The following is a 112771-nucleotide window of genomic DNA, read 5'->3' on the forward strand; positions in this document are numbered from 1 at the left end:
AGATCACCGGAGGCGGCCGCCTCGACGATCGCTTCCCGCAGCTTGCGCACCGGCTCAGGCGCCTTGCTGATATCGAAGAGAATCTCCGCCTGCTTGCCGCCATTCGGTGCACTGCTCGATGCGGCACCACTGCTCTGTCCGGCCTGGTTGTTAACCAGCGGATCGGGTGCGGGAATTGTTTTTGAGGGTGCCTCCAGCGCCTCTTCGACCGGCTTGTCATTGCGCTGCTGCGCTGATTTCCCGGCAACGCCCGGCTGGGCGGCGGGCGGATTGAGCTGGGAGAAGGCAAAGGCCGGCAAAGGTAGGGCGAGGCTGCCGAAAAACATGGTCGCTACGGCAAGCGAGGCAATGGAACGTCGAAACTCATTGCCCGGTACGGTGTGCATAGGGATCTCTGGCTGTTATTGCAGGGTGCGGTTCGGAGAGAATTCACCAGCAAGCATGCGGTCCCTAAGTGATTCGAGCAAGGCTTCTGCGCCCTGTTCTCCCTGAATGCGAATAGTCTCGCGGATGGCATGGGCAATTGCAGCGTCGGCGATGATTTCCGGCTCGATGCCGTCAGCCATCCCGTCAGCCCAGGCCTCGTTCTGGTATTCCAGCGCTGCCTGCCTTTTTTCGTGGACAATCATGTCGTCGATGTCGTTCAGGCTTGGTTCCATTGTTTCGTTCCTCGAGACGTCCATGTCCTTACCGCTTGATTAACGACTTTATCAGCCTTTTCCTAAAACGACACGGCTCGGCATGAAAAGGGGTTAATAAATCGTCAATTTCCAAAGCGAGCGGTTATTTCTGTGGCAAGTGTTGCACCTTCGTTACGGTAGCGCTCCTCAGCCACGATAGCCTGCGGCGTGCAATCCGTGTAAACCGATGCAAAGGATCTATATCCTCGGTTGAACGAGGCAGTCAGTTTTTCCTTGCGTTTCGGCTCGTCTTTCGTCTCTGCGTCCAGCAATCGCTGCATATCGGCCCGCCAGGAATCTTCTTTTCCGGTGTTGCAGAGATTGCGCAGATAGTGGATCGAGCCGAGAATTTCGGCGAGCCGTGACAACTGATCGTCATAGGGCGTCGGCCGCTCAGCATTATCGGTGTTGCCCGGCACCTGCGCCTCCGGAACGCTCGCCGGAGGCTGCGCAAAGGCCGGAAATGCGGCCACAAACGCGGCGCAGACCGGGAACAGGTTGATGAGGCGACGGTGATTCATACACACAGTTGATATGCCAAGCATGACCGGAGCAAGGCGAAAGCCTCACTTTCCACGCCGTTATTGTTACGCATCGTTAACGCTGGGGCTTCGAATATCTTGTTAGACCCGAGCAGCCGTCAGCCGTTCGGCGCATTCGAGCACGCTCGCCGGAACGGGCAGGGCGCGGATCTCTTCCAGTGAATACCAGCCAATCGCCGCGGCATCGTCGGCAGCTTCGGCAATCGCATCCTCGTCGGCATCGACCAGAAAGACCGACAGAACGAAATGGCTGACGAGCCTCCCGTCTGCTGCATGGCTCCTGAGATCGTAGGTCTCGTAGAGGCGGGGGTTTCGGGCTGATATTCCGGTCTCTTCCCTGAACTCCCGCAATGCCGTTTCCGCGGGCGTTTCGCCATCCTCGGCCCGCCCGCCGGGAAAGGCATACATATCGGCGGATGGCGGATTGCGCCGCAGCACCAGCAGGAACCGGCCGTCACGTTCAAGGATGGCGGAGGAAGCGGGGCGAGGGATGGAGGTCATGGATCGATTCGGGTTCTGATGAAGATATCGGAGGCAAAGGATACGGCGCTTGTCGTCCGAGATAAAAGCTCTTTTAATTACGAATGAGAATGGCGGCGATTCGGATTCGCCAGCCAGACTGCCGAAAATCATGATGACCTATGGACTTTACGCGCTCGCGGCGCTGGCCGAAATTGCCGGCTGTTTCGCCTTCTGGGCGTGGTTGCGGCTGGCAAAGCCGATCTGGTGGCTTGCGCCCGGCCTGGTGTCGCTGGCGCTGTTTGCCTGGTTGCTGACGTTGGTGCCGAGCGATGTGGCGGGGCGCACCTTTGCCGCCTATGGCGGCGTCTATATCGTTGCTTCCCTACTCTGGCTCTGGCTTGTCGAGGGGCGTTCGCCGGATCGCTGGGATCTCTCCGGCGCTGCCGTTTGCCTTGCGGGCGCGACCATCATTCTCTTTGGTCCTCGCAACTGACCTTGTTCTTGACCGGGCGCCTTGCGGGTGCAAAACAAGCTGCATGTGCGGACGATTTGCGTTGACCGAAACGGAGAAGAAGGTACGGGAATTGCTCGGTTATCTCGAGCATGAAGACTTTCCCGCGCGCTTCAACATTGCCCCTACACAACCGATTCTGGTCGTCGTTTCAGGCGATCGGCCGGAGCGGGGCAGCAATTTGCCGGATCGCCGCGCGCTGCTGGTGCGCTGGGGTTTCACGCCGGCCTGGGTGAAGGATCCCAAGGAATTTCCGTTGCTGATCAATGCCCGCGCAGAAACCGCGATCGGCAAGGCATCGTTCCGCGCCGCCATGCGCCATCGGCGCATCCTGATCCCGGCATCGGGCTTTTACGAATGGCATCGTCCGTCGAAGGAGAGCGGCGAGAAATCGCAGGCCTATTGGATCCGTCCACGCCACGGTGGCGTCATCGCCTTTGCCGGACTGATGGAGACCTGGTCGTCAGCCGATGGTTCCGAGGTCGATACCGGTGCGATCCTGACGACATCAGCGAACCGAACGATGCGTCCGATTCACGACCGGATGCCTGTTGTCGTCAAGCCGGAAGATTTCACGCGCTGGCTCGATTGCAAGACGCAGGAGCCGCGTGAGGTCCTCGATCTGATGGGGCCGGTTCAGGAGGATTTTTTCGAGGCGATTCCGGTTTCGGATCGCGTCAACAAGGTCGCCAATATGGGACCGGAGCTGCAGGTACCCGTTGCGATCGAACCTCCTGCCAAGCCGTCGAAGAAGCTTGATCCCGGCGATGGCCAGTTGAGCCTTCTCTGAACGGCTTGCATTCGATCGGATGCGGCAGGCTTTAAGCGATCTTCTTCTTCAGCGGCTGGGTCTTCAGCATCAGATGTGCTGCCAGGACAGCCTTGAGGCCAAGCGGGCGATAGAGCAGAGTAGGATCGATCTTAACTTGCGGTTGTGCTGATTCGTCTTTTTTCGTGGTCATGTGTTACCTCCTCAACGTGTTCCCAGGGTGTTTTTTGATTCTGCCGTGCGATGTTGTTTTGTCATAAATCATGACAAATCAAAGGCATTCGCCAATCAGCTTTTGTAAACACCGACCATATTTCGCGAGGGTGGCGCGAAATTTAACGCAAAACATATCTAATTTAGTTGTTTATTTTTCGTTAATGAGTTGCGTTAACCACAACGGAATTTGGCCGGAGAGAGTGATTGGCGACCGCGATTTTATCACGATTGGCCCTCCCAATTCCTGCTGCACCACAACTACAACCCGATTGCCGACGTCAAATCGGGCCTGGTTTTAGGCGCTAGATATGCCGGCCGATATCGTCGTTTGAATCATCCACATCAGGATCGGCGGGGCCGTTGATGGTGAAGGTGCCGTATTTGCGTGTCCAGGAACGGGCGCCCAAGGGCAACGACAGGAGATAGGCAACGACGGTGACCACCATGACATGCCAGGTATAGCTCATCAGCAGCGCCACATAGACGACGAGGGCAAGCATGATCGGCAGCACGAGATCGCGGCGAATGCGGCTGCCTTCCGTTTTTCCGGACCAGACGGGCAGGCGGCTGACCAGCAGGAAGCCAATCAACACGGTGTAGGCGGCGCCCCAATAGGCAAAGGTCCTGGTGGGTGCCAGCCCTAGAAAACCGAGATAGACCGGCAGCAATACCAGCATCGCCCCGGCCGGCGCCGGTACGCCGACAAAATATTCAGACTGCCAGGATGCCTTGTTCTCCCGTTCCGCCATGACGTTGAAGCGTGCAAGGCGCAGGCCGGCCGCGATGGTGTAGATCAGCGCCGCGATCCAGCCGAGCGAGCGGGCCTGATCGAGCAGGAATACGTAGACCACGAGCGCCGGCGCGACACCGAAGTTGACAATGTCGGCAAGCGAATCCATCTGCGCGCCGAACTTGGAGGTGGCTTTCATCAGCCGTGCCACGCGTCCGTCGATGCCATCGAGGAAAGCGGCGACAAGCACGGCCACGACCGCGAGCTCGTAACGATTTTCGAAGGCGAGACGGATGCCGGTCAGGCCCGCGCAGATCGCCAGCACGGTGATCATGTTCGGCACCATCAGCCGTAGCGGGATTTCCCGCAGGCGCGGCCCGCGCGCCTCGTCGTTGGGACCATGCGGCTCGAAGGGCGGAAAAGGCGTCTTCATCTCGCTCGTTTTCTCCGGGCTCAGCTACGGCGGCTAAGGATGGGGCCCTTCAACGAGCCGAATTCGGCAATCACGGTTTCACCGGCGATTGCCCTTTGGCCGACTGCGACGCGCGCCGCCGCTTCTGCCGGCAGGAAGACATCGAGGCGCGAGCCGAAGCGAATGAGGCCGATGCGCTCGCCAGCGTCGACCGGCTCGTTCTCATTGACGAAGCAGAGAATGCGGCGGGCGACGAGGCCGGCAATCTGCACGACGCCGATCTCGCCATGCTTCGTCTCGATGACGAGGCCGTTGCGCTCGTTCTGCTCGCTGGCCTTGTCCAGCTCCGCATTGAGGAAGCTGCCCTGACGATAGGCGATAGTAGTGATGCGGCCGCGCATCGGCGAACGGTTCACATGGCAATCGAAGACGTTCATGAAAATCGAAACGCGCAGCATCGGCTCGTGGCCGAGGTTGAGCTCGGCCGGCGGCGTCACCATCTGCACGCCGGAAACCCTACCATCGGCGGGCGATACGACGAGATCGTCGTCCTGCGGCGTCATGCGCTCGGGATCGCGGAAGAAATAGGCGCACCAGAGCGTAAAGATCAAGCCGATCCAAAAGAGCGGCTTGAAGATCCAGCCGAGAACCAGCGACGCAACAAAGAAACCCGCGACAAAGGGATAGCCTTCCTTATGCACCGGGACGATGACGTTGCGTACACTGTTCAACAAGCTCATCTACGGCCTACTCCGTTAGGGCACCCTCACCGAAAACCGGGGTCCGGTTGTCGGACGAGATCATGCCAGTCAAAAGAATGAAAGCAAGATACGCGGTCTTGCTCTGATTACTAGTTGAGCGTGACTACAGGCAAACTCTGTCATGGGCAATGCTTTCGCACGCTCGCCCCCAGCGCAATCCGCGCGGGGCCAAGATGCCAACGATCCGTAGCGTTGAAAAGCGTTGCCTGTGGAAACTCGACACCGGGCGTCATGAAAGGCCGCCGACGGGAAGCGACGGCCTTTCATGACCTGTGATGACAGGACGGAATTTAGAGGCCGAGAGCGGCGCGCAACTCGGCCTTGGCGCCTTCATATTCGCTCTTGTAGTCGTCATGCGTCATGATGGTTTCGGCGATGACGGTGCCTGCGATGTGGGCGGCTTCGATGTCGGAGGCGTAATGAATGCCGCCGACGACGCGGTTATGGCCGTATTCCCAGGCCCGGGCCATGATGGCGGCGCGCTTCTCCGGCACCATATTCGCGAGCACAATGCCCATCAGCGTGCCGACCGTGGCGTGGCCGGATGGATAGGAGCCGGACTTGGAGAGCGGTACGATCGGCTTTACGAGATCGCTGTAGAGATGCGGACGCGGGCGCTTCCAGACATCCTTCGCCGGATCGACGACGGCGCCTTCGGTCTCGACCACACGATCGAAGAATGCCGAGAACTTCGGCAGATTTTCCTTGGTGAATTTCGGGTTGTCGATGACATCGGAGAAGCGCCAGACGTTCTCTTCCGCATCGGCAACGGCACGAGCCGCCATTTCTGGCGTGCGGGTAACCTGGATTGTCAGGATTTCGCCGAGTTCGGCCTTCATCTGCGCCGAATCATTAGCCGGCGGCGGCGGCAGCAGGTTGAGGAGGTTGATCTCCCTGGCATCCGCAAACGGCTTGGCATCTTCGGCAAAAACCGGCGAAGCGACGCCGACGACGAGCAACAGCGTCAAGGCCTTGGCAAAATTACGCATTTGGGGGCTCCCTTGATGTGAGACCCGTACCTATCAAGCTGTTATCTCAACTACGTGACAAGCGAAGTCCGCAACATCGCTGCGCCGCACTTGCCCACAACGATCGCGCAACGTCGCGGCGACGCCATTCTTCAGCTTGCAGGCGCCAGCCGGTTGACCACGCCGAGATCGTCGCTCTCGCGCACCTGCTTCAGATGTTCTTCCGCCTGAGTAGCCTCGCGCTGGCGGTTCCACATCGACGCATAGAGGCCGTTCTGCTCCAAGAGGGCGGCATGCGTGCCGCGTTCGGCGATTTCGCCGCTTTTCAACACGATGATCTCATCGGCACCAATGACGGTTGAGAGCCGGTGAGCGATGACCAGCGTCGTGCGGTTCTTGGAGACGACGTCCAGTGCTGCCTGAATTTCCCGTTCGGTCGTCGTATCCAGCGCCGAGGTGGCCTCGTCGAGGATCAGCACGGGCGGCGCCTTGAGGATGGTACGGGCAATGGCGACGCGCTGCTTTTCGCCGCCGGACAGTTTCAGGCCGCGCTCGCCGACCTTGGTGTCGAAGCCCTCTGGCAAATGACGGATGAAGTCACTGATCTGAGCGATCTCCGCAGCGGCCGTCACCTCGTTCTCGCTCGCACCCGGTCGACCATAGCGGATATTGTAGGCGATAGTATCGTTGAAGAGCACCGTGTCCTGGGGGACCATGCCGATCACCTTGCGCAGGCTCTTCTGCGTCACCTTGCGCAGATCCTGGCCATCGATGGTGATCGTGCCGCTCTGTACGTCGTAAAAGCGGTAGAGAAGCCGTGACAGGGTCGATTTGCCGGCGCCCGAGGGGCCGACAACCGCGACCGTTTTGCCGGCTGGCACTTCGAAGGAAATACCCTTCAGGATCGGCCGCGCAGACTCATAGGCGAAATGCACATCCTTGAAGGAGATGGCGCCGTGGCCGATGACCAGCTCCTTGGCGTCGGGAGAGTCCGTCACCTCCGGCTTGACTTCGAGCAGATCAAACATCTCCTCGATGTCGGTCAGGCCCTGGCGGATTTCGCGATAGACGAAGCCGATGAAGTTCAACGGCACCGAAAGCTGCAGCAGCATGGAGTTGATGAAGACGAAATCGCCGACCGTTTGATGCCCGTTAAGAACGGCCCAGCCGGAGAATATCAGCATGACCGTGGTACCGAGGCCAAAGATCAAGCCTTGGCCGAAGTTCAGCCAGCCGAGCGATGTCCAAACATCGGTGGCGGCCTTCTCATAGCGCGACATCGACTGGTCGAAGCGTCGGGCCTCCATTTCCTCATTGCCGAAATATTTGACCGTTTCGAAGTTCAGAAGCGAATCGATCGCCTTGGTATTGGCGTCGGTATCGCTCTCGTTCATCGAGCGGCGGATGGAGATGCGCCAGTCGCTCGCGCGGACGGTGAACCAGATGTAGAGCCAGACCGTGATCGCCGTGATGGCAAGATAGGAAAAACCGTAGCCACGCCAGAAGATAACCGCAGTCAGCAGGAATTCGACAAAGGTCGGAACGGTGTTGAGAATGGTGAAGCGGACGATCGTCTCGATGCCCTTGGTGCCGCGTTCGATGATGCGCGACAGGCCGCCGGTCTTGCGCTCGAGATGGAAGCGCAACGACAGCTCGTGCATGTGGACGAAAGTCCGGTAGGCGAGCTGGCGCACGGCATATTGGCCGACGCTGGCAAAGAGCGAGTCGCGCAACTGGTTGAGGCCGAGCTGAATGAGGCGCGTAACATTGGTGGCGACGATCAGTGCGATGGCGCCCACCATGAAGGCCGGCAGGATGCCCTGCATGTCCAGCTTGCCGTTCAGGGCATCGACGGACCATTTGAAGAAATAGGGAACCAGCAGCAGGAAGAATTTCGAGATCAACAGATAGACGGTCGCCCAGACGACCCGCATCTTCAGGTCCATCCGTCCTGCCGGCCACATGTAGGGCCAGAGATTGACGATCGTATTCAATGGATTGCTGGAATCCGCCGATATGGTCTTCTTGCGGTCTGCCATGTCCGTCTCCGGCGAATATCTGAGCCAGCCGGGGCAATGGCGTAGTTGCGCAGCCTGGCTGGAGGGCCCCGTCAGGTAATGAGCGGGGCAATGGGGGTCGGCGGCACGATTATACTATTTTTATGTCGGGTAAAAGCAGCGGCCAGGCGTTGATTGCGCCTGGCCATATTGCATCGGTCTTATTGTGAGGGGCTATGCCCTATAGATGCCCACCTGAAAGCCGCTTGCGGTGCAGCTCTTCAGAATTGGGCAGCGCATCCTTCGGCAGGCCGAAGACCTGGCCGGGCAGGATACGGTCCGGATTGTTGATCTTGTCCTCATTGGCGAGATAGATCGTTGTATAGCGCACGCCAGCGCCGTAGGTGCGACGGGAAATCTGCCAGAGCGTATCGCCGCGGCGGATGATGACGGCATTGGTATCCTGCGAGAGCGGTGCTTGCTGGAGGGTCTTGGGGCCGCCGCCGTTGGAGGAGGTTTCGACGCTCGTCGGCGCAGGGGCTGCATTCTCGGGCTTGGTAACGGCGGCCATCATCTCTCCGAGCTTGGGCAGGGCATCGCCGACCGACTTCGGATCCTTCGGTAGAGCCTGCAGCACGGTCAGCGCCCGGCCAGCCGCGTTTGCGGCATCGGTGGCGGCCTGTTTCAGCGTCGCACTGGCATCGATCGCCGGACGGAATTCCGAAAGCGACTTCAGCGCAATTTCCGTGCCCGAGCGGGCAGCGGCGAGCTGTTCCGCATTCGGCTGCTTACCATCCGCAAAAAGGTCCTTCAGCAGGATGAAAGCCTTGCCGGCGTCCCCCCTCAGCTTGCCAAGCTCACCTTCGTCGAGTGGCACCATGGTGGTGGCGGCAGCGTTGCCGTTGCTGCCGGAAGCCGCCGGTGTTTGCGCCGCGACCGTCACCTGGTTGCCCTCGGGGCGAGTGAAATTGACGCTGGTGCGCACCGTGACCTTGCCGGAGCCGTCGAGGACGTCGACACGGATCTTGTGGTCGCCGACCGTCAGCGGCATCGTGCCGTCGACGACGAAATGCCCGTCGGCTCCTGCCACGATCTCGCCGATCAGCTTGTCGTCGGCATAGGCGCGAACCTTGGCGTTCGGCTTCGTCGTGCCAGCAACGAAGATATGGTTGTTTTCGATCTCGACTGCATTGACCATAACTTCAGGTGCGCTAGCGGTCGTCGCTGCAGGCGCGGTTGCCGAGTCGCCGTTGCCGGTGGCGGAGGCAGCGGCGGTGTTGTCCTGTGGCTTGGTGCCGGTACTGTCATTGGCGGTCGCCCCGCCTGCACCATTCGCGGCTGTATCGGCTGCCGACGCTTGCTGGTCGGTTGCGACGCGCCCTTGCTTGGCTGACGGCGCGGTGATGATGCGGCTTGCCGTGCCGGGTTTGGAAACCATGGCGAGAAGCTGGCTCTTATCGTCCTTCGGAACCGATACGGTAGCAACTTCCTCTGAAGTGACGGCCTTGCCGTCCTTGCCCGTTGCGCGCAGCACCAGTTCATGATCGCCGGGCGGCAGCGGGTTGTCGAGCACGGCGGCGAAATCGCCGCTCGGCCCGACCTCGGTCGTCGTCACCACCTTGTCGCCGTCGACGATTTCCAGCTTGGAATTGGGCTCGGCCGAGCCCGCGATGACGGTGGAACCATCCGGCTCGACGCGCAGCACGTCGAAGGACGGGGTTACCGGTCCCGCCGCTTGCGTTTGCGGCGCGGCCTCGCCAGTGAGTGCTGCCCGCGCCTTGTCGATCGCGGCGGCGGCATCGGCGATGTTCTCTGGAAGAGACTGGATGATGGCAAGTGCCTTGCCGGCGCCGTCATGTGCCTTGTTGACCAGGGCGGTCGTCGTGGCATCCGTCCCTTGGGGAGCGGTAAAATCGACGATCGCCTGCAGCCCAGTGACCGTCTTCGTCTTGGCTGTGGTGAAGACGTCCTCGGTCGGCCCCTTGCCGTCCTTGAAGAGCACTTTGAGATCGGCAAGAGAGGTGACGGCCGTGCCGCTGAGATCGGTGAGCTTCTTGGTGACATCGGCGGCGTTAATTGCGGTCGTGGCGGCACCCTGCGTTGCTTCACCGGCCTTTTTCACGGCGTCGCCTGTTTTTTGGCCATTTTCCGTGATGGTGTTCTTCACCGCGTCGCTCGCCTGATTGATGGCGTCACCGATTGACTTCTTATCGCCGTTGATGCGCGGCATCACAAAGAAGACCATCAGGACGGTCGCAACTACCAGTACCAACAGAGCCAGCAAGCCGGCACGGTTCTTCATCATCATTTCTCTCCAAGCGGCGGAGTCATCTCCACTCTTGAAATTGCTAACGATTTCGCCTGCTTTTACAAGCTTTCTCAGTCATTTCAGCGTGCTCTGGCACAAGTTTTCTTTTGAAAATTCTTGACTGAGCACTTGCAGCATAGTTGTTTGCATTCATGACTGACGATTCTGTGCCAATTCGATCCATCTGCGTCTATTGCGGCTCCAGGCCGGGTCGCGATCCTTCCCACATGGCTGCGGGCCGCGAGCTGGGCAAGAGCATCGCCGAGAGCGGGTTGCGCCTAGTCTATGGCGGCGGCACGAAAGGCATCATGGGCGCTGTCGCGAGCGGCGTCCTGTCGCATGGGGGTCAGGTCACCGGCATCATTCCGGAGTTCCTCGTCGATATGGAAGCGACGCGCCATTCGCTCGGTCAATTGGACGAACTGATCATAACCCCGGACATGCATACGCGCAAACACACCATGTTCGAGCGCGCCGACGCTTTCGTAGCGCTGCCGGGCGGCATCGGTACGCTGGAGGAGATCGTCGAGATCATGACCTGGGGCCAGCTCGGCCGCCATGAAAAGCCGATGGTCTTCGCCAATATCAACGGTTTCTGGGACCCGATGATGGAGCTGATCCGCCATATGACGGAGGAGGGCTTCGTCCACACCGCTCATCGTGTGCAGCCGCTGGTCATCGACAAGGTCGCCGACATCATTCCCGCAATTCGCAAGCATGCGGCCGAGGCGCATGGCGACCGCGGTGGCGAAGAGGCCGTTATCTCGAAGCTGTAATTTTGGATCCACCTGACAGCTTGTCGGATTGTGGCAATAGGATATTGTGCGGCTCAGTCTTGATTGGACATGGGCGAGTAAATATGTGGTCGGTTTTCAAGGCATTATTGTCGGGTATTAAACCATTCAACGTGATGGCTGGCGATGTCATCTTTGCGACGGCATGGGAAAGCGGAACATCCCGATTTTCGTTTTTCGAATGGCGCGTCAAAGAATTACTCGACAAGTCCGATGTCCTAATAGGCGTCAAGATGCGCCCTGATAGCTACGCAGGTCCTGAAGGTGACGTCAAAAACTATATCAACTTCGATATTGAGACGGCCATCAGGATCCGCGACAGCTTGAACGAATGCATCGAATTCGCGCGGCAGTATCGCGAAATAGGCGGGAAAGCCTCTTACGCTCCGACTCCGAATGTTGGCGAAACTGCTTAATGCATGGTTGACGTGTGGCTCAGCAGCCACGCTGAGTCTCAGCGCCCCCGGCTCTGACGCAGCATAGACCAGCTATAAAGCGCCAGCCCCGCCCAAATCAGCGAGAAGGCGATCAATTGGGTCGTGCCGAAAGGCTCCTTGAACAGGAAGACGGCGATCAGGAAGACCATGGTCGGCACGATATACTGCATGATGCCTATGGTGGAGAGCTTCAGCAGTTTCGCTCCATTGGCAAAGATCATCAGCGGCAGGGCGGTCACAAACCCGCAACCGAGCAGAAGCGCCATATCCGTGACGCCCGTGCGATAAAGATGGCCTTCGCCGCGCGCCTCCAGATAGATGATGTAAAGCAGCGCGGGGATGCAGAGCAGCAACACCTCGATAAAGAAACCTTGATTCGGCCCGACCGGCAGCGTCTTGCGGAAAAAGGCGTAGAAGCCCCAGGAGAAGGTCAGCGACAACGCCACCCAGGGCAGGGTGCCGGCTTGGACAGTCAGGATGACGACCGCTGCGGCCGCCAGGCCGATCGCAACGATCTGTGCCGGCGCAAGCCTCTCCTTCAGCAGCAAGGCGCCAAGCGCGATGCTGAACAGCGGATTGACGAAATAGCCGAGGGCTGCATCGAGCGAATGTCCTGCGCCGATGGCCCAGACATAGGTGCCCCAGTTGATGGTAATCAACACCGCCGTCAGCGACGCCATGGCGAGCGTGCGCGGGTTCGTCAGCGCCGCCTTCACATCGCCCGTGCGGCCGAGCGCCAGAAGCACGGCGCCGGCGACCGGAACGGACCATAGGATGCGGTGGGCAATGACCTCTGTCGCCGGAATATGTGCCAAGGCCTTCATGTAGAGCGGCAGGACGCCCCAGATCAGATAGGCCGTCAGCACGAAACCGAACCCGCGTGGGCTTTCCTCGTTCTTGATATCAGGTGCGACCGTATCGGTAGCCATTGGTATTTCCCGCCGTAATATTTTCTTTTACGACGGGCTTACTCCAATGCGCCTTGTGGGGCCAATTCATTTCCTTGACGGCATCGTCAAGGTTTTTGATAGGCGGCGGATCACTCCGCCGCGATCTTGCCCGCCATGTGCCGGTTTTTCATCAGCTTGTAGATGACGGAATCCATCAGCGCCTGGAAAGAGGCGTCGATGATGTTTTCCGAAACCCCGACCGTCCACCAGCGCACGCCGCTGCTGTCGGTGGATTCGATCAGGACCCGGGTTATGGCCTCCGTGCCGCCGTTGAGGATGCGCACTTTGAAGTCAGCGAGCACCAGATCGTCGATCTCATGCTGGTATTTGCCGAAGTCCTTGCGCAGTGCCAGGTCGAGCGCGTTGACCGGGCCATCGCCTTCGGCAACCGACATGATAGTCTGGCCGTCGATGATCATCTTGACCACCGCTTCCGAGACGATCTTTACCCGGCCGTGAGAATCGAACCGGCGCTCGACCATCACGCGGAAACCGTCGATCGCAAAGAATTCCGGAATGGTGCCAAGGGTGCGGCGCGCCAGAAGCTCGAAGCTGGCATCGGCGCCCTCGTAAGCGTAACCGGACGCTTCGCGCTCCTTGACGATCTGGATCAGCCGATCGAGCTTCGGGTCGTCCTTGCCGACCTCGATGCCGCGCCGCTTCAGCGCGTTGATGAAGTTCGACTTGCCGCCCTGGTCTGATACCATGACCTTACGGAAATTGCCGACGCTTTCCGGCGGCACATGCTCGTAGGTGCGCGGGTCCTTCAGCAATGCAGACGCATGGATACCGGCCTTGGTCGCGAAGGCCGAGGCGCCGACATAGGGCGCCTGATGATCGGGCGAGCGATTCAGCAGCTCGTCGAAAGCATGCGACAGGCCGGTCAGGCCCAAGAGCCGTTCGCCGTCGATCGCCGTTTCGAAGCGCTCGCTATAGGCCCTTTTCAGCGCCAGCGTCGGGATCAGCGTGATTAGGTTGGCATTGCCGCAGCGTTCGCCGACGCCGTTCAACGTGCCCTGGATCTGCCGCACCCCGGCTTCGACGGCAGCGAGCGAATTGGCGACCGCCTGGCCCGTGTCGTTATGGGCATGGATGCCAAGACAGTCGCCGGGGACGCCCTCGGCGATCACGGCTTCAACGATGGCGCGGACTTCCGGCGGCTGCGTGCCGCCATTGGTGTCGCATAGCACGACCCAACGCGCGCCGGCTTCATAGGCCGTCTTGGCGCAGGCGAGCGCATAGGTCGGATTGGCCTTGTAGCCGTCGAAGAAATGCTCGCAGTCAACAAGCGCTTCTTTGCCGGCTCCGATGGCCGCTTTGACGCTTTCGGCGATGCATTCGAGATTTTCCTCATTGGTGCAGCCGAGAGCGACCTTGACGTGATAGTCCCAGCTCTTGGCGACGAAACAGATAGCATCGGACTTTGCCTGCAGGAGGCTGGCAAGACCGGGATCGTTGGAGGCGGAAACGCCGGCGCGCTTGGTCATGCCGAAGGCGACGAAGGAGGCAGTCTGCGTCCGCTTTTCATTGAAGAAGGCGGTGTCGGTCGGATTGGCGCCGGGATAGCCACCCTCGACATAATCGAGGCCGAATTCGTCCAGCATGTTGGCGATGGAAATCTTGTCCTCGACCGAAAAGTCGATGCCGGGCGTCTGCTGCCCGTCGCGCAAGGTCGTGTCGAAGAGATAGATTTTTTCGCGTGTCATTCGGTTTCCTCCGGCGAACCGGTTTCCTCTTATCTAGTCGCTTCCTCTCCCGCCTCGGCCTAGCGAAGCGGGGAAGGGTTCAAATTTTCCCTGCGAACTTATCCGTCGCGCGGATGAGCTGATCGAGAATGCCCGGTTCGGAAAAAGCGTGGCCGGCCCCTTCGATCAGATGGAATTCCGCCTTTGGCCATGCCTTGTGCAAAGCCCAGGCGTATTTCGCCGGGCAGGGCATGTCGTAGCGGCCGTGGACGATGACCCCGGGAATGTCCTTCAGTCTGTGGGCATCGCGCAGGAGCTGGCCTTCCTCCATCCAGCCGGCATTGACGAAGAAGTGGTTTTCGATGCGCGCGAAGGCATGCGCATATTCGGCTTCCTCGAACTTTCCGCTGGTCGAAGGATCCGGCAACAGGGTAATCGTCTCACCCTCCCAGATCGCCCAGGCCTTGGCGGCCTTCAGGCGCATGGCCTTGTCCTCGTGGGTCAGCCGGCGGTGATAGGCAAGCATCATCTCGTGACGCTCTTCCAGTGGGATCGGCGCGATGAAGCGCTCCCACTTGTCCGGGAACATTTCCGAGACGCCGAATTGATAATACCAGTCAAGCTCGGCCCTGGTCAGCGTGTAGATGCCGCGCACGACCAGTTCGGAAACCCGTTCGGGATGCTTTTCCGCATAGGCAAGCGCCAGCGTCGAGCCCCAGGAGCCGCCGAATACCAGCCACTTGTCCACACCGGCCATTTCGCGCAAGCGCTCGATATCGGCGACCAGATGCCAGGTCGTATTGGCGTTCAGCCCCGCGTGCGGCGTCGACTTGCCGCAGCCGCGCTGATCGAACAGCGTGACGTCATAAAGCGCCGGATCGAATTGGCGGCGATGCGTCGGCGAGATGCCGCCGCCCGGGCCGCCATGCAGGAAAACGGCAGGCTTGGCCCCAGGCGTGCCGACGCGCTCCCAATAGACGACATGGCCGTCACCGACATCGAGATGGCCGGAGGCGTAGGGCTCGATTTCCGGATAAAGCGTACGCGGTATTTCCGTCATATTTTCAATCCCTCGGCGGGCCAGACGTCGGTATCGTGATCAGGGTGCTGGAAGGAGATGATCTGCTCCTGCCGTGCGTAAAAATCCGGATCCTGATGGACCGGCTGCTCAAATATGGTGTCGACCCAGGGCAGGCGCGAGGCGTAGTTCACCTGGATCTGCGGCGCCAAATCGTCGCGCTCGTCGAAGGCGCCGATGGCAATCTCCAGCCCGCCGGGATGGCGGTAGGTCAGCGGCGTGCCGCAATTCTTGCAGAAGCCGCGGTCGATGTTGACGGAAGACTGGAAATAGGTGGGCTCGCCCCGCGTCCATTCGAGGCCATCATCCGGCGCCGTGACCAGGGCGGAGAAGAAGTTGCCGAACTGCTTCTGACACATGCGGCAATGGCAGATCGAGGGGCGGCCGAGCTCACCGTGGATGCGAAACCGCACGGCACCGCATTGGCATCCTCCGCTTCTGATGGTTTCAGTCATGGCTCTTCTCCTGTGGCCAGGTTTGGGTATCGTGATCGGGGTGCTGGTGGTTGGATGACCGGATCGCCAGATCACGATCCGAACCATCGCCATCCGGTTCCACTGGCAGCGCATCGAGCGCATGGAACCATGGCATTTTTCCCGCAAGATTCGATTGGGCGACCGGCTGCACCGCCATCGGCTCGTCGAGGGAACCGAGCGTTAGATTGATGAAATCCGTACCCGGAATGTCGTAGAACAACGGCGTACCGCAGGCGCTGCAAAAGCCGCGGCGTACGAGATCGGACGAATGAAACCACGAGGGCTCGCCGCGCGTCAGCTCGAAATCGGAGCGTTGGGCGCTGCCGAGCGGCAGAGCGTAATTGCCCGAAGCCTTTTGGCACATGCGGCAATGGCAGAGATGGGGATAGCCGATCGCGCCGGCCGCGCGATACCGGACCGCGCCGCACTGGCAACCGCCGCTATATCTCATCGCCATCGTCATTTGCCTGTTTCCGGTGGCCATGTTGCCGTGTCGTGGTCCGGATGCTGGTAAGACACGATCTCCAACACGAAGGGTGCCTGCTCCGCATCCTCTTCCGTCCGATGCCCCGGCAGCAGATGCAGCCTGTCGACGAAGTCTATCTTGCCTTCCACGCCGAACTGCACCACCGGCGGCAATAGCGACGGATCATCGAATGCGCCAGCCGCGACCGCCACGCCATCGGGCGCCTCATAGGTCAACGGCGTACCGCAATCACCGCAAAAGCCACGCTCGACGAAATTCGACGACCGGAACTTTTTGCGCTCCCCCCGCGTCCAGACGAGCTCGGCGCCGCGGGCAGAGACGAGCGGCGCATAATAGGCACCAAAGGCTTTCTGGCACATACGGCAATGACAGATCGACGCATCCTTGAGCTCGCCTCGTATACGGAAGCGAACCGCGCCGCATTGACAGCCGCCGGTGAAGGTTTCAGTCATCTCTTCACCTCCCAGGTCGTCTTACGCTCACCAGTCGCTGGGTCCTTGCCGTCCTTCAACTGAATGCCTTCAGCCAAAAGCACCTCGCGGATCTTGTCAGCTTCGGCAAAGTTCTTCGCCTTTAGCAATTCCAGCCGCTCCCGCACGCGCCTGTTGATTTCCGCAACAACGGCGTCGTCCATCTCCACCTTCTCGGGCAACAGGCCGAGAAGTGCCGCGCTTGCGGCGAAGGTGGGCAGGACGCTCGCATCGGCATTGGCGGCTTGCGCCAGAGCATGCAGCGCCTGGATGGCGGCAACGGTGTTGAGGTCGTCGGCCAGGGCCGCCACGATGGCAGCATCCGGCGCGGCATCGCCGACATCCGCCGCCGGCCATTTCGCCAGAAGCCGTTCAGCCTCTTCCAGCCGCTTCACGGAAAAGTCGATCGGCTCGCGGTAGTGTGTCATCAGCATGGCAAGCCGAAGCACCGCGCCTGGCCATACCCGCCCGCCGAGTTTTTCGGTGTGCAGCAGTTCGTAGATGGTGACGAAATTGCCCTCGGATTTCGACATCTTGCGGCCTTCGACCTGCAGGAAGCCGTTATGCATCCAGACATTTGCCATCACCTCGGTACCATGGGCGCAACGCGATTGGGCGATCTCGTTTTCATGGTGCGGGAAGATCAGGTCCAGTCCGCCGCCATGAATGTCAAAGACGTCGCCGAGATAGCGCCCGCTCATGGCGGAGCATTCGATATGCCAGCCAGGACGGCCGCGGCCCCAGGGGCTTTCCCAGCCGGGCTCGCTCTCGTCCGAGAGCTTCCAGAGCACGAAGTCACCCGGGCTTTTCTTATGCGCGTCGACAGCAACGCGAGCGCCGGCCTGCTGCTCCTCGAGATTGCGTTTTGAGAGCTGGCCGTAATCCGCCATGGATTTGGTGTCGAACAGCACTTCTCCAGCCGCCTGATAGGCATGGCCTTTGGCGATCAGCTTCTCGATGATCTCGATCATCTGCGCGATGTTTTCCGTCGCCCGCGGTTGCATCGTCGGCTCAAGGCAGCCGAGCGCAATTGCGTCCTGGCGGTACTGCGTCTCGGTCTTTTCGGTGACCAGGCGGATCGCGTCGTTCAGCGGCAGTCCAGGATGGTCACGCAGTGCCCGCGCGTTGATCTTGTCGTCGACGTCGGTGATGTTGCGCGCATAGGTGACATGATTTTCGCCATAGACCTCCCGCAACAGTCGGAAGAGCACGTCGAAGACGATCGCAGGCCGGGCATTGCCGATATGGGCGAAGTCATAAACCGTCGGGCCGCAGACATACAGGCGGACGTTCTCGCGGTCGATCGGCTGGAAGTCGACCTTTTCGCGCGTCAGCGTGTTGTAAAATTTAAGGTGCGGCTCGGTGCCCATTTCACTCTCCCAAAGGCATAAATCCGAAAAATATCGTCACCGGCAGGCCGGACGTTTATCATCTTGAATTTTGGGAGACGAAAACGGCCAGGCCAGCGAAACGCTAGCGAATAATCTTCCGGCAGATAATGCAGATAACCGTTTTCATGGGCGGCTTTATCGCGCGAGTAGGGGATTTGGTCAAGGGGGGATGTCGCCTTCTCCGCGTGGGCAGAAGGTGGCTCGAAGGGGCGGATGAGGAGGGCGCGAGGAGCAAAGAAAAGCGGCAAGCGAAAGGTTCCCGGCGGTGTATCACGCCTTCAACCCGCGCTGCGCGCGACCTTCTCCCCCGGCGGGCCGAAGATCGTATTATTCCGGCATCCGGTAGTCGACGAGCTTGTTTTCGCGCACGACAAAGAGTTTGCCGGTTTCGGTGACATCCGGACCCGCGAGCGGCAGGATGGCTTGCGCGACGTCGCGCGGATGCGGCAGCGTGTCCGGATCTTCGCCGGGCATTGCCTGGGCGCGCATCGCGGTGCGGGTGGCGCCGGGATCGACGCTGGTGATCCGTAGCGCCGTGCTTTGGGTTTCTCCGGCCCAGGTACGGGCAAGTGCCTCGACAGCCGCCTTGGATGCCGAGTAGGGACCCCAGAAGGGCCGGCAGCGATGGGCTGCGGCCGATGAGAGGATGATGGCGCGGCCCGCGTCGGCGCGCATCAGCAGCGGTTCGACCGAGCGGATCAGCCGCCAGGTCGCGGTGACGTTGATGGTCATCACCTTTTCGAACACCTTCGCCTCGACGTGGCCGATCGGCGAGATGACGCCGAGTACGCCGGCATTGGCGACGAGGATATCGAGCTTGCCCCAGCGCTCGAAGATGGAGCCGCCGAGCGCATCGATCGCGTTCATGTCGGCAAGATCGAAGGGCACCAGCGTTGCCGAACCGCCGGCAGCCTTGATGGCGTCGTCCAGCTCCTCAAGTCCGCCGACCGTGCGGGCGCAGGCGATCACATGCGCGCCGGCCTTGGCCAGCTCCAGCGCGGTGAAATAACCAATACCGCGTGACGCGCCGGTCACCAGGGCGATTTTGTCCTTGAGGTCTATGCTCATGCTGTCTTGGTCCGAATGCGCTGGAGAAGGAGAGCGGTGAAAAGCCCCGTGTCAGCCGTTGCTGGCGAGCACGGAAAGCTTGCGCACATTGCTGGTGCTTTCCTTGTCGAGCAGGCGTGTCGGATAATCGCCGGTGAAATAGTGGTCGGTGAACTGCGGCTGCGCATTGTCGCGCGGCGCGCCGCCGACGGCGCGGTAGAGACCGTCGATCGACAGGAATTCCAGCGAATCGGCACCGATGAAATCGCACATCGCCTTCAGGCTGCCGTACTGGTTAGCGAGCAGCTTGTCGGCGTCCGGCGTGTCGATGCCGTAGAAATCCGGATGGTAGATCATCGGGCTGGCGACGCGGATATGCACTTCGCGAGCGCCGGCATCGCGGATCATCTGCACGATCTTGACCGATGTTGTGCCGCGCACGATGGAGTCATCCACCAGCACGACGCGCTTGCCTTCGATGATGGCCCGATTGGCGGAGTGCTTCAGCTTGACGCCGAAGGCACGAATCTGCTGCGTCGGCTCGATGAAGGTGCGGCCAACATAGTGGTTGCGGATGATGCCGAGTTCGAAGGGAATGCCACTTGCCTGTGCATAGCCGATCGCCGCCGGCGTGCCGCCATCCGGCACCGGCACGACGACATCGGCCTCGATGGGCGCTTCCTTGGCAAGATTGATGCCCATATTCTTGCGGGCGACGTAAACGTTGCGGCCGCCAACCACGGAATCGGGACGGGCGAAATAGACATATTCGAACAGGCAGAGGCGTTCAGGCTGGGAAACGTCGGGCTTGCGGGCATCGATGGTGATCGATCCGTCCGACTGGATCTCGCAGATGATGACTTCGCCATTTTCCACGTCGCGAACGTATTTGGCGCCGATAATATCGAGCGCGCAGGTTTCGGAGCAGAAGATCGGCTTGCCGTCGAGTTCGCCCATCACCAGCGGCCGGATGCCGATCGGGTCGCGCGCCGCAATCAGCTTGGTGCGCGTCATGGCGAGCATCGAATAGCCGCCTTCCATCTGGCGGATCGCGTCGATGAAGCGATCGGAGGAGGAGGGATGCTTGGAGCGGGCGATGAGATGGAGAACGACTTCCGTGTCGGACGTCGACTGACAGATGGCGCCGTCGGCGATCAACTGACGGCGCATCGTCAGGCCGTTGGTGAAATTGCCGTTGTGAGCGATGGCGATGCCGCCGACTTCCAGTTCGGCAAACAGCGGCTGCACGTTGCGCAGGATCGTCTCGCCCGTCGTCGAATAACGCACATGTCCGATCGAACGGTCGCCGGGCAGGCGGGCGAGGGTGGCGGGATCGGTATAATGGTCGCCGACAAGGCCCATGCGCCGCTCGGAATGAAAGCGCTGGCCATCGAAGGAGACGATACCGGCCGCTTCCTGGCCGCGATGCTGCAAGGCATGCAGGCCGAGCGCCGTCAGCGTCGCGGCGTCGGGATGGCCGAGAATGCCGAATACACCGCACTCCTCATGCAGGGTGTCGCCGTCGATATCATCCTCGATGGAAAGGGAATGGTTCATGGCTGCAGGCCTTTGCTCTCAACATGGGACGGGTCAGGGCGGCGTCGCGACTGAATGCAAAAATAACTGAAAATCCGGCCGGAAAGAATATCCGGCCGGATTTTCGGATTTCGTGCCGCTCACATGGCGATTATCGCTCTGCGGGTCAAGCCTGTAAACGCACTGTTAATTGTTCGTCTGCGGCGCAGGCGCGTCATCGGAGGGCGCGGTATCGTTCGTTGAGCCATCCTGCGGCTGCGATTGTTGCTGCTGCTGGTTCGGCGCGATCTTGTTGATGATCTCGGCGGGAAGCATCGCCTGAATGTTTTCCGGAAGCGCCGATTTGAGCTTTTCGACCATCGAATCGAGGAAAGGCTTCGACTTGGCGTTGTTGACCCAATCCGGACGTGCGGCCGGCGCAACCAACCAGTTCCAGAAGGCCACGACGACGACCATCAGCAGCAGGCCGCGGGCGGCGCCGAAGAGAAAGCCGAGCGTACGATCCAGCGCGCCGATGCGGCTGTCGATGATGAAGTCGGCGATCCTGATGGTGATGAAGGAAATGATGATCAGTGCGATCAGGAAGATGACGGCAGCAGACGCAACGGTCGCGATGCGGGTGTCCGCCGTATAGTGCAGCGCATAGGGCACCAGCAGCGAATAGAGATAATAGGCGGCGACGGCCGAGCCGCCCCAACTGACGATCGAGAGAATTTCGCGGGAAAAGCCGCGGACCATGGCCAGAACGGCGGAGAACAAAATAACGCCGATAACAATACCGTCAAAAATCGTAATGGGCATGTATAATCCACTCCAAGACTTGCCATGCCAAGCATGGCTGCCATCGGCCTCAAATATGTGCCTCTCTCCCCGTCAAGAACGGTTTAAGGAAGGCTCAGTCTTCGTCTTCTGCACGCTTGAGCGCGCCCCTCGATCCGGCTATGCGCACCACCAGATCCGGCAGGCTTTCGATCTCGTTCCAGCGCCCGCCATTGCCTTTCGGCAGGTCGGAGGAGGCGGTGGGGAGAAGCGCTGCAGAAAATCCCAGCTTCTCGGCTTCCTTGAGGCGCTGAGCGGTGTGCGCAACCGGCCGGACGGCGCCCGACAGGCTGACTTCGCCGAAATAGACGCAATCTGCCGGAAGGGCAAGACCAGCCAGGGATGAAACCAGTGCAGAGGCGACCGCAAGGTCCGCAGCCGGCTCGGAAATGCGATAACCGCCGGCAATATTGAGATAAACGTCGTGCTGACCGAGCCGAACACCGCAATGCGCTTCCAGAACCGCGAGAATCATCGACAGCCTCGCCGAATCCCAGCCGACCACAGCGCGACGCGGCGTGCCGAGCGATGTCGGGGCAACGAGCGCCTGCACTTCGACCAGCACAGGCCGGGTGCCTTCCATGCCGGCAAAGACGGCCGCGCCCGGCGATTTGGAATTGCGCTCGCCGAGGAAGAGTTCGGACGGATTGGCCACTTCCCGCAGGCCCTTGTCGGACATTTCGAAGACGCCGATCTCGTCGGTCGGGCCAAAGCGATTCTTCACCGTGCGCAGGATGCGGTAGTGATGGCCGCGATCTCCCTCGAAATAGAGAACGGCGTCGACCATATGTTCGACGACGCGCGGGCCGGCGATCTGGCCGTCCTTGGTGACGTGGCCGACCAGCACCATTGCCGCGCCCGTCTGCTTGGCGAAGCGGATCATCGCCTGCACGCCGGTGCGCACCTGCGTCACCGTCCCGGGCGCCGATTCGGCAAGCTCGCTCCATAGCGTCTGGATGGAATCGATGATGACGAGGTCCGGCCGCTTGCCTTCGGCGAGCGTTGCGAGGATGTCCTCGACATTGGTTTCGGCGGCGAGCATCACATCCGTATTGGCAGCGCTCAGCCGCTGGGCGCGAAGCCGAACCTGCGCCACCGCCTCTTCGCCGGAGACGTAGACGATCTTGTGGCCTCTTCGGGAAAGGGCAGCGGCCGCCTGCATCAAGAGCGTCGACTTGCCGATGCCGGGATCGCCGCCGACGAGCACTGCCGAGCCGCGCACGAAACCGCCGCCGGTCGCCCGATCGAGTTCGGAGATGCCGGTGTGAATGCGCGGTGCTTCCTCGATCTCGCCCGACAGCGCCGTCAGCGTTACTGGACGCCCCTTCTTCGGCACCTTGGCGGGACCACCGCCGATGCCGCCCATCGGGTCTTCCTCGACGATGGTGTTCCATTCGCCACAACCATCGCATTTGCCTGCCCAGCGGTTATGGACCGTGCCGCAGTTCTGGCAGATGAATTGTGTACGGGCTTTTGCCATCAGATGCTGTTCTCAATGTCCTGTGCTTCGCAGTGCGAAGCGAATCGCGGCTGGCTGTCAGATAATGTCTTTCGCGTCAGATCAAAACTAATGATTTCCGCATCAACGGCGATTGTGTCAGCCTTTATGCTGGGTTTTCGATCGATGGTGACGGATGTTCGATTATACGCTTGCACATTGGGTCGCGTTTCTTTCGGCCGCCGTTCTGCTCAATCTGTCGCCGGGACCGGATATTGCCTTCATTCTCGGTCACACGATCAGAAGCGGCATACGCTCCGGCTTTGCCGCGCTGTTCGGCATATGGAGCGGCGCCTGCGTCCATGTTCTGATGGCCGCAGCCGGGCTATCGGCGATATTGGCGGCCTCGGCCATCGCGTTTTCGGCGGTAAAATGGGCCGGCGCGGCCTATCTCATCTGGCTTGGGATACAGGCGCTGCGCTCGAAGGGCGAAGGCGCCTGGATCAAGGAGGCCGGAAGGGCAGTGCCCTGGAGCCGCATCTATCGGCAAGGCATCCTAGTGTCGCTGCTCAATCCGAAGGTGGCCATCTTCTTTCTCGCTTTCCTGCCGCAGTTCGTCGTTGAAGGGGCAGGCCCGGTCTGGGCGCAGCTCTTGCTCCACGGCAGCCTCATCATAGTAGTCGCCGCCTTCATCGAACCGCCCCTCATTCTTCTTGGAGGTCGTCTTGCCGAGGCACTACGGCGCAATCGAAACGCGGGCCTGTGGCTGGACCGGGGGCTTGGAACATTGTTTGTAGCGCTGGGGGTCCGCTTGGCGGTCAGCGCGCGTTAGGCGGTGGTGATGCGCTCCTACTCGTCGGCCTCGTCAAAGATGTAGCGCCGCTCATGTCGCAATCCCAGGCCGGTCAGCATCTCGTAGCTGATCGTCCCGGCCGCGCGGGCAGCGTCGTCAACGGGGATATTCTTGCCGAAGAGCTCGATATAGTCACCGGCGCGGACCAGTTTTTCGGGGACGTCGGTCACGTCGAAGATTGTCAGATCCATGGTGATGCGACCGGCAACAGGCACCTTGTAGCTGGCGATGAAGCCCTGGCCGCCGGCAATTCCGGTCTGGCGCAGCGGCACGCCGTTGTTCGACTGGCTGCGCATGTAACCATCTGCATAGCCGGCCGAAACAATGGCGAGGCGGCTGTCGCGCGTCAGCTTCAACGCCCCGCCGTAGCTGACGGTCTCGCCGGCTTTGGCGGAGCGGGTCTGGATGATTCTCGCCTCTGCTGTGGCGACCGGTCGCATCGGATTGGCCATATTGCCGACCGCCTGGCCGCCATAGATGGCAATGCCGGGACGGGTAAGGTCGAAATGATATTCGGAGCCGAGGAAGATACCGGCGGAATTGGCGAGGCTCGCCTCGATGCCTTCGAAGGCGGCGCTGACCTTGCGGAACGCTTCGAGCTGCTGCCTGTTCATCGCGTGTGCCGGGTCGTCGCCGCAGGCGAGGTGGCTCATCACCAGAACAGGCGCAAAACTCGCCGGGCGAGAGACGTCGTTGGCGAGCGCGATCGCATCCTCTACCTGCAGTCCCAGCCGGTTGAAGCCGGTATCGACCTGCAGCGCGCAAGGGTGATCGCCATGGTCGGCCAGCACCGACATCCAGAAGGTCAATTGCTCTTCGGAAGCAATGACGGGCACTAGATCGTTTTCGAAAAACTGCCGCTCTGTCCCCGGCCAGATACCGCTGAGCACGAAAATCCGGGCATCCGGGGCGTAGAGCCGGAGTGTGGCGCCTTCCTCGGCGGTGGCGACGAAGAAATCACGGGCGCCGGCGAGATAAAGTGCCTCGCCGACATCTTCGATCCCCAGACCATAAGCGTCGGCCTTCACCGCGGCACCGGTGCGGGCCCTGCCGGAACGGCGGGCCATGTCACGCCAGTTCTCGACGAGGGCGCCCAAATCGACCGTCAGCCGAAGGCCGGCGGAGGCGAAAGCGTCAATGTCTTCGAAATTATCTGTCATGGAGCCGCCTAAAAAAGGGACGGAGGGATGCTGCTCCGGCCAGAATAGTGATCATCGATGGAAAGAGAAAGTGCTGCAGTGCACATATGCGCCGCAGGCAGCCTTCATCAGTGCTCTTCATATTGCAGGAAGGACGAGTCCGCGAGGTCGGCGAAGCGCGTGAACTCCGACTGGAAGGCGAGTTTCACAGTGCCGGTCGGCCCGTGACGCTGCTTGGCGATGATGACGTCGGCCGTACCTTTCACCTTGTCGAACAGGGCTTCCCATTCCGCATATTTCGGGTCGGCCGGATCGCGCGGTTCGGAGTTCTTGACGTAATATTCCTCACGGAACACGAAGAGCACCACGTCGGCGTCCTGCTCGATCGAACCGGATTCGCGCAGGTCCGAGAGCTGCGGACGCTTATCGTCACGGCTTTCGACGGCACGCGAGAGCTGGGAGAGCGCGATGATCGGAACGTTCAGCTCCTTGCCGAGCGCCTTCAGGCCGGTGGTGATCTGGGTGATTTCCTGGACGCGGTTCTCATTCGATTTGCCGGAGCCGGTCATGAGCTGAACGTAGTCCACCACCAGAACGTCGAGGCCGCGCTGGCGCTTCAGGCGCCGTGCACGCGCGGAAAGCTGAGCAATGGAGATGCCGCCGGTCTGGTCGATATAGAGCGGCACCTTCTGCATCATCATCGAGCAGGCAACCAGCTTTTCGAAATCGGCATCGTTGATGTCGCCGCGACGGATCTTCGATGAGGAGACTTCCGTCTGCTCGGAAATGATACGGGTGGCGAGCTGTTCGGACGACATTTCCAGCGAATAGAAGCCAACGACGCCGCCGTTCTTCGCCTTGGTGGAGCCATCGGGCTGTACCTCGCCTTCATAGGCGGCGGCAATGTTATAGGCGATATTGGTGGCGAGCGAGGTCTTGCCCATGCCGGGACGGCCGGCGAGGATGATCAAGTCCGAACGCTGCAGGCCGCCCATCTTGCTGTCGAGCGAGTGAATGCCGGTGGAAATGCCGGATAGACCCCCGTCGCGCTCCTTGGCGACGGCCGCCATGTCGATCGCCAGCGCAACGGCATCGTTGAAGGCCTGGAAGCCGCCGTCGTAGCGGCCGTTTTCCGCAAGTTCGAACAGCCGGCGCTCCGTATCCTCGATCTGCGTCTGCGGTGGCATATCGAGCGGGGCGTCAAAGGCGATGTTGACCATATCCTCGCCGATAGTGATCAGCGCGCGGCGCAGCGCCAGATCGTAGATGGCGCGGCCATAGTCCTCGGCATTGATGATCGAGACGGCTTCGGTCGCGAGACGGGCGAGATATTGCGCCACCGTCATGTCGCCGACCTTCTCTTCGGCCGGAAGGAAGGTCTTGATCGTCACCGGATTGGCGGTCTTGCCCATGCGAATGATGTCGCCCGCCACCTCGAAGATCTTCCGGTGCAGCGGCTCGTAGAGATGAATGGGTTTCAGGAAGTCGGAGACACGGTAATAGGCGTCATTGTTGACGAGGATAGCGCCGAGCAGGGCCTGTTCCGCCTCGATATTGTTGGGCGCTTCGCGGTAATGCGGTTCGGCAGGAGCAATGGCAGCGATCTTGCGCGCGGCTTCGTTCATTTTCCGTCTCTTCGTATTCTTGAGTGCTGACTGGTTTGCGACGATCCGGCGTCATGGTCAATTGCGGAAGGGCAAGGGTGTGTCGCAGGAAACTGGTTCGACTGAGCTATTCACGTTGTTCCACTCATCCACAGGGACAAACGCTCCGCATTAAAAAAACCCGTTGTCGCCGCTTTGCAACGCAATGTCCGACACGCGAATCACATACAAAAACGTCCATGGGTGATTTTAGCCCGATCTGTCCCGGCTGACATCCGGCAGGCGGCAATCGTGCTTGAAAAGCTGTGAGAACCCCGCTATTTCGTTGAAATAGGGTAGGATACTAATAGTATAAAGTAGCAATAATGTCTGGTGCGCCATCACGCCGAGAACTATTCGACGAGCTTTCTGCTTTCAATCGAAAGCTGAGGGCGGCGTTCGACAGCCTGGTGCGCGAGCACGGGATGACATTGGCCCGCGCCCGGGTTTTCCATAAGCTTTCCAAGCGCGATGGCATCAATCAGCGCGAACTCGCCGATGAGCTGGAGCTTGAGACTCCAACCTTGGTGCGTATCCTCGACGCCATGGAGGCGCAGAGCTTCATCGAGCGCCGTGCGGTGCAGTCGGACCGCCGCGCCAAGCAGATATTCATGACCGAATCCGGAAAAGTGGTGGCGGCCGAAGTTGAGGCTCTTGCCACCAGCGTACGTGCGGATATCCTTCAGGGGATTTCGGACGATGATGTCGGCATGGCCCTCAAGGTCATCCGCGCCATGACCGCCAATCTGCAGAATGTGGGTAAGTCATGAGGTAGTGTATGAGCGGTGACCCAGGCCCGATCAATGCGGAAGCCAACACCGCCGCGCCTGCTGCCCCACCGCCCGTGCCGCGCTGGAAGGTGCCGCTTTATATCGGCGCTTCCGTCATGTTCTTCCTGACGCAGGGCCTCGGTCTCAATCTCGCCTTCGCCAATCTCACGCAGATCCAGGGCACCATCGCCGCCACGACCACCGAATCCGCGTGGCTGTCGGCGGCCTATATGGCGCCGAATGTCAGCCTTGCCATCGCGTTGGTGAAGATCCGTCTGCAATACGGCGTGCGCAATTTCGCCGAGGTCAGCATTCTCGGCTTCGTCGTCGCCTCGCTGCTCAATCTCTTCGTCTCCGACCTGCATTCGGCCATTGTCGTCCGCTTCCTGAGCGGCATTGCCGGCGCGCCGCTCTCGACGCTCGGCTTTCTCTATATGCTGGAGGCTTTCGAACCGGCCAAGAAGCTGACGATCGGCGTCAGCCTGGCGATGACGAATACGCTTCTGGCAGCACCCATCACTCGTCTCGTCTCGCCGTCGCTCCTCGATTACGGCGAATGGCGCGGGCTCTACACGCTGGAAATGGCACTGGCGCTGCTGGTGATGCCGATCATCTATCTGCTGCCGCTGACGCCGCCGCCGCGGATGAAAGTGATCGTCTTTGGGGACATCATCAGTTATCTGCTGGTTGCGGTCGCCTTTGGCTCACTGGCCATCGTTCTTTCCGTCGGGCGGCTTTATTGGTGGCTGGAAGTGCCTTGGCTCGGCGTGTTGCTGGCCGTCAGCATCGCCACATTGACGCTCGCCATCGTCATCGAATTGCGTCGGCCAACGCCTCTGATCGATGTCCGCTGGCTACTCTGTCCGGAGATATTGCACCTGACCGGCATTCTCCTGGTCTTCCGCATGATCGCCGCCGAACAGACCTCGGTCATCATGACCTTCTATCAGAATGCCGTCGGCCTGCTCTACGATCAGCTTGCGATGCTCTATTGGATCATCTTGGCTTTTTCGGTCATCGGCGGCCTCATCTGCACGGTACTGATGAGCTATGGCCTGAGTTGGCAGATCCAGTTTGTCGCCCTCGTCATGATGGGGGCGGGTTCCTTCATGGATTCGCAGGTCACCACGCTGACCCGGCCGGAACAGATGTATCTCAGCCAGGCGCTGGTGGCGGCCGGCGCCGCTCTTTTCCTGCCGCCGTCCATGTCCCAGGGGTTCAAGGCCGCCTTTTCCAAGGGCGCCCCCTATCTGGTGACCTTCTTCGTCGTCTTCACCTTCACCCAAAGCATCGGCGGCCTGATCGGCTCTGCCTTCTACGGCACGCTGATCACCATCCGTGAAAAATTCCATTCCGCCGTCCTGACGGAACATGTGCTGCTGACCAACCCCGATGTTGCTCACCGTGTCGGCCAGCTCTCTTCATCTTACGGCAGGGTGATTGGCGACAGCGCGCTTTTGAAGGGCGAGGGGTTGGCGCTACTTGGCGCACAGGTCACCCGCGAGGCCAATACGCTCGCCTATAGCGATGCCTTCTTCGTTGCCGGTGTCATCGCGGTCGTGTCGCTTGCTGGACTTTCGCTGCATGTATTCTACCGTTTCATCAAGGCGCGGCTCGTCGACGATCGGCCGCAGACCATGGCTTCCAACCCGTGAGGATATGAAATAGCTCCATGTCGAAGCTCGTTCGCTCCCCCATCGAAGTTATCGCCGTCCTCTCAGGTGTCGGCGGTGTCATGCTCGTGCTTTATGCCTGGCACCTGCCGCCTTTCCAAAGTTCCGTCGAGACGACGGACGATGCCTATGTCAGAGGCTATGTCACGACCATCAGCCCGCAGGTCAGCGGCTACATTACCGACGTGCCGGTCAGGGACTATAAGCTCGTTAAGCAAGGCGACGTGCTGACCAAGATCGACGATCGCATCTATCAGCAGAAGGTGGCGCAGGCGCGGGCGACGCTGGACGGTCAAAAGGCAGCACTTGCCAATTCGCGACAGCAGGAACAGGCGGCCCGTGCCGGCATCGCCTCTAGCGAAGCGCAGATCGACAGCGCCAACGCTGCGCTGAAGCGCGCCCAGCTTGCCTGGGATCGTGTGGCGACCCTGGTCGCCAAGGGCGTGTCGACCACCAGCGATTCCGAGCAGGCGCAGGCGACGTTGGAACAGGCAAAGGCTGCGGTCAATCAGGCGAAGGCCGGCCTCGACGTATCGCAGCAAAACCTGACGACGATCATCGTCAACCGGGCCTCGCTGGAGGCCGGCGTCAGCGGCGCGGAAGCGGCCGTGCAGCTTGCCGATATCGATCTGGAAAATGCAACGATCACCGCGCCGCGCGATGGCCGTATCGGCGAAGTCGGGGTCCGCCTTGGCCAATATGTGACGCCCGGAACCCAGCTCATGGGTCTGGTGCCCAAGGACGTCTGGGTCATCGCCAATTTCAAGGAAACGCAGCTCGACGGCATGAAGGTCGGCCAGCCCGTGACGATCTCCGTCGACGCGCTCGGTCACCGCGAGCTCAAGGGTCATATCCAGCGCTTCTCGCCGGCGGCGGGCTCGGAATTCGCCGTTATCAGACCCGACAATGCCACGGGCAATTTCACCAAAGTGGCGCAGCGCGTCGGCGTACGGGTCAAGATCGACGAAAATCAGCAGGAAGCGCAAGATCTTGCGCCCGGCATGTCGGTGGTCGTCTCCGTCGACAAGGATTCGGCACCGTTGCAGGATACTGCGGCGAATTGAGACGGCAGATGCGTCGCTAAGCCTTGTGGTCAAATAAAAAGCCTGGGTCGCGAGACCCAGGCTTTCTCATGTTCGCAGTCGATGCGACGGCTTGAATCAAGCTTCGTCTTCGGCGTTGCCGTCAGCTTCCGGATCGAAGAAGTCTTCCGGACGCAGGGCATCTTCGTCGACGCCGTAGATGGCATCAGCGGAGGTGAGGGTTTCGCCCTTGGCCTGACGCTCGGCTTCTTCAGCGGAACGGGCAACGTTGAACTCGACGGTGATTTCGACTTCGGCGTGAAGCGCGATGGCAACATTGTGCAGACCGATAGCCTTGATCGGCGTGTTCAGGTGAACCTGGTTGCGACCGATGTTGAAGCCTTCGGCGGCCAGGATTTCAACGACGTCACGAGCGGCGACCGAACCGTACAGCTGGCCGGTTTCGCCAGCCGAGCGAACTACGATGAAGGACTTGCCGCCGAGAACGTCGGCAACCTTCTGGGCTTCGCTGCGGCGCTCCAAGTTGCGGGCTTCCAGGGTTGCGCGTTCGGCTTCGAAGCGAGCCTTATTGGCGGGGTTGGCGCGCAGCGCCTTGCCGAGCGGCAGCAGGTAGTTACGGGCAAAGCCGTCGCGAACCTTGACCACTTCGCCCATCTGGCCGAGCTTGGAGATGCGCTCGAGGAGAATGACTTCCATTTTGTTGTTCCTTTCTGATGTCAGATTTTCGTGTTTGTTGGTTTGGATGTATCGGCATTCTTGTTCGGGGTCAGCGATATCGCCTTGCGAGTATCGTAGAGGCCGAGAACAAGGATGATGAAGAGCGGTAGCGTCAGCAGGAATGACGCCAGATAGCAGAGGAAGAGCACGGGTATGCGCCAGTCCTTGCCGCGCGTGCGAAAATGCAACGATGAGAAGCCGGAAATGAGGAAGCCAGCACCGAAAGCACCGAGGATGGCGGCGGCGATCAGGCCAATCACGCCGCCGAAGAATATCGCGACGATCGCTACGAGAAAGACAAAGATCGCGTTGCGATTCATGCGCAATGATGAGGGGATATCCTCCCGCGGGCGCAGATTATGCTTTGAAGCTGCAACGATGCGGATCGCCACATAATAGGCGGCAAGTAGCATCATGACCCAGATCATGCCCCACGCGATCGGGATCGTGTAAAGCATCAGCGACTTCATCTTTGCGATCGCAATCGGATCGAGCTGAAGATCGGGGGACTGTTGGTTCACCGCGCCGACATAGGCGTCGACAACCTGGCCGACCAGATCGGCATTGTAGCCCATGATCGCGCCGACGATGACGACGGTCGCCGCCGTGAGGCCGCAGAGATGCAGCATGATGTCGGAGAGCGGATACCAAGCCATCAGGTGGTCTGGGCCGCCGAGTTCGGAAGCCGGACGCGCCAAATTGGCGAGATGGCTGAGCCAGGCCGGTATCAGCGTCATGACGAGCGTAAATATGCCGAAATATACCGACTGCCAGATGGCGCCGATGACACTCGCCACCACAACGGCGGTGATGACGGCCGCGTTACCCCAGCCAAGACCGACAATCAGGATCGGGAGCGCGGAAAGAGCGCCGAAGAGAATGAACAGCAATGGCTGAGCCGTCGCGCCATACACAAGTAGGGCGGCGGTAAGACCGGCGAGGGCGCCGATGGCCAGCACTTTCGGGTTCATCTGTTGCACGTCGCTGTCCTGCTTCGCATCGAGCAGTTAGAGGATGCTTCCGACACTCCGGTCTGAAAGCCGTCCCCAACATGGGGTTTTAAGGTTCCGATCCGCGCCCATCGCGAAAGGGAGAAGGGAAGGCATCGCTGCCTTCCCTCAATTCATTCGTGCAGCGCCGGCGCGATTAAGCGACGACGTAGGGCAGCAGGCCGAGGAAACGGGCGCGCTTGATCGCCTGGGCGAGTTCGCGCTGCTTCTTCTGGGAAACGGCCGTGATGCGGGACGGAACGATCTTGCCACGCTCGGAAATGTAGCGCTGCAGGAGACGGACGTCCTTGTAGTCGATGCGCGGCGCATTGGCGCCCGAGAACGGGCAGGTCTTGCGGCGGCGATGGAACGGACGACGGACCGGTGCGGAGGAAACTTCAGACATTCTCAAATCTCCTTAAACGCGGTCTTCGCGCGGACGGCGCGGACGGTCTTCGCGGTCACCACGATCCGGGCGCGGACCACGATCGCCGAAGCTGCGCTCCGGACGGTCACCATCGCGGCGCGGACGGTCGTCACGGTCGCGCTTCTGCATCATGGCCGACGGGCCTTCTTCGTGCTTCTCGACAGCGATCGTCATGTAGCGCAGGACGTCTTCGCTGATGCGCATCTGGCGTTCCATTTCCTGGATCGCAGCGGCCGGTGCATCGATGTCCATCAGGGCGTAGTGAGCCTTGCGGTTCTTCTTGATGCGGTAGGTGAGGGACTTGAGGCCCCAGTTTTCGATACGCCCGACTTTACCGCCGTTAGCTTCGATAACACCCTTGTACTGTTCTACGAGGGCGTCGACCTGCTGAGCGGAAATATCCTGCCGGGCAAGGAATACATGTTCGTAAAGAGCCATGGATAGCTTTGCCTTTCTTGCGTTGGTCTGAACCCGATATTCGGCGGCTAAGCCTCAACGACTGCTCCTGAGAGGGAAGACCCCAAGCAAGAAAAGCGTTTCCGAGACGGTCGAGAGCGGAGACACGGGAGGCTGGAACACTTCCGTTCCGAACGATTTTCAGCGAAGAAAACCGGCCCTCCGTTCAGCCACCAGCCAGAAGACCGGGTTGCGAACAGGGCGGCTTATACGGATTTTTGCGGGAAAGGCAAGGGGCGAAATTGCGCCGTCCGACAGCGGACGCCCTTGCCCAGGCCGAGGTAGGCGGCTTCAATCGTCCGGCAAGGTGAAGACGGCGCAGGGGTCGGCGATGCCCCGCAAGGAATATTCGCCCAAGGGGATCAAGTCGGTTTTCGTCTCTGCCGCAACCGCGCCCGAGACGAGTACACTGCGGCCAAGAGGCTTGCACAGGCCTTCGAGCCGGCTCACCAGGTTTACCGCCGGGCCTATGGCGGTGAAATCCAGCCGGTCGGCCGCGCCGATATTGCCCCAGAGCATCTCGCCGAAATGCAATGCGGCACCAAAGGGCAGCGGCGGCAGCCCTTGCGCTTGCCGCACGGCATCGAGATGAGCCATGCCGGCGCGAGCGGCGACGACTGCGCGCAGCGCCGCCTCGCAGGCATCGCCTGGCGTGCCGGTGACCGGGAAAATTGCCAGCGCGCCGTCGCCGATGAATTTCAGCACCTCGCCTCCGAAGGCGTGCACCGCTCCTGCAACGCGGTCGAACCAGGCGTCGAGAGAAGCAATCATCGCCGCTGGTTCCGTCGCCTCGGACAAAGCGGTGAAATCGCGCAGATCGGCGCAGAGCAAAGCGGCCCGGATGGTTTCGCCGGTGCCGCGCTGCAGCGCGCCGGCCTGTACCCGCGCAGCGCTGCGCCGGCCGAGATAGGCCTCGAGCAGCGCTGCCAGCGCCGCCCGCGCGGCGAGGGCGCTCAAGGGTGCTGCGGCGAAGCGCGCGGCTTGCCGCAGACGGTCAGCCTCGGCAGGATCGAATGGCCGGAGCCCGGCCCAGCCGAGCACCGGACTATCCGCAGCCGTACCGACCGTATCTTCATGCACGGGGCCAAGCCCGGCCAGCCACTCGTGTCCGGCTTGGCTGGATGGACCTCCTGCGAAGCCCAACGCCTCGATCACGGCCCCGGTTTCCGCCCGCCATAGCCAGATGCGCCGGGCGATGATCGGATGCGGCACGGCGAGCGTCAGGGCTCCTCCGGCAAGCGGCAGCCCGTCAGCCAACAGCCGGCCGCCGAGCTCGGCCAGAAACCGTTCAGGGCCGGGAGAGGCATCGGCCTCATCAACCAGCCAGGCAAGAGGGGTGGGCAGATCCATCTGTCGATCATGCCACGGCAGCCGCAGGCTGTCATCCGCCGTTGCGGTGGTGCTCCTGCGTGTGATGCTGGTCCACGAAACTGCCGCTCGGGACTAGTGAGTTCGGGAACGGAAAGCGGTCATTTCCTGCCAGCCATGGGGTCCGGACCCGGGTCACGCCCGGCTGCAGCTTCGGCCAGCCGTCCGAGATAGTGAGCCCAGCCTTCAGCGTGACCGGCGCATTGTTCGGCATTGGGCAGGCCGGTGTGGGTCAGGCGCAGCAGCGTTCCGTCCGGCTGCTCGATCAGGTCGATTTCGACCAGGCTCGATCCCGGTGGAACCACCTCGCTGCCATCCCAGCCGAAGCTATAGGCCAGGCGGTGTACTGGTACCACCTCGCGAAAGGAACCGCGAGCGAAGCGAGCGCCGGTGACGTTGATGAGATAGAGCCCCTCGGGCTGAGGCTCGACCTGTGCCTCCGTTCCCATCCAGCGCAATATCTTCTCCGGATCGGTCAGGAGGGCGAACACCGCGGCTGGTGGCGCCGGGATGCGCTTTTCTTGGCGGACGACAAGGGGCTCTGGCATCGGTCTCTCCTTGGGTTGCATGGCCTGCCTCACCGGAGGCGGAGAATGGACAGGCGCATCCTATCGCGGAACGTCCTTACGCGACAGCATTTTGGGGCAGGCTCGCCCTCAACAAGAGCGTTGTCTTCGATGGTGTTGCCGCGCTGTGCGCTCGATCTTCAATGTTCGCAACGGGCGGAAAGCGACACTATCCTGGGCAATTCTAATAATGATCCGCGGGAAATATCGGCATCGGCGCATCCTCCATCATTTCGGCGTAAAGCCGTTCGGTCTGCTGATCCGTCGGGAACATGCATTCGAGCCTCAGTTCCTGCGATGCAATGGTCATCGGAGTGCCGACTGTCGTTATCAGTGAGAAGAAGCCAAGGTTCTTGCCGTCCTTCACAAAGACCAGAGGAATGACGGGTGTGCTGCTGGGCGCGGTGAGTGCTTTCCAGTCGACATCGACATCCGGATAGGCAAGCAGCGCTTTCAGCAGCTCCCGGGTCTTATCGTCGACCACCCGACCGATGGACTCCCGATGGACGCGCGCCAGCAAGCTTCTCGATGTCTCCGGCCAGTCGCGAATGAAGGGGCGCATCCCGACAGGATCGAACATCAGATGCAGCAGGTTGCGTGGCGATTTGCGCGCCGCCATATCGACGAAGCAATTGAAGAAGCGGGGCACGGCGGTATTGGACAGCAGAACGTTCCAATAGCGGTCCATGACAACCGCGGGGAAAGGTTCATGCTGACGCAACATCCGCCGCAGAGCATCCGCGACGGGTTGCATTTCCGGTGCGTCCCAGGAATCGTCCGAATAGATCGGCGCGTAGCCTGCGGCGAGCAGCAGCGTGTTGCGTTCACGGAATGGCACATCGAGTGCCTCGGCAACGGTCAGCAGCCTCTGGCGGCTGGGAACGCTGCGGCCGCTTTCAACGAAGCTGATGTGACGCTGCGAAACGCCCGTCTCCATCGAAAGGTCGAGCTGGCTCTTGCCGCGCACCTCCCGCCAGTGGCGCAGCAACGGTCCAAGCTGTTTCGAGACCGATATCGCTGTGTTGCTGTTCGTCATGGAGGGCCTCTTTGTGGGCTATGCCTGCGGCATCTTATGCCTGGTTCGGCAAGATCAGAATTGCACCGGCCCGACGGAACCGAACCAGTGGCGCACCTTAGTGTGATCAGCCTCGTCCATGTAGAAGAAGTGCGTCATGACGGGCCTGACGACAGGATGGTTCGGATCGTCCGGGGTCATCGTGACGAAGCCGCGGAAGACCTTGAGGAACCCGCCGTCCCAATATTCGGTCACATCATGAAGGGCGGTAAATCCGGTGTCGATGAAAGCGCGCAGACTTTCGCGGATAATCTCGCGGCCCTTCCATTCGGCAATACCCAAATTGGCGGTGGCGTCTTCTGCGAAGCAGTCGAAGCCGGAGCCGAAGGTCTTGTCGTCAATTTCCCTCCAGAAGGCCAACAGCCAGTCCGGTGTTTCGCGCTTCGTGAAAATCATCTTATTCATAGTATGTCTCCTGACGTATTTGCTTGGGGCACGAAGAGACCGGAGCTGCCGGAGCGAAGCCGCCGGCGCTTGAGGTATGGTCTCTTAGCGGCACCGGTTCGGTGCCTATCTCTTGTGGAGATGTCCCAAAATTACGCGTGGGTATGACGCGCCTCAATTACGTCAGGGGTCATATTTTCGCGGCTTGTTTGGCCGTCATTGTGCCGATTGCCAGGTTGCGCCTTGCCACCGCGGCAAGGCGCTTCCACTGATCACATCGGCATCGGATACTGCCGGTGTACTTTTTCGATCTCGGCAATCGCCTCTTCGGGCAGCGTCACATAGGCTGAGGCAATGTCGGTTTCGAGCTGGGCCATCGAGGTCGCGCCGATGATGACGGAGGTCATGAAGGGCTTGGTCAGGCAGTAGGCGAGCGCCAGCTTGGCCGGATCGAGATGATATTTGGCGGCGATCTCCAGATAGGCCTTGACCGGCGGCTCCTGCAACGGCTGCAGACGGCCGCCGATGTCGGTATTGATCGAGCCGCGCGAACCGGCCGGGCGTGCGCCGCCGACATATTTGCCGCTGAGAATGCCGCCGGCGAGCGGCGAATAGGCGAGCAGGCCGACATCTTCATGGTGCGACAACTCGGCGAGGTCGAGGTCGAAGTGGCGGTAAAGCAGATTGTATTCGTTCTGCGTGGTGGCAATGCGCGGCAGGCTCTTCTGCTCTGCGATCGTCAGATATTTCTGGATGCCCCAGGTCGTCTCGTTGGAGAGGCCGATGGCGCGGATCTTGCCGGCCTTCACCAATTCGCCCATCGTTTCCAGGATATCTGTAATGTTACCGACAACCTTTTCGCGATCCTGGGTGAAGGGGTTGTAGCGCCAGTTCTGGCGGAAGTGGAAATGGCCGCGGTTCGGCCAATGCACCTGATAGAGATCGATATAATCGGTTTTCAGCCGCTTCAGGCTGCTGTCGATGGCCGCGCGGATATTGGCGGCATCGGCGCCCTGGCCGCCGCGCAGATAGTCGCGGCCAGGGCCGGCGACCTTGGTGGCAAGAACGATATCCCTGCGCTTGCCGGTCTTTTCGAACCACGTGCCGATATATTCCTCGGTGCGGCCTTGGGTCTCCGCGCCGACCGGCGTCGTCGGATACATCTCAGCCGTGTCGAAGAAATTGACGCCCTTGTGAAGGGCATAGTCCATCTGCTCGTGCGCCTCTGCCTCGCTGTTCTGTGTGCCCCAGGTCATCGTGCCCAGGCAAATCTGCGAAACCGAAATATCGGTGCGGCCTAAATTCTTATAGTTCATGGGAAAACCTTGATGCTTGCGGAAAAAGTCTGGGGAAAGATCGCGTAAATCTAGGTGGGAAATGAGCAAGCGCAAGAAGAAAATAGAAACTCCTCGCAAACGCAAAAGGCAGTGACTGCAGGGGCTGCGCTATTGACTCCACCGCAAACAATGTCATTGGGAAGCGAAACGACCCCTAAGGAAGCCCGATATAATGACTGTTGCTTTCACATTTCCCGGCCAGGGTAGCCAGACCGTCGGCATGGGCAAGGATCTTGCTGATAATTTCGCCGAAGCGCGCGCCGTCTTCGAGGAAGTCGATGAAGCGCTCGGTGAAAAGCTTTCCGACATCATCTTCAACGGCCCGGATGATAGGCTGACGCTGACGGCGAATGCGCAGCCGGCGCTGATGGCTGTGTCGATCGCTGTCATGCGCGTTCTGCAGGCGCGCGGCCTCGATCTGAAGAGCAAGGTTGCTTATGTTGCCGGTCATTCGCTTGGCGAATATTCGGCGCTTTGTGCCGCCGGCACTTTCTCGCTTGCCGATACGGCGCGGCTGCTGCGCATCCGCGGCAATGCCATGCAGGCTGCGGTTCCGGTCGGCGTCGGCGCCATGGCGGCGATCATCGGCCTGGAACATGCCGATGTCGTCGCGGTTTGCACGGAAGCTTCGGCCATCGGCGCCTGTCAGATCGCCAATGACAATGGCGGCGGTCAGATCGTTATCTCCGGTGAGAAGGCTCCCGTCGAAAAGGCTGCCGAGCTTGCGGCTGAAAAGGGCGCCAAGCGCGCCATTCTGCTGCCGGTATCCGCACCCTTCCATTCGTCGTTGATGGCGCCCGCCGCCGAGGCGATGCGCGCCGCTTTGGCGGAAGTGGCAAAATCCGATCCCGTCGTGCCCGTCGTTGCCAATGTCCGCGCCGCCCCGGTGCAGGACGCCGGCGAGATCGCCGATCTGCTGGTTGCGCAGGTTACGGGGCAAGTGCGCTGGCGCGAGACGGTGGAATGGTTCGCCGCCAACAATGTGACAACATTGTATGAAATCGGCGCTGGCAAGGTGCTGACGGGTCTTGCCCGGCGCATCGACAAATCGGTGAACGGCATCGCCGTCAACACGGCGGCCGACATCGACGCAGCTCTCGCAGGCCTGCTTGGCTGATACATAAATTAACGAACGAGGGACACCACATGCTCGATTTGACCGGCCGCAAGGCCCTTGTAACCGGTTCTTCCGGTGGTATCGGCGAAGAAATCGCAAGGCTGCTGCATAAGCAGGGCGCTATCGTCGGCCTGCACGGCACGCGCGTCGAGAAGCTCGAGGCACTGGCTGCCGAACTTGGCGACCGCGTCAAGATCTTTCCGGCCAACCTTTCCGATCGCGACGAGGTAAAGGCGCTCGGCGCCAAGGCTGAAGAAGAACTCGGTGGCGTCGACATCCTCGTCAACAATGCCGGCATCACCAAGGACGGCCTGTTCGTGCGCATGAGCGACGAGGACTGGGACGCCGTACTGGAAGTGAACCTGACGGCCGTCTTCCGCCTGACGCGCGAGCTGACGCATCCGATGATGCGCCGCCGCTATGGCCGCATCATCAACATCACCTCCGTAGTCGGCGTCACCGGCAATCCCGGCCAAGCCAACTACTGCGCCTCCAAAGCCGGCATGATCGGCTTCACCAAGTCGCTGGCACAGGAGATCGCAACGCGCAACGTCACGGTCAACTGCGTCGCTCCCGGTTTCATCGAGAGCGCCATGACCGGCAAGCTGAACGACAAGCAGAAAGAGGCGATCATGGGCGCCATTCCCATGAAGCGCATGGGCAGCGGTGCAGAAGTCGCATCCGCCGTCGCCTATCTCGCTTCCTCCGAAGCCAGCTACGTCACCGGTCAGACGATCCACGTCAACGGTGGCATGGCAATGATCTGAAAAAGGAAAAGTCTGTTGGGGGGAGCTTTCCCCTCCAATAGCATGTTGAGCAACCTGGAAGCGGCGATTTTCTGGCTTTGCGACAGACTTAAACCGTGTTAAGCGGGCCATGACTGTGATCAGTCGTCCCGAAAATGCAGATGGACCGGGCCGCGTGTACGGCGGCCGGGACCGGATGTGAAGGCCGGGTTGAACGGGTTTGCCAGCGGCGCCATGCAGGTGCTGCAGGCTTGAACAGGGTAGGGATGTCACACGGCATTCTGATCAGGACATAAATAAGGTCGAGGAAACCGACATGAGCGATATCGCAGAACGCGTAAAGAAAATTGTTATTGATCATCTTGGCGTCGACGCCGACAAGGTTGTTGAAAGCGCAAGCTTCATCGACGACCTGGGCGCGGACTCGCTCGACACGGTCGAACTGGTCATGGCCTTCGAAGAAGAATTCGGCGTTGAAATTCCTGATGACGCTGCCGACTCGATCCTGACGGTCGGCGATGCGGTAAAGTTCATTGAAAAGGCCCAGGCCTAATCTTTTGCGCTTTGTCACGGGCGGGCTCTCTGAGTCCGCCCTATTTCGTCCGGCGAGGTCGGACGGATCATATTCATACGCATGGCATGATAAAAAGACGGGGGTCTGCGGGCGATGAGACGTGTCGTTATCACGGGTACCGGCATGGTATCACCTTTGGGCTGTGGCACTGAGGTGTCCTGGTCGCGTTTGATTGCTGGGCACAACGGCGCGCGTCTTGTCACGGAATTCGAGGTCGAAGATCTCGCCGCAAAGATCGCTTGCCGCGTTCCGGTCGGTGATGGCAGCGACGGCACTTTCAATGCCGACGACTGGATGGAGCCGAAGGAACAGCGAAAGGTCGATCCTTTCATCATCTATGGCATGGCAGCGGCCGATATGGCGCTGAACGATGCCGACTGGCATCCGACCTCCGATGAAGACCAGATCGCAACAGGCGTCATGATCGGCTCCGGCATCGGCGGCCTGGAGGGCATTGTCGAGGCAGGATATACGCTACGCGACAAGGGTCCGCGCCGCATCTCGCCCTTCTTCATTCCGGGCCGTCTCATCAATCTCGTTTCCGGCCAGGTCTCGATCCGCCACAAGCTGCGCGGCCCGAACCATGCCGTCGTCACGGCTTGCTCCACCGGCGCGCATGCGATCGGCGATGCGGCCCGTCTGATCATGCTCGGCGATGCCGACGTCATGGTCGCCGGCGGCGCCGAAGCTCCGGTTTGCCGCATCTCGCTCGCCGGCTTTGCCGCCTGCAAGGCTCTGTCGACCGATTATAACGACAATCCGCAGAAGGCTTCGCGTCCTTACGATCGTGACCGTGACGGCTTCGTCATGGGCGAGGGCGCCGGCATCGTTGTTCTCGAAGAGCTGGAACATGCCAAGGCACGCGGCGCGAAGATTTACGCCGAGGTGGTCGGCTACGGCCTTTCCGGCGACGCCCATCACATTACTGCCCCGTCCGAGGATGGCGAGGGCGCGTTCCGCTGCATGACGTCGGCCCTCAAGCGCGCCGGCTTGACGCCGGCTGATGTGGACTACATCAATGCCCATGGCACCTCGACCATGGCTGATACGATCGAGCTCGGCGCTGTCGAGCGGCTGGTCGGCAATGCTGCTTCCAAGATTTCGATGTCGTCGACCAAGTCGGCGACCGGCCGGTGCGATCGAGGCGATCTTCTCGACGCTTGCCATTCGCGACAATATCGCGCCGCCGACGCTGAACCTCGACAATCCGGAGCGGGAGACGGCCATCGATCTCGTGCCGCATAAGGCCCGTAAGCGGGACATCAATGTCGCGCTGTCGAACTCCTTCGGATTCGGCGGTACGAACGCATCACTTGTCCTGCGTCGCTATGAGGCATAATAACAGCGCATAACTCCGGAAAGCTGTAGCGTTTTTCGGCAAAACTATGCGCGATCCTTGAATGTTGTTGTGTTTTTTTGCGTGTCCCATGGATGCGCCGCAGCAATGTCTAATCGGTCGAAAGCGGATCTTCACCAGGCTCCGCTTTATCTTCTGAACCTGTTTTTTGCCGCATTGCTTGGTCAAAGAGCAGGCAATGACAAATGAAGGGATTGCCGGTGAGCGATACGAACCAGAACAACGGAACTCCGAACGGGCAGAAGGGGCCGATTATCCCGAAATCGGCCAACGAAGCTCTGCGTCCGGAGCGTGTTCCGGATCCGCCGAAGCGCTCCCGCAAAGCCCGCAGCCAGATGGTGATTTTCCTGAACTTTCTGATGACGCTGGTCGTCTTCGTGATCGTTCTCGCGATCGTCGGCACCTATTACGCCATCTCCGCCTACCAGAGCCCCGGACCGCTGGCGACCAACACCAATTTCATCGTGCGCAACGGCTGGGGCCTTGCCGAGATTTCGGGCCGGCTCGAAGCCAACAACATCATCTCCGATGCCCGCATCTTCCGCTACCTGACGGCCACCTATCTACACAATGGCGAGACGCTGCGGTCCGGCGAATATGAGATCAAGGCCGGCGCCTCCATGAAGGACATCATGGAGCTGTTGAAATCCGGCAAATCGATCCTCTATTCGGTTACCTTGCCGGAAGGCCTGACCGTGCGGCAGATCTTCAACAAGCTGCAGGCCGATCCGGTGCTGGAAGGCGAACTGCCATCGGCGCTGCCGCCGGAGGGTAGCCTGGAGCCTAATACCTATAAATTCACGCGTGGCGCCAAGCGTACGGAAATCATCGATCAGATGAAGGCAGCGCAGGAAAAGCTCGTCGACCAGATATGGGACAAGCGCGATCCGTCGATGCCGCTGACCAATAAACAGGATCTGGTCACTCTGGCGTCGATCGTTGAAAAGGAAACCGGGCTTGCGGATGAGCGCGCTCATGTGGCGTCGGTCTTCCTCAACCGTCTCGGCAAGGGCATGCGTCTGCAATCCGACCCGACGGTGATCTATGGGCTCTTCGGTGGCGACGGCAAGCCGGCCGATCGCCCGATCTTCCAGTCGGATCTCAAAAAAGAAACGGCTTACAATACCTACATGATCAAGGGCCTGCCGCCGACGCCGATCGCCAATCCGGGCAAGGACGCACTCGATGCCGTTGCCAACCCATGGAAGACGCAGGACCTCTATTTCGTTGCGGATGGCTCGGGCGGCCACGTCTTCGCCGCGACGCTGGAAGATCACAATGCCAACGTTAAGCGCTGGCGCAAGCTCGTCGCCGAAAAGGGCGAGGATCCCAGCGCGATCGCCGTTGACGGTCAGCCGGACGATAGCGGAGCCGCAGCCGGTACGGCCCCTTCCGGCACACAGCAAAAAAAGAAGACGAACTGATCTCTGCTGCGCTGTGCTTTCGATCGAACGGACGGCGTAGTCTCACCTTGCATTGGTCCATGATTGTTGAGCGATTGTGGACAAGAATTATCGGAGGCTTGCATGGTATTGCAGTCCATGACCGGTTTCGCCCGGCGTGAGGGAACGAGTGGGCGCTCTCGTTGGGCATGGGAATTGCGATCGGTCAATGGCAAGGGTCTCGATTTCCGCCTGCGCCTGCCGCAAGGGCTGGAGCGGCTGGAAACCGATATACGCAAGCTCATCACCGACAGGTTTGCGCGCGGCAACCTGCAGGTCGGTCTTTCATTGTCCGTCGATGAAAGCCGCGTCGAGGCGGTCGTCAATCAGGACGCGCTGGCGACAGTGCTGGCCTTACGCGGTCAGCTCTCAGGCGTCATCGATCCTGCGCCGCTGCGGCTGGACACGCTGCTCGCAATCCGCGGCATCGTAGAGTTCAAGGAAGCTGAAGAGAGCGACGATGCGCTTGCCGCACGCGACGCCGACATCATGGCGGGTCTCGAAGCCGCGCTCGCCGATCTCAGCGATATGCGCCGTCGGGAAGGGCAGGCGCTCGGTCAAATCCTGCTCGGCCATGTCGGCGCCATCGAGACGCTGACGACAACGGTTGAGAGCGATCCGTCCCGCTCGCCGCAGGAGATTGCCGCGAGGCTTGCGACGCAGATTGCCATGCTTCTGGACGGAACCTCCGGCCTGGATCGTGACCGGCTGCATGCCGAGGCCGCTCTCATCGCCACCAGAGCGGATCTGCGCGAGGAGATCGACCGGCTGAAGGCGCATGTGGTGGCAGCTCGCGACCTTATCGCCAAGGGTGGACCGGTCGGACGCAAACTCGATTTCCTTGCACAGGAATTTAACCGGGAATCAAATACTATCTGTTCGAAGTCGAATGCCGCAGCGGTCACCGCCGCCGGCATCGAGTTGAAAGTGGTCATCGACCAGTTCCGCGAACAGGTCCAGAATTTGGAGTAAGCCATGAAGCCGGCGATATCCACATCCATTCCGATTGCGCGCCGGGGGCTGATGCTTGCCATTTCCTCGCCATCCGGTGCGGGCAAATCGACAATTGCGCGCACCTTGCTGGAGACCGATAAGCAGATCGGTCTTTCCGTCAGCGTCACGACGCGGCAACGGCGGCCGAGCGAGATTGCCGGCGTTCATTATCATTTTGTCTCGTTGCGGGAATTTGAGCGGCTGCGCGATTCCGACTCGTTGCTCGAATGGGCGGAGGTACACGGCAATTTCTACGGCACGCCGCGCGAGCCGGTAGAGACGGCGATGGCCGAGGGCCGCGATATGCTCTTCGATATCGACTGGCAGGGTGCGCAGCAACTGCAGGAGAAAATGCCGGCCGACGTCGTATCGATCTTCGTGCTGCCGCCCACCATGACGGAGCTGCAATCGCGCCTGCACCGCCGCGCCGAAGATTCCGAAGAGGTGATTGCCACGCGGCTTGCCAATTCCAGAGCCGAAATCGCCCATTGGCGCGAGTATGACTATGTCATCATCAACGATGATCTGAACGCCGCTTTCGACGCGGTTCAGTCGATCGTCAAGGCCGAACGCCTGCGCCGCGACCGCCGCCACGGCATGTTCGACTTCGTTCGTGGTCTGCTGGAAGAAACGCCGAAGCTGTAAATCGCGATCAAAGCGAGTTTGCCAACCGGCAGAACTCTTCGACGGACAGCGTTTCGGCGCGTCGCTGAGGGTCGATGTCGGCTTTCCGCAACAGTGCTTCGCCGCCAAGCGATTTCAGACTTTGGCGCAGCATCTTGCGCCGCTGACCAAAGGCGGCCTGCGTCACCTTTTCCAGATTGTCGACGGAGCAGGGGATCGGGTTTTCCTTGGGCGTCAGATGCACGACCGTCGAGGTCACCTTCGGCGGCGGCGTGAAGGCCTGTGGTGGCACATCGAAGGCCATATGCGCATTGGTGCGCCAGCCGCTGAGGACGCCGAGGCGGCCGTAATGATCGTCATCCTCGTCGGCAACGATCCGCTGGCCGACCTCTTTCTGGAACATCAGCGTCAGGGACTGCCAGAAGGGCGGCCAATGGCCTGGCAGCAGCCAGTTCACCAGCAATTGCGTCCCGACATTATAGGGCAGGTTGGCGATGATCTTGACCGGTCCCTCTGGCGCCAGTGCCGCGAAATCCGTCTTCAGCGCATCGCCTTCGATGACCTCGAGCCGGCCGGGATAGTGATCGGCGATCTCGGCGAGCGCCGGCAGGCAGCGCGCGTCGCGCTCAACGGCGATGACCTTGGCGGCGCCAAGCGCAAGGATGGCGCGCGTCAGCCCCCCTGGCCCTGGGCCGACTTCGAAGACGGTGGCGCCCTCCAGCGATCCGGCGGTGCGGGCAACCTTTTGGGTCAGATTAAGATCCAGCAGAAAGTTTTGGCCGAGCGCCTTGCGCGCGTCGAGGCCGTGGCGCTGGATTACGTCGCGAAGCGGCGGCAGACCGTCGAGGGCAGCCATCAGCGATTGCTTCCCGTCGCGCGGCTGAGCTCGCTCGCCAGCTTGAGCGCCGCCACGAGGCTGTCCTCTTTGGCGATACCCTTGCCGGCGATACCGAAGGCGGTGCCGTGGTCCGGCGAAGTGCGGACAAAGGGGAGGCCGAGTGTGACATTGACGGAATCGTCGAAGCCGAGCGCCTTGGCCGGAATCAAAGCCTGATCGTGATACATGCAGACGGCGACATCGTAGTGACGGCGCGCATCGTCGTGGAACATCGTGTCGGCGGGGAGGGGGCCAAAGGCATCGATGCCTTCATTGCGCAGTGCCTCGATCGCCGGACGGATGATGGCCTCATCTTCCGTGCCGATCGCGCCGTTCTCGCCGGCATGCGGATTGAGGCCGGCAACGGCCAGTCGCGGTTTTGCGATGCCGAAACGAGTCCTGAGGTCGTGGTCGGTGATCCGGCAGGTCTCGACAATCAAATCCGAGGTCAGCGCCTGCGGCACATCCTTCAGCGGAATATGGATGGTGACGGGAATCGCCCGCAGCTTCGGTCCGGCGAGCAGCATTACCGGCATTACCGGCTTGCCTGTCGCGCGTGTCGCAAGATCGGCGAGGAATTCGGTATGGCCGGGAAAGCCGAAGCCGGCGTCGTAAAGGACTGACTTGGCGATTGGGTTGGTCACGACCGCGCAGGTATCTCCCTTCATGCTGAGCGAGACCGCCATCTCGATAGCCGCAATCGTGGCTTTCGCCGTAACGACATGCGGTTCGCCTGCAACCACATCCATGCCGGCGGCAATCGGCAGCACCGGCAAGGCATCGGCAAAGACGCCGGAGGCCGTCGATGCGTCGGCTTCCTGAAGCGGCACGGTCAGGTTCAACTGGCGCGCTCGCGCCGAAAGAACGTTCGGGTCGCCGAGAAACAGGAAGGGAGACAAACCAAGCTCGCCGCGGCGAAGCCAGGCGGCGAGCGTGATGTCAGGTCCGATACCTGCTGGGTCCCCTTGCGTGAGTGCAAGGGGGCGGGAAGGGCGGGAGGGCATCGGAAGGAACGATCAGCGATAGAGGATCTGCGCCTTGGAGCGCAGTTCATCCATATACTTCTTGTCGTTGGCGCTGACGCCCTGGGCATTCGCCTTGCCGAGATCTTCGGCGCGGAAAACGGCCGCGGCGGCGATGTCGTCGTTCACCTGGCGCTGCGAGCAGATGGCAACATATTCAACACCGCGATCGGTCACGATCGCATCGGTCGTGTTGCCTTTTGCCTTCTCAAGCAGCGGCTTCCAGGCTTCCGGCAGATCGGGCGCAAGCACGCGGCCAAGATCCTGGACGGAAACGTCGTGCATCGTCGCGGCAAAGACTTTCGCCTGGTCGCAACCGGGGAACTTGGCACGCGAGGCTTCCGCTTCGGCCTTGCGTTTACCGAGAATTGCGTTGCGCTTGGCAGACGGGACGACGAAGACCATCTGCTTCAGGAAATATTCCGTCGTGACCGGCTTTGTCTTGTTTTCCGTCATGCGCGTCACGAGGGCATCATTCGACATGCGGCCGCCGCTCGAGCCGAAGCGGGCATTGACGACGCGCGGCCAGCTCATGGAAATGGCGATATAGGATTTGAAATGGTCGACGGTGACGCCCATCTTGTCCAGGATCTGTCCAAGCTGCTGCGGCGACATTTTGTTGCTGGCGGCGAAGCGGGCAAATGCGTTGTCGACGTCCGTCGTCGATACCGACATGCGCACGCGGGAGATTTCCGAGCGCTTTAGGGTCTCATCGACGAGCTGCTGTTGCGCCAGCTTGTTGAGGTCGCCTTTCGCGTGCTGCAATTTCAGGAAGTTGATGCGCTTGGCGACATCGCCTGATGTGATCACCGTATTGTTGACGACGACCTTCACCTCACTTGCCGCGAAGGCAACATCGCTGCTTGGCACGGCAAAAGAAGCCATAACCAACGCTACGGCGCCGAATAGCACAGCGCGCATCGGTGTCTTTCCAGAGAACATCAACTAACCCCTTCCCAAAGGTCCTTGTCTGCACTGCGTCACATTGGAACGCCATTGGCGCAATACGGCAAATTCGCGCCAATATCTACAACAAGCACGACGAATTGCAAAATCCTTGCGGCGAAACAATGACGCGGAGAGACATGGCGATCGCTTCAAAGCAAAAGGGCCGGCTTTGGAGCCGGCCCTTTTGGATTTGAGTGATCAGAACGTCGCGTCCTGGACATTGCCCAGATTGACGTCGCCGAGCGTACGGAACGTGATGCGGGCGCCGATCGACCAGTCGCTTCCCGACTGGTTCGTCGAATCCTTCTTGTCGAGGAAGGAGACGCTGAAGATCGTGCATTCGTCCTCATAGGAAAGACCGATGCCCTGGCGCGTGATCTCGCTGTCGTTGAGATCATAGCTGACCGTGCCGAAGACAGACCAATAATTCTTGAATTTGATCTGGGCGCGGGTTTGGATTTCGTCCTGGTCCGAGGTGAAGCCATATTGCGGCTGAGCGGCGATATGGGTGTAGGTCACCGAGGTCTGGAAGTCGTCGTTTGCAAAGCCGACCTGCGTATCGCCGCGACGGAACGCGAAGTCCTTTTCGTCGAAGCGGTAGGACTGCGAAAGCGAGATGCCCTGCGGCGTCGTGAGGCCGAACATGGTCACATAGTCGGAGCGGGTGGTTTCAAGTCCCGAATCCGAACCGGCACCCACCAGATCGTCGGTTGCGAACGAGTTTCGTCCGGCAAGCTGGTACGATTGGCCGAAGATGTGCTGCAACTTGTAACCGCTGTCGAAGCTGCCCGTATAGCGCCAACCCACGTTGGCGCGCGTGCCGCCTTCTACACGGTCGAAGCCGGAGAATTTGTCGCGATCGAACAAGTTGGTCGCATCGAAAACAAAGCTCTGGGCGTCTTCATTCGGCAGCCGTCCTGCAAGTTGCTCGTCAGGACGCACATAGATTTGTGCGATCGGCTCGAACACATGCGTGCTGTTGCTGGTGGAAATGAGGAACGGGTACTTGGCTTCGAGGCCTCCCGTTACCATACCGCGCGTCGCGTAATCGCTGGTGTCATAGTTGCCGGAATAGTCGCCGTTAGGCGCATCCATACCGAGGCCATAGATGTCGCCGCGAGCTGCGGCAAGCGGCGTCAAGACCAGACCCTGATCGGTCGTGAAGGTGCGCTGCCACTGTAGCTCGGTGGTAAGACGCGTATAGCTGCCGGAAAGACCGAGGAAGCGGTCGTTCAGGCTGGCGTCGCCGAGATTGTTGACGTTGTCGAGCACCGACGCCTTGTCACGCGACAAATGCGTGAAGTTCATCGTCGCGGACAATTCGCCGCCATAGACCGAGTTCGGATCGACATAATGATAGTCGACGCTCGGATAGACGACCGCCTGCTGCTTTTCGGCGGTGCTGTTGTCGTCAGCGTCCTGAATGTCATAGTAGAAGGCGCGCATATCGAAATAATTGCGCTTGCCGAGACCCGTCAAATAGATGTCGTTCGTGTGGGTGCTCTGGCTGAGACCTTGCAAGCCATAGGTGCGCGAAAAGTTATTGTCGCTTTGCGCCATGACATCCCAGCCAAACGTCCAGCGAGGATTGATTCTGAAATCGGCCTTCGACGAGATCACGCCGCGGGTTTTGTGCTCGGCGTCACTGGTATTGGCGGTGAACTGGTCCGGGCTCATCTGATTGATACCGGCGACGCGCAGAATATGCGTACCGTTTTCAAAGCGTTGCCGGAATTCGCCTTCGAGCAGCAAGCCCTGGCTTGTATAGCCGGTGGCGCTGATCGTCGCGTCCATGCTCGGCGAGATGACGTAATAGTAGGGAACCTTCACGCCAAAGCCGAGGTTCTCCGAATAGCTCATCGACGGAAACAGGAAGCCTGATTTGCGCTTCACCGTATTGTCGGGAACTTCGATCCAGGGAACATAAGCGATCGGCTGGCCGAACAGTTCGAAGCGGGCATGCTCGAGACGGACGGTATGCGTCACGCCGTTCTGCACCACGCGCTGAGCCTTGACCTGCCATAGCGGCGCGCGGCCCTGCTCGGAGCACGGCAAACAGGCGGTATAGACGCCCTTCGTCAGAATCAATTGGTTGCCGCCCACACGTTCGCCCTTTTCGGCGGCCATGCGGGTATTGTCTGGCATTTCGATACGCAGAGCGTTGACGAAACCGTCGGAGAAGCTGTCGGTGACATCCATTTTGTCACCGTACATCCGGTTGCCGTCCGGGCTGATCAGCTCCACATTGCCAATCGCCGTCATCCGTCCGCTTTTTTGATTATATTCAACCTTTTGCGCGACCATCTTGTAGCCGCCATAGTTGATCTGAACCGCACCGCTGGCGGTAACGATTTGAGTATCCTTGTTATAGACCAGTTCGTTTGACGAAAGGATCAGCTTGGAGCCTTCCGGCACTTTGACCTTAACGGGAGAGGTCGCAGCGCCAGCGCCGCCGTTATTATTGTTGTCCTGGGCGTAAGCTACGACCGGGCTCATGACAAATGCATACGCAGCCGCGCCCATGACGAGGGCAGCGACAAATTCCTTGATACTCTTGCGGTTGCCTGCCGCCACTTAGCCGTCCTCCTGATGAAGCAGGATCGTTGCTCCGAATGCCAAAGCGACGATCACGGGTATCCATGTCGCCACGAAAGGAGGAACCACTCCGCTGCTCCCGAATGCCTTTACCAGCACGGTGACAACATAAAGCACGAAGCCTGAGAGGATTCCACCCAGAATCACGGAGCGCGATTGGTTGAATCTACTGAATTTTAACGAGACGGTGGCGGCGATCAGCGTCATTGCCACCAGAAGGAATGGCTGCGACAGCAGCGAGTGAAATTGGGTCTCAAGAGCTTTGGTTGAGATGCCAAAGGACTTTGCAATCTTTATTCGATTAGAAAGATCATAAAAAGCAATGGTTTCCGGCTGTGCCAGGCGCTCTGAGACGAAATCCTGTTTCAGATTCGTACGAACCTGTACCGTACTCTTATGATCCGGAATTTCGCCCGGTCTGCGCTCGACGACACTGTTAAGAAGCCAGTAACCATCTTGCAACTTTGCCGACTGCGCGTCCTGCCTGAGAACGATATTCCCTTGTGAATCGAAGTGGATAAACACGACGTTCATCAGCGTCGTTCCGTTGTCGAGAACGGCCTTGGCGCCAATGATGACGTCGTCTTTGCCGTTCGACTGGCGCAGCCACGGAATCGAGAGCTTGTTGTGATAGGATGGATCGCCGCGTAGGTCGGCTTCCATCGTTTCCGCCTGCCGTTGTCCCCACGCCGCAACAGGATTGAGGGCAAACATGGTCAGCAGGCCGACAAAGAATGCGCCGATCACGAACGGCGTCATGAACTGCCAGACGGAGATGCCGGCCGCACGCGCAATCACGAGCTCACGACGCCGATTGAGCGCGATCAGCACCGTCATGCCGACGAACAGGGCGATGAACGGCACCGTCTGCTGCAGGATGAACGGCAGCCTGACGGCCGTCATCAGCAAGCCGAGGCTGACCGTGTACCCGGGAAGGCCGGCAAGCCGGCCGGCGGTCTCGCTGAAGTCGACGAGATAGACGATCGAGACAACGCCGAGGAAAAACCAGAAGGTTGTCACGACGTAGCGCATGAAGAAGTAGCGGCCGAGCGTATTGAAGATCATGCGCCGCCCCCATTCGAGCCGCCGGGCGCCGGCATGCGATCCTGGATCTTCTGCCGCAGATTGGCGAAGCGGTTGCGGATGGACCTGGGCACCGACATCTTCCGGTTCCTGAACAGCAGGGCGATCGCAATCAAAGCTGCGCAGATGTTGGCCGCATAGAGAACGCCGATGAAATAGGGAGCATTCTCGATCTGGTTTGCCGCATAAAAATCCGCCCAGCGCAAGGCAAAAGCAATGGTAAGCGCCGACACCATCGGATGCAGCCGTGCTTCGCGATGGGATCGCGCATCGCCGGCTATCACCAGGGATATCAGGGCAAAGATTGCCGGCAACGCCCAGTCGGTGAGACGCCGATGTAGCTCCGCGCGGTAGCCGCCTGGTTTTGCTTTATAATCTGGATCGTTCGGATCCGGGTTCAGCAGGAAGCCAAGACCGCGGTCGCCGGCGCGCAGCGTTGCCTGGCCGCGGCTCTGCGTCATGTCGGAAAGATCGAAGGAATAGGAGTCGAAATTGATGACGGAGACGTTGCCGTCAGGCGTTTTGCGGTGAACTTCGCCATCCTTCATCAAAAGCGACGTGCCGCTCGCATCGACGGCGCCTTCCTTGGCATAATAGATGAGATCGAAAGTGGGATCGCGCGAATCCACCACGAACAGGCCCTTCAGGATTCGTCCCGACAGGCGCTGGGTGATCTGCACATAAAGCCCGTCTTCGATACGGCGGAAATTCTTCTCTTCGATGACGGTCGAGAGAAGGTCGGCATAGGCTTCTGCGACCATCTCGCGGGCGGCTACACGCGCTTTCGGCTCGACCATATTGTCGACCACAAATGAGAAAACGCTGATAGCTATCGCGAGAATCATGATCGGGCGGACGATGATGCTGCGCCGCGCACCCGCCGCCTCCATAACCGTCAGTTCCGAATCGCTGTTCATCGCCGTCAGCGTCTGCGTGATGCCGATCACCAGAGCGAAAGGCAGAACCACGGGAATGATCGTCGGCAGGATGAGAGTCGCAAGCTTAGCAAACGAGCCGATCGACTGGCCGCTGTCGGTCACGAGGTTGATGCGCTGCAGCACCTGGGTCGTCCAGATGATGGCGAGCACCGGCAGCAGCGCTACCAGGAACATCATGCCGACACGCCGTACGATATATGTTTCGAATAACTTCATGCCGGCCCTTAAACGCAACACTCCGCCGTGCGAGCCGGCAGAGATTCATCCTCCTCTACGCCGTTTGCGTTTTTTTGGCGACAGCCCACTCGCAAAAAATTCGTTAATTTTCTGAATTTTTTCTGCTGTGTGTCGTTTGGGATAACGCCATGAGAGCGGTGAATATGACAAGCGAGGAAAGCCAACCCAAAACGGCATCCGAGAGGTAGTGACCGCCGAAGGCTACTCGGAGGGCTGGAATGAGAATAGACACGGCTGCGATCGGCAGGGCGAGGGCCGTCCGCGCCGGCTGCGGGATGATGAAGATCAGGCAAAACAGCCAGCCGGCAGCGGCGGATTCTCCGGAAATGAAGGAACAGTTGCTCACACATTTCCCGGCAAAAGAGCCGGCATGAACGAAATCGAGCATGCCGCCGAAGAGATCGGTCTGCCGTGGCCGAGGACGGCCCGAGAAGGATTTGAGCCAGAGATTGACGATCAGCACGGGGCCGAGAAACAACGAACCGAGCGCGATTTTCAAATTGCGGGCCCGCAGCGTCCGGAAGGTTGCGCCGTGTTGCTGCCAGCACTCGACCAGCATCCAACAGAGAGCAATCGCGACGATATAGGGAACCTGAAAGAAAACTTCCCTGAGCAGACGCATGTGCGCATCGTCATTATAAGGGAAAATGCCGCAGATCTGGCCGGGCCTGACGGGAGTGGCGCATTGTTCCTGCAGGAAGAACATATTGGCCACAGCAAGATCGATCTGTGGAAGAATCGAAAACAGCCCGAGCAGCATCCACCAAAGACAAAAGAGAACGACGAAGGCATCGCCCGCCGTGCGCGGCCGCAGGATTTCGGGGAAACGATCCCGATGATCGAAGCTGGCGGAGTCTATGATCAAGGCGGCGTTCCGATAGATGATCGCGTCGCGCAGGCGGCGAGACCCAATAGATGCTCCGGCAAACTAGCGGCGGTAGATGACAGGGATTTGAATGTCTCAAGGTGTTTCTTCGCGGAATGCCTCGCCAAAAGCTTGTATTTGATATGGAAACCTTGAATGATCCGGAGTGTGTAATTCTATTTTGCACGACACGTATTATCGGAGCAGAAATGTCTGTGAAATTCGAGATTTCCTTTGCCAAATCGGTTCGGCTGACTGGCGGTCTGGCCATTCTCCTGAAAGACACGGACAGCGAGTTGCCGGCAGGGGCAGAAAGTGCCGATCCGGCAAATGTTTTCGCCAAGGCCGCACGGATTGCCCGGTTCACCGCCAAAGGCTTGAGCAGCCTCGATATCGTCGCGCCCGAAGGCTCGCCGGTCGACCGTATCATCGTTATCGGCACCGGCAAGGCGAAGGAGCTGAATGCGCATGATTGGCTGAAGCTCGGCGGCGGCGCGGCCGCGAAAATCCGCAATGTGGAAAAGGCTGCGATCTTCATCGATGCACATGACGGTGAGACCGAGGCCACGGCAGCGGCCGATTTCGCCCTCGGCATGCTGTTGCGCGCCTATAGCTTCGATACCTACAAGACGAAGAAGAACGACGACGAGGACAAGAACGGCACGCCGAAGTCCGTCAAGGTGACGATCGTTACCTCGAATGCCGCTGCGGCGAAGAAGCTCCTCGCGGCATCGGAAGCGATCGCCGACGGCGTGATTCTGGCCCGCGATCTCGTCAACGAGCCGCCGAACGCTCTCGGCCCGGTCGAGTTTGCCGCCAAAGCCAAGGGGTTGGAAAAGCTTGGTGTCGAGGTGGAGATCCTGACGGAGCGTGAAATGCGCCGGCTCGGCATGGGGGCGCTGCTTGGCGTGGCGCAGGGTTCCGTGCGTCCGCCACGCCTGGTGATCATGCAGTGGAAGGGCGGCAAACCGAAAGACAAGCCGATTGCCTTCATCGGCAAGGGCGTGGTGTTCGACACCGGCGGCATTTCCATCAAGCCGGCTGCCGGCATGGAGGACATGAAAGGCGATATGGGTGGGGCTGCCGCTGTCACCGGCTTGATGCACGCGCTCGCGGCGCGCGGCGCCAAGGTCAACGCCATCGGCGTCATCGGCTTGGTCGAAAACATGCCGGACGGCAATGCCCAGCGTCCCGGCGATATCGTCACCTCCATGTCGGGCCAGACGATCGAGGTGATCAATACGGATGCGGAAGGTCGGCTCGTGCTCTGCGATGCGCTCTGGTATACCAACGACCGCTTCAAGCCGCAGTTCATGATCAACCTCGCGACGCTGACCGGCGCCATTCTCATCGCGCTCGGCAATCTGCATGCCGGCCTGTTCTGCAATGACGACAAGTTGGCGAACGAACTGACCGCCGCCGGCCTTGCCACCAACGAGCGCCTGTGGCGCATGCCGCTCGGCAAGGACTACGACAAGATGATCGACAGCAAGTTCGCCGACATGAAAAATACCGGCGGCCGCCATGCCGGTTCGATCACCGCCGCGCAGTTCCTCAAGCGTTTCGTCCAGGAAACGCCTTGGGCACATCTCGATATTGCCGGCACGGCCATGGGCTCGATCCAGGACGAAATCAACCAGTCCTGGGGCTCGGGTTTCGGCGTGCGCCTGCTCGACGAGCTGGTCCGCCAGAATTACGAATCGTGACCTTCGAAGGTGTTTGAGATAGAAGGAACGGCATGACCGACGTTCTCTTCTATCACCTGACCGAATCGAAGCTGGAAGACGCCCTTCCTCCGCTGATCGACAAAAGTGTCGAGCGCGGTTGGCAGGTTGCCATCCAGGCACGCGAAGCGGCGCGGCGGGATGCTCTTGACGTGCATCTCTGGACCTATCGCGAGGACAGTTTTCTGCCGCATGGCACGGATGATGGAGACATGCCGGACAAACAGCCGGTGTTGCTGACCGTCTCGCCCGACAATGCGAACAACGCCACGGTCCGCTTCTTCGTCGATGGCGCCGAAGCCTCGGATATCGAGAATTATCAGCGCGTTGTTTTCATGTTCGATGGCTACGACCAAGAGCAGTTGGAAGGCGCCAGGGCGCAGTGGAAGAAGCTGAAGGGCGAGGGGCATAACCTCACCTACTGGCAGCAGACCCAGGATGGGCGCTGGGAGAAGAAGGCGTGATCATTCTTCTTTTCCCGTTGGGAGAAGGCTTAATCACCAGTCGCTGCAACAATCTTGTCAATAAAGACCTTCTTCGCCTCCGTATATGCGGCACGATTGTCGGCATATTCGTCGGCTAGCCCGATTTTCAGTGCCTCATAGGCTTGGGCGAGAGCGGGATTTGCGCGGAGCCTGTCGCGGAACAGGATAAACCGGTTCCATTGGGCGCCGCCATGTTCGACAATGTGAACGAGATGGGTGCGCGTTTCGCCTTTGATGCCGCGGCCGAAAATATGATCGTCGGGGACGATGTCGTTGCCGACATACTCATAACCAATCTTTTCCATTGGCTTGATGCAACGGAATCCTTCGTCGAAACGCCTAACACCAACGGCGATATCGATGATTGGCTTGGCCTTGATCGCCGGTATAGACGTACTGCCAAAATGCTGGATGTCGAGTGCGAGATCGCGGAGGGCTTTGCGGATAGCGATCTCTTCCAGAGCATAGGCTTCCCGCCATCTTGCATTCGGCTCGGCCAGCGTGACAAGCTTGTGTCTTACGCCCAGCCCGAAGCTTTCCCCGCTTTCGGACGACATCGCAATCTCCCCACCCATGAAGATGCGCCACTTTAGCATTCTGCGCGGCGCATCTCATCGGTCAATGGAGCTTAGTCGTGGAAAGCCTCGACGAACTTGCGCTTGCCGAGCATGAAGGCGTCGGCGACGTGGCGAAGCGGCGCCAGGTCGACATCAGACGTGCCGGCTTTGACGATCTCGGCGAAGCGGCGATAGAGCGAAGGATATTCCGCCTCGGGGGCGGTGAACTTCAATTCGCCGTTCACCGAAAGCTTCGAGCCGCCCTCGGAGAGCACCATCTGGCCGGCTTCGGTTTCAGCGACGATATCCCAGCTCTGCTTGCCGGTCTGGCGCCAGTCGAATTCGGCATGGACGGCAAGTCCCTGGCCACTCTTGAACTGCAGGTCGGCCGCAATCGGCGAATCGCGGTTTTCGGGGAATTCCAGTACTGCGCCCGTCAGAAATAGCGGCGGCAGGATGTGGGTGACGATCGATAGAGCATTGATGCCCGGATCGAAGACGCCGAGGCCGCCGGCCTGCCAGATCCATTCCTGATTCGGATGCCAGTGGCGCACGTCTTCCTTCCAAATGACATGGACGCTGTTGATCGTCGTCGCGTCGAGAAAAGCCTTCGCGGCCTCGACAGCAGGCGCATAACGCGAATGCCAGCTCGCAAAGAGAGAAACGCCCTTTGCCTTGGCAAGCGCCTCGAGATCGGCAACTTCGCTCAGCGTGGCGCCCGGCGGCTTTTCCAGGAACACATGCTTGCCGGCCTGAAGAGCCTTGTAGGCAGCCTCATAGCGATATTGCGGCGGCATGCAAAGCGAGACGGCATCGATCCCGGCAACGGCGTCCAGCATGGCCTCGATGCTGGTGAAGGCCGGAATGCCGTCGACGGTGCCGTGGCGGCTCGCCGTGGCGATCAGTTTGAAATCCGAATTGTTCGCGATGGAAGGAAGGTGCTGGTCGCGGACGATCTTGCCGACGCCGACGATGGCGAGGTTGATGGGGGACATGGGTGTCTCTCGATTAGTATGATTATTTGCATGATCTTTTATCAGAATGCAGCGGGCGGGCAAGGCCGGCAAGCGCAATTGCTGGCAATCAGGTGGACGCCTGGCATTTCTTGCTGCTGCGCTGTCACATTTGGAAAACCAGCTTACACTCTTGATTCACAGCGTAAAATCGGCACTCTGCCTGTACGCGGCAAGGAGATCTCGGGGAAGACCGCTGCGGGGGAGAAAAATGATGAAAGCATTGCTCGGCTTCAGCCGGCTCGTGGATGCTGTCACCGAATTCATTGGCAAATCGGTTTCTTGGCTCATTCTGGTCGCCGTGCTTGTCAGCGCCGGAAACGCGATCGTCCGCAAGGTGTTCAACACCTCGTCCAACGCCTGGCTGGAAGCGCAATGGTATTTGTTCGGCGCCGCCTTCATGCTCGCCGCCGCCTATACGCTCAGGCAGAACGAGCACATCCGCATCGATATCGTCTACGGCGCCTTACCGCGGCGCGTTCAGCACTGGATCGATCTGCTCGGTCATTGCCTGTTCCTCATGCCCTTCGTGCTTCTGATGGTCTATGACCTCGTGCCCTATGTTCGCACGTCCTTCCTATCGGGCGAGGTTTCGTCCAGTGCTGGTGGCCTGATTATCTGGCCGGGCAAGGCGCTATTGTTGGTAGGCTTCCTTTTATTGGCGGTGCAAGGTGTTTCCGAAATCATCAAGAAGATCGCCGTCATGCGCGGCGATATGGAGGACCCGACACCATACGTGCCGACGCACGCGCCCCTTGATGCCGAAACGCCTGCCGGGGAGGCGCGCTGATGATTGAATTCATTGCCGTGAACATGGCCCCGATCATGTTCGCTTCGCTAATCATCTTCCTACTGATCGGATATCCTGTCGCCTTTGCGCTCGCCGCCAACGGACTGCTGTTCTTCTGGATCGGCGTCGAGCTGGCGCCTTATTCGGGCGGTTCCATCCATCTCTCCTGGCCGTTGCTCAACGCGCTGCCGGATCGGTTCTGGGGTGTGATGTCCAACGACACGCTGCTGGCGATCCCGTTCTTCACATTCATGGGCATCGTGCTGGAACGCTCGGGGATGGCGGAGGACCTGCTCGATACCGTCGGCCAGCTCTTCGGCCCGATTCGTGGCGGTCTTGCTTACGCGGTGATCTTCGTTGGCGCGCTGCTTGCCGCCACCACCGGCGTCGTCGCGGCCTCGGTCATCGCCATGGGCCTGATCTCGTTGCCGATCATGCTGCGTTACGGCTATGACCGCAGCCTTGCGTCCGGTGTCATTGCCGCGTCTGGAACGCTTGCGCAGATCATTCCACCGTCGCTTGTGCTGATCGTGCTGGCTGACCAGCTCGGCCGTTCGGTCGGCGACATGTATGCAGGCGCGCTGATCCCCGGTCTGGTGCTGACCGGCATTTACATGCTCTACGTGCTGATCATGTCGATCGTCCGGCCGAATTCGATGCCGGCGCTGCCGAAGGAGGCGCGCTCGCTCGGCTCCGGGGTGACCTCGCTTTTCATCGCGCTCTTGGTCGGCGGCGGCGTTGCCTATGCGGCTCATGTCTACCTGACGCCGATCTACGGTGAGAATGCCGATATTCTTGGTGCAACCGTCGGCGTCGCTTTCATCTATGTCGTCGCCGTCATCGATAAGACGTTGAAGTTCAACCTGATGTCGCGGCTGGCCCAGCAGGTGATCATCGTGCTGATCCCGCCTTTGGCGCTGATCTTCCTCGTACTCGGCACCATCTTCCTCGGCATCGCAACACCGACGGAGGGCGGCGCGATGGGGGCAACCGGCGCGCTGGTGATGGCGGCAGCGAAGGGGCGGCTGAACATGGATGTGGTTCGCTCGGCACTCGCATCGACGACACGGCTCTCCTCCTTCGTGCTGTTCATCCTGATCGGCTCGCGCGTATTTTCGCTGACCTTCTACGGCGTCAACGGTCATGTCTGGGTGGAGCATTTGCTGGTGTCGCTGCCGGGTGGGCAGGTCGGTTTCTTGATCGCCGTCAACCTTTTGGTTTTCGTGCTGGCCTTCTTCCTCGATTTCTTCGAGCTCGCCTTCATCATCGTGCCGCTGCTGGCGCCCGCCGCCGACAAGCTCGGGATCGACCTGATCTGGTTCGGCGTCCTGCTCGGCGTCAACATGCAGACGAGTTTCATGCACCCGCCCTTCGGCTTTGCGTTGTTCTATTTGCGCTCGGTGGCTGCGAAGGTGCCTTACCTCGACAAGGTCACCGGCAAGAAGACGGCGCCGGTGACGACGGGACAGATCTATTGGGGGGCGGTACCCTTTGTCGGCATTCAGATCCTGATGGTGGCGCTGACGATCATGTTTCCGCAGATGGTCACACACTACAAGGGAGCGGGCGCCGGGATAGATCCCAATACCATCAAGATCGAAGTGCCCGGCTTTGGTGCGCCCGGCCAGGATAATGGCGGCGGTCTCGGTTTGCCGGGCGGCCTGCAGCTCCCGGGTGCCAATCCGCTCGACAACAAGCCGGCAGATCAGGGCGGCGAAAAGAAGAACCCGCCTGCGAATGATCTCAGTCAGCCGCCGTCATTCAATTGAGCAGGGGACGAAGCGGCTGCCGCATTCCAAAGAGAAACCCCGGAGCATCGCTCCGGGGTTTCTTGTTTCGAATCCAATGATCAGAGCTTTCCGGCGCGTTGCTGCGTCATCATGTACACGTCGTAGCTGTATTCGGCGACCTGCGCGTAAAGATAGTGGCCGCCGCGGAACGCCTTGATCGATTCCCAGATCTTTTTGAAGGTCGGGTTCGATGCTTCCATCTCGGCGTAGACTTCGTTCGACTTGTCGAAGCAGGCGTTCAGGATGTCGGTGCTGAACGGACGCAGCTTCGCGCCTTCGGCCACGACACGCTTGATGGCTGCCGGATTGAGATAGTCGTATTTCTGCAGCATGTCGGCATCTGTTGCCTGGGCGGCGGTGCGCAGCAGCGACTGATAGGCCTTCGGCAGGCCTTCATAGGCGGCCTTGTTGAACATGACGTGTACGGTCGGACCGCCTTCCCACCAGCCGGGGTAGTAGTAATAGGGAGCGACCTTGTAGAACCCGAGCTTTTCGTCGTCATAGGGGCCTACCCATTCGGCCGCATCGATCGTGCCTTTTTCCAGCGCCGGATAGATATCGCCGCCGGCGATCTGCTGCGGCACAACGCCGAGGCGCTCCACCACTTTGCCGGCAAAGCCGCCGATACGCATCTTCAGACCCTTGAGGTCGGCTACGGTATTGATTTCCTTACGGAACCAGCCACCCATCTGCACGCCGGTATTGCCGCTCGGAAAACCAATCAGCCCTTGCGTCGCCAGGAATTCGTTGAACATGTCGATGCCGCCGCCATGGTACTGCCAGGCGTTCATGCCGCGGGCATTGAGCGCGAAAGGAACGGCCGCGCCCAGCGCCCAAACCGGATCCTTGCCCCAATAATAGTAGGAGACCGTGTGGCAGGCCTCGACCGTGCCTGCGGATGTTGCGTCGGCAGCCTGCAGGCCGGGCACGATTTCGCCGGCGGCGAAGACCTGGATGGTGAAGTTGCCGTCGGTCGCTTCCGAGACAAATTTGGACAGCACCTCGGCGCCGCCATAGATCGTGTCGAGCGATTTCGGAAACGACGAGGTCAAACGCCAGTTGATCTTCGGATTGCTCTGAGCAATGGCCGGAGCCGCCAGGGCTGCGGCAGCAACCGAGCCTGCGCCGGCAACACCGGCTTTCCTCAGAAATGAACGACGATCCATCTATCTACTCCCCCAGAGGTGAGCGGGCGGTTTGGCCCGCTCTTCGTGATCACGCCGCAACTAATCATGTCGTCAAGCGCGTTTCAAGCGCGTCGAATAATCTTACAACTGCCGATTTTCGTTTGATGTCTAAAGGACTGATTTCAATTCTCACGCGGCTTCACGATCGTCTCGCGAAGGAAGCTGTAACCCAGCGCGATACGCGCCGCGAGCTGCGTCGATGCGCCGTCGCCGCCATGGCCGCCCGAGTGGAATTCGTGGAACAGCGGATGATGGCCGAGTTCCTCCATGCGCGCAGCAAACCGCCGCGCATGGGAGGGATGAACCCGGTCGTCATTGCTGGAACTCTCGATGTAGATGGGCGGATAGGTGATCTCCGAAGCCGGCTTGAGATTGTGCAGTGGCGAATAGGAAAGCAGATAGTCCCGGTCCGCCTGGTCGTCGGGATTGCCATATTCGTCGATCCAGGCCTTGCCGGCCGGGAAGACGTGGAAGCGGGACATATCGAGCACCGGCACCTGACACCAGGCCGCGCCGAAGTCGTGCGGATAGCGTGTCAGCATCACGCCGGTCAGCAGCCCGCCATTGCTGCCGCCATTGACGGCTATGCGCTGTGGTTTGGTGTAGCCGCGGTTGACGAGATCGCGGGCGACGGCGACAAAATCGGCAAAAGCTCTGTGGCGGCCATGCCCCTTGGCGGAACGATGCCAGTTCGGACCGAGCTCGCCGCCGCCGCGGATATAGGCTTGCACATAGGCACCGCCCTGTTCCAGCCAGCGGCCGATGACTGCCGAATATTGCGGACGAACCGAAAAATCGAAGCCGCCATAGCCATACATCAAGACCGGCAGTTCACCGTGGGTCCATGTCTTCGGCAATACCAGGCGGTACGGCACTTTCGTACCATCTTCTGACGTGGCCTCGAGCAATTCGGAGGTCATGCCGTCGGTATCGAAATAGGCCGGGGAGCTCGCGGCGTGAATGAGTTCAAGCGGCTTTCTGCGGTCGGCAAGCTCCAGGCGATAGCAGGAGGGCGGTTGCAGGAAGCCTTCGCCATAGACCTGCAGCGTGTCGTCGCCGAGATGGAGGTCGGAATAGAGCGGCCAGACTGTTACAGTCTGAACATCGGCCGGCAGCGTGATTTCCTCGATCGCCGCATCGGCCCTGGTCAGGTCGAAGACGAAAAGGCGGGGCTGCAGTTTGTCGGAGACGACGAAGACGCACCATTCGCGCATCAGCAGGAACTGAGACACCGACTGTCGCTCGCCGGGCGAAAACAACACGCGCATCGCCTCGGCGCCGGCATCGGTAGCCTCCCGCGGTAAGGGTTGCAGCGCCAGGCTGCCGGCCGGGATGCGCTCGTCGGTCTTGGCGAGCCAGAGGCAATAGGAATAGTTGAGCTGGACGTCGATGTCCCTCGGCAGATCGATCCGCCGCAGCGAAAAATCCTGCTCTTTGACGAAAACGCTGGAATTGCCGATTTCGTGGCCGGTGATGAACAGCCGGATCGGCTTGGCCGTACCTTTCTTTGCGATGCCGGCAAGCACCGGATCGAAGACCAGGCAGGAGCCATAGACGTCTGTATCGGCGGTTGCGTAAAGCAAGGGTGCCTTTGCCGGCGCCTGGCCACGCTTCAGACGGCGACCGACGCGGGGCCAGCCGGAGCGGGTCGAGGAGAGGCGGTCAATCGAGCCGAAATAGGCGATCTCGTCGCGATTAAGCCAGGTGGCGTGGCAACGTGTCGGCGGCGTGTCAAATCCGCCTTCGACAATGCTTTTGGCTTCGCAATCGAACTCCAGCAGGCGTCCAAGATCGGAGCCGCCGTCGGAAAGACAAAGCAATACCCGCGTCGGTTCCCAAGGGCAGGTGATTGCGCCACGCCAGAGCCAAAGCTTGTTTTCCGATGCGCAGAAAGCGTCGAGATCGAAGATCGGCTCCCAGGGTGCGTCGGGCAAAGGGGCGAGATTGGCAGGCAATCGGAACCACATGCCGAGGGGGTGATCTGCGCTGCGGTGGAAGTCGAACAACCACTTGCCGCGGCGTACCACCTGGATCAGCCGGTCCTTACGCTCGATCAAAGCCTTGATCGCCGCCCGGTCCACCTCGAACTCAGGCGTCATCAGCGCCTGTTCAGACTGTGCATCCCTTTCAGCGACGAATTGCAGTGTCAGTGGATCGTCGTCATGCTCGAGATGGAGATTCATAAGGGACCTGATATGCCATTGATGAAGTGAGTCATATATAATCAAATCAAAATACATTCGGGGAAGCAACAGTGCTTCCCCGAATGTGTTTCATCTTACAGTTTTCCGAGGCTTATCCCGTCTTCAGCGCACAACCGTGACGCTGGCCTGAGCGATCAGGTTGGTTGCAGGTGCGGAGGTGCCCTTGTACTTCAGCGTCACGACCTTGTAGCCCTCTCTTTCGAGACGCGACAGTAGGGTTGGCAGCATGGTGGCCGTGCGCTGGTGGATGTCGTGCATCAGGATGATGCCGCGACCGCGCTTGTACAGTTGGTTCATGGTGCGGGTTACGACGGCTGAGGGCGTCGAGTTGAAATAGTCCTTGCTGTCGATATCCACATCCATGACGACGAGATCCCGCATGGCGACGGCGGTGCGCAGGTGCTTGGAATCAGCGAGATAGGGGAAGCGGAAGAAGGAAACATCCGTACCGATGACCTTGGCAACGGCGTGCTCGCCGCGGGTGATCTCGGCCATTGCCATGTCGAAGCTCATCTTGTCGAGATCGGGATGGCGGAAGGTGTGGCTGCCGATGGTGTCTCCGTCGGCAAAGACCTTGCGGGCGGTGGCCGGGTGCGCCTCCGCCATCTGGCCGACCATCATGAAGGCCGCCTTGACGCCGAATTTGTCGAGCGTGGAGAGGATGCGCTCCGTCTTGCCCGGAGCCGGACCGTCGTCGAAGCTGAGAATGACTTCCTTGTCGTCCAGCTTCAGATCGTGCAGCGAAGAAACTTCCAGCGTGCGCCCGGCGAGGTGATGCGGACCGCCGTTATCGACCGTCTCCCTGGTTTCAAGCTCGGCGCTGGCCCATTTGGTCGGCTCCATTTCGACTGGGTCGTTGGCCTTCAGCGGCTTATGACGCAGCTCTTCCGCTGCAAAACTCGTCTTCAGTGACGCCTCGTTGCCCGGTTTTGTGGCGCAGCCGGCAAGGGATAGGGATACGGCAAGGCCGGCCAAGAGAAGACGGAAGGTCATGGGAATCGCTCAACAATATAGGTCAATGAATGTTGGGCGTATTTTTTCCGATTATGGTTAATGATCGGTTAGGATTGACGCACGGATGCCGAGGGAATTAACCATTTGAAGAGGGCTGCGCGTCCTTCCGAACGAGCAAGACCGCTCCGATATTTTGGATATAAGGCATCCGTTTGTTGGTGATGCGGGATGCTCTAGCCGGCCATCCCGCTTTCATATTCAGACGAAAGCTCAAGCCATTGCTCTTCCGCGGCTGCAAGCTTTTCCGCCGCGTCGGAGCGTTGCTTGGCTTTCTCGGCCGCCTTTGCAGGTGCCTTCTCATAGAGGGCGGGATCTGCAAGTTCCGCATCAAGCGCCTGAATCAGTTTCTCCAGCTTGCCGGTCAAGGATTCGATTTCGTTGATCTTTTTCTTGAGCGGTGCCAGCGAGGCGCGGCGGTCGGCATTGAGCTTGCGCTGATCCGCCTTGGAGACGGAATCGTCAGCGCCATTAGTCTTACCCTTGTCGTCCCTCGGCTTGGGACTGGCGACGACGAGGCTGCGATAGTCCTCCAGGTCGCCGTCGAAGGTGGCAACCGTGCCGTCGCGCACGAGCCACAGCTGGTCGACAGTGGCCTCGATGAGGTGGCGATCGTGCGAAATCAGGATGACCGCGCCGGAATAGTCGTTCAGCGCCTGAATCAGCGCATTGCGGCTGTCGATGTCGAGATGGTTGGTCGGTTCGTCGAGGATCAGAAGATTCGGTGCATCGAAGGCGGCAAGCCCCATCAACAGCCGCGCTTTCTCGCCGCCGGAGAGATCCTTCACCTGCGTGTCCATCTTCTCGGTCGCAAGGCCCATCTGGGCGACGCGGGCGCGCACCTTCGCTTCCGGCGCGTCGGGCATGCGGCGCCGCACATGCTCGACGGCGGTCTGGTTGGGCACGAGATCGTCAAGCTGATGCTGGGCAAAGAAGCCGATCTTCAGGTTCGGCGCCAGCTTCACATCGCCGCTTTCGGCATCGAGGCGGCCGGAGACGAATTTCGCGAAGGTGGACTTGCCGTTGCCGTTGGAGCCGAGCAGGGCGATGCGGTCGTCGGCGTCGATGCGCAGGTTGAGGCGTTTCAGGATCGGCTTGCCGGGCTCGTAGCCGACCGCGCCGCCAGTGACGGCGATGATCGGCGACGCTGCCTGCTTTTCCGGCTCCGGAAAGCTGAAGCCCATCACATGATCTTCGATGACGGCGGCGACCGTGCCCATGCGTTCCAGCGCCTTGACACGCGATTGCGCCTGCCGGGCCTTGGTTGCCTTGGCCTTGAAGCGATCGATGAAACTCTGCAGGTGCTTGCGCGCCGCCTCGTTCTTCGCCTTCGCCTTCATCTGCAGCTCGTCGGCCTCCGCCTTTTGCCGCTCGAACTGGTCGTAGGAGCCGCGATAGAAGGTCAGCTTCTTTTGATCGAGATGGACGATGGAATTGACGGCCGTGTTCAGAAGATCGCGGTCATGCGAGATGATGATGACCGTGTGCGGATAGCGGCGGATGTAATCTTCCAGCCAGAGCGTGCCTTCGAGGTCGAGATAGTTGGTCGGCTCGTCGAGCAGCAGCAGGTCCGGCTCGGAGAAAAGTACCGCTGCGAGCGCCACGCGCATGCGCCAGCCGCCGGAAAAGGAGGAGGCGGGTCGGTGCTGTGCCTCATGGTCAAAGCCGAGGCCGGCGAGAATGCTGGCGGCGCGCGCTTCGGCCGAATGGGCGCCGATATCGGCAAGGCGCGTCTGGATGTCGGCGATGCGATGCGGATCGGTCGCCGTTTCGGCTTCCGTGAGCAGGGCGGTGCGTTCCTTGTCGGCCTTCAGAACGATCTCGATCAGCGGCTCCTCGGTACCCGGCGCTTCCTGCGCCACCTGGCCGATGCGGGCATTGCGCGGAATGGAGACCGAGCCGCTTTCGGCGGCAAGATCGCCGGTGATCACACGGAACAATGTCGACTTGCCGGCGCCGTTCTTGCCGACAAGCCCCGCCTTCGTGCCCGCCGGAAGCGTCACGCTGGCATGGTCGATGAGGAGGCGGCCGGCAATGCGGGCGGAAAGATCGGAAATCGAAATCATGGCGCGGTTTTGGCCGAACTCCGCGCCGAAGGCAAGAGCCGGAGCGCTTAGGCGCGGGTGCCGCCCGCTCGCGACGGCAGGCCGGCGCAGTCTCTCAGCCGCTCCGTCAGCTCGGTTTCGTAAAGCAGCAGGTTGCTCAGTGACGCGTTGAGACTGTCCATGGCGGCGGCGACATGCGGCGCCGTTTCGATCTCGCGGGCAAAGCACTGTTTCTTCATCAGCCCCTCAGCCAGTTGCGCGGCGACTTCGCGCAGCATCTCGGCCGCATCCGCCTCGGATTTCCGCGCGACCAGGCCGCAATGGCTGACGAGGCGATGTTTCAAGCCGATATCGTCGAGGCTGGCTTGCGAGGGGGCGGGGCCAAGCGCTGCGATCTCGCTGGCGATCTTGCGATCCGAACCGTGGAGCGCTTCATGGAAAAGCTGGTAATTGCGCGGCAGGGCTTTGACTTTCAGCTTGGCCATATGGCGGCCGATCATCTCGAGGTCGGTCGCTGCCTCGCTGTCGTCATTGCCGATGGGATATGCTGAAACACCTGCCTGCGAACTCTTCATGCCTGCTCTCTGATGATCCGCTACCTGATATATTTCGCAAATTGCAGGTGCGCAGGTTAAGGCAACATGAACAGAACGTCATACTGGCGGGATATTGCAATAAAATTAGACAGTCGAACAACGCCAAACTGTATTGGGGAATGCTGGCTCGCGCCCTGCTTCACATCCAGCGCTTTCCGTCCGTGCGCACGAAATAAATCAGATCGAGACTTAGCGACGGTTTGCCCATTGCCGTCAGTATCATGTGGCATTGGCCGCGGTGGTGGGTCTGATGGTTGAAGAAATGAGTGAGCGCCGGCATCAACGGATGGGTGATGACACCTGGCCGGGTAATCGGCGTGTAGGTGATGTCGGCAGCAAGCGCCTCATCATCGAGCGTGTCCATCCAATCGATGATGCGCCGGTCCTCAGCCTCGCGAGCGGCACGAAGATCCGTAAGATTGTCGTGCAATATGATGTCCAAGGCTGCCGGCATTTCGCCGATGCCGGTGAAGCGATGCATCCAGGCGCGATCGCCGACCAGAATGTGATTGAGCGTGCCGTGCAGCGAGCCGAAAAAGGCGCCTCGGTCCTCGCGATACTCGGCATCGCTGAGCTCAGCGGCGGCATCGTAAAGCAGGGCGTTGGCCCAGCGGTTGTAATCGGCGAACATTCTGTAATGTCTCAGCATCCCGGCCTTCCTCCAAAAGCAATGAAGCAAGCATAAAATGGAAAGGAGTAAATGGGGCTGATGGCGCCCACGAAATTTGCTGATGGGTTGTCAACTGGCCGTCAGTCTCGCTCCGAATCGGGCATCCTGAGTGTGACAGCAGCGTGAAATTGGCGCGTCCCCCTTGTTTTCAGGCTGTGGGGCGGGTAAAGACCGCCCACTTTTCTCTGACGACAAGGACGTGACCCATGGCGATTGAACGCACTTTTTCGATGATCAAGCCGGACGCAACCAAGCGTAACCTGACCGGCGCCATCACCAAGATTTTTGAGGACAATGGCCTGCGCGTCATCGCTTCCAAGCGCGTTTGGATGAGCAAGCGCGAAGCCGAAGGCTTCTACGCCGTTCATAAGGACCGTCCCTTCTTCGGCGAGCTCGTCGAAGGCATGACCTCCGGCCCGACCGTCGTTCAGGTTCTGGAAGGCGAAGGCGCCATCCTGAAGAACCGCGAAATCATGGGCGCGACCAACCCGGCCAACGCTGCCGAAGGCACGATCCGCAAGATCCATGCTCTGTCGATCGGCGAAAACTCCGTTCACGGCTCGGACGCTCCGGAAACCGCTGCGATCGAAATCGCCTACTGGTTCTCCGAAACCGAAATCGTCGGCTGAATCAGTCATTCAGCCTGCGCGCTGAAGCAATTGAATTCATAGAAGAAAGCCGGGGTCTTGCGCTCCGGCTTTTTCATGCCGGGCAGGCCTGGTCGTGGCCATAGTCTATGCTGCCATCGGCTTTGAAGACATCCGGGTTCTTTGTATAGCTCGGGCCGACCACGAGCGGCCTCGTCGGCAGCACGGTCTGGTCGAGATCGGATTTCACCTCGGTCTTGATGATCTGGATCGTCTTGTCGCTGGCATCGACCAGCTTGATCGAGACGGAATAGGGGCGGTCCTTTCGCACGCAGCGCAGATCCGGGCTTTCGAGCGTGATCTTGTCCCAGAACGTATAGATCTTCTCCCGCACCACCAGTGGATCGCCGCCCATCGGGTTTTCGAATTCTGCGACCGCCGTCGTGCCCTCCGGGATCGGCGCGATCTTCTTCAGCGTGATCATGTAGCTCGCGCTCGCGACGCGATAGTTGAAGACGAAGAGCCGGCCGCTGAGTTCGGTCGGACCGTTGTCGGCCTGCCGCTGACAGCCGGCAAGCGCAAGGCCCGCAATTGCGGCCATCAAGACGATCGCCTGGGTTCTCATGGCGCACTCTCCTCCTTCTTGCGGCGATAGTGCCGGTTCGCCTTGGCGCGGTTGCCGCAGACCGCCATGTCGCACCAGGCCCGGCTTTTGTTCTTGCTGCGGTCGATGAACAGCCAGCCGCAGTTGCGGCAGATTTTCATGCGGTCCGGATCAGGCATGGCAATGAGCCGCAGCGTCGAATGCACCGTCGCGGCGTCGAGCCCATCGGGCGAGGTGGCCCGACGCAGCACCTTCGACAGCGCCTCCAGCAGATCGGCCAACAGCGCGTCGGCGTCACGGTCGAGGATGCGGGCGCGAAAATAGCGATCGATCGCTTCACGCAGATCGAGAAAGCCGGATCTATTCTCCTGCCTCACCGGCAGGATATCGCCGAACAAGGCCCGCTCGGCGCAGAAATTCATCGCCGCTTTCGGAAAGCTTTCCATCTGCCCCGGCGCCTCGAAACGATCGGTGCGCCGCTCATCGTCGTGGCGCATTATGACGCTGTTGGCGACGTCCAGCGCCAGTGCGCCGCCGGAAAACCGATGTGGGGTCCAGGAAAAGCTCATGCTCAAAATTATAACTAGTAAAATGGATTTTACTAGTTACTATTCGTCGATATCCGGAGGTTCCATGGCCTATCTCCTGCAGCAATTGGCAAATGCCGTTCCGCTTGCCGCACTCTATGCGGCGCTGGCTTTCGGCTATGCCGTTGCTTTCGGTGTGATGAAGCGGGCCGATATCACCTATGGCGCGCTGTTCGCCTTTGCCGGCCAGATGCTGGTCCTGTTCACCGACGTCGGCTACACGAGGATGTTTCTCATTCTTCCGGCCGCACTCGCCTTCGGCGCTGTCATTGCGCTCGCCTATACGCTGGGGACGAGCTTCCTCATCGGCCGTTCGGTCATGCTGCCGCTGTCGCGCAAATCGCCCAATACGATCATCGTCGCAGCCCTCGGAATGATGATCATATTGATGGAGACTGCGCGACTGGCCTCCAATACACGCGGTATTTGGCTACCGCCTTTCCTCAATGAGATGATCGTCTTCTGGGACAGCGGCAATTTCCGGGTGACGCTGACCGAGATCCAGCTCATCAATACGGCGCTAATGGTTGTGGTGATCCTCGGGGGCGCCTATGTGCTGAGATATACCGGATGGGGGCGCATCTGGCGGGCGGTGACGGATGATGCGCTGGCGGCCGAGCTTTGCGGCACAAGTGCCAACCGCGTCTTTCTCCTGGCGTATATGGCCTCGGCATTGGTCGCAACCGCCTGCGGCCTGCTGGCGACTTGCTATTACGGCACGATGGATTTCGGCGCCGGGCTGATGTTCGGGCTGAAGGTGCTGATGATTGCCGCTGTCGGCGGTTATTCCGATCCGCTGAAATCGGCGGGTGGCGCGGCATTGCTCGGCCTTTTCGAGACCATGTGGGGCGCCTACGGGCCGTTCCTCTGGCGCGATTTCGTGATCTTCTCGTTGCTCGTCCTGCTGCTGGTGTTGAGCCGGCGGGAGCGTGTGGCCCCGTAGAGCAATTGCGCTCTAAAGCCTATTCTTTATCGGCCCATTTGGCCCGCGCGGCATCGTCCGCATCCTTGGCCGAAACCCAATCGCCTTGCCTGCCGTCTTTTGCATGTTCCTTCTTCCAGAAGGGCGCCGAAGTCTTCAAAAAGTCCATGAACGAAATTGGCGCCGTCAAAGGCAGCTTGCCGATGCGAGGCGGCGGCGATGACGAGGACGATGTTTTCTCCCGGCGCAATTTTGCCGTAGCGATGGATGGCGGTCAGGCCGCGAAGCTCGAAGCGTTCGATGGCGAGCGTCGCGATGCGGGTGATTTCCGCCTCCGCCATGCCGGGATAGTGTTCGAGTTCGAGAGCGTCGAGCATGCCGCCTTCGTCGCGGCAGAGGCCGGAAAAGGTCACGACAGCGCCGATATCATGCCGTCCTTCGGTCAGGCGGTCGATCTCGGCCTGAAGGTCGAAATCGTCGCTTTGAACCCTGACAAACGGCCCGGCAGCCATGGTCGTCACCCACCCGTCATCGGCGGGAACAATCCAATCTCGCGCGCCCCGGCAATCGGTTCGTCATGATCGGCATGTTCCATATCGATGGCGACGCGGATCGCCTCCGGAAATTGAAGCGCCGTCTCGTATTCCTCGCCCAAGCTCTTCAAATGATTCAAGAGATCGCCAACGGTGATCACCTCGGCGGGAAGAGAAATCTCTTCTTCTCCCTTGCCAATCCGCTCACGTACCCAGGCGAAATAGACGAGCTTCGTCATCATTCCTCATCCACCACATGCTTCAAGCCGGCGCGGAAATAGTCGTAGCCGGTGTAGATGGTCAGTAGCGCTGCGACCCAGAGCAGGACAATGCCCATCTCCGTCGTATAGGGTATCACCTTGTCGCCGGCCGGCCCAGCCAGCAGGAAGGCGATGGCGACGAGCTGAGCGGTCGTTTTCCATTTGGCGATGCGCGTCACCGGCACGCTGACCTTCAGCGCCGCCAGATACTCGCGCAGGCCCGAGACGAGAATTTCGCGGCAAAGGATGATGATGGCAGCCCAGAGCGACCAGCCGGCGATCGTGCCGTCGGCAGCGACCAGCAGCAGGATCGCCGAGACCAGCAGCTTGTCGGCGATCGGGTCCAGCATGCGGCCGATATTCGACGTCTGATTCCAGATGCGCGCGAGATAGCCGTCCAGAAAATCGGTGATCGAGGCGATGATGAAAATCCACAGCGCCACCCAGCGCGCGAAATCGGACCCCTCCAGTTTGCCTTCGACGAAGAAGCACAGGACGATCAACGGCACGCAGAGAATGCGGCCATAGGTGAGCAGATTGGGAATGCTATATGCGCGCGAAGCCATGGAAATCGTTTCGTTTCAGTTGTTTCACCGGACTAAAATAGCCTTCCCCCAAGGCGTCATCTCGTTCCAGCTATTTGATTTAGCATGATCTTATCCAAAAACCGTCCCGCACCTCTTGAGATCATGCCTTAGATGGCGGTTTGAGGAGCTTGCCGTCAATATTGTTTCTGTTTTTTCACCGTCATTGCGTGGAATTTGCGACCAGCTTTTCTTATTTCGCGGCGTCCTCGTGAAAATGGTTATAGACCTGCCGCGCCACGGCTTCGGATATGCCTTCGACGGCCATCAGGTCGGATAGGGCCGCGCGCGACACGGCCTTTGCGGTGCCGAAATGCTGCAGCAGCGCCCGCTTGCGCGAAGGGCCGATGCCGCCGATTTCGTCCAGCGGGTTTTTCACCATTTCCTTCTTGCGGCGTGCTCGATGCGAGCCGATGGCAAAACGATGGGCCTCGTCGCGCAGGCGCTGGATGAAGTAGAGCACGGGATCACGGGGCGGCAGGGTGAAGCTCTCGCGGGCGGGCGCAAAGAAGCGCTCGCGTCCGGCATCGCGGTCGACACCCTTGGCGACGCCGATGGCGATGACGCTGTCGGTAATTCCGAGCTCCTCGAGAATGGCGCGCACCGCTGTCATCTGTCCTTGGCCGCCATCGATGAGGATGACGTCCGGCCAAGCGGGGAAGGGCTGATCCGCAGCGTCAACGGCTGCGCTCTCCGTATTCGGGCTGCGGTCCGGCTTGCCCTCTTCCTTCAGCAGGCGAGAAAAGCGCCGGGTCATGACTTCGCGCATCATGCCGAAATCGTCGCCGGGCGTGATGTCGGTCGATTTGATGTTGAACTTGCGGTATTGGCCTTTGACGAACCCTTCCGGCCCAGCCACCACCATACCGCCAACCGCATTCGTGCCCATGATGTGCGAGTTGTCATAGATCTCGATGCGTTGCGGCACATAGGGAAGCTGGAATGTCTCCTTGAAGCCTTCGAGCAGCCGCGATTGTGAGGCGGTCTCGGCAAGCTTGCGGCCATGCGCTTCGCGGGCATTGGCAACGACGTGATCGACGAGGTCGCGCTTCTCGCCGCGCTGCGGCACCAGGATCGTGACCTTGTGCCCGGCCTTTTCGCCGAGCGCTGCTGCCAGCAGCTCGATTTCCTCGACCGTCTCCGATAGCAGGATCTGCCTCGGCACCGGCTTGTCGTCGTAGAATTGCGCCAGAAACGCATTCAGCACTTCGGCGCCGGAAAGCGACGGGTCAGCCTTCGGGAAATAGGCGCGGTTGCCCCAGTTCTGCCCGGTGCGGAAGAAGAAGACCTGGATGCAGGAAATGCCGCCCTCGTGATGGATGGCAAAGACGTCGGCTTCTTCGACGCCGGCGGGATTGATGCCCTGATGGCTTTGCACATGCGACAGCGCCGCCAGCCGGTCGCGATAGACGGCGGCGCGCTCGAAATCGAGATCCTCAGCGGCAGCGTTCATCGCCTCCGCCATATGGGCTTTCACGTTCTGGCTCTTGCCGGAGAGAAAGTCCTTCGCCTCCTGCACCAGCTCCGCATAGCCCTCATCGCTGATCTCGCGGGTGCAAGGCCCTGAGCAGCGCTTGATCTGATAGAGCAGGCAGGGTCGGGTCCGGGTCTCGAAAACGCTGTCGGTGCAGGTGCGGATCAGGAAGGCGCGTTGCAGCGAATTGATGGTGCGGCCGACGGCGCCCGCTGACGCGAAGGGGCCGAAATACTCACCCTTGCGGGCACGCGCGCCGCGATGCTTGAAGATCGCCGGTGCCCGATGATCGCCGGTGATGAGAATATAGGGAAAGGACTTGTCGTCCCGCAGCAATACGTTGAAGCGCGGCCGTAAGCGCTTGATCAGATTCGCTTCCAGCAGCAGCGCTTCGGTCTCGGTGCGGGTGGTGACGAACTCCATATTGGCGGTTTCGCGCACCATGCGGGCGATGCGGTTGGAATGCACGCGGCCCATCGCGTAGTTGGCAACACGCTTCTTCAGGCTGCGCGCCTTGCCGACATAGAGCACGTCGCCGGCTTCGTTGAACATGCGATAGACGCCGGGATTGTTCGGCAGGCGCTTGACGAATTCTGCGATCAGTTCCGCGCCCTGAAGGCCGGTTTCATTCTTCCCGCCTTCGTTCCAGTCGACGGGCACGACGGGGGAAGCGCCGGCATCGGCTTCCACCTCGATGTCGTCCTCAATGTCCTCTGATTCGTCATAGAGAATGCCGCCGTCGGGCAGCTTTCGTCCGTTCATTCCATGCTCTCCGACACATCGGGCGTTTCCCAGGCAAGATGCTGGCCACCATCGAGCGCTATCATTTGGCCCGTGATCGAAGGCGTGTCAAAAAGAAAGCGGACGGTGCGACCGAATTCCTCGAGGCCGGGCGCAGCCTTCAATATGAGACCATCGATCTGCGCTTGGAAGTCCTCTTCCGTCTGTCGGACGCTGCGCACCGTCGGACCGGGGCCGATGGCGTTGACGCGGATGCGCGGCGCAAAGGTCTGCGCCATCGTCTGGGTCGCCGTCCACAGGGCGGCCTTCGACAAGGTATAGGAATAGAAGCGTGGGTTCAGCGCCCAGACGCGCTGATCGACAATGTTGACGATCAACCCCGGGATGCCTTCCGGAAGCTGCCGCACGAAATCCGCGGCGAGGATGGAGGGCGCGCGGACATGCACGGCAAAATGCGCGTCGAAGGCTTCGGCGTCGAAGTTGTCGGCGGAATCACCCTGAAAAACGGAGGCGTTGTTGACCAGGAGATCCAGCGGTCCAAGCTCCGAAACGGCCCTTTCGATCAGCGTCGATGTTTCCGCCGAATTTTGCAGGTCGGCCTTGATCGCAATTGCCTTTCTGCCCTGTTGCCGCAATTTCGCCACGACTTCGGTTGCCTCGGCGAACGATTGATTGGCATGCAGCGCCACCGCAAAGCCGTTAGCCGACAAATCCTCTGCGATTGCCCGGCCTATTCTTTTTGATGCACCTGATATAAGCGCTGTGCGTAGTTTTTCCTGGCTCAAGATGCTGCCTTTTCGTCGCCATTACCCAACTGGCACTCATATAGGTCGTCGATACACCATATGAAAAGATGCTTCTGCACGGAGATCCGCAGCGGCGACCTATGTAAAACTTCAGTTATATTTCGATTAAAATAAGTATACATGCTTTAACCAAGCATTAGGGTTAACAATTCGTCTGTTGCGCTCAAGCAACATCGAAATTCAGCCACCTCTGCGCCACAATGATATCATATTTTAGCTCTTCGAATTCCTCATTTGCATTCCAATTTCAGTCCCGATCCGGGAGGGACATCTTGTAATTGCTCGTGGTGCTTCGAGGTCATCAGTAGACGAAGAACACGGGACTGAAAGGAGAAAAGTATGCGTACTCTCATCACGACCCTCATGGTCTCTGGTTTCGCCCTCGGCGGCTTCACCGCGGCTCATGCAGCCGACGCTGTGGAGCAGGTTCCGCAGCCGCCCGTCGCCCAGGAGGCTCCGCCGGTTGTCAACAACTGGGCCGGTTTCTACATCGGTGGTGCTGGCGACTGGAATGCCGGCCACTTCAATCACAACGGCAACTCCTACGCTTTCGGCGGTGAGGCTTTCACCGGCTACAACTGGCAGCAGGGCCAGATCGTATATGGTGTTGAAGGCGACCTCGGCTACGCCGACTCCGACTCGACCCGCAATGGCCTTACCGCCAAGAACGGCGTAAACGGCTCGGTTCGCGGCCGTATCGGTTACGACTTCAACCCGTTCATGCTGTACGGCACTGCCGGTCTGGCAATCGGCCAGAACAAGCTCGAGGACGCTACCTCGTCTGAAAGCAAGACGGCTGTTGGCTACACGGTCGGTGCAGGTGCTGAAACCTTCATCACCAACAACATCACGGCTCGTCTTGAGTACCGTTACACCGACTACGGCAAGAAGGATTTCAACCTCGACTCCGGCAGCTTCTCGCGCGGTTATGACGAGCAGAGCGTCAAGGTCGGTATCGGCGTCAAGTTCTGATAATTTGATGGCATAATCTAACGAAAGCCGGGGTTCTCGCCCCGGCTTTTTCCGTTTCATGGTTCTGATATTTACGCGGCGTCCTTCGGGAAGTCCGTCGAGACGGCCAGTTCGCGCCAGTCGGCTAGTTCCTTGACGACGTATTCATTCTTGGTCTCGATCACGCCGACCGTATCGGAGCCGAAGGGCATGCGCAGCGGCGGGTTGGCCGAATGTGCAAGCGTGATCATCGACTTTGCAAGCCGTGCCGGATCGCCGGGCTGGCCGTGGTTGTGACCGGCGGCGAAATCGCGCATCGCACCGGCAGGCGTGTCCTTGTAGTCGCCAATCGAGCTCGGGCTGACGGCGAGCGAGCTTTCGTCAAGGAAGTCGGTCCGGAAGAAGCCGGGTTCGACAACCGTGACCTTGATCCCCAGCGGCTGCAGTTCCGACGCCATTGCCTCGGACAGAGCTTCGACTGCGAATTTCGTTGAGCAATAGACGCCCCAACCGGCAAAGCTCTGGTAGCCACCGACCGACGACATGTTGATCACATGGCCGGAACGTTGGCGGCGCATGTGCGGAAGGATGGCGCGCGTGACCTTCAGCAGGCCGAAGACGTTGGTGGCATAGATCTTCTCGATTTCTTCGGCTGTAGCCTCTTCAACTGCACCCAACAGGCCGTAGCCGGCATTGTTGAGAAGAATGTCGATCCGGCCGAAGCGCTTGACGGCTTCTGCAGCCGCTTCATGGGCCTGTGCCTCGTTCGAAACGTCGAGGGCAACGGGCAGGAGGTTCGGATGATTGCCGAACTTTTCCGCAAGGCCTGCGGGGTTGCGGGCCGTGGCGACAACGGCGTCGCCGGCTTTGAGGGCTTCCTGAGCTATGAGGGCGCCGAAGCCGCGGGATGCACCCGTAATGAACCAAACGCGCATGACTTTCTCCTTTCGTGGGGTTGCAATTCCGTGCGCGGAATTTGCTTGCAGGGGAAAGATAGCTTGATGGCTCTGATGAGGTAATCTATCTTCTCCTCCTTGAAGTGCTGAGAAAATCTCATCAATGCGGCGCATCCGTTCAACCGATCTGGCAATTTTCCTGGCCATCGCCCAACACCGCAGCTTTCGCAAAGCCGCGGTCGAACTCGGCGTGACGGCTTCAGCGCTCAGCCATTCGCTGCGGGCGATCGAGGAACGGCTGGACGTGCGGTTGGTCAATCGCACCACCCGCGGCGTCGGCTTGACGGAGGCCGGCGAGCGCCTGTTCGAGCGTATCCGCCCGGCCTTCCTCGATATCGACGATGCGCTTGAGGATCTCGATAAATTCCGCGGCCAACCCTATGGCAAGCTGCGTATCAACGCCCCGCGCCCCGCCGCCAAGATGGTGTTGTTGCCGATCGTATCCCGTTTCCTGAGGGCTTATCCCGCTGTCGAAATGGAAATCGTGGCGGACGATGCGCTCGTGGACACGGTTTCCGGCGGCTTCGATGCCGGCGTGCGGTTCGGCGAAAGCATCGCCGCCGACATGATCGCCATCGCCATCGGCCCCCGCCAGCGGACTGCGATCGTCGGTTCGCCCGAACATTTTCAGCGTTTCGCCAAACCGGTCACGCCGCATGATCTGAAGGATCACCCGTGCATCCGCTATCGTTTCCCGAGCGGCACCTACTATCGTTGGGAATTCGAACGCGGCGGCATTGAGCTGGAGATTGAGGTACAGGGGCCGCTGACGCTCGGCGACCTCGACATGATGTTCGAAGCCGCCGTCAACGGCTCCGGTCTTGCGTTCATGTTCGAGGATCTCGCGCTGCCGGCTTTGAAGGATGGCCGGCTGATCCGTGTGCTGGAGGACTGGTGCCCCTATTATCCCGGCTTCTTTCTCTATTATCCAAGCCGCCGGCAGTTGCCGACCGCCTTGCGCGCCTTCGTCGATTTCATCAAAATCGACAGTTCGCGCCAGGGCTAAGAGAGGCGCCGTCAGGCCCGCGGCTTCATAGCCTGATAGTCCGGAAAGTGTTTTTCGAACTTGCTTGCCCAATCGATAAGGTCAGCATGGTCCGCTTCCCACTGTCCCTCGAAGCGCAGTTGCAGATAGCCTATCATGGACGCTAGAGCGAAATGCCCGCCATGCAGTTTCTTGCCGATCTTCGGCGGTTCGGCGTTGAGGTGGGCGAGCGCGCGGCTCACTTTCGTCCACTGCCGGTCGATCCATGGCTGATGCTGCTTGTCCTGATCGCGCAAGCGCCGCTCGTAGACGATCGACAGGAGGCAGTCATTGGTGCCGTCGCAAAGCGCTTCCAGCACCTCGGCGTCTATGCGTTTGCTCTCCTTGGCAGGATAAAGCGTCTTGCCCTTCAGCCGATGGAAATGATGCATGATCGCGCGGCTGTCGAAGATCGACACGCCGTCTTCCGTCAGCAGCGTCGGAATCTTGCCGAGCGGATTGTTGTCGACCAGCAGGGCCGGACCGGCATTGGTGTCGACATGGATTTCGGTGAACTCGATGCCGAGATGGCGGGCTGCCATCCGCACCTTGCTGGAGAAGGGGGAAGCGGGCGAGCAGAGAAGCTTCATGGGATCACCTGGGCGAAAGAAATATCAGTGTTCGCCGCGCAGCCAGAAGGCGCGTTGCGAGGCGAAGCGGTCTTGCGCCAGCATATCCTTCAGGGCCGGCAGCAAGGCATGCAGCTCGTCCTTCAGCGTAAATGGCGGATTGACGATAATGAGGCCGGAGCCGGTTAGTCCGGTGAAGCCGCGATCGCTTTTGACCGTCAGCTCGGCGCAGAGCATCTTCGGAATCTCCAAAGCCTGCAATGCCTCATGAAAAGCCTTGATCGGTGCATCCTTCTTGAGTGGATACCATAGGCAATAGGTGCCGCCGGGAAAGCGGCGCCAGGCTTTCGCAAGTCCGTCTGCCAGCCGTTCATATTCGCCGTCTTCTTCGAACGGCGGATCGACCAGCACGATGCCGCGCTTCTCCTTCGGCGGCAGATGCGCGCCGAGCGCCAGCCAGCCATCGAGCTCGGTGATGCGCGCATGGTGATCGCCCTCGAACAACCGATGCAGCCGCTGGAAATCCTCCGGATGCAGCTCCATCGCCGATAACCGGTCCTGTGGGCGGAACAGCATGCGGGCAAGCTTCGGGGAGCCCGGATAGAACCGCAGGCCACCTTCGGGATTGAGCTCGCGGACGGCGGTCAGATAGGGCTCCAGCAGATTGGCCACTTGCGGCACAAGTTCGGCTTTCAGCAGCCGGCCGATACCATCCAGCCATTCGCCTGTCTTCTGCGCCTCCTCCGAAGAGAGATCGTAGAGCCCGATGCCTGCATGGGTGTCGAGAACACGGAAAGCCTTGTCCTTGTTCTGCATGTAGCGGATGAGACGGGCTAGTACCGCGTGCTTCAGCACATCGGCGAAATTGCCCGCGTGGTAGATATGCCGATAGTTCATTGTCGGTGAAGTCCGCATGAATTGTTGCGATGGGCCAGATTATGCCTTTTGGCCGGACAAGGCATGAAATATACAAACGGCATGAACATTGCGACCCCCATTCACGCCAAATCCCCGGTCGGCCACACGGCCTGTCCGCACGACTGTCCCTCCACCTGTGCGTTGGAGATCGATCTGACGGAGGACGGCAGGATCGGCCGCGTGCGTGGCGCGGGCGATCATTCCTATACCGCAGGCGTCATCTGCGCCAAAGTCGCCCGTTATGCCGAACGGCTTTACCATCCGGACCGGCTGACGAAGCCCTTGCGCCGCGCCGGGGCGAAGGGAGAGGGCCAGTGGCAGGAACTCTCCTGGGACGACGCGCTGGACGAAATTGCGGATGCTTTCGTCAAGGCTGAGGCTAAAGACGGCAGCGAAGCGATCTGGCCCTATTACTATGCCGGCACCATGGGCTGGGTGCAGCGCGATTCCATCAATCGGCTGCGCCATGCCAAGCGCTATTCCGGTTTCTTTTCCTCGATCTGCACAAACCCCGCCTGGACCGGCTTCACCATGGCGACGGGCACGCTGCGTGGTCCTGATCCGCGCGAGATGGGCCGTACCGATTGCGTGGTTATCTGGGGGACAAACGCGGTCGCGACCCAGGTCAATGTGATGACCCATGCCGTGAAGTCGCGCAAGGAGCGCGGCGCCAAGATCGTCGTCATCGATATCTACGACAATCCGACGATGAAACAGGCCGACTTAGCGCTCATCGTCAAGCCGGGCACGGATGCCGCGCTCGCCTGCGCCGTCATGCACATCGCCTTCCGCGACGGCTATGCCGATCATGCCTACATGGCCAAATTTGCCGACGAACCGGCAGGTCTCGAAGCGCATCTCAAGACGAAGACGCCGGAATGGGCGGCTGCGATCACCGGCTTATCCGTCGATGAGATCGAAGCCTTTGCCAAGCTGGTCGGCACGACGAAGAAGACCTATTTCCGCCTCGGCTACGGCTTTACCCGCCAGCGCAACGGCGCGGTCGCGATGCACGCGGCAGCTTCCGTCGCCACCGTGCTCGGCTCCTGGCAATATGAGGGCGGCGGCGCCTTTCATTCCAACAGCGATATCTTCCGCATGGACGCGAGCGAGCTGACCGGCCGGTCGATGCTGGACCCGGATATCCGCACGATCGACCAGTCGCAGATCGGCCGGGCACTGACCGGCGATGCCGTCGCTTTGCGCCATCGCGGCCCCGTGACGGCGATGCTGATCCAAAACACCAATCCGGTGAACATCGCGCCGGAACAGCGGCTGGTGAAGCGCGGCTTTGCGCGCGACGATCTCTTCGTCGCCGTGCACGAACAATTCATGACCGATACTGCCGAGATGGCCGATATCGTCATCCCGGCCACCATGTTCGTCGAGCACGACGACATCTACCGCGCCGGCGGGCAAAACCACATCCTGCTTGGCCCGAAGCTGGTCGAGCCGCCACCGACGGTGCGTAGCAATCTCTTCGTCATCGAGGAACTGGCGAAGCGCCTCGGCGTCGCCGATCGTCCCGGCTTCGGATTTTCGGCCCGCGAGATGATCGACCGCATTCTGGAGCGAAGCGGTCTGCCGGATTACGATCATTTCCTCGAACACAAATGGTTCGATCGTCAGCCGGCTTTCGAGGATGCGCATTTCCTCAATGGCTTCGCCCATCCCGATGGCAAGTTCCGCTTCCGTCCCGATTGGATCAACCAGCCGGCTCCGAACCGGCCGCCGGAAGCTGTCGGCCTGCTCGGCCCTCATGTCGCGCTGCCGGAGTTTCCGGATCAGGTTGACGTCATCGAAGTTGCCGATCCCGATCATCCATTCCGGCTTGCCACATCGCCGTCGCGCAATTTCTTGAACTCGAGCTTCGCGGAAACGAAGACCTCTCGCCAGAAGGAAGGTCGCCCGGAAGTTATGATCAATCCCGCGGATGCCGCAGCGCTGGACATCGCCCATGGCGACCTCGTTCAGCTGGGCAATCTCAGGGGCGATATCCGCATTCATGCGCGCATCACGGCCGAGGTGAAGCCGGGCGTGCTGATCGCCGAAGGCTTATGGCCGAACAAGGCGCATGTGGACGGCGAAGGGATCAATGTTCTGACCGGCGCCGATCCTGTTGCCCCTTATGGCGGCGCGGCTGTTCACGACAACAAGGTCTGGCTGCGCAAGGATAGAGCATGAACAAGTTCGACGAGGCGAAGGCCGAGATCGTCAGTGAGAAGACGCTTTCGGACCAATGGACGCGGCTCAGCAGCTTCGACATCGACTACACGGATTCGACGGGCGAGACGCATCGGGTGAAGCGGGAAATCTATCACCGCACGCCTGCCGCCTGCATTCTGCTCTACGACCCCAAGCGCGAAACGGTCATCCTCGTGCGGCAATTCCGCCTGCCGGCCCATCTCACCGGCTTTCCAGCCTGGATGATCGAGGTACCCGCCGGCTTGCTCGACGGTGATCATCCGGAAGAGGCGATCCGCCGCGAGGCAATGGAGGAAACCGGCTTCCGCGTCCGTGATGTCCGCTTCCTGTTCAAGGCATTCACCTCGCCGGGCGCTGTTACCGAGATCATTCATTTCTTTGCTGCTGTGGTCGATACGACGGACCGCATCGGCAACGGCGGCGGGCTTGCCCACGAACATGAGGATATCGAGGTGCTCGAAGTGCCGCTCGCCGAAACCATGGCGATGATCGAAGCCGGCGAGATCTACGACGCCAAGACGATCATGCTGTTGCAATGGGCGATGTTGAACAAGGCAAGCCTGAAATAGCCTGAAATAAGACCGTTCGGCGGTGCTTAATGGCTGCCAAAATCAGCGTCGCAGCTTTCATTATGATGTCACGAATCGCGACTACCGAGGGGCGCTCGCCGGAAAGGTCCGGTCCACAGCCATACCTTCAAAACGATTGACGCTATTTCAGGAGAAAGCCGATGTGGCTCAGCAATTTCACGCTCGTTCTTCCCGATGAAGTCGTCGATCAGGGGGCTATCCGCATCGAAGATGGCGTGATCGCCGAGATCCGGTCCGAACCGGTGGAAGCTGCGACATTCGATGGCGGCGGACGGCTGCTGATGCCGGGCTTTGTGGATCTGCATGGCGATATGATCGAGCGCGAAATCGCTCCGCGGCCGAATGCGACGATGCCGATCGATTTCGGTATCCATGAACTCGACAAGAAACTCGCCGCCGCCGGGGTCACCACCGCCTATGCCGCCGTCTCCTTCGCCACAGAAAGTGTCTATGGCCATGTCCGCTCGCTGGAGACCACCTCGGCGGTGATCAAGGGCATCAACAGCCTGCGTGATCACCTGCTGATCGACCACCGCGTTCATGCTCGCTACGAGATCACCAATGTCGGCGCGGCGCCCACGTTGGAGCGGCTCCTGGAAGATGGTGTCGTCGATATGGTCTCGCTGACGGACCATACGCCAGGGCAGGGGCAATATAACAATATTGAAGCCTATCTTCTCAGCATGTCGGAGCGCCGCGGCATCACCCGTGAAGCGGCCGAGGAAGTGCTGGCCCGGCGCATCGCCCTGCGGCAGGATCCGGATATCGAGCTGAAACTGCGCGATATCATCGGCCTAACCTTGAAGCACAAGCTGTCGCTCGCCTCGCATGACGATGACAGCGCCGAAAAGGTGGCCGAAATGTTCGATCTCGGTGTCACGATCAGCGAATTCCCGGTGACGCTGCCGGCCGCCGAAGAGGCGCGTCGTCGCGGCCTCTGGACGCTGATGGGGGCGCCGAACGCGTTGCGCGGCCAATCCATGTCCGGGAATCTGAGTGCGCTTGATGCGGCCGGCGCTGGCCTTCTCGGCATCATCGCTGCCGATTATCACCCGGCCGCTTTCGTGCCGGCCATTTTCAAGATCGCTGAGGTTGCCAGTGGTGGTCTACCGGCAGCCGTGGCCATGGCGACGGCTGGTGCCGCGCGCGCTGCGGGGCTCACTGATCGCGGCGAGATCGCCGTCGGCCAGAAGGCCGATCTGGTTGCCGTCGAGCACGGTGCTGTTCACCGCATCCGCGCCACCTTCCGCAACGGCCGCGTCGTCTACAGCGACGGTACGCTTCATCCCCTGATGGCAATGGCTGCGTAAGGGGAAAGCGGCTAGATCTGATCGATGTCACCGAGCAGTGAAATAATCTGCGGGGCACGGGCAACGGGCGTCTTGGTGGCAGCAATTGCCTTGCCGTCTTCCATGCGCACCTTGCCCTCAGCCAACAACCGAAGCGACTGCGGATAAAGCTGGTGCTCGATCGTGAGCACGCGGGCGGCAAGCGTTTCGGCCGTGTCGTCGGTCAGCACCGGCACGGCTGCCTGGCCGATCGCCGGGCCTTCGTCCATGCCCTCGGTGACGAAATGCACGGTGCAGCCGGCGATCCGCTGGCCGGCGTCGATGGCGCGTTGATGCGTGTGCAACCCGGGGAAAAGCGGCAGCAGCGAAGGGTGGATATTGATGATCCGGCCTTCGTGGCGCTGAATGAAGCGCCCGGAGAGAAGACGCATATAGCCGGCGAGGCAGATGATATCGGGTGACAGCGCCTCGAGCTGCGCAAGGATTGCCTCCTCATGGGCCTCCTTGCTGGCAAAATCCTTACGGACGAAGGCGAAGGTAGCAATGCCCTCGGCTGCGGCTTTCGCCAAACCGCCGGCATCTGCCTTATCGGAGATCACACCGACAATTTCGGCTGGATAATCCGAAGCCGCCGCAGCCTTGACCAGCGCCATCATATTGGAGCCGCTGCCCGAGATGAAGACGACGACGCGTTTGCGGCTCGAACTCATATTGCCAGCGTGCCCTTGTAGACGGTGCCGGCAGCGCCTTCGTCGCGGGCGATCATACGGCCGAGCGTGACGATGCTTTCGCCCTCGGCTTCAAGCGCTGCCTTGACGGCCGCTACATTCTCGGCCGCCACGACAGCGATCATGCCGATGCCGCAATTGAAGGTGCGCAGCATTTCCTTGGCCTCGACGCCGCCTGTCTTGGCGAGCCAGGAGAAGACCGGCGGCACTTGGACGGCGGCCAGATCGATCTCGGCAGCAAGATGCTTCGGCAGCACCCGCGGAATATTCTCCGGGAAACCGCCGCCGGTGATATGGGCGAGCGCCTTGATGGCATGCGTCTCGCGGATCACCTTCAAAAGCGGCTTCACATAGATGCGTGTCGGCGTCAGCAGGGCTTCGCCGAGCGCCTTGCCCTCGGCAAAGGGAGCCGGCGCGTCCCAGCCAAGACCGGAGATGCCGACGATCTTGCGTACCAGCGAAAACCCGTTGGAATGAACGCCGGAGGAGGCAAGACCGAGAATGACGTCACCCTCGGCGATATCGCCGGAGGGGAGAAGCTGCCCGCGTTCGGCCGCACCCACGGCAAAGCCGGCGAGATCGTAATCGCCATCGGAATACATGCCCGGCATTTCCGCCGTCTCGCCGCCGATCAGCGCGCAACCCGCCTCGCGGCAGCCGGCTGCAATACCGCCGACGATCGCGGCACCCTGATCGGGATCGAGCTTGCCGGTCGCGAAATAATCGAGGAAGAACAGCGGCTCGGCGCCTTGGACCACAAGATCGTTGACGCACATGGCGACGAGGTCGATGCCGACGGTGTCGTGATAGTTCGCGTCGATCGCGATCTTCAGCTTGGTGCCGACGCCGTCATTGGCGGCCACCAGCACCGGATCGGTGAAGCCCGCAGCCTTCAGGTCGAAGAGGCCACCGAAACCGCCGATTTCGCCATCGGCGCCGGGGCGGCGGGTCGAACGAACCGCCGGCTTGATCTTTTCGACCAGCAGATTGCCGGCATCGATATCGACGCCCGCGTCGCTATAGGTCAGACCGTTTTTTCCAGACTGGCTCATGCTTTCGCCTCCGGTGGCCATCGTTCCAATTGGAACAATTTTAATCGGGTCGCCATTGCATGACAGGAACCTTTATGCAAGGCGCTAGCGCAGGCAAACCCTCGATTTTCCCCGCTTCACAGCGCTCCAAGGCCGATTTCCGGCCGCAGGCTTGACCATAATTGCGGCGTCATCCTATGTCCTAAGCGGGCGGCAACGGGCGGCGAAGAATGGGGAAGTCGATGGAGCAACAAGTCAGCGGGGCGAGCCTCAAGCGCCAGGTCACCTTCTGGGTGATCGTGCTCGTCCTCTTCATTGTCTTTCTCTATCTCTTCAGCTCGATCCTCTTGCCCTTCATCGCCGGCATGTCGGTCGCCTATTTCCTCGATCCGGTCGCAGACCGGCTGGAAAGGATCGGCCTCAGCCGCTTCATGGCGACGGTGGTGATCCTCGTTGCCTTCGTGCTGGTCTTTGCGCTGGCACTGACGATCTTCATCCCGATCATCATCAATCAGTTCAATGATTTCATTCAACATATACCGGGCTATGTGCAGCAATTCCAGAAGTTCATCGCCCATACGCAGACGACGATGCTGCCGATTTGGATTCGCGATCAGCTCGGTGCTATCAAGGATAATTTCTCCAGCATATTGTCGGATGGGCTGAGCTTTGTCGGCGGCCTGTTCGCGCAAATATGGAGCTCCGGCAAGGCGCTGGTTAACATCATCTCGCTGATGGTCGTCACGCCGGTCGTCGCCTTCTATATATTGCTCGACTGGGATCGCATGATCGCCAAGGTCGATGCCTGGGTGCCACGCGATCACGTCTCGACCGTGCGCGAGATCGCCCGGGAAGTGGATCAGGCGATCGCCGGCTTCATCCGCGGGCAGGGCTCGCTCTGCATTATCCTCGGTGTCTATTACGGCGTCGGCCTGTCGCTTGTGGGGCTGAACTTCGGCCTGTTGATCGGCCTCTTCGCCGGCATGATCAGCTTCATCCCCTATGTCGGTTCGCTCGTCGGCCTGTTTATGGCACTGAGCGTCGCCCTGGTGCAGTTTTGGCCCGATTATCTATGGGTCGGCCTCACGCTCGCCGTCTTTTTCACCGGCCAGTTCCTGGAGGGCAATGTGCTGCAGCCGAAGCTGGTCGGCGAAAGCGTCGGCCTGCATCCGGTCTGGCTGATGTTCGCCCTTTTTGCCTTCGGCGCGCTCTTCGGTTTCGTCGGTCTGCTGGTTGCCGTTCCGGCCGCAGCCGCCTGTGGCGTCCTTGTCCGTTTTGCCCTTTCGCGCTACCTTCAAAGCGACCTCTATTATGGACGCTCGGAAGCCGGCAAGGCGCGCAAAGCCAAGGCCGGCAATCCTGAGAACAAATAGCATGACCGACGCGAAGAACGCTGATTTGAGGCGCAAGCCCGCCGAACAGCTACCCCTGGCTTTTGCGCACGACGCCGCGAGCGGCCGCGACGACCTGCTGGTCGCCCATCCCTTGAGCGCGGCGGTGAAGATCGTCGATTCATGGCCATCTTGGCCGTCGCCCGTGGTCATTCTCGCTGGGCCGGTCGGTTCGGGAAAATCGCACCTTGCCAATATCTGGCGCGAGAGAAGCGGCGCGATCGCTATTCATCCGAAAGCCGGCTCCGGCGCAGCCGTGGCGGCGGCGAACGGCCCGGTCATCTTCGAGGATGTCGATCGCCTGGGCTTTGACGACACCGAGCTTTTCCATGTCATCAACAGCGTCAGGGAAAATGGCACAGGGCTGCTGATGACCAGCAGGCTCTGGCCGATGTCCTGGCCGGTGACGCTGCCCGATCTGCGCTCTCGGCTGAAGGCGGCGACGGTGGTGGAGATCGGCGAGCCGGACGAGGAATTGTTGTCGCAAGTTATCGTAAAGCTCTTTGCGGACCGTCAGCTTTATATCGATGACAAACTTGTTCTCTATATCGTCAACCGCATGGAACGGTCCCTAAACGCTGCCCAGTTGATCGTCGATCGGCTGGACCGCCTTGCGCTCGGCCGCGGCACCAGGATCACACGCATTCTGGCTGCTGAGGTATTGAATGAATTGGGTAATTCCGCTCCGGCTGATTGAGTGCTCGATGAACTGTCACAGTTCCGTCGTCAAACTGCTATACGTGGCGCAAGGTTATAAGATGAGGCAGGTGGAACATGGACTCGGCACTAACGGAACATCAGGAAGCCAACCAGCAAGCGCCGGAGGCCGCGCCGCCGATCAATGAGCTTCTGACGAGCCCAGAGCGCTTCATCAACCGCGAATTTTCCTGGCTACAGTTCAACCGCCGCGTTCTCGAGGAAACGCTGAACACGGCGCATCCGCTGCTGGAGCGCATCCGTTTCCTCTCCATTTCCGCCGCCAACCTCGATGAATTCTTCATGGTGCGCGTCGCCGGCCTCGAAGGCCAGGTCCGCCAGAAGATCCTCATGCGCACCCCGGACGGCAAGACACCCGCCGAACAGCTCGACGACATCCTGCGCGAGATCGACAATCTGCAGATGGAACAGCAGGCCTCGCTTGCCGTGCTGCAGCAGTATCTCGCCAAGGAAGACATCCTGATCGTGCGCCCGCCGGCCCTTTCCGAGGTCGACCGGCAATGGCTTGCCAATGAATTCGATCAGGCGATCTTCCCGGTCCTGACGCCGCTTTCTATCGATCCGGCGCATCCGTTCCCGTTCATTCCGAACCTCGGCTTCTCGATCGCGCTGCAACTGAACAGCATGAACGGCCGCGAGCCGATGACGGCGTTGTTGCGCCTGCCGCCGGCGCTCGACCGCTTCGTTCGCCTGCCGGACGCCAGCAACGTCATCCGCTACATCACGCTGGAAGACGTGGTGAACATCTTCATTCACCGGCTCTATCCGGGCTATGAAGTGCAGGGTTCGGGTACGTTCCGCATCATCCGAGACAGCGATATTGAAGTCGAAGAAGAAGCCGAAGATCTGGTGCGCTTCTTCGAAACGGCGCTGAAGCGCCGCCGCCGCGGTTCGGTGATCCGCATCGAGACCGATTCGGAAATGCCGCTCGAGCTGCGCCAGTTCGTTGTGGAATCGCTGAACGTGCCGGAAAACCGCATCGCCGTTCTGCCGGGCCTTTTGGCCCTCAACACGTTGTCCGAAATCGCCAAGGCGCCGCGCGACGATCTGCGCTTCGAGCCCTACAATGCCCGATTTCCTGAGCGCGTCCGCGAACATGCCGGCGATTGCTTCGCCGCGATCCGCGAAAAGGACATGGTGGTCCACCACCCCTACGAATCCTTCGACGTGGTCGTCCAGTTTCTTCTCCAGGCTGCGCGCGATCCTGACGTTCTGGCGATAAAGCAGACGCTCTATCGTACCTCCAACGACAGCCCGATCGTCCGCGCGCTGATCGATGCCGCCGATACCGGCAAATCGGTCACGGCGCTGGTCGAGCTCAAGGCCCGCTTTGACGAAGAGGCCAATATCCGCTGGGCGCGCGACCTCGAACGCGCCGGCGTGCAGGTCGTCTTCGGCTTTATCGAGCTCAAGACGCATGCGAAGATGTCGATGGTCGTGCGCCGTGAGGACGGCAAGCTGCGCACTTATTGCCACCTCGGCACAGGCAACTACCACCCGATCACCGCCAAGATCTATACCGACCTTTCCTACTTCACCTGCGATCCGAAGATCGCCCATGACATGGCGAACATTTTCAACTTCATCACCGGTTACGGTGAGCCGGAAGACGGCATGAAGATCGCAGTTTCGCCCTATACGCTGCGCTCGCGCATCCTCCAGCATATCGAGGAGGAGATCGAGCACGCCAAAAACGGCCAGCCGGCGGCGATCTGGATGAAGATGAATTCGCTGGTCGACCCCGACATCATCGATGCGCTCTACCGCGCAAGCAATGCCGGCGTGGAGATCGATCTCGTCGTGCGCGGCATCTGCTGCCTGCGTCCGCAGGTGCCGGGTCTCTCCGAAAATATCCGCGTCAAGTCCATCGTCGGCCGCTTCCTCGAACACAGCCGCATCTTCTGCTTCGGCAATGGCCAGGGCCTGCCGTCGGAGAAGGCGCTGGTCTATATCGGCTCCGCCGACATGATGCCGAGAAACCTCGACCGCCGCGTCGAAACCCTTGTTCCGCTGACCAACAAGACCGTGCACGAGCAGGTTCTTTCGCAGATCATGCTGGGCAACATCATTGACAATCAGCAGAGCTACGAGATATTGCCGGACGGTACTTCGCGGCGCATGGAGGTGCGCAAGGGGGAAGAGCCATTCAACGCGCAGCAGTATTTCATGACTAATCCCAGCCTTTCCGGCCGTGGTGAAGCTCTGAAATCCAGTGCGCCGAAACTGATCGCCGGGCTGTTGTCGGGCCGCAAGAAATAACTGGACCTGCATGGTTGAATCAGAAGCCCAGGGGCGCCTTCCCGGTATTGCCCCGGTCTCCGTTGTCGATATCGGGTCGAACTCGGTTCGTCTCGTCGTCTATGAAGGCCATTCGCGGTCGCCGACCATCCTTTTCAACGAGAAAGTGCTTTGCGGCCTTGGCAGGGGCATAGCGCTGACCGGAAAGATGGATGAGGAGAGCGTCGCGCGCGCGCTCGCATCCCTGCACCGGTTCAAGGCGCTGTCCGACCAGGCGCGCGCATCGACCATCTACGTTCTGGCGACGGCGGCTGCCCGCGAGGCAAGCAACGGTCCGGAATTCATCCATCAGGCAGAATCGATCCTGCAGCGCAAGGTGCGTGTGCTTTCAGGCGAGGAAGAGGCGCGTTTTTCCGCGCTTGGCATCATCAGCGGCTTTTTCCACCCGGATGGCATCGCCGGCGACCTCGGTGGCGGTTCGCTCGAGCTCATCGACATCAAGGGCAAGGAGATCGGCAAGGGCATCACCCTGCCGCTCGGCGGCCTCAGGCTTTCCGAATATGCCAACGGTTCGCTCGCCAGGGCGCGCAGCTTTGCCCGCAAGCATGTGAAAACAGCGAAACTGCTGAGCAAGGGCGAGGGACGCACCTTTTATGCGGTCGGCGGCACCTGGCGAAACATCGCCAAGCTGCACATGGAAATGCGTAAATATGCGCTGCATATGATGCAGGGCTATGAAGTGCCGCTGGACGAGATGATGCGTTTCCTCGATCAGATCAGCGAGGCGAAGGAATCGAAAGAGCCGGCGCTGATGGCCATCTCCAAGCATCGCCGTTCGCTGCTGCCCTTCGGCGCGGTGGCGATGCGCGAGGTGCTGGCGGAAATGAAGCCCTCCGTCATATCCTTCTCGGCCCAGGGCGTGCGTGAAGGCTACCTCTATTCGCTGCTGACCGAGGCGGAACGCCATAGCGACCCGTTGCTGGTCGCCGCCGGCGAACTTGCGATCCTGCGCGCCCGTTCGCCGGAGCATGCGCGGGAACTTGCCGAGTGGACCGGTCGCATGATGCCCTTCTTCGGCGTTACCGAGACGGAGGAGGAGAGCCGCTATCGCCAGGCCGCTTGCTTGCTTGCCGACATCAGTTGGCGTGCCCATCCCGACTATCGCGGCCTGCAGGCGCTGAACATCATCGCCCACACGTCCTTCGTCGGCATCACCCACGCCGGCCGCGCCTTTATCGCTCTCGCCAATTACTACCGTTTCGAGGGCCTTCACGATGACGGCGCCACCGAACCGCTGGCAGCGATCGCCACGCCGCAATTCGTCGAACGCGCCAAACTGCTCGGCGGCCTATTGCGCGTCGTCTATCTCTTTTCGGCTTCCATGCCAGGCGTCGTCCGCAATCTGACATTTCGACGTTCGCCGAGCCCGGAGCTGGATCTCGAATTCGTCGTTCCAGCCGAATACCACGATTTCGCCGGCGAGCGGCTGGAAGGCCGGCTGCAACAACTGGGCAAGCTGACGAATAGACGGCTTGCATTCCGGTTTGAGTAAAAAACCTTCTCCCCGATGGGGAGAAGGTAGGGTATCGCTCACTTAGCGTTGAGGAAATCGCCGACTTCGAGAATGCTGAACTCGTTGTCGTCTGCCTTGTCGACAGCTCGGCCGGCCGAGAAGGGCAGGTTATTGTCGTTGCCGATGATGATGTGGGTGGCATCGACGCGGTCGACGTTTTCGATGGTGACGAAGGGCATGTCGTAGAAGCCTTCGCCGCCGCCCTGGCGACGCTTGTGGTCGGGATCTTCGATATGCAGCAGATCGATGTAACCGATCTTGCGGACGGCCTTGCCGACATTGGCGTCGTTGAATTCGATCTTATAGACGCGCTTCAATTCGGCCGGCGCTTCGAAGCAATCCGGCTTCGGTTGCTTCGGATCGGCGCAAGCCTTGTCCTTCGTGCCGGCGCCGTTGTCGCGCTCGATCACCAGAGCGGTGCTGTCGTCCAGCATGTTGAAATCGCCGATCGAGGTGCCCTTGTCTGCGAAGGGGTAGAGCCAGCTACGACCGGTCCAGCTCTTCGAGGCGACGTCGAATTCGATGACGCGGATCGCGGTGTGGCCGTCGACGCTTTCCATCTTGCCGTCGTCTTGATAGATCGCGCCTTCCAGCAGGCCATAGAGCTTGCTGCCGTCCTTCGACATGGCGAGGCCTTCGAAGCCACCCGAGCGTCTCAGGTTGAAGGCCGGCATCTTCTGCGTCGGGTTGGCCGGCAGTTGCAGCAGCGGATTGTCCGGAGACATGACGGGCTTGCCGTTGAGTGTCGTCGGGAAAACGTCGGTCAGCGCGCCGTTCATATCGAACTTCAGCAGATAGGGACCGAATTCGTCGCCGATCCAGAAGCCGTCGGCAACCGGCTGGATTGATTCGATATCGAAATCGGCGCCGGTCAGATAGCGCTTGTCGGCGCCTTCGAGGACGATTGGGAAGGGAGCCTTCTTGTTCGGGTCGGACAGGAACAGGTTCTTGACGACATCAACCTTGCCATTGTCCCAGTCGAATTTGATTTGGTGCAGGAACAGCATGGAGTCGCTCGAATTCTGCTTGGAGCCGAAGCCGTTGTCGGTCAGCGTCCAGAAGGTGCCGTCCGGCATGGTCTTGATCCCGGAAAAGCCCTGGATCGCCTGGCCATTGAAGGGCAGCTTCAGATCGGTCACGCGGGCGCCGTCTTTGCCCGGAACCGTGCCGAGGGCCTCCGTGCGCTTGCGATCCGGCGTCGTGAACTTGCCGGAGGTCTTCAGAAATTCCGGCGCGTCGACCGGTGCCGCGACAATCGTGTTGGCGGGCAGGATGGCCTGCGAGGTCAGCTTTGCGGGAAACTGCGTTTCATCGGCCTGGGCCGAGGCGGCAATCAGAACAAAAAGTGCCGTGGAAGCGAAAAGAATTCGGGTCATCATGTCACCTTGTTGGCGGGGATTGGCAAACAACTCCCGCTTAACAGGCGAGCTATGTCGGCGAATTAACGCTTAGGTGAAGCTTTGGTGACTGTGGACAACCGATAGGGTGTAGGGTCTTGGGGACTAGGCAATAGGCAATAGGCAATAGGCAAGGAAGATAATAACTCCCTGCCTACGACCTCCCACCTATCGCCTTCCGCTCTGGCCTCCTCGCCCTATGCAGGGCAATCACCCCGAGTGTCTGGTCGCGACCGCGAACGGCATGGTCGCCAAGGTCTTCCCTGGCGATATCGTCGGGAAGCTCGATCCGTCTTGCAAGATCGGCTGAGATCAGCACCTGTCGCTCCAGCGTCTTGCAGAGCGATTCCAGCCTCGCGGTGGTATTCACCGTGTCGCCGAAATAGGCGATCTTGTGATGGTCGATGCCGATTTCGGCAGTGACGATGCTGCCGCCGTGCAAGGCGGCCCTCAGCCGCGGCACCCTGCCGTAGGATTTCAGCCATGTCTCCGCATTCGCCTCGATATCGGCAAGGATGTCGAAGACACAGCGAATGCAACGGGCATTCTTCACGCCACGCCGAAGAGGCCAGGTGATGATGGCGGCATCGCCGATATAGTCGTCGATCGCACCCTTATATCGCCTCACCGGCTCGGCGAACGCGCTGAATACCGAGCCTAGAAATTGCTGTGTCCTGAGGTCGCCATGCTCCTCGGCGAAGGCCGTCGAACCGACGAGATCGATGAAGAGAAACACGCGCTCTTCCTGCATCGGATTGCGATAACGGCCGGTCAACAGGCTGAGGAAGACGTCGCGGCCAAGCAGCTCCCGCACGCGCCCGACGAAAATGATCATCGCGGTCACCAGGACGGCATAGATATAGACATCGACCTGCAGCAGCATGACGTTGGCCCAGGTGTCGTTGATCAGGTTCAGCGATTTCATCAGGCCGCCGGCCATTGCAAAACCGATGGCGATCAAGGCGAAATCGACAATCAAGGCTGATAGGATGAAGGCCGGCGTAGGCAGGCTATGCATCCAATGGTTCAAGCGCGGCAGAATCATGCGGCGTTCGAAGGCCAGCGCCGGCATGCCGCAGAACAATGCGTAGATTGCGCCGATATACAGCGGTGACGCATGGAAAAACAGCTTGCCATAGAGGACGCCGCTTGCGGCGACGACGGCCGCGGTCAAAATCCAGTTGAGCGCTGAGGGGAATCTTCCCATGCTGCCGATCCGCCAAGAGCCGGCGCGCCTCCAAACCGGGATTGGTTCGGGAAAAGGCCTGTGCGCCATCAATTATGTGATTGCGCTAAGCGCCCATCCTGGCGGATGTGCGGCACAATCGCGTCCGCAACCAGCATCTCTATTTTTAAATGGCGCGCAACCGCCAAATGTTCGGCATCGCCGACCGATCGGCAAAGGTCACGTGACTACAAACTGACCGTCTCGACCCGCTTGCCGACGAAGCGTAAGGCCACCTGGCCCTGGATGAGCTGCAGCGCCGTCTCGCCGAAAAGATCGCGTCGCCAGCCGGTGAGGGCGGCCACTTCGGCTTTCTCGCCTTCGGCGGCAATCTTGTCCAGATCCTCGCTGTTGGCGATGACTTTCGGGGCGACGCCGTGTTTTTCAGCGATGAGCTTCAGGAGAACCTTCAGCAGTTCAGCCGCTGCGGCTGTGCCTTCCGGCGCTTGCTGGTGGCGCGGTACATGCGGCATTTCGGCCTTGGGCAAGGCCAGGGCCTGATTGATTGCCTCCAATACGGCCGTGCCGGAGGCGGATCGCTCCCAACCTTTCGGGATCGTGCGCAGGCGGCCGAGCGCTTCCATGTCCTTCGGCTGCTGCTGGGCGATTTCGTAAATTGCATCGTCCTTCAGCACACGGGCGCGCGGCACATTGCGGGCGCGCGCCTCGCGTTCGCGCCAGGCGGCGACATATTTCAAAACGGCCAGTTCCTGCGGCTTGCGCAGCCGCATCTTCAGCCGCTGCCAGGCATCGTCCGGATGCAGATCGTAGGTCTCGCGCGCTTCGAGGATCGCCATTTCTTCGAGCAGCCAGGAGGCGCGGCCTTCACGTTCGAGCTGCTCTTTCAACGAAAGATAGACGTCGCGCAGGTGAGTGACGTCGGCCAGCGCATAGTCGAGCTGTTTCTCCGACAGCGGCCGGCGGCTCCAGTCGGTGAAGCGCGAAGACTTGTCGATGTGAACGTTCTTGGTGCGGCTGACGAGCTGATCGTAGGAGACCGAATCGCCGAAGCCGCAGACCATGGCGGCCACCTGGGTGTCGAAGATCGGATGCGGTATGAGGTTGCCGCGATTGAAGATGATTTCGATGTCCTGGCGTGCGGCGTGGAACACCTTCATGACGGCGGGATTGGCCATCAGCTCAAAAAAGGGTTTCAGGTCCAGGCCCTTGGCCAGCGGATCAACCAGCACTTCGGTCGTGGGGCTCGCCATCTGGATCAGGCAAAGCTCCGGCCAGAAGGTCGTCTCGCGCAGGAATTCGGTGTCGATGGTAATGAATTCTGACTTGGCCAGCTCTTGGCAGGCCGCCTCCAATTGGGCGGTAGTTTCGATCATATCAACACATTCATCGGTAAAATAGTCCGTTAACCTTCCTTCCCCTTTCGATGGGAGATGTCAATACGTCGAAAGGGCAAGCCCGGTACGGCCGCCGCTTTTAAGTGGAATTGCGGAAAGTACTTGGGGTCGTCCTGAGCGAGCATGAAGCACGTTTCGGGATCGTGCCTAAGCCACGCGCACATAGCTGGTCATGCCCGTTTTCTGATGTTCGATAATGTGGCAATGCAACACCCAGTCACCGGGATTGTCGGCGACGACGCCGAGCTGCACCTTTTCATTGGGCTGGATCAGGTAGGTGTCGGAGACGAAGGGCTGCACCTGGCGCGTCGAAGAGGAGAGCACGGTGAAGCTCATGCCGTGCAGATGAATCGGATGCGAATGCGGCGTCACGTTTTCCATGTCGATGACATAGCTCATGCCGAGCTTCAATTCGGCGAGCGGTGCGGTCGGATCGGGCGTATCGCCCGGCCACGGCACCTTGTTGATGGCCCAGAAGCTGTAGCCAAGCGAGCCGCAAATGCTGTTGTCGGCGGTATTTTCCGCCGTGGCGCTGAGAATCAGCGGGATGTGCTCCGCCGAGCCGATATCGGCTTTTGCGACCGGATTGCCTTCGAGGGGCGCCAGATCGCGAACGTCGCGCTTCAGCGAGCTGCCGACTGATCGCAGCGTTGCGAGCACCTTGGGATCGGTGCCCTTGATATCCTCGAGCTTGACGATTGCACCCTCGTTATCGGGCATGCGCACGGCCAATTCCAGCCGCTGACCGGGTCCGAGCTGCAGCAGATCGAGCGGGAAGCGCTGCGGCACCGGATTGCCGTCGACGGCGATCACCGTTGCCTCGGCTCCATCCATGCGGAAAGAATAGATGCGCGTGACGTCGGTGATGGCGAGCCGCAGCCGCACCAGCCCGCCGGAGGGCGCGTCATATTGCGGCTGCTGCTGCCAGTTGGCCGTCCGCACCGTCCCATAAGTGCCGGACTTGGCGGAATCGCGCGGGCGGAACGGAGCGATGAACTGGCCGTCGCCGCCGAGCCGCCAGTCGCGAAGATTGAGAACTATTTCCGAATCGAATGCCGGATCCTTCGGATTTTCTACGACGATGACGCCTGTCATGCCGTGTCCCATCTGGATCAGCGTGTTGCAATGCGGATGATACCAGAAGGTGCCGGCGTCGGGCGGCGTGAAGGCATAATCGAAATGGTCGCCCATGTAGACGTAGGGCTGCGTCAGGAAGGGCACCCCGTCCATCTTGTTCGGGAGGCGGATACCATGCCAGTGGATCGTCGTCGGGTCATCGATGCCGTTGATCAGGCGTGCGGCGAAGGGCTCGCCCTTTTTCATGCGCAGGACGGGCGGCATGCCGGCGTCGCCATAGGTCAGGACATCCTTGGTGGCTCCGACGTCCATCAAACTGGCTTGGATCTTCGCAGCCTTCAGCACCTGCGGCTCCGGCGCTGCTACCGCGCTGCCGCCAAACCTGCTGGCGATGCCAAGCCCCACGCCATAGGCACCGGCAACGGCCGAGGCTTTCAAAAGATTGCGGCGGGTAAGGATGGGCATGCGAAGCTCCGGGGACACGGGGATGTGCCTGCCTGTTTAAAGTTGACTATGGTCTTCAGCAATAGGGCTGGGGTAGCTGAATTGCCGCATCCCTACCTCCGGCTGTCGATGTTGCGAGTTCACGAAAGCAGCTTTAAACCTACTCGCTGGCGTTCGAGCCTTGACAAATCAGGCGCACCATGCGCTTTTCCGCCCGATTTTCTCGTCGGCAGGCGAGGGGCTTTTGTCCTCATTCGCCGCCGTCCGCCAAGTCCAGGATATATACTATGCATCGCTATCGCAGCCACACATGCGCCGCCCTGCGCAAGTCCGACGTCGGTTCGACCGTCCGCATCTCCGGCTGGGTTCATCGCGTCCGAGATCATGGTGGCGTGTTGTTCATCGATCTGCGCGATCACTACGGCATCACCCAGGTTGTCGCCGATCCGGATTCTCCGGCCTTTAAGCTTGCCGAGACCGTGCGCGGCGAATGGGTCATCCGCATCGACGGTCTGGTGAAGGCCCGTACCGAAGACACGATCAACAAGAACATGCCGACCGGCGAAATCGAGCTTTATGCGCAGGAGATCGAAGTGCTCTCCGCTGCCAAGGAATTGCCGCTGCCGGTTTTCGGCGAGCCGGAATATCCGGAAGACGTTCGCCTGAAGTATCGCTTCCTCGATCTGCGCCGCGAAACGCTGCATCGGAACATCGTCAAGCGCACGCAGGTTATCTCCTCCATGCGCCGCCATATGGGCGAAGTGGGCTTCACCGAATATACCACGCCGATCCTGACGGCCTCGTCGCCGGAAGGCGCGCGCGACTTCCTCGTGCCGAGCCGCATCCATCCCGGCACCTTCTACGCCCTGCCGCAGGCACCGCAGCAGTATAAGCAGCTCCTGATGGTTGCCGGCTTCGACCGCTATTTCCAGATCGCGCCCTGTTTCCGCGACGAAGATCCGCGCGCCGACCGTCTGCCGGGCGAATTCTATCAGCTCGACCTCGAGATGAGCTTCGTCACGCAGGAAGACGTCTGGAACACCATGAGCCCGCTGATGACCCAGGTGTTCGAAGAGTTTGCCGAAGGCAAGCCCGTCACCAAGGAATGGCCGCGCATTCCCTATGACGAAGCGATCCGCAAATACGGCTCGGACAAGCCGGACCTGCGCAACCCGATCGTCATGGAAGCGGTTACAGACCATTTCGCCGGCTCCGGTTTCAAGGTTTTCGCCAACATGATCGCCTCGAACCCGAAGGTTCAGGTCTGGGCGATCCCGGCCAAGACCGGTGGTTCGCGCGCTTTCTGCGACCGGATGAACGCCTGGGCGCAGAGCCAGGGCCAGCCGGGTCTCGGCTATATCTTCTGGCGCAAGGAAGGCGAGAAGCTCGAAGGCGCCGGCCCGCTTGCCAAGAACATCGGCGAGGAGCGCACGGATGCGATCCGCACCCAGCTCGGTCTCGATGATGGCGATGCATGCTTCTTCGTCGCTGGCGATCCGGACAAGTTCTACAAGTTTGCCGGCGAGGCCCGCACCAGGGCCGGCGAGGAGCTGAACCTGGTCGACCGCGACCGTTTCGAGCTTTGCTGGATTGTCGACTTCCCGTTCTTCGAATGGAGCGAGGAAGAGAAGAAGGTCGATTTCGCACACAACCCGTTCTCCATGCCGCAGGGCGGCCTTGAGGCGCTGCAGAGCCAGGATCCGCTGACGATCAAGGCCTTCCAGTACGACGCCGTCTGCAACGGCTTCGAAATCGCTTCGGGCTCGATCCGTAACCAGTCGCCGGAAACCATGGTTGCCGCCTTCGAAAAGGTCGGTCTCAGCCAGGCGGATGTCGAGGAGCGCTTCGGCGGCCTCTACCGCGCCTTCCAGTACGGCGCGCCTCCGCACGGCGGCGCTGCCTTCGGTATCGACCGCATCGTCATGCTGCTGGTCGGCGCCAAGAACCTGCGCGAAATCTCGCTGTTCCCAATGAACCAGCAGGCGCAGGATCTGCTAATGGGCGCTCCCTCGACCGCAACGCCGACGCAACTGCGCGAACTGGCAATCCGTCCGGTACCGCCAGTCAAGAAGGACTGAGGCTTTTCAAGCTTGATGAAATACAAAACCCGGCGACCGAAATCGCCGGGTTTTTCGTGCTCTGTTAGAACCTAGTGAGCGGCATAGACCGCATCGCGAAGATCGATCGTGAATTGGCCCCACATGCCTTCGAGAGCGGTGTTGGTGAGCGCCACGACGGTGATCCGTTTCTCGGGATCGACGAACCAGCTATGGCCGTAGACTCCACCCCATTTGATTGTGCCCTTGGAGAATGGAGCCTGCGCCGCAACGGGGTCGGTGACGACGGACCAGCCATAGCCGAAACCGAAGCCGGCTTGCAGCGTCTGCATATGGCCGCCAGCCTGATCGGTCGTCATCATCTTCACCGTGTCGGCCGCTAGCAGCGGCGCACCGCCTTTGCGCACCGCTTCCAGAATAGTGAGGAGGTCGCTTGCCGTTCCGGCCATGCCCGCGCCGCCGGAGTGATAGGAGCCGGGATTGAATATTCTGTCCGGCGCGAAGCGGATCATGCCGTCAAGTATCGGAACGAGCGTCTCATCTCGCATCCGCTGCAGCCCCGATGCACCATTCATATAGGCGGCCGCCAGGCGGCTGCGGTCACGGACCGAAAAGGCCGTGTCGGAAAGGCCGAGCGGCTTCATCACCAATTCCGCAACGGCATCGCCGAGAGCACCGCCGGTTTCTTTTTCGATGATGCCGCCGAGCACATCCATTGCCAGCGAATAATGCCAGGCTTCGCCGGGCGGAAAGAGAAGGGGAGCGCTGGCGAGACGCGTGAGGTTATCGGCCAGCGACCGGCCCGGTATGTCCAGGCCGTCGGATACGCCGGCGCGATGATACGGGCCGTCCTGCTCCTCGGCGAATGTGTAACTCAGTCCGGATGTGTGCGTGAGAAGGTGCCGGATACGGATAACGGCCTCGCCTCCGTCGGGCAGCCGCGGCCGGAAGTCCGGCAGCCATTTGGTGATCGGATCGTCCAGCCCAATGCGACCCTGTTCGACGAGGCGCATGGCGGCAATAGCGACGATCGGCTTGGTGATGGAGGCCAGACGGAAGATGGCATCCCGCCGCATCACCACCTCGTTCTCGCGATCCGCCAGGCCGGCAGCGCGGCCGTAGATCAGTTCTCCGTCCCGGGCAATGAGGACTACGGTGCCGACCAGCCTCTCATCCGCCAGGGCGGAATCAATCGCAGCATCGACGCCTTCAGCAAGGCTGCCGCTCCGGTATGCGGAATTTTCCAGGGGAAGACTCATGGGGCAAAACCTTCTATAATCACAATGACCATTCCTGAATAAACCAGATCGGAGATTATTTCTAGAGTGACCATTGTGAAAAATAATGAAGAGGCCGAAAATTCCGTGCCTCGGAAGCGTGGACGCCCACCCGCTTTCGATCGCGAGACGGTTCTTGCCGCCGCGCGCAACACGTTCTGGAAGCATGGCTATGATGGTTCCTCCATCGCCGATCTGACGGCGGCCATGGGGATCACGCCGCAAAGCCTCTATGCCGCCTTCGGCTCTAAAGCCGAGCTCTACCGGGAAACGCTCGAGCAATATCGGCGCATGCCGCGACCGGAGCCCGGGAACCCGTTTACGGACGAGGTGGATACGGTGACCGCCTTCGAGCGCTTTTTGACGAATTCCGCCAAGATCTTCACGGCGCCGGAGCATCCAAAAGGCTGCATGATATCGACGGCGGTGCTGAACTGCGCAGAGGAAAACGAGCCGATCGCCCATCACGTCGCATCGATGCGCCTACAGGCGCTGGCTATTTTCACGGCACGGATCGAGCGCGGTATCGCCGAGGGCGACATGCGGCCGGATGCCGACGCCAGATCGCTTGCGCGCTTTCTGGGCGCAATCGTGCAGGGCATGTCCGTCCAGGCGCGCGACGGTGCAACGACGGATGAATTGCTTGCGCTGATGGCTCATGCTCTCAGTGAACTGAAGAAATATCAGCTTCGGCCGGAGATCTGACCAGCGGCAAAGAAAAACCCGGCGACCGAGATCGCCGGGTTTTCGAATAGCTTGGAGAACGACAGCTTAGTCGTTCGAGGAAACCTTGAGGCCGATGACCTGCGGGATCGACTGCGGGGCCCCCATGGCAGCGCCGATGATCATCGGCACCGGCACCGGCTTGTCCGGCGTAGCCTTGACCGTCAGGCTTTTCGGATTGTCGAGATAGGCGCTGACGGCAGTGGAAACGGCATTCTGCAGCTCCGGAATGTTGAGCTGCGCCATCATGATCGGCGTCATTGCCTTCAGCGTGTCGGCGAGCTGCTTGCCGGAAACGCCCTGCTGCTTGCCGGCGAAATCGAGCGCACGTGCGGTGATCGAAGCGTCGTCGAAGCGGATCTGGGCGCTGTTGAAAGTTAGCTGCTGGAGGAGGCCCAGCATGGCGAGGCCAGCCGACTGCTGAGCTTCCTGCTGGTTCGGATTGGAACGGACCGTCTTGAGCGCTTCCTGCAATGATTTCGCGAAAGCAGGCGTGTAGCCGGAAATGCTAAAGGCGAGGTTCAGTTTGCCGATGTCATTGAAGTTCAAGGAGTATTCGGTGATGTCGATCGTGCCGGGTCCGATTTCCCAGCTACCCTTCATGGCGATTGCGCCATTGATCTGCTGCAGCTTGAGCGCCTCGATCGCGTCCTTGGTCTTCGCGTCGTCGACTTTGCTGAGATCGGCTTTGACTCCGTTGATCTTGGCGTCGAAGTCGATGCCCGACTTGTCTTCGCGCCTATCCATCGTGGCGTCGGCATCGTCGAGCGAAAATACCTTGGTGCCGTCCTTGGTGACGGATACGGCGCCGGCATGAGCGCTCTTGTAATAGAGCAGCGAACTGAGATCGCCCTTGGTCGCGTCGGCTGGAATTTCGACGCCGCTCAGCGTGAGGTCGGTGGCGGAAATGGCAGCGCCATCCTTTTTGAGGTCGACATCAGCAAAAGCGATTTCGTCAATCGTGTAACCGCCGTCATTCTCTTCGACACCGTCCATCGTGATGTCGCCGAGCGGGAGGCCGTCGTCCATTCCGGCTGCCTTGAAGCTGGCGCCCTTTAGCGTGACCGTGCTACCGTCGATATCGATGCCCGTGGCGGCAATCGAAGCGCCCTGCAGCCCGTAGACGTCATTGATCTTCTTCAGAAGATCGTTACCGTCGAGCGCGAAGGCGGAGCTGGCGAAAGACAGTATGGCGGCGCTGGACAGCATCAGCCGTGTTGTCCGATAAAAAGTCATATGGCTTTTCCTCATTGAGCTGGTGTAGGCGGGTATACATATTTTGCGTGTAGTGCGCGATTTATATTCGCGTTCGTCTAAAATTCCAATGCCATGATCATGGCAAATATATGCACGAGAATTATGTCTGACCTTACGTCAGATCGTGCTTGAACTGAGACTTCATCCACAAATGCTTTCCACTGATTTCTTGCCGGGAATCGGCTTCTCGGGTAGTCAAGGGCCATGGGACAAAATCTTTTACCGCCCGGTGGCGGCGACGACGACAGCATCCTTCCGGTCGATCTCAAGGCGGCGCTCGAAGAGCGCTACCTGGCCTATGCCTTGTCGACGATCATGCATCGCGCTCTGCCGGATGTTCGCGACGGCCTGAAGCCAGTCCATCGCCGTATCGTTTATGCGATGAGCGAGATGGGCCTGCGTCCCAACGCCGCCTTCCGCAAATGCGCCAAGATCGTCGGCGAAGTGATGGGTAACTATCACCCGCATGGCGACCAGTCGATCTATGACGCATTGGCCCGCCTGGCCCAGGATTTCTCGCAACGCTACACGCTGGTCAACGGCCAGGGCAATTTCGGCAATATCGACGGCGATAGCCCCGCCGCGATGCGCTACACCGAATCCAAGATGACGGCAGTCTCGGAACTGCTGCTCGAAGGCATCGACCAGGATGCCGTGGATTTCCGTGACACCTACGACGAGTCGAATTCAGAGCCGGTCGTCCTACCCGGTGCTTTCCCGAACCTGCTCGCCAACGGCTCCTCGGGCATCGCTGTCGGCATGGCGACCTCGATCCCGCCGCACAATGCCCACGAACTCTGTGACGCGGCGCTGCATCTGATCCGTGATCGCGACGCGACCGTCGAAAAGCTGGTGGAGTTCATCCCCGGCCCGGATTTCCCGACCGGCGGCATCATCATCGACGATCGCGACAGCATCATCGAAAGCTACAGGACCGGCCGCGGCGGCTTCCGCGTCCGTGCCAAGTGGGAAACGGAAGATCTCGGCCGCGGCGGCTATCAGATCGTCATTACCGAAATCCCGTTCCAGGTGCAGAAATCGCGGTTGATCGAAAAGATCGCCGAGCTGCTTCTGGCGCGGAAACTGCCGCTGCTTGAGGACGTGCGCGATGAATCCGCCGAGGACATCCGCGTCGTCCTGACGCCGAAGAGCCGCACCGTCGACCCGATGATCCTGATGGAATCGATGTTCAAGCTGACGGAGCTGGAAAGCCGCTTTCCGCTGAACATGAACGTTCTCTCCATGGGCCGCATCCCGAAGGTCATGGCGCTGAACGATGTGCTGAAGGAATGGCTGGATCATCGGCGTGAAGTGTTGTTGCGCCGTTCGCGCTTCCGGCTCGCGGCCATCGAAAAACGCCTGGAAATCCTCGGCGGCTTCCTGATCGCCTACCTCAACATCGATGAGGTCATTGCCATCATCCGCGAGGAGGATGAGCCGAAACCCGTGATGATGGAGCGGTTCGGCCTAACGGACAATCAGGTCGAAGCGATCCTCAACATGCGGCTGCGCTCTCTGCGCAAGCTCGAAGAATTCGAGATCCGCAAGGAATTCGACGGCCTGACCAAGGAGAAGGCCGATATCGAGGCCTTGCTCGCCTCCGACGACAAGCAGTGGCAGACAGTCGCCTGGGAAATTGGCGAGGTGAAGAAGAAATTTGCGAAAGCGACCGAGATCGGCCGCCGCCGCACGCAGTTCGCCGAAGCGCCTGAGGCCGACGACGCTGCTATCCAGCAGGCGATGATCGAGAAGGAACCGATCACAGTCGTCGTTTCAGAAAAGGGCTGGATTCGCGCGCTGAAGGGCCACATCTCCGATACATCGACGCTCACCTTCAAAGAGGGCGACGGGCTGAAGGTGGCATTCCCGGCGCAGACGACCGACAAGATCCTGATCGTCACGACCGGCGGCAAGGCCTATACGCTTGGCGGCGACAAGCTGCCCGGCGGCCGTGGTCACGGCGAGCCGCTGCGCATCATGGTCGACATGGAAAACGACCAGGACGTGCTGACCGCCTTCGTCCACGATCCGCAGCGCAAGCAACTGGTCGTCTCGACCGCCGGCAACGGCTTTATCGTGCCGGAAGTGGAACTGGTCGCCAATACCCGCAAGGGCAAGCAGATCATGAACCTGACGACGCCGGATGAGACGAAACTGCTCGTGCCGATCTCGGGCGATCACGCCGCTGTCGTCGGCGAGAACCGCAAGATGGTGGTGTTTCCGCTGTCCCAGATCCCGGAAATGTCGCGCGGCAAAGGCGTGCGCCTGCAACGCTACAAGGACGGCGGCGTCGGCGATATCAAGTGCTTCGCCATAGCCGATGGCCTGACCTGGGAAGACAGCGCCGGCCGCACCTTCACCAAGACCAGGGACGAACTGACAGAATGGCTTGCCGAACGCGCCTCGGCCGGGCGCACGGTGCCGAAAGGCTTCCCGAGAAGCGGCAAGTTTTCGGGGTGAGGAGCGGTCGGCGTAACCGACGAAACGCCCGGTGGGGCGTTTCGAGGGACGAACGCCCTGAGCTTGAGCGAAGGGGTGGGGCAGAACATGAGCCATCAGCCCGCATAGGGAATGCAGACGTCTCTGAAGAAACGGATAGCGCTTTCTTCATCAATTTCACCGGCGGCTATGGCAAGAACAAAGCTGTAGAGATTAGCGTCCGTTGTCTGGATCTCGTAACCATTGTCCATGAGAAAGATCGCAGCCGCCACGATGGCGATACGCTTGTTGCCATCAACGAATGCATGGTTTTTCTCCAAGCCAAACAGATAGGCTGCTGCAAGTTCGATAACATCGTCGCTGCCGTACTGAGCTTTGTTGATAGGACGCGCCAATGCGGATTCGAGGGCACCTTCGTCCCTTAACCCGTACGAGCCTCCAAATCGTTTGATTTGTATCTTGTGCAACTGTTCGACGAGCGTTCGCGTCAGGAAAATAATAGGCATTATTCTGCCAATTTTTTCAGCGCCACTTTGTATTGATCCATGAAACGCTGCGCATGTTCCATTTGACGCGCAAAATCTGCGTCCGTAGGCTGCAGGCGCAGTTCGCCATCTTGCATGCTGAGTTCCAGCGTGTCGCCGGCTTCAAGACCCATACGATCAAGAATTTCTCTAGGAATAATCACCCCTTCGGAATTGCCAATCTTGCGGATCACGACGTTCATGGTGTCTGCTCCCTATGTAATAACGTTGTTATAACATAGGGCCATCGCGGTCGCAACGCGGCTCACCCCGCCGCCATCACTCTCGCTCTCACCCGTGCCTGCCACAACGAATGCGCCGCAAGCGCCACGATCAGCACCAGCCCACCCGCAAGCGTCATGTCGCTTGGCGCTTCGGCAAAGATCAGCCAGACCCAGATCGGCGCCAGGATCGTTTCCAGCAGATAGAACATCGCCACCTCCGGTGCCGAGAGAAAGCGTGTGCCGGTAGCAAGGCACCAGAAGGAGAGGGGCATCAGAACTGCGCCGTCGAGCAGGATCCAGCCGGGATGATCGATGGCGATGCCCGAAGGCATGACATGATAGAGTCCGACTGCGGCAGGGACGATGGCGGACAAGAGAGAGGCGAAGCCCATATCCCTTCGCGAGGCGCGGCCGATGGTAATGGCGCAGGCGATGAAGAAAGACGCTAGAACCGACAGTGCGTCACCGAGGAAATGGCCGCCCTCCATGCCGTCCCACACGATCAGGCCGACGCCGAAGATCATCGCGATCATGGCGACGATGGTGGAAAGAGCGGGGCGTTCCCTTAGGAAAATCCAGGAAAAGAGCGCAGCGAACATCGGGTTGAGAGCGATGATGAACACCACATTCGCCGCCGTCGTATAGTAGATGGCGAGGAGAAAGGTGATGGTCGTCAGGCCGTAGAAAAGGCCGACGGGAAGCCCGATCCAGCCCGGCAGCGTGGTGCGCAACGATCCTGTAACGCGGCGGATGACGATCAGAGCGGCAAGCGCAACGATGATCGTCGCAATGCTGCGCACCGACAGGACGGACCAGACGTCGCCGCTCGAAAGCCGGATCAGCGGAATGTCCATCGACAACGCAAGGCCGCCGATCGTGGTCAGCAGCAAGCCTTTTCGGTGATCTGAGAGATGGGAGACCATTCAGCGAGGGGGATCTTGGCAGGCGTCGGCGGGATTGAAGCGCTCCCAACCGCGCGGCGTCAGATGTTCCTGCGGCTGAAACCGCGTCTTGTAGTCCATCTTGCGGGAGCCCTTGACCCAATAGCCGAGATAGACATGCGGCAGCCCGAGCGCCTTGGTCCGCTTGATATGATCGAGGATCATGAAGGTGCCGAGCGAGCGTTGGTCGAGATCGGGATTGAAATAGGAATAGACCATCGACAGCCCGTCGCTCATCACGTCGGTCAATGCTGCCGCCAGCAGCTCGCCTTTGGGCCGCTGCTCCAGCCCGGAGCCTTCCTCGCGCCGACGATATTCGATGATGCGGGTGTTGACGTGGGTGTCTTCGACCATGATCGCGTAGTCGAGCACTGTCATGTCGGACATGCCGCCCTGCTGATGACGATAATCGAGATAGCGGCGGAAGAGGGAATATTGCTCGCTGGACGGCTGCGCCGGGAATTCGGTGGCGATGATATCGCTATTCGACGACAGGACGCGCTTCATCGACCGGCTGGGTTCGAATTCTTGAGCGAGAATGCGAACGGAAATACAGGCGCGGCAGGATTCGCAAGCGGGGCGGTAGGCGATGTTCTGTGAGCGACGAAAGCCGCCCTGGGTCAGAATGTCGTTCATCTCCGCCGCGCGCGGTCCGACGAGATGGGTGAAGACCTTGCGCTCCATCTCCCGCGGCAGGTACGGGCAGGCAGCCGGTGCCGTCAGATAAAACTGCGGGGATGGCGTCGACTGCGTGTTCATCTGCCGTTGATTAACCTTCCGTTCGGCATTCGACTCCTCACAAGCATGGCCCAAGTTTAGAAAACGTCAACTATGTCCTTTGTCCAAGGCCATAGTTTCCCAGCTTCTTCAGAAGCAAGCGGGCTTTCTTATGATGATGGGGACAACCAAACCGTTGGGTATGAGGTTGAGTGGAATAACCTTGGTTTACGCCGTTCGGACGATGACCGTGCCGAGCAGGAGATCATGCACTAGGCGGCTGCGTTCGATGAATAGGCCTGCAAGCAGGATGAGGGGTGTCAGCACGGAGTTCAGGATCCAGAACAGCGCCAAGTGTACGATCGCGGTGAGAAAATCCATCGGCCGGCCATCGATCCGCACCATGGCGATGCCCATGGCGCGCATACCGAGCGAGGCCTGATGCGGTCCGCCGAGCGTCCAGCCGAAATAGAGACCCGCGACGATGAGGAAGAGGGCAGGATAGAGCACGAAGCCCAGCCCAAGCGTCAGGATGGAGACAAAAAACAATACCACCGCTGCCGGGATGCAAAGCAAGCCGACGATGACATAGTCGAGAATGAAGGCGAAGATGCGCCGGCTCAGCACACCACTATAGGCGCGCCAGTCGTCCGGTGCTGCATAAAGCGGGGTTGGATTGAGGCTCATTGTCTTTCTCCTTCGCGCATAACCCTTTCTATCGCTCCGATGAAAAGGCTTATGCGCAGCCTAAAGATCCCACTGCATTCCTTGCGCGTTCGATAGGGTGCGCAGGCAGCAGGGAAACATTTGCCGAACATATGGTGTGAGGTCCGGCAAATGCAATAAGCTTTGTGGCCGGGAATTACCTCTTTGCCAGCAGTCTTGCCACTTCCGGTGCGAAATAAGTGAGAATGCCGTCACAGCCCGCCCGCTTGAAGGCAAGCAGCGTTTCCAGCATCACCCTTTCGCCATCGATCCAGCCACTGGCTGCGGCAGCCTTGACCATCGAATATTCGCCGGAGACCTGGTAGGCGAAGGTCGGCAGGCCGAAAGCCTCTTTCAGCCGCCAACAGATGTCGAGATAGGGCAGGCCGGGCTTGACCATCAGCATGTCTGCGCCCTCTTCGACGTCGAGCGCGGCATCGCGCACCGCCTCTGTGCCGTTGGCCGGATCGATATAATAGGTTTTCTTATCGCCCTTCAGCAGGCCGCCCGTCGAGATCGCCTCGCGATAGGGGCCGTAGAATGCGGAGCTGAACTTGGTGGCATAGCTCATGATGCCGACGCTCTGGTGACCGGCGGCGTCGAGCGCGCGGCGGATGAAACCGATGCGCCCGTCCATCATTTCCGATGGCGCAATGATATCAGCGCCGGCATCGGCCTGATAGACGGCGGCGCGCGCCACCTGCTCGACAGTCTCGTCATTGACGATTTCGTTGCCGCGCAAAATGCCATCATGGCCGTGGCTGGTGAAGGGGTCGAGGGCGACATCGGTGATGACGCCGATATTCGGCACGGCTTTCTTGATGGCGGCGGTGGCGAGATTGATGAGGTTGTTTTTTTCCAGGCTGTTCGAGCCGGTCTCGTCGCGCAGCTCCATTTCGATGTTCGGAAAGGTGGCGAGCGCGGGAATGCCGAGATCGGCTGCTTCCTTTGCCGCTTCTACGGCCTTGTCGACCGTCAGCCTGAAGACGCCGGGCATGGCGGGGATCGGTTCGGCGATGCCGCTGCCGGGGATGAGGAAGATCGGCCAGATCAGGTCGTCGACGGTCAGGCGGTTTTCCTGCACCAGGCGGCGCGTCCAGTCGGCCTTGCGGTTGCGCCGCATGCGCCGGTGCCCGGTGATCTCGTCAACAAGATGCGTCTTGTCCTGCATGGTGCCGCCATCCTTTTTAGTCTATCTATGGCCTCAATTGGTGAGCAGCGTACCTATCACGCTGTCCCCCGGAAACAAAACCCGGCGAAAGGCCGCAGCTATTATAGCGCTGGCGAGCCTTTGGCCTTCTACTTATTGTCTGCGCATGGAACCCGATTCTCCGACCATACCCAAGAATACGCTGACCGACATTCTGTTCGTATTGTTCCTGCGGCTGATTGCGATCGCCTGTTTCTGGCTTGGCCTGCAATATTGGTCGATGCTGGTCGGCTATTCGCTGGACGGCCAGGCGCGTTTCGATCTCCTCAACCTGCCCTGGAAGGTGGCGGGCGCCGGGCTGGCCGTCGTCTTCCCGGTCGCCGCCCTCGGCCTATGGCTGACGGTCTCCTGGGGACCGGTTATCTGGGTGCTGGCGGCTGGCAGTCAGGCGCTGATGTATGGCCTCTGGCCACAGATTTTCGGCTCCAATCCGTTGATCGTCATCCTGCATGCAGGCGTCGCCGTGCTCTACTGTATTTTCCGTGTTTTGCTCTGGCTGGAGAAGCGCCGACGCGAACAGCAGGTAATGGTTGATTTACCCTGAGACACCAAGACTTCCTGGTAAGGTGCTGTTAAGCCTGCAGTTTAAGTAGAATTTTATGTGTATTCGATAGGGTCTCACTCAAGGCGGGAAGAAAACGACACCGCCAAACAAAACAGTGAGGCCAAGTCATGATGAACACGAAAATCAAGCCGCAGACAGTTGCGAATGCTCGGGACCAGCAGATCGAAGATATCCGTGGTCTGTATATGGAATCGCTCCACCTGGTAGAGCGTCTCCACCGCCGTCTCCTCGATGTTATCAAGGACGAATTCGACCGCCAAGGCCGCGACGACGTCAATGCCGTCCAGGCGCTGCTCCTCTTCAACATCGGCAATTCCGAGCTGACCGCCGGCGAGCTGCGCTCCCGCGGTTTCTACCTCGGCTCCAACGTTTCCTATAACGTCAAGAAGCTGGTCGACCTCGGCTTCATCAACCATCAGCGCTCGCGCATCGACCGCCGCTCGGTCCGCATCAGCCTGACGGAAACCGGCCAGGACATCGCCGAAACCGTCGCCAAGCTCTACGAGCGCCACATCGCCTCCATCGACAAGGTCGGCGGCATCGGCACGGACGAGTTCACCCAGATGAACAAGCTCCTGCAGCGCCTCGACCGCTTCTGGAACGATCAGATTTTGTATCGCCTGTAAGTCACCGCGGCGGAGTTGCCGCGGAACCTCCAGCAAACAGACCGGATACGTTCCCTGCGTGTCCGGCTGTGCTCGTTCCGAGCAAAAGATCCCACATCGGCTGTGCGCTTTTTGCCACGCCCCCGCCGCGACGTTGCGATGCACACCATGTATGCTGCATCTGCGCCATTGACGCCGGATTAGCACGCGCTATGAACCACAATCATTTAGTGGTATTTTAGCAACGCAAAATGGAGTTTCTTCCGCTACGGCAGGCGAACGCAAGTTTCATGCCGGGCGACACGAATTGGCCATATTGCTATGACAGCGGAAACGAACGGCAAACGGCGCTTTTCAAGTCTTGATCTTCATGCCTTAGCGCTTTGGGCTCGCAATATTGTGATGGTCCGGAGCGAAGTTTTAGTGTGCGCTAAGGCAACGGATTGACACAGAGCTGCGTTACTTGGCGCGAGCTGCAGTGATTTACTGCTTTCTCTCTTGGCTGCGGATAATTGGGTCGCAGCGTCGAACGGTGGGATATGTCGAAGAAAACCGGAATTGAACCCTTCTCGCGCCGCTCCTTCCTGCGGTCTGCGGCAACTTTTGGCGTGGCCGCTTTGGCAGCCCCGGCTTTCGCACAGGACCAGACGCCTCTCGATGCGCTGATCAACAACCGCGCCCGCGGCAACTGGGACGATCAGTTTGATGCGAAGGCTGCCGCGCGCACTGCCGCAGCGGTTGTTTCCAACACGCCGATCCTCGGGCCTGATTCCGTACCGAACATCCAGCAGGCGATCGCCCAGTATCAGAGCATCGCTGCCAATGGCGGCTGGCCGCAGATCAATCCTGGCGAGCAGCAGCTTCAGCTCGGCGTCACCGACGGTTCCGTACAGGCGCTCCGCCAGCGCCTGATGGTCACCGGCGACCTGCCGAAGGAAGCCGGCATGTCCTCGGCGTTCGATTCCTACGTCGATGGCGCCGTCAAGCGCTTCCAGGCCCGCCATGGCCTGCCGCCGGATGGCGTGATCGGCGAATTCACGCTGAAGGCGATGAACATCCCCGCCGAAGTCCGCCTGCAGCAATTGAACACCAACCTCGTTCGCCTGCAGACGTTCCCGTCCGACCTCGGTCGACGTCACGTCATGGTCAACGTTCCGGCGACCTATATCGAAGCCGTTGAGGACGGTCAGGTGGCGCTGCGTCACGAGGCGATCGTCGGCCGCATCTCACGCCCGACGCACCTCATCAATTCCAAGATCTACGAGGTCATTCTCAACCCGTACTGGACGGCGCCGCGCTCGATCGTCGTCAAGGACATCATGCCGCTGATGCGCAAGGATCCGACCTACCTGACGAAGAACAATATCCGCCTGCTCGACGGCAAGGGCCAGGAAGTTGCGCCTGAGACGATCGACTGGAATTCGGACAAGGCGCCGGACCTGATGTTCCGCCAGGATCCGGGCAAGAACAACGCCATGGCGTCTACGAAGATCAACTTCCACAACCCCAACAACGAATATATGCACGACACCCCCGAACAGGGCCTGTTCAACAAGCTGATGCGCTTCGACAGCTCGGGCTGCGTGCGCGTGCAGAACGTGCGCGACCTGACGAACTGGCTGCTTGCCGAAACGCCGGGCTGGCCGCGCCAGCATATCGAGCAGGTCATTTCGACCCGCGTCAACACGCCGATCACATTGGCGACGGAAGTGCCGGTCTATTTCGTCTATATCTCCGCATGGGGCGCTGGCAACGGCATCGTTCAGTTCCGCGACGATATCTATCAGCTCGACGGCAATTCCCAGCTAGCGCTGGATACGACACAGGGCATGGAGCAGCCGGTTCAATAATCCGGCGCCATAGCGACGACAGTCTCAGAAAGCCGCGTCCTCGGATGCGGCTTTTTTCTTTGCTGGGGACCTCCATCGTAGAATGCTCAGCAAATGTCGCTGATCGTATTGCTCTCGGGCTACCCTGACGCTAATACCGTCTCCATTGCCGTTCCGGCCTGTTCAGGAGCTTCCACGATGACCAATGCTTCCACCGAACCTTTCTTCAATCGCTCGCTCGCCGATACCGATCCGGAAATCTTTGGCGCGATCGGCAAGGAGTTGGGTCGTCAGCGGCACGAAATCGAATTGATCGCCTCGGAAAACATCGTCTCGCGCGCCGTATTGGAAGCGCAGGGCTCGATCATGACGAATAAGTACGCTGAAGGTTACCCGGGCAAGCGCTACTATGGCGGCTGCCAGTTCGTCGATATCGCCGAAGAGCTCGCCATTGAGCGCGCCAAGAAGCTGTTCGGCGTCAACTTCGCCAACGTTCAGCCGAATTCTGGTTCCCAGATGAACCAGGCCGTCTTCCTCGCGCTGCTGCAGCCGGGCGACACCTTCATGGGCCTCGACCTCAATTCGGGCGGTCACCTGACGCATGGTTCGCCGGTCAACATGTCCGGCAAGTGGTTCAACGTCGTTTCCTACGGCGTGCGCGAAGGCGACAACCTTCTCGACATGGATGAAGTGCAGCGCAAGGCCGAGCAGCACAAGCCGAAGCTGATCATCGCCGGCGGCACCGCCTATTCCCGCATCTGGGACTGGAAGCGCTTCCGCGAGATCGCCGATAGCGTTGGTGCTTACCTGATGGTCGACATGGCCCATATTGCCGGCCTCGTTGCCGGCGGCCAGCATCCGTCGCCGTTCCCGCATTGCCACGTTGCAACGACCACGACCCACAAGTCTCTGCGCGGCCCGCGCGGCGGCATGATCCTCACCAATGAAGAGGATCTGGCGAAGAAGTTCAACTCGGCCGTTTTCCCCGGTCTCCAGGGTGGCCCGCTGATGCACGTCATCGCCGCTAAGGCCGTGGCGCTCGGCGAAGCACTGCAGCCGGAGTTCAAGGACTATACGGCGCAGATCGTCAAGAACGCCAAGGCTCTTGCCGAAACGCTGATTTCCGGCGGTGTCGACGTCGTTTCCGGCGGCACGGACAACCACCTGATGCTGGTCGACCTGCGCAAGAAGAACGCCACCGGCAAGCGCGCCGAAGCTGCCCTCGGCCGCGCTTACGTGACCTGCAACAAGAACGGCATCCCCTTCGACCCGGAAAAGCCTTTCGTCACCTCTGGGGTCCGCCTCGGCACGCCGGCCGGCACGACGCGCGGCTTCAAGGAAGCTGAGTTCCGCGAAATCGGCAATCTCATCATCGAAGTGCTCGATGGCCTGAAGGTCGCCAACTCCGATGAAGGCAATGCCGCCGTCGAGGCCGCAGTGCGCGAGAAGGTGGTCAACCTCACCGGCCGCTTCCCCATGTACGGCTACATGGGCTAAGGAGAGCGCATGCGCTGCCCTTATTGCGGTTCGGAAGATACGCAGGTCAAGGATTCGCGTCCGGCGGAGGACAATACGTCCATCCGCCGGCGGCGTATTTGTCCGGATTGCGGCGGCCGCTTCACCACCTTCGAGCGTGTGCAACTGCGCGAGCTGATGGTCATCAAGAAGACCGGCCGCAAGGTGCCTTTTGACCGGGATAAGCTGGTGCGGTCCTTCGAAATCGCACTGCGCAAACGCCCGGTCGACCGCGATCGCATTGAGCGTGCCGTCTCCGGTATCGTCCGCCGCCTGGAAAGCTCCGGCGAGACGGAAATCAGTTCGGAGCAGATCGGCCTGCAGGTGCTTGAAGCCTTGAAGAGCCTCGATGATGTCGCCTTCGTGCGCTATGCTTCCGTTTATCGTGATTTCTCGCATGCGGAGGATTTCGAGCAGGTGATCACCGAGATCAACGCCAAGATCGCCCGCGATCCGCTGGATCCCTGACCATGGCGCTCCGGCCTGAAGACGAGCGTTTCATGGCCGCGGCGA

General features: G+C 60.1%; 108 protein-coding genes and 2 pseudogenes (2 of these 110 only partly in view). 39 read left to right on the plus strand and 71 right to left on the minus strand.

Annotation, left to right across the window (positions count from 1 at the left end; all coding sequences use genetic code 11):
• The 4 genes from N2601_RS03900 to N2601_RS03915 form a co-directional block, all read right to left on the minus strand.
• Positions 1-386, minus strand: the 5' portion of a protein-coding gene (locus N2601_RS03900; RefSeq protein WP_104822525.1) for a hypothetical protein. It extends 382 nt beyond the left edge of the window; 386 of the gene's 768 nt are visible here — the first part of the coding sequence; its start codon is at positions 384-386; the stop codon falls past the left edge of the window.
• A 15-nt stretch (positions 387-401) separates the two neighbouring features.
• Positions 402-659 (minus strand): hypothetical protein, encoded by a 258-nt coding sequence (locus tag N2601_RS03905; protein WP_028753410.1) that lies wholly within the window; start codon positions 657-659, stop codon positions 402-404.
• 104 nt (positions 660-763) lie between these two features.
• Positions 764-1225 (minus strand): TIGR02301 family protein, encoded by a 462-nt coding sequence (locus N2601_RS03910; protein WP_445944982.1) that lies wholly within the window; start codon positions 1223-1225, stop codon positions 764-766.
• Between the two features lie 78 nt (positions 1226-1303).
• Positions 1304-1723, minus strand: a complete 420-nt coding sequence (locus N2601_RS03915; protein WP_104825039.1) for an NUDIX hydrolase — start codon at positions 1721-1723, stop codon at positions 1304-1306.
• Between the two features lie 133 nt (positions 1724-1856).
• Between N2601_RS03915 and N2601_RS03920 the strand changes: the two genes are divergently transcribed.
• Together N2601_RS03920 and N2601_RS03925 are read left to right on the plus strand one after the other, a co-directional pair.
• Positions 1857-2177, plus strand: a complete 321-nt coding sequence (locus N2601_RS03920) for a YnfA family protein (RefSeq protein WP_104822527.1) — start codon at positions 1857-1859, stop codon at positions 2175-2177.
• Positions 2178-2220: 43 nt separating this feature from the next.
• Entirely contained in the window at positions 2221-2985 is a 765-nt protein-coding gene (locus tag N2601_RS03925) for an SOS response-associated peptidase (RefSeq protein ID WP_104822528.1), read from the plus strand.
• A 31-nt stretch (positions 2986-3016) separates the two neighbouring features.
• On the opposite strand, the gene N2601_RS03930 is transcribed toward N2601_RS03925, so the two are convergent.
• From N2601_RS03930 to N2601_RS03955, 6 genes are all read right to left on the minus strand, one after another.
• Positions 3017-3157 carry a hypothetical protein gene (locus tag N2601_RS03930; RefSeq protein WP_199773532.1) on the minus strand — a complete coding sequence of 47 codons (141 nt, stop codon included), beginning with the start codon at positions 3155-3157 and terminating at the stop codon, positions 3017-3019.
• A 325-nt stretch (positions 3158-3482) separates the two neighbouring features.
• Positions 3483-4343 (minus strand): CDP-diacylglycerol--serine O-phosphatidyltransferase, encoded by an 861-nt coding sequence (gene pssA / locus N2601_RS03935; protein ID WP_104822529.1) that lies wholly within the window; start codon positions 4341-4343, stop codon positions 3483-3485.
• A gap of 20 nt (positions 4344-4363) precedes the next feature.
• On the minus strand, positions 4364-5062 hold the full coding sequence (locus tag N2601_RS03940; protein ID WP_104822530.1) for a phosphatidylserine decarboxylase: 699 nt from the start codon (positions 5060-5062) through the stop codon (positions 4364-4366).
• A 311-nt stretch (positions 5063-5373) separates the two neighbouring features.
• On the minus strand, positions 5374-6072 hold the full coding sequence (locus N2601_RS03945; RefSeq protein WP_104822531.1) for an acid phosphatase: 699 nt from the start codon (positions 6070-6072) through the stop codon (positions 5374-5376).
• 131 nt (positions 6073-6203) lie between these two features.
• Complete coding sequence (locus N2601_RS03950) at positions 6204-8090, minus strand: ABCB family ABC transporter ATP-binding protein/permease (protein WP_104822532.1); 1887 nt, start codon at positions 8088-8090, stop codon at positions 6204-6206.
• Between the two features lie 199 nt (positions 8091-8289).
• Positions 8290-10353 (minus strand): LysM peptidoglycan-binding domain-containing protein, encoded by a 2064-nt coding sequence (locus N2601_RS03955; protein ID WP_104822533.1) that lies wholly within the window; start codon positions 10351-10353, stop codon positions 8290-8292.
• 155 nt (positions 10354-10508) lie between these two features.
• On the opposite strand from N2601_RS03955, the gene N2601_RS03960 reads away from it, so the two are divergent.
• Both N2601_RS03960 and N2601_RS03965 read left to right on the plus strand, forming a co-directional pair.
• Positions 10509-11132 (plus strand): LOG family protein, encoded by a 624-nt coding sequence (locus N2601_RS03960; RefSeq protein ID WP_104825040.1) that lies wholly within the window; start codon positions 10509-10511, stop codon positions 11130-11132.
• Between the two features lie 83 nt (positions 11133-11215).
• A complete protein-coding gene (locus N2601_RS03965) occupies positions 11216-11566 on the plus strand; it encodes a hypothetical protein (protein ID WP_104822534.1) in 351 nt (116 codons plus the stop codon).
• A 38-nt stretch (positions 11567-11604) separates the two neighbouring features.
• On the opposite strand, the gene rarD is transcribed toward N2601_RS03965, so the two are convergent.
• From rarD to radA, 11 genes are all read right to left on the minus strand, one after another.
• Positions 11605-12516: an EamA family transporter RarD gene (gene rarD, locus N2601_RS03970; RefSeq protein ID WP_260303588.1), complete on the minus strand. Its 912-nt coding sequence runs from the start codon at positions 12514-12516 to the stop codon at positions 11605-11607.
• Positions 12517-12626: 110 nt separating this feature from the next.
• Positions 12627-14243 carry a citramalate synthase gene (gene cimA / locus N2601_RS03975; protein ID WP_104822536.1) on the minus strand — a complete coding sequence of 539 codons (1617 nt, stop codon included), beginning with the start codon at positions 14241-14243 and terminating at the stop codon, positions 12627-12629.
• A 79-nt stretch (positions 14244-14322) separates the two neighbouring features.
• Positions 14323-15282 (minus strand): prolyl aminopeptidase, encoded by a 960-nt coding sequence (gene pip / locus N2601_RS03980; protein WP_104822537.1) that lies wholly within the window; start codon positions 15280-15282, stop codon positions 14323-14325.
• Entirely contained in the window at positions 15279-15755 is a 477-nt protein-coding gene (locus N2601_RS03985) for a GFA family protein (protein ID WP_104822538.1), read from the minus strand. The genes pip and N2601_RS03985 overlap by 4 nt, the downstream gene beginning before the upstream one ends.
• The gene (locus tag N2601_RS03990) at positions 15748-16239 is read right to left on the minus strand and encodes a GFA family protein (RefSeq protein ID WP_104822539.1); all 492 of its coding nucleotides are present in this window, start codon (positions 16237-16239) and stop codon (positions 15748-15750) included. Before N2601_RS03990 ends, N2601_RS03985 begins: the two co-directional genes overlap by 8 nt.
• The gene (locus tag N2601_RS03995; RefSeq protein WP_104822540.1) at positions 16236-16715 is read right to left on the minus strand and encodes a GFA family protein; all 480 of its coding nucleotides are present in this window, start codon (positions 16713-16715) and stop codon (positions 16236-16238) included. Before N2601_RS03995 ends, N2601_RS03990 begins: the two co-directional genes overlap by 4 nt.
• Complete coding sequence (cysS, locus tag N2601_RS04000) at positions 16712-18103, minus strand: cysteine--tRNA ligase (protein WP_104822541.1); 1392 nt, start codon at positions 18101-18103, stop codon at positions 16712-16714. Before cysS ends, N2601_RS03995 begins: the two co-directional genes overlap by 4 nt.
• Before the next feature lie 348 nt (positions 18104-18451).
• A complete protein-coding gene (locus N2601_RS04005; protein ID WP_104822542.1) occupies positions 18452-19192 on the minus strand; it encodes an SDR family NAD(P)-dependent oxidoreductase in 741 nt (246 codons plus the stop codon).
• 51 nt (positions 19193-19243) lie between these two features.
• Entirely contained in the window at positions 19244-20728 is a 1485-nt protein-coding gene (gene purF, locus N2601_RS04010) for an amidophosphoribosyltransferase (RefSeq protein ID WP_104822543.1), read from the minus strand.
• A gap of 165 nt (positions 20729-20893) precedes the next feature.
• Positions 20894-21508, minus strand: coding sequence for a CvpA family protein (locus N2601_RS04015; protein ID WP_104822544.1), 615 nt, complete (start codon positions 21506-21508; stop codon positions 20894-20896).
• A gap of 94 nt (positions 21509-21602) precedes the next feature.
• Positions 21603-23006 carry a DNA repair protein RadA gene (gene radA, locus N2601_RS04020; RefSeq protein WP_104822545.1) on the minus strand — a complete coding sequence of 468 codons (1404 nt, stop codon included), beginning with the start codon at positions 23004-23006 and terminating at the stop codon, positions 21603-21605.
• 154 nt (positions 23007-23160) lie between these two features.
• On the opposite strand from radA, the gene N2601_RS04025 reads away from it, so the two are divergent.
• Positions 23161-23796 carry a LysE family translocator gene (locus N2601_RS04025; RefSeq protein ID WP_104822546.1) on the plus strand — a complete coding sequence of 212 codons (636 nt, stop codon included), beginning with the start codon at positions 23161-23163 and terminating at the stop codon, positions 23794-23796.
• Between the two features lie 17 nt (positions 23797-23813).
• Here the strand turns inward: N2601_RS04025 and alr are convergent, their stop codons facing one another.
• Positions 23814-24977 carry an alanine racemase gene (gene alr, locus N2601_RS04030; RefSeq protein WP_104822547.1) on the minus strand — a complete coding sequence of 388 codons (1164 nt, stop codon included), beginning with the start codon at positions 24975-24977 and terminating at the stop codon, positions 23814-23816.
• Between the two features lie 107 nt (positions 24978-25084).
• On the minus strand, positions 25085-26581 hold the full coding sequence (locus tag N2601_RS04035; protein ID WP_104822548.1) for a replicative DNA helicase: 1497 nt from the start codon (positions 26579-26581) through the stop codon (positions 25085-25087).
• A 344-nt stretch (positions 26582-26925) separates the two neighbouring features.
• On the opposite strand from N2601_RS04035, the gene N2601_RS04040 reads away from it, so the two are divergent.
• The 3 genes from N2601_RS04040 to N2601_RS04050 are packed head-to-tail and all read left to right on the plus strand — an operon-like array spanning position 26926 to position 30106.
• On the plus strand, positions 26926-27369 hold the full coding sequence (locus N2601_RS04040) for a MarR family winged helix-turn-helix transcriptional regulator (protein ID WP_104822549.1): 444 nt from the start codon (positions 26926-26928) through the stop codon (positions 27367-27369).
• An 8-nt stretch (positions 27370-27377) separates the two neighbouring features.
• On the plus strand, positions 27378-29024 hold the full coding sequence (locus N2601_RS04045; protein ID WP_104822550.1) for an MFS transporter: 1647 nt from the start codon (positions 27378-27380) through the stop codon (positions 29022-29024).
• Positions 29025-29041: 17 nt separating this feature from the next.
• Positions 29042-30106, plus strand: a complete 1065-nt coding sequence (locus N2601_RS04050; protein ID WP_104822551.1) for an HlyD family secretion protein — start codon at positions 29042-29044, stop codon at positions 30104-30106.
• Positions 30107-30202: 96 nt separating this feature from the next.
• Here the strand turns inward: N2601_RS04050 and rplI are convergent, their stop codons facing one another.
• The 9 genes from rplI to N2601_RS04095 form a co-directional block, all read right to left on the minus strand.
• Entirely contained in the window at positions 30203-30781 is a 579-nt protein-coding gene (gene rplI / locus N2601_RS04055) for a 50S ribosomal protein L9 (RefSeq protein ID WP_104822552.1), read from the minus strand.
• Positions 30782-30801: 20 nt separating this feature from the next.
• Positions 30802-31782: a DUF2232 domain-containing protein gene (locus N2601_RS04060; protein ID WP_104822553.1), complete on the minus strand. Its 981-nt coding sequence runs from the start codon at positions 31780-31782 to the stop codon at positions 30802-30804.
• A gap of 166 nt (positions 31783-31948) precedes the next feature.
• On the minus strand, positions 31949-32197 hold the full coding sequence (rpsR, locus tag N2601_RS04065) for a 30S ribosomal protein S18 (RefSeq protein ID WP_004122103.1): 249 nt from the start codon (positions 32195-32197) through the stop codon (positions 31949-31951).
• Between the two features lie 12 nt (positions 32198-32209).
• Entirely contained in the window at positions 32210-32656 is a 447-nt protein-coding gene (gene rpsF / locus N2601_RS04070) for a 30S ribosomal protein S6 (protein ID WP_028753379.1), read from the minus strand.
• A 309-nt stretch (positions 32657-32965) separates the two neighbouring features.
• On the minus strand, positions 32966-34024 hold the full coding sequence (locus N2601_RS04075; RefSeq protein ID WP_104822554.1) for an adenylate/guanylate cyclase domain-containing protein: 1059 nt from the start codon (positions 34022-34024) through the stop codon (positions 32966-32968).
• Positions 34025-34143: 119 nt separating this feature from the next.
• Positions 34144-34590, minus strand: a complete 447-nt coding sequence (locus N2601_RS04080; RefSeq protein WP_104822555.1) for an SRPBCC family protein — start codon at positions 34588-34590, stop codon at positions 34144-34146.
• A 202-nt stretch (positions 34591-34792) separates the two neighbouring features.
• Positions 34793-35644: a helix-turn-helix domain-containing protein gene (locus N2601_RS04085; protein ID WP_104822556.1), complete on the minus strand. Its 852-nt coding sequence runs from the start codon at positions 35642-35644 to the stop codon at positions 34793-34795.
• A 54-nt stretch (positions 35645-35698) separates the two neighbouring features.
• Positions 35699-36088 (minus strand): hypothetical protein, encoded by a 390-nt coding sequence (locus N2601_RS04090; protein WP_104822557.1) that lies wholly within the window; start codon positions 36086-36088, stop codon positions 35699-35701.
• Between the two features lie 251 nt (positions 36089-36339).
• Entirely contained in the window at positions 36340-37383 is a 1044-nt protein-coding gene (locus N2601_RS04095) for an aldo/keto reductase (RefSeq protein ID WP_104822558.1), read from the minus strand.
• A 193-nt stretch (positions 37384-37576) separates the two neighbouring features.
• Here N2601_RS04095 and fabD point away from each other — a divergent pair, with 193 nt between their 5' ends.
• From fabD to gmk, 7 genes and pseudogenes are all read left to right on the plus strand, one after another.
• Complete coding sequence (gene fabD, locus N2601_RS04100; RefSeq protein ID WP_104822559.1) at positions 37577-38521, plus strand: ACP S-malonyltransferase; 945 nt, start codon at positions 37577-37579, stop codon at positions 38519-38521.
• 29 nt (positions 38522-38550) lie between these two features.
• On the plus strand, positions 38551-39288 hold the full coding sequence (fabG, locus tag N2601_RS04105) for a 3-oxoacyl-[acyl-carrier-protein] reductase (RefSeq protein WP_104822560.1): 738 nt from the start codon (positions 38551-38553) through the stop codon (positions 39286-39288).
• Positions 39289-39583: 295 nt separating this feature from the next.
• Entirely contained in the window at positions 39584-39820 is a 237-nt protein-coding gene (locus tag N2601_RS04110; protein ID WP_003547058.1) for an acyl carrier protein, read from the plus strand.
• A 114-nt stretch (positions 39821-39934) separates the two neighbouring features.
• Positions 39935-41180 (plus strand): annotated as a pseudogene (gene fabF, locus N2601_RS04115) (beta-ketoacyl-ACP synthase II).
• A gap of 218 nt (positions 41181-41398) precedes the next feature.
• Positions 41399-42622 carry an endolytic transglycosylase MltG gene (gene mltG, locus N2601_RS04120; RefSeq protein ID WP_104825041.1) on the plus strand — a complete coding sequence of 408 codons (1224 nt, stop codon included), beginning with the start codon at positions 41399-41401 and terminating at the stop codon, positions 42620-42622.
• Positions 42623-42724: 102 nt separating this feature from the next.
• The gene (locus N2601_RS04125; protein WP_104822562.1) at positions 42725-43612 is read left to right on the plus strand and encodes a YicC/YloC family endoribonuclease; all 888 of its coding nucleotides are present in this window, start codon (positions 42725-42727) and stop codon (positions 43610-43612) included.
• Between the two features lie 3 nt (positions 43613-43615).
• Positions 43616-44278, plus strand: a complete 663-nt coding sequence (gene gmk / locus N2601_RS04130) for a guanylate kinase (RefSeq protein ID WP_104822563.1) — start codon at positions 43616-43618, stop codon at positions 44276-44278.
• A gap of 7 nt (positions 44279-44285) precedes the next feature.
• On the opposite strand, the gene rsmA is transcribed toward gmk, so the two are convergent.
• The 7 genes from rsmA to N2601_RS04165 all read right to left on the minus strand — a co-directional run bounded on the left by rsmA (position 44286) and on the right by N2601_RS04165 (position 52717).
• Positions 44286-45113 carry a 16S rRNA (adenine(1518)-N(6)/adenine(1519)-N(6))-dimethyltransferase RsmA gene (gene rsmA, locus N2601_RS04135; protein ID WP_104822564.1) on the minus strand — a complete coding sequence of 276 codons (828 nt, stop codon included), beginning with the start codon at positions 45111-45113 and terminating at the stop codon, positions 44286-44288.
• Positions 45113-46138, minus strand: a complete 1026-nt coding sequence (pdxA, locus tag N2601_RS04140) for a 4-hydroxythreonine-4-phosphate dehydrogenase PdxA (protein ID WP_104822565.1) — start codon at positions 46136-46138, stop codon at positions 45113-45115. The genes rsmA and pdxA overlap by 1 nt, the downstream gene beginning before the upstream one ends.
• A gap of 12 nt (positions 46139-46150) precedes the next feature.
• Positions 46151-47041, minus strand: coding sequence for a peptidylprolyl isomerase (locus N2601_RS04145; protein WP_245463971.1), 891 nt, complete (start codon positions 47039-47041; stop codon positions 46151-46153).
• 261 nt (positions 47042-47302) lie between these two features.
• Complete coding sequence (locus N2601_RS04150) at positions 47303-49678, minus strand: LPS-assembly protein LptD (protein WP_104822567.1); 2376 nt, start codon at positions 49676-49678, stop codon at positions 47303-47305.
• Positions 49679-50764: an LPS export ABC transporter permease LptG gene (gene lptG, locus N2601_RS04155; RefSeq protein WP_104822568.1), complete on the minus strand. Its 1086-nt coding sequence runs from the start codon at positions 50762-50764 to the stop codon at positions 49679-49681.
• Complete coding sequence (locus tag N2601_RS04160) at positions 50761-51936, minus strand: LptF/LptG family permease (protein ID WP_104822569.1); 1176 nt, start codon at positions 51934-51936, stop codon at positions 50761-50763. Before N2601_RS04160 ends, lptG begins: the two co-directional genes overlap by 4 nt.
• Positions 51937-52039: 103 nt before the next feature.
• A complete protein-coding gene (locus N2601_RS04165) occupies positions 52040-52717 on the minus strand; it encodes a phosphatase PAP2 family protein (RefSeq protein WP_260303967.1) in 678 nt (225 codons plus the stop codon).
• 314 nt (positions 52718-53031) lie between these two features.
• Between N2601_RS04165 and N2601_RS04170 the strand changes: the two genes are divergently transcribed.
• Together N2601_RS04170 and N2601_RS04175 are read left to right on the plus strand one after the other, a co-directional pair.
• Entirely contained in the window at positions 53032-54528 is a 1497-nt protein-coding gene (locus N2601_RS04170; protein ID WP_104822571.1) for a leucyl aminopeptidase, read from the plus strand.
• A 32-nt stretch (positions 54529-54560) separates the two neighbouring features.
• Positions 54561-55010 (plus strand): DNA polymerase III subunit chi, encoded by a 450-nt coding sequence (locus N2601_RS04175; RefSeq protein WP_104822572.1) that lies wholly within the window; start codon positions 54561-54563, stop codon positions 55008-55010.
• Between the two features lie 29 nt (positions 55011-55039).
• Here the strand turns inward: N2601_RS04175 and N2601_RS04180 are convergent, their stop codons facing one another.
• Positions 55040-55588 (minus strand): GrpB family protein, encoded by a 549-nt coding sequence (locus N2601_RS04180; protein WP_104822573.1) that lies wholly within the window; start codon positions 55586-55588, stop codon positions 55040-55042.
• A 71-nt stretch (positions 55589-55659) separates the two neighbouring features.
• Positions 55660-56583: a Gfo/Idh/MocA family protein gene (locus N2601_RS04185; protein WP_104822574.1), complete on the minus strand. Its 924-nt coding sequence runs from the start codon at positions 56581-56583 to the stop codon at positions 55660-55662.
• Between the two features lie 232 nt (positions 56584-56815).
• On the opposite strand from N2601_RS04185, the gene N2601_RS04190 reads away from it, so the two are divergent.
• Both N2601_RS04190 and N2601_RS04195 read left to right on the plus strand, forming a co-directional pair.
• On the plus strand, positions 56816-57391 hold the full coding sequence (locus tag N2601_RS04190; RefSeq protein WP_104825042.1) for a TRAP transporter small permease subunit: 576 nt from the start codon (positions 56816-56818) through the stop codon (positions 57389-57391).
• Positions 57391-59160 carry a TRAP transporter large permease gene (locus N2601_RS04195; RefSeq protein ID WP_104822575.1) on the plus strand — a complete coding sequence of 590 codons (1770 nt, stop codon included), beginning with the start codon at positions 57391-57393 and terminating at the stop codon, positions 59158-59160. Before N2601_RS04190 ends, N2601_RS04195 begins: the two co-directional genes overlap by 1 nt.
• 80 nt (positions 59161-59240) lie before the next feature.
• On the opposite strand, the gene N2601_RS04200 is transcribed toward N2601_RS04195, so the two are convergent.
• From N2601_RS04200 to N2601_RS04225, 6 genes are all read right to left on the minus strand, one after another.
• The gene (locus N2601_RS04200) at positions 59241-60347 is read right to left on the minus strand and encodes a TRAP transporter substrate-binding protein (protein WP_104822576.1); all 1107 of its coding nucleotides are present in this window, start codon (positions 60345-60347) and stop codon (positions 59241-59243) included.
• A gap of 143 nt (positions 60348-60490) precedes the next feature.
• Positions 60491-62551, minus strand: a complete 2061-nt coding sequence (locus N2601_RS04205; protein WP_104825043.1) for a prolyl oligopeptidase family serine peptidase — start codon at positions 62549-62551, stop codon at positions 60491-60493.
• 123 nt (positions 62552-62674) lie between these two features.
• Positions 62675-63565 carry a polysaccharide deacetylase family protein gene (locus N2601_RS04210; RefSeq protein WP_104822577.1) on the minus strand — a complete coding sequence of 297 codons (891 nt, stop codon included), beginning with the start codon at positions 63563-63565 and terminating at the stop codon, positions 62675-62677.
• Between the two features lie 194 nt (positions 63566-63759).
• Positions 63760-65649 carry an ABC-F family ATP-binding cassette domain-containing protein gene (locus tag N2601_RS04215; RefSeq protein WP_104822578.1) on the minus strand — a complete coding sequence of 630 codons (1890 nt, stop codon included), beginning with the start codon at positions 65647-65649 and terminating at the stop codon, positions 63760-63762.
• A 47-nt stretch (positions 65650-65696) separates the two neighbouring features.
• Complete coding sequence (locus tag N2601_RS04220; RefSeq protein ID WP_260303644.1) at positions 65697-66203, minus strand: hypothetical protein; 507 nt, start codon at positions 66201-66203, stop codon at positions 65697-65699.
• A 160-nt stretch (positions 66204-66363) separates the two neighbouring features.
• On the minus strand, positions 66364-66873 hold the full coding sequence (locus N2601_RS04225; RefSeq protein WP_104822580.1) for a DinB family protein: 510 nt from the start codon (positions 66871-66873) through the stop codon (positions 66364-66366).
• Positions 66874-67100: 227 nt separating this feature from the next.
• Between N2601_RS04225 and ndk the strand changes: the two genes are divergently transcribed.
• Positions 67101-67523: a nucleoside-diphosphate kinase gene (gene ndk / locus N2601_RS04230; protein WP_104822581.1), complete on the plus strand. Its 423-nt coding sequence runs from the start codon at positions 67101-67103 to the stop codon at positions 67521-67523.
• 73 nt (positions 67524-67596) lie between these two features.
• Here the strand turns inward: ndk and N2601_RS04235 are convergent, their stop codons facing one another.
• Positions 67597-68106 (minus strand): hypothetical protein, encoded by a 510-nt coding sequence (locus N2601_RS04235; protein ID WP_104822582.1) that lies wholly within the window; start codon positions 68104-68106, stop codon positions 67597-67599.
• A complete protein-coding gene (locus N2601_RS04240) occupies positions 68103-68654 on the minus strand; it encodes a CGNR zinc finger domain-containing protein (protein ID WP_104822583.1) in 552 nt (183 codons plus the stop codon). Before N2601_RS04240 ends, N2601_RS04235 begins: the two co-directional genes overlap by 4 nt.
• Positions 68655-68718: 64 nt before the next feature.
• Here N2601_RS04240 and N2601_RS04245 point away from each other — a divergent pair, with 64 nt between their 5' ends.
• Entirely contained in the window at positions 68719-69615 is an 897-nt protein-coding gene (locus N2601_RS04245) for a branched-chain amino acid ABC transporter permease (RefSeq protein ID WP_104822584.1), read from the plus strand.
• A 19-nt stretch (positions 69616-69634) separates the two neighbouring features.
• Here N2601_RS04245 and N2601_RS04250 read toward each other — a convergent pair.
• From N2601_RS04250 to N2601_RS04270, 5 genes and pseudogenes are all read right to left on the minus strand, one after another.
• Positions 69635-70106: pseudogene (locus N2601_RS04250) on the minus strand (molybdenum cofactor biosynthesis protein MoaE).
• A 5-nt stretch (positions 70107-70111) separates the two neighbouring features.
• Positions 70112-70366 carry a molybdopterin converting factor subunit 1 gene (gene moaD / locus N2601_RS04255; protein ID WP_104825044.1) on the minus strand — a complete coding sequence of 85 codons (255 nt, stop codon included), beginning with the start codon at positions 70364-70366 and terminating at the stop codon, positions 70112-70114.
• Complete coding sequence (gene pgsA / locus N2601_RS04260) at positions 70366-70953, minus strand: CDP-diacylglycerol--glycerol-3-phosphate 3-phosphatidyltransferase (protein WP_104822586.1); 588 nt, start codon at positions 70951-70953, stop codon at positions 70366-70368. The genes moaD and pgsA overlap by 1 nt, the downstream gene beginning before the upstream one ends.
• 211 nt (positions 70954-71164) lie before the next feature.
• Positions 71165-73207 (minus strand): excinuclease ABC subunit UvrC, encoded by a 2043-nt coding sequence (uvrC, locus tag N2601_RS04265; RefSeq protein ID WP_104822587.1) that lies wholly within the window; start codon positions 73205-73207, stop codon positions 71165-71167.
• On the minus strand, positions 73204-73971 hold the full coding sequence (locus N2601_RS04270; RefSeq protein ID WP_104822588.1) for an SDR family oxidoreductase: 768 nt from the start codon (positions 73969-73971) through the stop codon (positions 73204-73206). The genes uvrC and N2601_RS04270 overlap by 4 nt, the downstream gene beginning before the upstream one ends.
• A gap of 360 nt (positions 73972-74331) precedes the next feature.
• Between N2601_RS04270 and N2601_RS04275 the strand changes: the two genes are divergently transcribed.
• Positions 74332-74964: an outer membrane protein gene (locus tag N2601_RS04275; RefSeq protein ID WP_104822589.1), complete on the plus strand. Its 633-nt coding sequence runs from the start codon at positions 74332-74334 to the stop codon at positions 74962-74964.
• A 71-nt stretch (positions 74965-75035) separates the two neighbouring features.
• On the opposite strand, the gene N2601_RS04280 is transcribed toward N2601_RS04275, so the two are convergent.
• Complete coding sequence (locus N2601_RS04280) at positions 75036-75878, minus strand: oxidoreductase (protein WP_104822590.1); 843 nt, start codon at positions 75876-75878, stop codon at positions 75036-75038.
• A 124-nt stretch (positions 75879-76002) separates the two neighbouring features.
• Between N2601_RS04280 and N2601_RS04285 the strand changes: the two genes are divergently transcribed.
• A complete protein-coding gene (locus N2601_RS04285; protein WP_104822591.1) occupies positions 76003-76905 on the plus strand; it encodes a LysR family transcriptional regulator in 903 nt (300 codons plus the stop codon).
• An 11-nt stretch (positions 76906-76916) separates the two neighbouring features.
• Here N2601_RS04285 and N2601_RS04290 read toward each other — a convergent pair whose 3' ends face one another.
• Entirely contained in the window at positions 76917-77513 is a 597-nt protein-coding gene (locus tag N2601_RS04290; RefSeq protein WP_104822592.1) for a glutathione S-transferase, read from the minus strand.
• Between the two features lie 24 nt (positions 77514-77537).
• The gene (locus tag N2601_RS04295; protein WP_104822593.1) at positions 77538-78389 is read right to left on the minus strand and encodes a 23S rRNA (adenine(2030)-N(6))-methyltransferase RlmJ; all 852 of its coding nucleotides are present in this window, start codon (positions 78387-78389) and stop codon (positions 77538-77540) included.
• A 63-nt stretch (positions 78390-78452) separates the two neighbouring features.
• On the opposite strand from N2601_RS04295, the gene N2601_RS04300 reads away from it, so the two are divergent.
• The 3 genes from N2601_RS04300 to N2601_RS04310 all read left to right on the plus strand — a co-directional run bounded on the left by N2601_RS04300 (position 78453) and on the right by N2601_RS04310 (position 82515).
• Complete coding sequence (locus N2601_RS04300) at positions 78453-80594, plus strand: molybdopterin-containing oxidoreductase family protein (RefSeq protein WP_104822594.1); 2142 nt, start codon at positions 78453-78455, stop codon at positions 80592-80594.
• A complete protein-coding gene (locus tag N2601_RS04305) occupies positions 80591-81184 on the plus strand; it encodes an NUDIX domain-containing protein (protein WP_104822595.1) in 594 nt (197 codons plus the stop codon). The genes N2601_RS04300 and N2601_RS04305 overlap by 4 nt, the downstream gene beginning before the upstream one ends.
• A gap of 161 nt (positions 81185-81345) precedes the next feature.
• A complete protein-coding gene (locus N2601_RS04310) occupies positions 81346-82515 on the plus strand; it encodes an alpha-D-ribose 1-methylphosphonate 5-triphosphate diphosphatase (protein ID WP_104822596.1) in 1170 nt (389 codons plus the stop codon).
• A gap of 11 nt (positions 82516-82526) precedes the next feature.
• On the opposite strand, the gene purN is transcribed toward N2601_RS04310, so the two are convergent.
• Positions 82527-83204 (minus strand): phosphoribosylglycinamide formyltransferase, encoded by a 678-nt coding sequence (gene purN, locus N2601_RS04315; protein ID WP_104822597.1) that lies wholly within the window; start codon positions 83202-83204, stop codon positions 82527-82529.
• Complete coding sequence (purM, locus tag N2601_RS04320; protein WP_104825045.1) at positions 83201-84274, minus strand: phosphoribosylformylglycinamidine cyclo-ligase; 1074 nt, start codon at positions 84272-84274, stop codon at positions 83201-83203. Before purM ends, purN begins: the two co-directional genes overlap by 4 nt.
• Positions 84275-84495: 221 nt before the next feature.
• Here purM and N2601_RS04325 point away from each other — a divergent pair, with 221 nt between their 5' ends.
• The 4 genes from N2601_RS04325 to ppx all read left to right on the plus strand — a co-directional run bounded on the left by N2601_RS04325 (position 84496) and on the right by ppx (position 90151).
• Positions 84496-85626 (plus strand): AI-2E family transporter, encoded by a 1131-nt coding sequence (locus tag N2601_RS04325; protein WP_104822598.1) that lies wholly within the window; start codon positions 84496-84498, stop codon positions 85624-85626.
• 1 nt (position 85627) lies between these two features.
• A complete protein-coding gene (gene hdaA, locus N2601_RS04330; RefSeq protein ID WP_104822599.1) occupies positions 85628-86341 on the plus strand; it encodes a DnaA regulatory inactivator HdaA in 714 nt (237 codons plus the stop codon).
• 77 nt (positions 86342-86418) lie between these two features.
• Entirely contained in the window at positions 86419-88620 is a 2202-nt protein-coding gene (locus N2601_RS04335) for an RNA degradosome polyphosphate kinase (protein WP_104822600.1), read from the plus strand.
• A 10-nt stretch (positions 88621-88630) separates the two neighbouring features.
• On the plus strand, positions 88631-90151 hold the full coding sequence (ppx, locus tag N2601_RS04340) for an exopolyphosphatase (protein WP_104822601.1): 1521 nt from the start codon (positions 88631-88633) through the stop codon (positions 90149-90151).
• Between the two features lie 38 nt (positions 90152-90189).
• Here the strand turns inward: ppx and N2601_RS04345 are convergent, their stop codons facing one another.
• From N2601_RS04345 to N2601_RS04360, 4 genes are all read right to left on the minus strand, one after another.
• On the minus strand, positions 90190-91548 hold the full coding sequence (locus tag N2601_RS04345; RefSeq protein WP_260303715.1) for an esterase-like activity of phytase family protein: 1359 nt from the start codon (positions 91546-91548) through the stop codon (positions 90190-90192).
• Positions 91549-91723: 175 nt separating this feature from the next.
• Positions 91724-92776, minus strand: coding sequence for an adenylate/guanylate cyclase domain-containing protein (locus N2601_RS04350; RefSeq protein ID WP_104822602.1), 1053 nt, complete (start codon positions 92774-92776; stop codon positions 91724-91726).
• 206 nt (positions 92777-92982) lie between these two features.
• Positions 92983-94128: a ribonuclease D gene (rnd, locus tag N2601_RS04355; protein WP_104822603.1), complete on the minus strand. Its 1146-nt coding sequence runs from the start codon at positions 94126-94128 to the stop codon at positions 92983-92985.
• Between the two features lie 168 nt (positions 94129-94296).
• Positions 94297-95691, minus strand: a complete 1395-nt coding sequence (locus N2601_RS04360) for a multicopper oxidase family protein (protein ID WP_104822604.1) — start codon at positions 95689-95691, stop codon at positions 94297-94299.
• Positions 95692-95957: 266 nt separating this feature from the next.
• Here N2601_RS04360 and aspS point away from each other — a divergent pair, with 266 nt between their 5' ends.
• The gene (gene aspS / locus N2601_RS04365; protein ID WP_104822605.1) at positions 95958-97748 is read left to right on the plus strand and encodes an aspartate--tRNA ligase; all 1791 of its coding nucleotides are present in this window, start codon (positions 95958-95960) and stop codon (positions 97746-97748) included.
• Between the two features lie 71 nt (positions 97749-97819).
• Here aspS and N2601_RS04370 read toward each other — a convergent pair whose 3' ends face one another.
• Positions 97820-98986 carry a serine hydrolase domain-containing protein gene (locus N2601_RS04370; RefSeq protein WP_104822606.1) on the minus strand — a complete coding sequence of 389 codons (1167 nt, stop codon included), beginning with the start codon at positions 98984-98986 and terminating at the stop codon, positions 97820-97822.
• A 66-nt stretch (positions 98987-99052) separates the two neighbouring features.
• Here N2601_RS04370 and N2601_RS04375 point away from each other — a divergent pair, with 66 nt between their 5' ends.
• On the plus strand, positions 99053-99709 hold the full coding sequence (locus tag N2601_RS04375; RefSeq protein WP_199773534.1) for a TetR/AcrR family transcriptional regulator: 657 nt from the start codon (positions 99053-99055) through the stop codon (positions 99707-99709).
• Between the two features lie 66 nt (positions 99710-99775).
• Here N2601_RS04375 and N2601_RS04380 read toward each other — a convergent pair whose 3' ends face one another.
• Positions 99776-100963: a hypothetical protein gene (locus N2601_RS04380; protein ID WP_104822607.1), complete on the minus strand. Its 1188-nt coding sequence runs from the start codon at positions 100961-100963 to the stop codon at positions 99776-99778.
• 225 nt (positions 100964-101188) lie between these two features.
• Here N2601_RS04380 and parC point away from each other — a divergent pair, with 225 nt between their 5' ends.
• Positions 101189-103444, plus strand: coding sequence for a DNA topoisomerase IV subunit A (parC, locus tag N2601_RS04385; RefSeq protein ID WP_104822608.1), 2256 nt, complete (start codon positions 101189-101191; stop codon positions 103442-103444).
• Between the two features lie 95 nt (positions 103445-103539).
• Here parC and N2601_RS04390 read toward each other — a convergent pair whose 3' ends face one another.
• The 6 genes from N2601_RS04390 to hemB form a co-directional block, all read right to left on the minus strand.
• Positions 103540-103929 (minus strand): type II toxin-antitoxin system death-on-curing family toxin, encoded by a 390-nt coding sequence (locus N2601_RS04390; RefSeq protein WP_104822609.1) that lies wholly within the window; start codon positions 103927-103929, stop codon positions 103540-103542.
• The gene (locus N2601_RS04395) at positions 103929-104150 is read right to left on the minus strand and encodes an AbrB/MazE/SpoVT family DNA-binding domain-containing protein (protein WP_104822610.1); all 222 of its coding nucleotides are present in this window, start codon (positions 104148-104150) and stop codon (positions 103929-103931) included. Before N2601_RS04395 ends, N2601_RS04390 begins: the two co-directional genes overlap by 1 nt.
• Before the next feature lie 62 nt (positions 104151-104212).
• Positions 104213-105094 carry a DMT family transporter gene (locus N2601_RS04400; protein ID WP_104822611.1) on the minus strand — a complete coding sequence of 294 codons (882 nt, stop codon included), beginning with the start codon at positions 105092-105094 and terminating at the stop codon, positions 104213-104215.
• Complete coding sequence (locus N2601_RS04405; protein ID WP_104822612.1) at positions 105095-105871, minus strand: arginyltransferase; 777 nt, start codon at positions 105869-105871, stop codon at positions 105095-105097.
• 186 nt (positions 105872-106057) lie between these two features.
• Complete coding sequence (locus N2601_RS04410) at positions 106058-106516, minus strand: RDD family protein (RefSeq protein WP_104822613.1); 459 nt, start codon at positions 106514-106516, stop codon at positions 106058-106060.
• Positions 106517-106691: 175 nt separating this feature from the next.
• The gene (hemB, locus tag N2601_RS04415) at positions 106692-107705 is read right to left on the minus strand and encodes a porphobilinogen synthase (protein ID WP_104822614.1); all 1014 of its coding nucleotides are present in this window, start codon (positions 107703-107705) and stop codon (positions 106692-106694) included.
• Between the two features lie 145 nt (positions 107706-107850).
• Between hemB and N2601_RS04420 the strand changes: the two genes are divergently transcribed.
• From N2601_RS04420 to ribD, 6 genes are all read left to right on the plus strand, one after another.
• Complete coding sequence (locus tag N2601_RS04420; protein ID WP_104822615.1) at positions 107851-108288, plus strand: DUF6163 family protein; 438 nt, start codon at positions 107851-107853, stop codon at positions 108286-108288.
• Positions 108289-108419: 131 nt separating this feature from the next.
• The gene (gene ldtR, locus N2601_RS04425; protein WP_260303968.1) at positions 108420-108935 is read left to right on the plus strand and encodes a transcriptional regulator LdtR; all 516 of its coding nucleotides are present in this window, start codon (positions 108420-108422) and stop codon (positions 108933-108935) included.
• 518 nt (positions 108936-109453) lie between these two features.
• Complete coding sequence (locus tag N2601_RS04430; protein ID WP_104822616.1) at positions 109454-110764, plus strand: L,D-transpeptidase family protein; 1311 nt, start codon at positions 109454-109456, stop codon at positions 110762-110764.
• 177 nt (positions 110765-110941) lie between these two features.
• On the plus strand, positions 110942-112240 hold the full coding sequence (gene glyA, locus N2601_RS04435) for a serine hydroxymethyltransferase (protein WP_104822617.1): 1299 nt from the start codon (positions 110942-110944) through the stop codon (positions 112238-112240).
• Positions 112241-112249: 9 nt separating this feature from the next.
• Positions 112250-112726 carry a transcriptional regulator NrdR gene (nrdR, locus tag N2601_RS04440; protein ID WP_028753312.1) on the plus strand — a complete coding sequence of 159 codons (477 nt, stop codon included), beginning with the start codon at positions 112250-112252 and terminating at the stop codon, positions 112724-112726.
• A gap of 2 nt (positions 112727-112728) precedes the next feature.
• Positions 112729-112771, plus strand: the 5' portion of a protein-coding gene (ribD, locus tag N2601_RS04445) for a bifunctional diaminohydroxyphosphoribosylaminopyrimidine deaminase/5-amino-6-(5-phosphoribosylamino)uracil reductase RibD (protein WP_260303740.1). 1067 nt of this gene lie beyond the right edge of the window; the window shows 43 of its 1110 coding nt (coding positions 1-43); it begins with the start codon at positions 112729-112731; its stop codon lies off the right edge, out of view.

Origin of the sequence: Rhizobium sp. CB3060, assembly GCF_025200735.1 — a bacterium.
Taxonomy (GTDB): Bacteria; Pseudomonadota; Alphaproteobacteria; order Rhizobiales; family Rhizobiaceae; genus Rhizobium.

What these genes read in the sequence shown, in the direction of transcription:
- N2601_RS04335 (WP_104822600.1), top strand. Translation starts at nt 86,419, where the DNA reads ATGGACTCGGCACTAACGGAACATCAGGAAGCCAACCAGCAAGCGCCG.
- pssA (WP_104822529.1), bottom strand. Translation starts at nt 4,343, where the DNA reads ATGAAGACGCCTTTTCCGCCCTTCGAGCCGCATGGTCCCAACGACGAG.
- ppx (WP_104822601.1), top strand. Translation starts at nt 88,631, where the DNA reads ATGGTTGAATCAGAAGCCCAGGGGCGCCTTCCCGGTATTGCCCCGGTC.
- N2601_RS04300 (WP_104822594.1), top strand. Translation starts at nt 78,453, where the DNA reads ATGAAATATACAAACGGCATGAACATTGCGACCCCCATTCACGCCAAA.
- N2601_RS04090 (WP_104822557.1), bottom strand. Translation starts at nt 36,088, where the DNA reads ATGAATAAGATGATTTTCACGAAGCGCGAAACACCGGACTGGCTGTTG.
- N2601_RS04215 (WP_104822578.1), bottom strand. Translation starts at nt 65,649, where the DNA reads ATGATTTCGATTTCCGATCTTTCCGCCCGCATTGCCGGCCGCCTCCTC.
- hemB (WP_104822614.1), bottom strand. Translation starts at nt 107,705, where the DNA reads ATGCAGGACAAGACGCATCTTGTTGACGAGATCACCGGGCACCGGCGC.
- N2601_RS04205 (WP_104825043.1), bottom strand. Translation starts at nt 62,551, where the DNA reads ATGAATCTCCATCTCGAGCATGACGACGATCCACTGACACTGCAATTC.
- N2601_RS03925 (WP_104822528.1), top strand. Translation starts at nt 2,221, where the DNA reads ATGTGCGGACGATTTGCGTTGACCGAAACGGAGAAGAAGGTACGGGAA.
- N2601_RS03985 (WP_104822538.1), bottom strand. Translation starts at nt 15,755, where the DNA reads ATGACTGAAACCATCAGAAGCGGAGGATGCCAATGCGGTGCCGTGCGG.
- N2601_RS03920 (WP_104822527.1), top strand. Translation starts at nt 1,857, where the DNA reads ATGACCTATGGACTTTACGCGCTCGCGGCGCTGGCCGAAATTGCCGGC.
- N2601_RS04025 (WP_104822546.1), top strand. Translation starts at nt 23,161, where the DNA reads ATGTTCGATTATACGCTTGCACATTGGGTCGCGTTTCTTTCGGCCGCC.
- rpsR (WP_004122103.1), bottom strand. Translation starts at nt 32,197, where the DNA reads ATGTCTGAAGTTTCCTCCGCACCGGTCCGTCGTCCGTTCCATCGCCGC.
- aspS (WP_104822605.1), top strand. Translation starts at nt 95,958, where the DNA reads ATGCATCGCTATCGCAGCCACACATGCGCCGCCCTGCGCAAGTCCGAC.
- N2601_RS04220 (WP_260303644.1), bottom strand. Translation starts at nt 66,203, where the DNA reads ATGAAGAGTTCGCAGGCAGGTGTTTCAGCATATCCCATCGGCAATGAC.
- N2601_RS03945 (WP_104822531.1), bottom strand. Translation starts at nt 6,072, where the DNA reads ATGCGTAATTTTGCCAAGGCCTTGACGCTGTTGCTCGTCGTCGGCGTC.
- N2601_RS04200 (WP_104822576.1), bottom strand. Translation starts at nt 60,347, where the DNA reads ATGGATCGTCGTTCATTTCTGAGGAAAGCCGGTGTTGCCGGCGCAGGC.
- alr (WP_104822547.1), bottom strand. Translation starts at nt 24,977, where the DNA reads ATGACAGATAATTTCGAAGACATTGACGCTTTCGCCTCCGCCGGCCTT.
- N2601_RS03915 (WP_104825039.1), bottom strand. Translation starts at nt 1,723, where the DNA reads ATGACCTCCATCCCTCGCCCCGCTTCCTCCGCCATCCTTGAACGTGAC.
- N2601_RS04125 (WP_104822562.1), top strand. Translation starts at nt 42,725, where the DNA reads ATGGTATTGCAGTCCATGACCGGTTTCGCCCGGCGTGAGGGAACGAGT.
- N2601_RS04035 (WP_104822548.1), bottom strand. Translation starts at nt 26,581, where the DNA reads ATGAACGAAGCCGCGCGCAAGATCGCTGCCATTGCTCCTGCCGAACCG.
- N2601_RS03910 (WP_445944982.1), bottom strand. Translation starts at nt 1,225, where the DNA reads ATGCTTGGCATATCAACTGTGTGTATGAATCACCGTCGCCTCATCAAC.
- rpsF (WP_028753379.1), bottom strand. Translation starts at nt 32,656, where the DNA reads ATGGCTCTTTACGAACATGTATTCCTTGCCCGGCAGGATATTTCCGCT.
- N2601_RS04045 (WP_104822550.1), top strand. Translation starts at nt 27,378, where the DNA reads ATGAGCGGTGACCCAGGCCCGATCAATGCGGAAGCCAACACCGCCGCG.
- N2601_RS04430 (WP_104822616.1), top strand. Translation starts at nt 109,454, where the DNA reads ATGTCGAAGAAAACCGGAATTGAACCCTTCTCGCGCCGCTCCTTCCTG.
- N2601_RS04305 (WP_104822595.1), top strand. Translation starts at nt 80,591, where the DNA reads ATGAACAAGTTCGACGAGGCGAAGGCCGAGATCGTCAGTGAGAAGACG.
- N2601_RS04370 (WP_104822606.1), bottom strand. Translation starts at nt 98,986, where the DNA reads ATGAGTCTTCCCCTGGAAAATTCCGCATACCGGAGCGGCAGCCTTGCT.
- glyA (WP_104822617.1), top strand. Translation starts at nt 110,942, where the DNA reads ATGACCAATGCTTCCACCGAACCTTTCTTCAATCGCTCGCTCGCCGAT.
- N2601_RS04395 (WP_104822610.1), bottom strand. Translation starts at nt 104,150, where the DNA reads ATGAACGTCGTGATCCGCAAGATTGGCAATTCCGAAGGGGTGATTATT.
- rarD (WP_260303588.1), bottom strand. Translation starts at nt 12,516, where the DNA reads ATGGCTACCGATACGGTCGCACCTGATATCAAGAACGAGGAAAGCCCA.
- N2601_RS04170 (WP_104822571.1), top strand. Translation starts at nt 53,032, where the DNA reads ATGTCTGTGAAATTCGAGATTTCCTTTGCCAAATCGGTTCGGCTGACT.
- gmk (WP_104822563.1), top strand. Translation starts at nt 43,616, where the DNA reads ATGAAGCCGGCGATATCCACATCCATTCCGATTGCGCGCCGGGGGCTG.
- N2601_RS04275 (WP_104822589.1), top strand. Translation starts at nt 74,332, where the DNA reads ATGCGTACTCTCATCACGACCCTCATGGTCTCTGGTTTCGCCCTCGGC.
- N2601_RS03965 (WP_104822534.1), top strand. Translation starts at nt 11,216, where the DNA reads ATGTGGTCGGTTTTCAAGGCATTATTGTCGGGTATTAAACCATTCAAC.
- ndk (WP_104822581.1), top strand. Translation starts at nt 67,101, where the DNA reads ATGGCGATTGAACGCACTTTTTCGATGATCAAGCCGGACGCAACCAAG.
- purM (WP_104825045.1), bottom strand. Translation starts at nt 84,274, where the DNA reads ATGAGCCAGTCTGGAAAAAACGGTCTGACCTATAGCGACGCGGGCGTC.
- N2601_RS04095 (WP_104822558.1), bottom strand. Translation starts at nt 37,383, where the DNA reads ATGAACTATAAGAATTTAGGCCGCACCGATATTTCGGTTTCGCAGATT.
- N2601_RS03930 (WP_199773532.1), bottom strand. Translation starts at nt 3,157, where the DNA reads ATGACCACGAAAAAAGACGAATCAGCACAACCGCAAGTTAAGATCGAT.
- N2601_RS03950 (WP_104822532.1), bottom strand. Translation starts at nt 8,090, where the DNA reads ATGGCAGACCGCAAGAAGACCATATCGGCGGATTCCAGCAATCCATTG.
- N2601_RS04410 (WP_104822613.1), bottom strand. Translation starts at nt 106,516, where the DNA reads ATGAGCCTCAATCCAACCCCGCTTTATGCAGCACCGGACGACTGGCGC.
- N2601_RS04280 (WP_104822590.1), bottom strand. Translation starts at nt 75,878, where the DNA reads ATGCGCGTTTGGTTCATTACGGGTGCATCCCGCGGCTTCGGCGCCCTC.
- pgsA (WP_104822586.1), bottom strand. Translation starts at nt 70,953, where the DNA reads ATGGCTTCGCGCGCATATAGCATTCCCAATCTGCTCACCTATGGCCGC.
- nrdR (WP_028753312.1), top strand. Translation starts at nt 112,250, where the DNA reads ATGCGCTGCCCTTATTGCGGTTCGGAAGATACGCAGGTCAAGGATTCG.
- pip (WP_104822537.1), bottom strand. Translation starts at nt 15,282, where the DNA reads ATGACGGAAATACCGCGTACGCTTTATCCGGAAATCGAGCCCTACGCC.
- N2601_RS04390 (WP_104822609.1), bottom strand. Translation starts at nt 103,929, where the DNA reads ATGCCTATTATTTTCCTGACGCGAACGCTCGTCGAACAGTTGCACAAG.
- N2601_RS04225 (WP_104822580.1), bottom strand. Translation starts at nt 66,873, where the DNA reads ATGCTGAGACATTACAGAATGTTCGCCGATTACAACCGCTGGGCCAAC.
- N2601_RS04290 (WP_104822592.1), bottom strand. Translation starts at nt 77,513, where the DNA reads ATGAAGCTTCTCTGCTCGCCCGCTTCCCCCTTCTCCAGCAAGGTGCGG.
- N2601_RS03990 (WP_104822539.1), bottom strand. Translation starts at nt 16,239, where the DNA reads ATGACGATGGCGATGAGATATAGCGGCGGTTGCCAGTGCGGCGCGGTC.
- N2601_RS04005 (WP_104822542.1), bottom strand. Translation starts at nt 19,192, where the DNA reads ATGAGCATAGACCTCAAGGACAAAATCGCCCTGGTGACCGGCGCGTCA.
- N2601_RS04175 (WP_104822572.1), top strand. Translation starts at nt 54,561, where the DNA reads ATGACCGACGTTCTCTTCTATCACCTGACCGAATCGAAGCTGGAAGAC.
- N2601_RS04285 (WP_104822591.1), top strand. Translation starts at nt 76,003, where the DNA reads ATGCGGCGCATCCGTTCAACCGATCTGGCAATTTTCCTGGCCATCGCC.
- parC (WP_104822608.1), top strand. Translation starts at nt 101,189, where the DNA reads ATGGGACAAAATCTTTTACCGCCCGGTGGCGGCGACGACGACAGCATC.
- N2601_RS04405 (WP_104822612.1), bottom strand. Translation starts at nt 105,871, where the DNA reads ATGAACACGCAGTCGACGCCATCCCCGCAGTTTTATCTGACGGCACCG.
- N2601_RS04050 (WP_104822551.1), top strand. Translation starts at nt 29,042, where the DNA reads ATGTCGAAGCTCGTTCGCTCCCCCATCGAAGTTATCGCCGTCCTCTCA.
- N2601_RS04245 (WP_104822584.1), top strand. Translation starts at nt 68,719, where the DNA reads ATGGCCTATCTCCTGCAGCAATTGGCAAATGCCGTTCCGCTTGCCGCA.
- N2601_RS03960 (WP_104825040.1), top strand. Translation starts at nt 10,509, where the DNA reads ATGACTGACGATTCTGTGCCAATTCGATCCATCTGCGTCTATTGCGGC.
- cimA (WP_104822536.1), bottom strand. Translation starts at nt 14,243, where the DNA reads ATGACACGCGAAAAAATCTATCTCTTCGACACGACCTTGCGCGACGGG.
- N2601_RS04160 (WP_104822569.1), bottom strand. Translation starts at nt 51,936, where the DNA reads ATGAAGTTATTCGAAACATATATCGTACGGCGTGTCGGCATGATGTTC.
- N2601_RS03995 (WP_104822540.1), bottom strand. Translation starts at nt 16,715, where the DNA reads ATGACTGAAACCTTCACCGGCGGCTGTCAATGCGGCGCGGTTCGCTTC.
- N2601_RS04235 (WP_104822582.1), bottom strand. Translation starts at nt 68,106, where the DNA reads ATGAGAACCCAGGCGATCGTCTTGATGGCCGCAATTGCGGGCCTTGCG.
- N2601_RS04310 (WP_104822596.1), top strand. Translation starts at nt 81,346, where the DNA reads ATGTGGCTCAGCAATTTCACGCTCGTTCTTCCCGATGAAGTCGTCGAT.
- cysS (WP_104822541.1), bottom strand. Translation starts at nt 18,103, where the DNA reads ATGGGCACCGAGCCGCACCTTAAATTTTACAACACGCTGACGCGCGAA.
- hdaA (WP_104822599.1), top strand. Translation starts at nt 85,628, where the DNA reads ATGACCGACGCGAAGAACGCTGATTTGAGGCGCAAGCCCGCCGAACAG.
- ldtR (WP_260303968.1), top strand. Translation starts at nt 108,420, where the DNA reads ATGAACACGAAAATCAAGCCGCAGACAGTTGCGAATGCTCGGGACCAG.
- N2601_RS03905 (WP_028753410.1), bottom strand. Translation starts at nt 659, where the DNA reads ATGGAACCAAGCCTGAACGACATCGACGACATGATTGTCCACGAAAAA.
- N2601_RS04180 (WP_104822573.1), bottom strand. Translation starts at nt 55,588, where the DNA reads ATGTCGTCCGAAAGCGGGGAAAGCTTCGGGCTGGGCGTAAGACACAAG.
- N2601_RS04165 (WP_260303967.1), bottom strand. Translation starts at nt 52,717, where the DNA reads ATGCTGCTCGGGCTGTTTTCGATTCTTCCACAGATCGATCTTGCTGTG.
- N2601_RS04210 (WP_104822577.1), bottom strand. Translation starts at nt 63,565, where the DNA reads ATGACCTTCCGTCTTCTCTTGGCCGGCCTTGCCGTATCCCTATCCCTT.
- N2601_RS04240 (WP_104822583.1), bottom strand. Translation starts at nt 68,654, where the DNA reads ATGAGCTTTTCCTGGACCCCACATCGGTTTTCCGGCGGCGCACTGGCG.
- N2601_RS04295 (WP_104822593.1), bottom strand. Translation starts at nt 78,389, where the DNA reads ATGAACTATCGGCATATCTACCACGCGGGCAATTTCGCCGATGTGCTG.
- N2601_RS04400 (WP_104822611.1), bottom strand. Translation starts at nt 105,094, where the DNA reads ATGGTCTCCCATCTCTCAGATCACCGAAAAGGCTTGCTGCTGACCACG.
- N2601_RS03940 (WP_104822530.1), bottom strand. Translation starts at nt 5,062, where the DNA reads ATGAGCTTGTTGAACAGTGTACGCAACGTCATCGTCCCGGTGCATAAG.
- N2601_RS04085 (WP_104822556.1), bottom strand. Translation starts at nt 35,644, where the DNA reads ATGACGAACAGCAACACAGCGATATCGGTCTCGAAACAGCTTGGACCG.
- rsmA (WP_104822564.1), bottom strand. Translation starts at nt 45,113, where the DNA reads ATGGCTGCCCTCGACGGTCTGCCGCCGCTTCGCGACGTAATCCAGCGC.
- N2601_RS04015 (WP_104822544.1), bottom strand. Translation starts at nt 21,508, where the DNA reads ATGCCCATTACGATTTTTGACGGTATTGTTATCGGCGTTATTTTGTTC.
- fabD (WP_104822559.1), top strand. Translation starts at nt 37,577, where the DNA reads ATGACTGTTGCTTTCACATTTCCCGGCCAGGGTAGCCAGACCGTCGGC.
- N2601_RS04190 (WP_104825042.1), top strand. Translation starts at nt 56,816, where the DNA reads ATGAAAGCATTGCTCGGCTTCAGCCGGCTCGTGGATGCTGTCACCGAA.
- moaD (WP_104825044.1), bottom strand. Translation starts at nt 70,366, where the DNA reads ATGACGAAGCTCGTCTATTTCGCCTGGGTACGTGAGCGGATTGGCAAG.
- rnd (WP_104822603.1), bottom strand. Translation starts at nt 94,128, where the DNA reads ATGATCGAAACTACCGCCCAATTGGAGGCGGCCTGCCAAGAGCTGGCC.
- N2601_RS03955 (WP_104822533.1), bottom strand. Translation starts at nt 10,353, where the DNA reads ATGATGAAGAACCGTGCCGGCTTGCTGGCTCTGTTGGTACTGGTAGTT.
- N2601_RS04195 (WP_104822575.1), top strand. Translation starts at nt 57,391, where the DNA reads ATGATTGAATTCATTGCCGTGAACATGGCCCCGATCATGTTCGCTTCG.
- purF (WP_104822543.1), bottom strand. Translation starts at nt 20,728, where the DNA reads ATGAACCATTCCCTTTCCATCGAGGATGATATCGACGGCGACACCCTG.
- N2601_RS04040 (WP_104822549.1), top strand. Translation starts at nt 26,926, where the DNA reads ATGTCTGGTGCGCCATCACGCCGAGAACTATTCGACGAGCTTTCTGCT.
- N2601_RS04325 (WP_104822598.1), top strand. Translation starts at nt 84,496, where the DNA reads ATGGAGCAACAAGTCAGCGGGGCGAGCCTCAAGCGCCAGGTCACCTTC.
- rplI (WP_104822552.1), bottom strand. Translation starts at nt 30,781, where the DNA reads ATGGAAGTCATTCTCCTCGAGCGCATCTCCAAGCTCGGCCAGATGGGC.
- purN (WP_104822597.1), bottom strand. Translation starts at nt 83,204, where the DNA reads ATGAGTTCGAGCCGCAAACGCGTCGTCGTCTTCATCTCGGGCAGCGGC.
- N2601_RS04110 (WP_003547058.1), top strand. Translation starts at nt 39,584, where the DNA reads ATGAGCGATATCGCAGAACGCGTAAAGAAAATTGTTATTGATCATCTT.
- uvrC (WP_104822587.1), bottom strand. Translation starts at nt 73,207, where the DNA reads ATGAACGGACGAAAGCTGCCCGACGGCGGCATTCTCTATGACGAATCA.
- N2601_RS04350 (WP_104822602.1), bottom strand. Translation starts at nt 92,776, where the DNA reads ATGGGAAGATTCCCCTCAGCGCTCAACTGGATTTTGACCGCGGCCGTC.
- lptG (WP_104822568.1), bottom strand. Translation starts at nt 50,764, where the DNA reads ATGATCTTCAATACGCTCGGCCGCTACTTCTTCATGCGCTACGTCGTG.
- N2601_RS04145 (WP_245463971.1), bottom strand. Translation starts at nt 47,041, where the DNA reads ATGGCTTCTTTTGCCGTGCCAAGCAGCGATGTTGCCTTCGCGGCAAGT.
- N2601_RS04345 (WP_260303715.1), bottom strand. Translation starts at nt 91,548, where the DNA reads ATGACCCGAATTCTTTTCGCTTCCACGGCACTTTTTGTTCTGATTGCC.
- N2601_RS04075 (WP_104822554.1), bottom strand. Translation starts at nt 34,024, where the DNA reads ATGGATCTGCCCACCCCTCTTGCCTGGCTGGTTGATGAGGCCGATGCC.
- fabG (WP_104822560.1), top strand. Translation starts at nt 38,551, where the DNA reads ATGCTCGATTTGACCGGCCGCAAGGCCCTTGTAACCGGTTCTTCCGGT.
- radA (WP_104822545.1), bottom strand. Translation starts at nt 23,006, where the DNA reads ATGGCAAAAGCCCGTACACAATTCATCTGCCAGAACTGCGGCACGGTC.
- N2601_RS04380 (WP_104822607.1), bottom strand. Translation starts at nt 100,963, where the DNA reads ATGACTTTTTATCGGACAACACGGCTGATGCTGTCCAGCGCCGCCATA.
- N2601_RS04360 (WP_104822604.1), bottom strand. Translation starts at nt 95,691, where the DNA reads ATGCCCATCCTTACCCGCCGCAATCTTTTGAAAGCCTCGGCCGTTGCC.
- N2601_RS04185 (WP_104822574.1), bottom strand. Translation starts at nt 56,583, where the DNA reads ATGTCCCCCATCAACCTCGCCATCGTCGGCGTCGGCAAGATCGTCCGC.
- pdxA (WP_104822565.1), bottom strand. Translation starts at nt 46,138, where the DNA reads ATGCCCTCCCGCCCTTCCCGCCCCCTTGCACTCACGCAAGGGGACCCA.
- N2601_RS04080 (WP_104822555.1), bottom strand. Translation starts at nt 34,590, where the DNA reads ATGCCAGAGCCCCTTGTCGTCCGCCAAGAAAAGCGCATCCCGGCGCCA.
- N2601_RS04420 (WP_104822615.1), top strand. Translation starts at nt 107,851, where the DNA reads ATGGAACCCGATTCTCCGACCATACCCAAGAATACGCTGACCGACATT.